This window comes from Veillonella sp., from assembly GCF_018364065.1.
In the GTDB taxonomy this organism is placed as follows: domain Bacteria; phylum Bacillota; class Negativicutes; order Veillonellales; family Veillonellaceae; genus Veillonella_A.
In genome coordinates this window covers 1-115343 of record NZ_JAGZMO010000003.1, presented here as the reverse complement: position 1 = coordinate 115343, position 115343 = coordinate 1, and the positions used below count along the sequence as shown (strand labels likewise).

The window sequence follows — 115343 nt, the reverse complement described above, 5'->3', positions numbered from 1 at the left end:
AGAAACAATTATCTGCGATTTCCTTCTGCGTGCAATTCGGCATGCAGTGTATCATGCCCATTACAGATAGGCTCGTATACGAAAATCCTATGGATTTCGCATAGTCCGCATACGCTACATTCCATTCATGCAGTAAGTTACAATATTCTGTACTCAGCAATTCGTTGTCTTGTATCATTCATATCTCCTATATTTCAATTTATATGCTTACGCTTTCAATCCTTTAACTGATTTATCTAGTAATCGATTAGTCTATATATTTATCTATATACTTGTCTTTATATTTATCTTCTATTTATCGATTGATTAATTATCTGATAAGTCTGATTTCTTAACCGTCCATCTTCGGACTATTATAATTATATCTACTTTTTTAAATATGTCAACGAAATTTGACAATCTTAATCACATCTTCATAAAAAGAGCCCCACATTTACCCTTACCGTAAATATGAGGCTCTTAATTATATAAACTATACTATTACATTACCCGATTACTTGGCCAAGCTCTTCATCCCCGCCCACATAAATTGGAAGAGCGCTTGCTGTGCATGCAACCACTCATCTGTGCGCTGCCAGTTATGGCGCTGGTTAATGGCATACAGACCATGAACACAGAACAAAAAGATTGATTCCGCCAACGACTCGCTAATATGAAGTTCCTGCATTAAAGATTTCACCTGATGAGGGCGTTCTTTTAAATATAGATTGTTAATAATATATTCCGCTAAGACCGGATCCTTAAACATAGGGATGTATTTGGGTTCTCCTGAAATTCGTTGGCACAACGGCAATTGCTCATACACCGATTCATAGGCTTTTTGTAATTCTTCCACAGTTCGTGCCCGTTTTAATACACCTGAAATGACGCCTAAGTTCATAGGGGCCGCATCATTATCCCCTGCGTCTAAAATGGCGTCTTCCAGCAGCTCATCCACTACGTCCATCAAATTAGAATAGTGTAAATAGAAAGTAGCCCTCGTCACGCCGCTCGCTTTACTCAATTTAGATACATTAATAACGTCGAAATGCGCTGTAGTCAGTAACTCTAATAAACCGTGCTTAATCCGATAACGGGTGTACTCTTTACGAGACATAAGAGGTTCTTTCATAATCACACATCCTTTAAATTGACACTTTTATACATTGTGTAAAGTTAATTGACACATTGTCTATATTTGTTATTTTAAATATAGCAAAATTCGATATACTAAGTCCATAGACAGAAACAAAAATTCCAAACTCACTAACATTTTTAAAAATTAACGTATGTATATGAATCAGTAACACATGTATTTAGAAAAGGAGACCTATTATGAAAAAGAAACAAATCGCATCTTTAATGGCCGGCGCAGTTTTGGCAACTTCCGTAGCTTCCGTATCCGCTGACAGCTCTTACGAACACATCCGCAATGCTACCGGCAAATTGACTTACAATAACACAACAATTTTGATTGACCCGTTCTTCGCAGCGAAAAACACATATCCAGGTTTTGAAGGTACATTCAACAGCCAACAAACATTACCTTTAATTGACCTTCCTGAATCCATCGATGAAATTTTAAAAGACGTGGATGCAGTTGTAGTAACTCACACTCACTTGGATCACTGGGATGAAATGGCTGCTAAAACAATCGACAAAAACTTGCCAATCTATGTACAGAACGAATCTGACCAGGCGTTAATTCAGAAACAAGGCTTTAAAGATGTACGTGTATTGAGCGACAGTGCTACATTCAACGGCATTACTATGACACATGCAAACGGTTCCCACGGTACTGATGAAATGTACCAGAACAAAGCCGCTGCTGACCTTCTTGGCGATGCCATGGGCGTTGTATTCACTGCTCCAAACGAAAAAACCGTTTATGTAGTAGGCGACACAATTTGGACTCCTGAAGTAAGCAAAAACATCTCCAAATTCTCTCCTGACGTATTAGTTATGAACACCGGCTATGCTAAGCTTCTCGGCTTCGGCGGCAGCATCATCATGGGCACTGAAGACGTAGGTAAAGCGGCAAAAGTAGCACCTAACGCGAAAATCATCACTGTTCACATGGAAACTGTAAACCACACTGAAGTTGACCGCAAAGCTATGAGAAAATACGTAAACGGCATGCAGTTGAATGACCGTGTAGTTATTCCTGAAGACGGCGAAACTATAAAATTATAATCGGATAACGAGTTATAACTGTATAACCTAATATAACTAAAAAAGCACTTTTAGTACGCATATCGTATTAAAAGTGCTTTTATTTTTTGTTAATTATTGTTAGGTACTTTTGGCGCTTCTTCTTTTTCCAACATTTCCTGCAATACTTTAGTAAATTCATCGACAGGTAATGCACCCGGCAAAGCTACCTGATCGTTTACTACGAAGAACGGAACCGCCTGAATGCCATATTGCGCCGCCAATGCTTCTTCGCCGCGCACCGCATCCTCATATAAATTGGATTCCAATACTTCTTGTACGTCTTCAGCGGAAATGCCCACTTCTACAGCCAATTTCGTTAATACGTCCGCATCACCGATGTTTTGACGTTCTGTAAAGTAAGCCTTGTAAATTAACTCGCTCAACGCATTTGCCATAGCAGGGTATCTATCCTGCGCCAACTTCGTAATACGATGTGCATCAAAGGTATTTGTCGGCTTTGCTTCATCAAAATGGAAATCTAAACCGATGGCACGTCCCATCAAGTTGATGCCGTTAATTTTGTCCTCTGCAGCTTCTTTTGAAATGTTAAACTTATTTACAAACATCTCTTCCATAGTCTGGGAAGATTCTTTCGCCGCTACCGGATCCAATTCAAAAGCCTTCATAGTAATTGTAATCGGCGTAACGCTGTCCACCTTTTTAATGGCCGCTTTTAAATGATTTACCCCGATATAACAAAAAGGACATGCATAATCCGACCAGTATATAATTTCCATAGTAATTCTCCTTTAACTCTATTCGATAAACAGCACATGTAGCCCAACTGCTACACGCTCATGCCTTGCGCATAGTTAGTATACAACTCAGTATAATAGCCTCCTGCATTGAGTAGCTCTTCGTGAGTGCCCTGTTCTACAATGCGCCCCTGGTTTACTACAAGTAACAGGTCCGCATCGCGAATCGTAGACAATCGATGAGCAATAACAATGCCCGTACGCCCCTCCAGGAGTTGCGCCATGGCTTTTTGCACTTCCACTTCCGTACGCGTGTCCACGTTTGCCGTAGCTTCATCTAAAATGAGTACGCTCGGATTCATCAAGAAAGCGCGGGCAATGGTAATCAGCTGGCGCTGTCCTTGTGACAAGTCGTCAGCTCCGTTTTTCAGCACCGTGTCATAGCCTTGCGGCAAGGTGCGAATAAAATGGTCCGCCATCGCCAATTTAGCCACATGAATAATTTTATCACGACTGGCATTCGGCTTGCCATAGGCAATATTATCCGCTATCGTGCCTGTCATAATCCATGTATCTTGCAGTACCATTCCGATAGTACTGTGCAAGCTTTGTCGGCTCAGTTCACGTATATCGGTGCCATCCAGACGAATTGCGCCGCCTTGAATTTCGAAGAAACGCATAATCAGGTTTACGATGGTTGTTTTACCGGCTCCTGTAGGTCCCACAATCGCCACCAGGCTCCCCCCGGGAATCGTGAAACTTACATTTTCCATCAACGGCGCGTCCGCCGTATAACCGAAGCTTACATTTTCAAAATCAATGCGCCCTTCCATAGGCACTGACGGTGCCGCCGTTCCTTCATCCACTTCGCGAGGTCGATCTAAAATCTCATACACACGGCCCAAGGCAGCCTGTGTTTCCTGAAACTTTGTCAAAATATAGGAACTTCGCGAAATCGGATCTGAAACCTGCGTTACATAGAGGAAGAAGGCTTGAATTTCACCGATGGAAATCTGCCCTCGAAGCACGAGCAAGCCCCCTTGAATGGCTACCAGCACATAACCCAGCTGATTCATAAAGTTTACCATCGGCATAATAATTTGACCGAGGAAGCCGGACTGACGTTCCCGACGGAACAAGGTTTCATTGAGGCCCTTCAATTTTTCCGTCATAATTCCTTCTAAGCCAAACGCTTCCACAACAGCCTTACCGGAAATGACTTCCTCCACGCCGCCGTTAAACGCGCCTAGAGCTTCCTGATTGCGCAGGTAAATACGCCGTGCCCATCTGGATGTGAGCGTCAGGCAGAGAATCCCCACCGCAATAACGCCGATAATAATCATCGCCAACAGCGGGCTGATAATAATCATCATCGTAAGGGCCCCTACAATGCCGATAAACGACGATATGAGCCCCGGAATACCTTCGCGCAATGTTTCCCTTACCGTATCTAAGTCACTGATCAAACGGCTCAGCAAATCGCCGCGATTACGGGCGCCCACATAGGCCATCGGCAAATGGTACAGATGGTCGCTCAAGCGATCCCGCAGTGCCAGCACGAGGCGTTCCGCCACGCCCGACATAATATATTCGCCGATGTACGTACATATTGCATGCGCTCCGTACAGGGCAATCAACGTTAAAATCAACGTATCCGAAGCATCAATGATGGCCGCAATGTGTTCACCCGTAGACAGGCCGTGAACGATGGCGTCCACAAAATGGCCCAACAGTCTCGGTGCAATAACTTCAAAGAGGGCCGCCCCCATGAGCACCACAACCAGTACGCCCAGGCAAGTCCATTCCCGCTTTGATTCTCGTAAAAATCGTAAAAATACACTCATAGGGCCACCTCTTGTGATGCCACAATCTGCTTGTAAATCGGACACTGTGCCACCAGTTCATCATGCGTGCCGAAGCCCACGGCCCGGCCCTGATTGATAACAAGAATGGCATCCGCTTTACGTGCGGCACTCACCTTCTGCTCTACCGAAATAAACGTGCGATCCGGATTTTTTTGAAGTTCTTCATCAATAGCACGGCGCACTAACTGTTCCGTCGTACCATCCAGCGCAGAAAAGCTGTCATCGAAAATGAGCACTTCCGGCTCCCGCACCAACGCACGGGCCATGGCCAAGCGTTGACGCTGGCCACCCGACACATTCGTGCCGCCCTGCGTAAGCTCGTAATCGTACGTATTCGGCAACTGCGCGATAAACTCATCAGCCCCCGCTAAGCGGCAAGCTCGTTCAATTTGTTCCCGACTCACATTCAGATCTAATGAGGATATGTCGGTCGCCGCACCATATGCCACGTTCATGGCAATGGAGCCTGTAAATAAATAGGCTTTTTGCGGCACGTAGCCGATCTGTGAACGTAACGTCTCAACCGGCATATCATAAATACTTTGGCCCTTAAACAGGATTTGCCCTTTTTCGATAGGGAACAGAGCCAGCATAAGCTTCGCAATCGTGCTCTTGCCGGACCCGATATCTCCCATGATTGCCAAATGTTCTCCCTTATGGAGCGCAAAGGACACGTCCTCTAAGGCAGGCTCTTCCGCATTATCATAGCGAAACGTTACCTGCTTGAACTCCATAACAGGCATATTCTTAATATCAGTATTCGACTTTTTAGTATTCGGATTTTCAATATTCGGTTTTTCAGTATTATCACTATTCTCAGAACCTTCTACCGGTTCAATACGTTTCTGTTCCGGCGATTCGTACTTCAAGATTTCCTGAATACGCTGGAAGCAAATCATGGCTTCCGGCACATCGAGGAGCACGAAAACTGCCATAAGAAGGTTCAGCAAAATGAGCGTCGCATATTCGATAACAGCCATAATGTCACCGATTTGCAACACGCCATCACTGACGTTGTAACCGCCCACCCACAAAATTACCACGGTACTGAGGTTGAAAATAATAAGAATACTCGGCAGGCCGATAGCATACGTACGGGACAGGCGAATCGATTTGTCCGCCATATCTGAAAATGCGGCCACTTCATTAGTATGTTCATCATCGCTGCGGTTAAACGCGCGAATAACAGCCATACCCAAAATATGATCGCGCACCAGATCCGTAATCGCATCCAGCTGAAGCTGCACCGCTTTTACAATCGGCAACGCCCGTTTTTGAATAGCCCCCATCAAAGAGACCATGATTATAATAAGTGCTAAAATTACAAAGCCCAGCTCTGTACTCTTATAAAAAGTGAGGCTTAAGCCGCCGATAAGCATAATCGGCATGGGCAAAATTAAATTAATCCCTTCAGACAGTACGGACTGTATTTTTTCCACGTCTCGTGTAGTTCGCATGAGCATCGTACCGGTGCCGAACTTGGCAAAGTCCGTCAAGGAAAATGCCTGCAACGCTTCAACCAAATCTTGTCGCATGGCGAAGCTGATACGCGCTGCAATGTGCGAGCTCATGTACACCGCCGCCAAAGAGGCCACAACGGTAAAAAATGATGCCAGGAGCATGGAGATGCTCAACGATCCGATGACATCAATATCGCCGCGGAGTACGCCGAGGTTAATAATATCCGCCGTCATTGTCGGTACAAATAGCGCCGATGCCACATGAACCAGCGACAAGAGCCCGACCAGACAAATACTGCCTATGAGAGGCTTTAAATATTGATACAACTTTGTACTTACATCCTTTCTAACGAATTTTCAAAATGGTTACTGTTAATACCATTCCCGGTTTCATAAATAATTCGGTGTTCAAAATTCGGAGTTTCACAAAAAAATCCCGGACACTTGGAGCATAAAGAATTTGACTTTACAGACCTCTCGTGACCGGGAGTTTTATTATAAGATTTAACGTATTGTTAAATTACAGCAATTGTTTGGCAACGTCCGCTTTTACTGCTAAAACGCGGGACAAGAACGGAAATGCCGCTTTCATTTCATCGAAAACAGGGCCTTCTGTAATGAAAGATGCCTTGCCTTCTACGCGGAAACCGGTACCTTGGTAACCGTTAAAGCCTTCCACTTCGCGAGCACCCAAAGTAACGATAACGCGATCGTTTACAGCAATGTCCGCTTCGGAGCTTTTCATGCCTGCTGCAGGAATTAAAATTGTATCTTCTTTAATCTTTAAGTAAGAATTCCATGTATTTGTTACATGCGCTTCATTGTTGCTCCAAGTCGTAATGGATACAACACCTTCATACTTTAATACTTCAAAAAATTTATCAGGGAACATAGTCCACCTCCATAAAATTCAATTCAAAAAGCCAAAATATAGTCTTTAAAACTCAACCATTCTGTACTTAACAGATATATCCTATCTCTGAAATTTTCCGAAATATTCTCGCCAAAAATTTCGATAATCCATGGGGTCGACTTCAAACTTTTATATTCAAATTTTTCAATTTAGTACAAGCTAATTATACCACATATATCGAAAAATATATATGAATTTTATGGTTTAATTTTAGTTGAATACATATAAATTTTATTTCAGAATTGAATTTCCCACCGTCACAGTGTGTCCATTCGTATGAATATTGCGGTTTGTCTTATCCTCATTATTCAGCTTAGACAATCGGGAGTCATCCGTTACATTCCAAACGGAATCTTTTGAAAGAGTGAGTTCCATTTGTTTAGCCTGTCCGTCACTATTAATAGCGCCTGTATAATTCGTTCCGCTCATTTTTACCTGCACTTTGCTCTGACTGTCGGCCTTAATATCCCCAGTGAGTGTCTGATTGGTCGTCTTTAAGGAAAGCTCCGCACCCTTGCGTCCACTCTCTCCCCAAGGACCGGCCCCTACGTATGCTAATGTAGCGCTGTTGGGCATGGAAATCTTCGTATTCTCCAATGTCACCTGACTCTTCGTGTTATGAACTGTCAAGAGAGGACCTTCACCTTGCAAGGAAATGTCGCTGTCTTTTACAGTTAACTTGGCCACGCCGTCTTTGGCAATGCCCATATCGCTCTGATAAAGCATGAAGCCCGTGTTCCCTGCGCCGGTCAAACGGTCCCTAGTTAATACAACTTCACTGCGACCTTCAATCATGGCGATTTCACTACGCGCAGCCTGACCGGTACTGTTCGTCAATGTCACCGCATCAGTGGTGTAAATCAATGGCGATACGGTTCCTTCTGTACGCAAATTTACACCGGTTACGTTCATAATGCCGCCTTCGCGATCAATGGCCAATGCCGGGCTGTAGTTACCGCCGGTGCGCACGGTTCCGCCATTAATATCCATACGACCTTCATACGCCACATCGAGGCCGCGTGCGTAGGCTCCTTCAGTGGCAACTGTAACGGATTGACCTTTAAGGCGTGACTCTTTACCGCTTACCACAATGCCGGAAGCACCGGTGCCATTCGTAGAGATCTGAACACTTTTAATCTCGCCCTGACTGTATGGGGCAATCAACAAGGCCGCATTACGGCCTCGACTGAGGCTCTTTTCAATGGCCGTAGAATCTCCGGTTTTAACAAGGGTCGCCCCTTTAAACGTACCCTTGCCTTTCTTCTGTACCAGCACAACGTTTTGGTCCGCTTTATCATTGGTCAGTTCCTTTTTAAAAGTTTGACCGCCGTTAACCACCTTTGTGGCTTTAAACTTATATGACGGATCCACCTTTTTGCCGTTCTTTACATCCTTGTCGGAAGTACCTACCAAACCCAATACCTGGCCCACCAACTTGAATGGGTTTACCGCAGGTAAAGACGGCACCGGAATCAATGTGCCGGCCATAGCTGCGGCCGTTACAGGCATAGCCTGCGCCTCTGTGACCACTAGCGGCGTAGTTGCCAATAAAGCCGCAACCACCAGACGCGTATATGTATGTTTTATTCGTTTCATTATGTTTCCTTCTTTCAATTTTTCCTCAGCACAGACTGCTTGTCACGGCTATTATAGTTATTACAGTTATTACAATTATTGCATTTTATTCCATACTGCCGGTTATTTTCCTTAGCCCTTCAAGCAGACATGACTCTGCTCAAATACATTTAAACTCACTCTATTCTATCAATAAAACAGTGACTTTAATAGGCAAATTGCCTATTTTCATCAGACTCTTATGTGCGGGACAAAATAACATGCTTCATAAGGAGCTAATACTATGAAAAACTAACCGATGAGAAACTAATGCAATAAAAATCTACCACGCAAAAAATCAGTAGGCGCCAATACTCTCCGGAAAAAGAAAACAGCCATTCGTTAGTCGTCGCAAACTCTATCAGTTTAGAGCTTGCACGTCTTTCAGAATGACTGTTTAAAGTTAATTTTAGCTTCCCCTATAGCAGATACGTATAGCCTGCAGACCTTGCGTGAATAGAATCGCAAATTCCTTGTGATAAGTAAAGTCACAAAACCCTTGTAGCAAGTAAAATCGCAAATACTATGGCCGGTCAATATTCCCTTCAGAAGCTTATGGCAGGTAAATGTAACCGCCAGGACCTAATGGCAAGTTGAATATCATCCATACAGCAATGAGGATAATCCAAACGATGGTGAAAGAGAAGGAATATGGAATCATATTCGCAATAACCGTCCCCATGCCGGCGTCTTTTTCATATCTTCGAACGAATCCCAAAATAAGTGGGAAGTAATAGAATAATGGAGATAATGGATTAGTAATGGAGTCCCCGATGCGGTACGCAACCTGTGTAAGGGCAGGGTCGTAGCCTAAAAGCATCATCATTGGAACCATAATTGGTGCCAAGATAGCCCATTTTGCCGAAGCGGACCCGATGAAAATATTTACAATACAGGATACGATAATTAAACCAATAACCAGCGGAATACCTGTAAAATTCCAAGCCTGCAATGTTTCCGCCCCTTTAATAGCCAATACGGCACCTAAGTTAGACCAGTTGAAATAGCTGGTAAATTGAGCACAGAAGAAGCAGAGCAAAATATACGCGGAAATATCTTTGAAGGCCAGGGAAATATCGCCGAACATGTCCTTGTCGTTTTTATATTTGCCCGATGCAAAGCCGTATACGGCACCCGGTACAAATAAAACGATAGTAACCAGTAAAATGATCCCCTGCATGAATGGCGATTTACCATCCATAATGGAACCGGTTTTCGGATCACCTAACACAGGGTTGTCTCCGATGCAAAGCAAGGCAATAATAACCAATGTAGCCAATAGCGACCAAAGTGCAATCGTAACCGCTTTACTCTTCTGAGGTGTTAATTCCACCGCTTCATGGTCCAGTTCATATTTGTCCAAATTATCATTTGAAAAACGCGGTGCCATAATGCGTTCGGTTACGAATGTACCGGTAATACTTAAAAATACACAAGATGCAAATAAGAAGTAATAGTTAATGGCCGGCGAGCCTACATAGTTCGGATCAACGATGTGAGCGGCCGCTTCTGTAAAGCCGTACGCCAAGGAGTCGGACATGCCCAACATAACATTGGCACAGAACCCGGCTGCCACGCTGGCATAAGCGGTAAATACGCCGAGCAGCGGATTGCGCCCCATACCGAGGAAAATCGCACCTGCTACCGGTGGCAATACGACGAACGCCGCATCACCGGCTACGTTGCCGTTAATGCCGATGAAAATGATTACAAAGGTAACCATAGCTTTTGAAGCATCGCCCAGCATTTTCTGCATGAAGGCGGACAAAAAGCCGCTCTTTTCCGCAATACCGGCACCGATAACAGCTACCAGTACCATGCCTAAGGGAGCGAAACTGGAGAAATTCGTTACCGCTTTAGACCACATCATACGGAATCCGTCTACGGATAATAAATTAACAACCTTGATAACTTTGTGAGTCCCCGGATGTACCGCTTGTACCCCCATACTTCCAAATAGAGCTGAACAGAGAATGGTTACTACCGCCAAAATAATAAACAATGATGCCGGATCCGGTAGTTTATTCCCCACAGACTCCACGCCGCTCAGGAATAGTTCCATAAACGACTTTTTCTTTTTTTCTTCAACCTGCGCCATATAATCTCCCTCCTTAGTAAGCAAAAAGAACCTAATCAACAGGGCGTACGATTCGAGGAGATACAATCTGTATGATGAATCTTGTACTTCTATTGACTAGGTTCTCCGCTGAACCTCTATTTTGTTTTGTCTATTTATAGAGAGTTATCCCTTACGACGCGATGTCGCACCTCGCCTCATCATAATGCGTTAAGGCGCTCATGCATCATGATGTTATAAATAGCTCTTTCTATAGAATTCATTATAACACCGAAGATAGTCCTTGTAAATAGGACAATTGTCCATATTAAATCATTTTTATATGGACATGGGACCAAATTCATAAGGGGCAAATCAATTACTGAGCATAAAATGCCTGCCCCGTCATTGCCCCAAAACTCACTCCTATTACGAGAACAAATCGCTGAAAAAGTCCACTACCGCGTCAACGGCTTCCCCGGCAGCTTCTCCGTCAACGCTGTCCGTAAGGTTTTCAGCTAATTCCGTACCGTCAAAGGCATCCGTTAAATCGGACACCATGTCACCGGCTCCATCCACCGCATCGCCGATAAAGCCCCCTACGTTATCCGCCGCATCACTCATAAATTCCCCTACATTATCCGTTGCGTCGCCTACAAAATTAGATACATTATCTGCCGCATTATCAATGAATTCTCCGGCCGATTCAAAAACATTCTGACCGTCAGAATCGCGATAGTTTCTGGCAATGCCGGCCATAGTTGCCCCTAGTGCACTATCAGATATAATAGGCGCCTGATCGACCATGCCCGCCGCATTCGCCGTTGCACCAGTAGCACCGGTCGCTGCCGCAGTGGCATCAACCTGTCCATTATGGAACATTTCATTAACCGCAGCACCTGCTACGCCACCTAGTACACCGGCTGCCACCACAGGAGCCCAGTTGGTGCCTTGCGCGCCATTAGTGCCCTGAGGCGCACTGCTCATCGCATTGCTTTGAAGGCCAGATGCATCTACATTCGCTGTAGTACCGGAGCCGTTATTGGGTCTCATATGACCGGTACCGCCGAAGGAATTAATAGGCTTTGCCGTTTGTTCCGATGTACCCGTTGTCTCCTGTTGATTAGGCTTTGCATTAGCCTCTGGTTGGCCGAATCCATTCTGATCGGCTTCTTTTGCTGTCCCCGCCGCTTCCGGCTGATCAGTTTCCTTTACTGCACCTGCCTGCTCCGGCTGATTCGACACACTCGCCGCGCCGGCCTGTTCTTCACCGTTTGGGCCCGATTTTTCAGAGTCTCCCGGTGTACCGGATTGTTCAGAATTATCATTTTCTTTTATAGTCAAGACACCATTTACAATGGTACTGCGCAATTGGTCCAATGATTCATACAAATGGGCCATGGCACGAAGCACGTCCGCTTCCGCTACGCCTGCGTCAACAGCATTAAGACGTTCCAAGGCTTTACCATAATCAGGCATAGTCACTTGCGATACTAAAATAGCTTTTGCCGCTTCAACAGCTTCTGCCTCTGTTACTGTTAAATGTTTACTTAAGCCGCTCTGAGGCGCTCCGTAATTAGCGGCCTGCTGCCCCTGTTGATAGCCGGATTGTGCCGGTTGCTGTACGCCCTGATATGGCATACCGCCGCCCTGTTGCTGATAATTCGGCTGTACAGGCTGACCTTGTGGTGCCCCGTATGGTTGTCCCTGTTGTGGGTTGTATTGCGGATGACCTTGTTGCTGATTATATGGAGGCTGCCCCTGCGGTCTGCCATAGTTTGGTTGGCCTTGCCAGTTTTGCCCGCCTTGATATGGCTGCGCGCCATATCCTTGTTGCTGATAATTTGGTCCCATAGGACGTCCCGGTTGCGCCTGGTATCCGTAACCGCCCGGTCTGTTCCCACCTTGATAATTAGGTTGTGGCTGAACCTGGTAACCCGGTTGGCCGGAATTCGGTCTCTGTTGTGCCTGATAGTTCGGTGCCGGTTGCCCCTGTTGATATGCCGGTGGTGCCTGATGTTGCTGCGTATTGCCCACATTTGCATTTTCATCCACACGTTTACCGCAATTCGTGCAAAAAACGGCGCCCGGGTTTAATGTGTTGCCACAATTTGTACAAAATTTTCCTGCCATACTCATACGTCCTTCCTCTCTCCTAATACCTATACAGTCCTTTTCTGTAAACAATTTACAATCCACAATAGAACTATTAATTTACTTCTTCATAAACAGTATCTTGATTATTTTATTGCCAAAAACTCTTATTATTATCATACCTTAAACGTCCGATTTTTACTATACAAAGGCGCATAAATCATAATATTATATGCGCATATTATATCATCCATTCTCTAGACGTTCTCATTTATTTTATATATACTTATAGTATGAACTTTTTCATCATTTTTTTATTTTCTGTGTAAAAAATTAGGGATACACAGATAGGAGAGGTAAGGTATTATTATGGGATCATTAACTCAATTCAGACAGCGGCGCTATTTGAAACTGTTTGTATTCGCTGCATTGCTAATCTTAGTAACCGCTTTAGTGGCGGGCTGCGGTCATGACAAATATGTAAAAACCGTACGGGAAGGAAGTTTTAACTCGTATCCGGGCATTAAAATTGGTGATGCATTCGATCAATTCTTTGCGGATGAAGAATGGAAATCCTTTGAAAGCGATAAGGGACAACGTATTGTAGACTTTAAAGGACGACTTCAATATAAGGGCAAAGATGCTGATTTCCACATGCAATTTACCTTATACAAAGACGACAGCTTCGAAGTAGAATATGCAGCGATTAATGACAAACCTTTAAACGGACTGTTCTACGGTGCGTTAATTGAAAAAGTAATGGAAAGTTATGATCCTAAGAAATAAATGATACGGTAATCAACAAGGTAAGAGAGGTTAATAGACATATGAATATGAGAGCACTTACTCAACAACGACGATTTTTAAAAATGATCGTATTCGCCGCATTGCTGGTTTTTGCTACCGCCTTTATCGCGGGCTGCGGTTATGACGAATATGTAACGACAGTGCGTGAAGGCTCATTTAATGCCTACCCTAAGACACCGATTGGTGATGCGTTCGACGATTATTTCAAAGATGGCGAATGGAAGTCCTTTAAGAGCAAGGACGGCGATCGCGTTGTTGAATTCAACGGTGTCGCTGAAGGTCGCAAACAAGACCTTAAAGTAAAAATGCAGTTCATCGTTTACAACGACGACTCCTTCGAATTACACTACGTATCTTGGAACGGCAAATCCGTTGGGCCTCTTCTCTACATGGGCATGATTGATGACATCATGGAAGAGTATAATAAATAAGAAAATACCACTAAAAAACACCGCCGATGTAAGGTTAACCCCTGCACCGACGGTGTTTTTTATTATTTAATTAGTTGATTGACCAGTCAATTAACAGCATCTGCTGATAACAAATAACTAACTGTAAACGTCATACGAGTATACTTACGATTCAGCCTGAGCTTTCAAGCTTAGTATATATTCGTATGCCGTCCTCGCGGATCATAGTAGTCCATAGAGTCAAGGTAGATGTAATCATCTGTTTCATAGGTCTGAATTTCTATACGGGAATCCTTGTATTTAACAACAACGACTTTACCGATTTTATTCTTTTTACCCATTTCCCACTCTAAGTCTTTTGCACGAATATTTCGATTGAAACCATAGTCGGCATTAATCATGAATACGGCATAATCTTCCACATCCATGCCAACAGATTCGATTCGAATGCCTTTTACCGTGCTAATATATTCTTTATCCGATGTGCCACCGAAGAGACCAATGGCTAAGACCAGGAGGATAATGCCTGCCACAACGGCGCCAATGATTTTTTGTGTCTTAGTGAGATTTCGTAAAAAGCCTTCGGCTTTCTGCTGGAATCCGCCTGCAGCAGCGCCGGCTGCCTGATAGCCCTGAGGGGCTTGCTGATACCCTTGAGGAGCCGGTGCACCATATGGAGCTCCATTCACCGGGCCTTGTTGGTAAGCGCCGGCATTAGGTGCCACATTCATCGCCGCACCGCCAACAGGAGCACCACAACTTTCACAGAACGCAGCTCCCTCTACGAGAGGTTGGCCACATCGTTCACAGAACTTATTGCCTGATACCGGACCTTCTGCTACAACCTCCTGGGCCACCGCATCTTCTTGTGCAGTCGCTGAACTCTGCGCACTCTGTGCTTCTGTCGATGCATTTACATCGCCCTGACTGCCTTCGCCGGCAACCGCTTGAACGGGCTCTGACTCAACAGATTCGCTGGCGGTACCGTCAGCACCTTCAACAACAGTCTCTTCCGTTGTAGCGGCCACAGCGGCACTTTGAGACGTAACAACGGCTTCAGCATCGTTACTTTCACTCACTTCACCGGAATCTACTACGTCAGCTGTTGCTTCTGCGGTATCAGTGCCGGCAGTAGTTGCAGTTATTGCTTCCGCTTCTTCATCCACGCCTGCCACGTCAGTTGTGTTTGCTTCCGCTGTATCAGTTGTTTCCACACCGGTTTCAGGTGAAGCTATTGTATCAACAACATCTTTCTCTACTTTTGCTCCACAGTGCTCACAGAACACGGAATCGTCGGCAATCTCTTTGCCACAGGTTTTACAAATCATTTAAAACACCTCTCCTCTATATGATATATATTTATCAAATATTATATCTTATTTTTGACCGGCACGCCAAATATCATCGGCCTCCCATGTAACGGCTCCCGGCGCCTGAATAATCGACGCGGTCAACATGGCCTGAGCCACAACACTTGTAGGCATCGGTCTCCGCTCTTTCATGAGACCCATTTTATTAAAAATCCCCAGCGCCTTTAGCATAACCTTCTCGCCTAAGCGATCCGTATATTCTCGAATCAGCGCCGGCGGTTTTAAGATTGTAGTCTTCGTAAAATGCAGCTGTTTAATGGCTTCGTCCAGTTGGCCTTTCATACGTAAGTAGAATAAAGGGGATTTTTCGTCTGCACCGACAGAGGAAATAATGATGCAATGCGACACGCCGTTCGCTTTTGCCGCCTCAGCCACCTTCAATTGGTAGCTGTAATCAATCTTCCATTGCCCCGCCTTGTCACCGGCCTCCTTCAACGTTGTACCCAAGCAAGAGAACAGTACATCACCGGCTACCAAGTGCTGCCATGTATCTTCATAATCAAAATTTACAATGTAAGTTTTCAGTTTACTGTGACTCACACCGGGATTATGACGCACCAGTATGGTCACTTCGTCAAAACGCGTATCCTGTAAAAGTAATTTTAAAAGGTCGCTTCCTGTTGCGCCTGTAGCACCTATAACAACAGCCTTCATACCGTACTCCTCTCTGCTAATATTCAACTTTGTTATGTAAAATCTCATATACATAGTAACGGCTCACTTCGAGCCATAAAACTCCATATTAATAAATTTCGCTACAGGTGCTGAAAACTCCTACTGCACGGCCATACCTAAATCTCATTATTCCATACTTGTTTGTAATTTGTAGTGCGCCACCTTCAAACAGACCTTATTACGCAATATAGGGCCATAATACTTCGTTGACCGAATATTTGAAGAAATATCCTGAAATTAAGCCCTTGCGCCTTACAAGAAATTTACCCTAAGCCTTGATTTGTTCTAAAAAAAAGGGTATTATATTATAGTACAATTTAACATGGAGAGGTGTCCGAGTGGTTTAAGGAGCTGGTCTTGAAAACCAGTGACTCCGCAAGGGGCCGTGGGTTCGAATCCCACCCTCTCCGCCATAATAACAATCATTTTCCGTATTAGTTCGCATGAGTTCGCAAGTAGCATTATAATTACATTAACAGCTATCTTGAATTTCCGCATTGGTTCGCATGAGTTCGAAGTAATAGGCAAAAAAGCGGAATAATTACACTTTTCAAGATTAGAATTTTATTCCGCCAAAATCACATAACAAATAGCCCTTAACCTTTGCGGTTAGGGGCTTTTATCGTTTACATATATTTAATTTTTTAACACCACTATAGCAAATAAGCGACTTTTCACATTTCGAAAAGCCATTTTTTATTTCATAGTTTTAAATTTGGTGTGCATTTTTGGTGTGTGTTTTGAGTCATAACTAATTTTTCCATATTATAGACTCATTCTAAAAATCCTCTTTATACTTATTATTACCCTCTCACTTTAGGTTTCATTTTTCGTTAAAAAATATTCAATTCGCTGATATTTGCGCTTTTTTGCCTTAATTTACTTCAATTTTGCCGTTTAGTGTGATACCATATAAGTGAGAAGAGGAGAGTACAAAGGTCTCCTCCATATGATACAAAACTGTATTCATATGGTTAATAAGTTACTGCAATACACCCTCAACTTTCCCAAAATAAAACATTCCCTTTTCAGTGATTGTAGCTAAAACCAATCTTGCTTTTTCTATATCATCCATCATGGTTTCACCTCCTTTCTTTGAATCGATCATAGTAGAGATTAAGTATTGCGGTGACTTTTCATAATAAAAGGCCCACAGAGTCAATTGGCTCTGTGGGCAATTTTTTATTCTTTTCTTATCATTCAATCGCGACCCATTCGAGACCTTATAGTCTTATCGACTATGGTCCGTTTTCTTATAGTTCAACTTCGCGATGATCTGCATCGAGTATGTATTTAGCAGTTTTTGCATTGAGGACTTGTTCCGCTTTTTCTACAACAAAGTCCAATGCGTCTACAAGAGCCTGTTCCCGTTTAGGATCTACCAATTCAATAACGAGGAATGCATTGCGCGTTTCAGGGGTAATCATGGTACGCGCACCGTCGCGCCAGTTGAAGCATCGGCAAACGGCACCTTTATCATCTTTGTAGCACAGTTCGCCCGGCAAAGTAGGATTATTTTCCTCTTCGCCGATCAGGTAAAACTCATCGCCTCCGTCAGTAATGGTGAGCTGCAAGTCGCCTTCAAAGGTATCCATATCTTCAGCGCCGCAAGGCAATGCATAACACAAGCTGGCCGCATTGTAAATATCTACCAGCGGATTAATACTGCCTACAGCTTTTTCACCTTGGGAACGTTTCAATAGGTTTTCAATACTGGAGCGCACGCCTTTTTTCGTTTTAAACTTTTTATACGCCTCACGATACACTTTTACTACATCGTTATCGCTGAATACCGGTTCTGTCAGATAGGCTGCCGCCATTTCATTGCTCTCTTTCAGAAGCGTTTCAAACTCCGGCAATTGTTCTTGTAAATTGTCAAAATCCTTCAACGTAATAACTCCGATTTTAGCTTGTGGAAACAAATTCCAAAATGATTGATCAACAATAAATTTACCCATTTATGGCACCTCCTAAAAAAAGAAGCATGCTATGCATATCTTCAAAGACCTAATGATATGCACAACATGCTTACGCACACTACCCGGTGGCAGTATAACAATGTGAAATTATAAGAAATCGTTTTTCCATAGAATGAAGCTGGCAATGAGCGTCACTACTACAGAAATACCGATAACGGCTTCAAAGCCGCCTCCGTCGCCCCATTCCTGGAACGGTACCGGTACGTTAACCCCCCACAAACTGAATATAACAGTCGGCACGGCTAAAATAATTGTCACCGATGCGAGAAGTTTCATGACCATGTTCAAGTTATTGGAAATAATGGATGTGAATGCGTTCATCATATTCATGAGAATGTTCGAATACATCTCAACCATTTCAATAGCCTGTTTATTTTCGATAATTACGTCTTCCAGTAAATCTTCGTCCTCTTCATACATTTTCAACAAATGGCGCACGTCTTCATGACGGCGAATACGCAAAATACGCTCCATTACAGTACCATTTGTTTTGAGCGCTGAAGAGAAGTACGTCATGGATTTCTGTAATTCCAACAATTGGAAGAAATCCTTATTTTTAGTGGTATGACGCAGTTGAACTTCAATGTCGTCCGAACGGCGGTTAATTTGTTGCAAATAACGCAGGAACAATGTAGCCGTGCGATACATGATTTGGAATAAGAAACGAGTCTTTTTAAATGTATAAAATGTGGCGACCTGTTTATTTAAAAACGGATACAGCACTTCCGACTCTTCCAAACATACAGTTATAAAGAAGTCCGGCGTCAGGAAAATCCCAAGCGGGACCGTATCATATATATCGCTACCGCGTAGGGCAGGAATGTTAATTACGACGAAAATGTAGTCATCTTCGATTTCCACGTGCGAACGTTCTTCCATATCCAAAGCAGTCTTTAGAACATCCGTAGGGATTTCAGTCATCATATTGACTAGTGCCAGCTCATCGGGGTCCGGATTCACCAAATTAATCCACGAGCCTTTTGTTGCATCCGCTACTGTAGTGTCGGATAACAATGCACCGTCTTCATGTTTGTATACCGTGAGCATACGCCACCTCCCATTCATGTCTTAACTATACTTCATCATATCTAAGAATTGCAGGGTTAGTCAAGTCAATGTTACGCTCCATTTTGTAAAATTTTTGTAGGAATTATAAATGATTTTTCTTATTAAATGGACTTTCATTTTTTCTTTAAATAAGCAAAAAAGTGTAGGAAGTACAGAATCAAATGTCCTTCCTACACAAACTTTATTTTAAATTTTTTAAAGAAGTTTTAGTTTTTATATAAAATGCGAATTGAATTGAGAATACACAGAATCGAAACGCCTGTATCGGCAAATACGGCGAGCCACATATTGGCATATCCGAAGATACCGATGATCATGATTAAAATCTTGATACCTAAGGCTAAAATAACGTTCTGCCAAGCAATGCTCAACGTGCTCTTGGCAATGCCTAAGGACTGTACTACCGATTCCATACTTGGGCTCATATATACCACATCGGCCGCTTCAATAGCCGCATCAGCACCGCTGCCCATAGCACCGCCCACATCAGCGCCGGCCAATACAGGCGCATCGTTAATGCCGTCGCCGACAAACATGGTCGGACCATATGTATCGCGAATTGTCTGTACTACAGCTAATTTATCAGCGGGCAACAATTCTGCATGTACTTCGTCAATTTGTGCCGCATTGGCCATATAGTGCGCACCGAACTTCGCATCACCGGTTAACATGATAGTCTTCAGACCTCGTGCTTTCAAATCGCGAATGGCGTCTTTTGTATCTTCTTTCAAGCTGTCCGCAATCAGAATCATACCTATATATTGACCGTCAACGGCTACCAACACTTCACTGCCGTAATCAGCCGGTTCCGGAATATCACCGGTAATAGCCAATTCATTAAATAAACGACGATTACCTACAGCCACCTGTTTGCCGTTTACTACGCCGGTCATGCCGCGACCGGATAATTCTTTAATATCGTCTGCTTTTGTATACGATAATCCCAATGCATCAGCTTCCGCTACTACACTGACTGCCACCGGATGAGTCGACGCCATTTCCAAGGCTGCCGCCGTACGTACGATTTCATCAGAAGTCGCCTGACCGGCAGTTTTCACTTCACGCACTGCAAATACGCCGGTTGTAATAGTACCGGTTTTATCCATAGCTATCGCCTTTACATTGGTCATAGCTTCAATAGATAAACCACCTTTAAATAAAATCCCGTTACGAGATCCTTTACCGATACCGGCAAAGAAGGCTAGTGGTACGCTCAGTACTAACGCGCAAGGGCAGCTGATAACTAAGAATGTTAAGGCTGTATAAATCCAATAGTCCCAGTTTCCTGTAATCAACGATGGAACAATCGCTACCAACACTGCAATAGCAACTACAATTGGCGTATACACACGAGCAAAGCGCGTAATAAAACGGTCTAATTTAGGTTTCGTAGCCGCCGCATTTTCTACGGCTTCTAAAATGCGGGTAACCATGGAGTCTTTCAAGGCTTTATCTATGCGCATTACGATACGGCCGCTTTCGTTGATACAGCCTGACAACACGGAATCCCCCGGTTTTGCCTGAACCGGAACAGGTTCACCCGTAACCGGTGCCGTATCAATCTGTGTGGTTCCTTCCACAATCGTGCCATCCAACGGAATACGTTCACCTACGAGAACTTCCATCATCTGACCAATGGCCACATCTTTCGGATCCACTAGTTGCACTTCGCCTTGTTCATTAATGATACGCACTTGTTCCGGACGCATATCGATAGCTTCCATAATCGCGGAACGACTGCGAGCGGTCGCTTTTTCTTCGAAAAACTCGCCGATGCGGAAGAACAACATAACGCCTACCGCTTCCGGTGCTTCCCCAATAATCAGAGCGCCCAAGGTGGCCACACTCATAAGGAAATTTTCATCGAAAATCTGACCGGAGCTGATATTTTTCAATGCACTCCAAAGGACGTGCCAGCCTAAATATAAGTACGTAATGATCAACATGCCCAATTCAATATTATGAGGAATGCCATCAACCAACACATCGATGAGCATAACGATAGCACCGATTATAATGGCAATAATATCAGCCTTGTCACTGCCGCTGCCATGATGGTGATGATGCTCGTGCGCCTGCCCTTTATCAGGACGTTCAAACACTTCTACAGACACTCCGTCTTCAATGGAATCACATACAGACTGTACATGCTGCACCAATTCATTCGTATCCGATACGCTTGAATTAATACGTAACTGCTGTGTACCAATAGAAAACGATACCTTTTCTACCGTCTCCATACTGCGCAACTTGTCCTCAATCTTCGACGCGCAATGAGCACATGTTAAGTTTCTCAATAACAATACCCGTTCCATAGCCATTCTCCTTATATTCTACCCACCTTTATAACCATATTGTAACTGTAATACTTATTATGTTTCGTACCATTCAATATACGTATTATTCTAACTACGTATCCTGTCGTTCTGTCCAACATATGAACAACTGTTCATATGTTTTTATAATCATATTATAGAATGTCCATGGATAAATGTCAACGAAAAAGCGTGTTTGGAGCAATATAAAAAAGTCATGCTTACGAGTGGCTCTTCCTAAACATTCAGGTGATTTTGCCAATAAAAAACCCGAGCAACTTATTCAAGTTACTCGGGAATATTTTTTCTATTTCACTGGTACTAATCATAGTCTCCTAAAGAATTGCAAGTATTAAGCACGCGATTTTTTGATTGTATTAATATATCTGTAAATGGTCGGCTCAGAAACTCCCAACTTTGATGCTGTCGCACTGATACCACCTTTTAATAAAAATAGCCCATTATCATATAACTGCGTCACTACTTCCATGCGCTCAGTTTGCGAAAGTCTCTGTGCTTCAACATTATATGCTAATAATTGTTTTTCAATTACGTTTTCAATCAAATCGTCAGCTGTATGGTAAAAGCTTTCCGATATATCATCTAATGAAATTTTTTCGTCCGCATCTTCACTTTTATTAGCAACACCATTCTTTATGACTTCCGCAATATCCAAGATATTATCGGGAGATTTCACCGGCGCTTCCAAATCCTTCATTGCTGCATTAATAAAAAACATTTTATCCAGCATATCTCGTGCTTCTATATAAGCATTAAGATCATAATTTATACAAAGCACTCCAATTGGTTCCTTTTTATCGTCATGAATAAAAAACGAAGAGCAACGCAATTTATGACCATTATAGCTTTTAGCCATATAATTGGTAATATAATTAACCTTATTTTCACGGCGTAACTGCATCAGTTTGAGTACAAAATCAGTGGCCGGCCCGCCTACCTTGCGTCCACTAATCTGATTATTAGCAATCGCAACAATTGAACTTTCTAAGTTGGTTATATCATGTAAAACAATTTCACAGTTTTCACCTAAAACCTCACCAAGAAACGGAACTAATAATCCATACTTCTTTAGAATATCCATACCTCTACTCTTTCTATAAAAACTACTATAAATAGCGGTTTTTAATTTTAATCAGCAAACACTTGTCCCCTTTACAAGTTACATATATCTTTCATTTTCTTTGATTTTAGCTAACATAACTGATGCTATAAACAACACAATCCCTGAGGTTAACACTATAGGTGATAAATTTTCATCAAAGATAATAAATCCCCAAAATGCATGGAAAAAAACAGCAATGTATTGCATAAATTGGGCGACTACCGCGTTCGTAACAATAAAAGCTCCAGTCATAAAGAATTGTGCGATAACTGAAATCAATCCAATAATTAAAATATATCCCCACTGCTCGCTATTAGGAATTACAAAATCATTAACCATAAAAACAGCGCCTACAATAGTACTTGTAATCAAAAAGTACGCCATTATTTCATAGGTACTATGTGCATGATTTAAACTAATCTTTCTAATTGTTGTATACGCTGCCGCAGAAAAAGCTGCACCCCCAATTGCAAAAAGAGCATATATAGAAAATGAAGAATATGTCCAAGGATTTACCATAAAAATAACTGCCAATAATATAATAATCAGCCATTTTGCAGATCCTTTTGGAAGTTTTTCTTTCAAAACAAATGTGCTGAATATAAACACAAAAATCCCTGACAGTTGAAATAATATAGATGCATCCGCTAACTTCATATGCGCCAATGCTATAAAATTAAACAGTGTACCCATACCACCAAAAAAACCGCGTACCACCAAAAGGCCACGGTCTTCAGTGGAGAATTTAATATGCCGAAACGCCATAAATATCAGAATAGAAATAGTCCCTATTAGACCTCTAAAAAAGTTTATTTCCGCTGATGGCATTCCCTGTCCAAGAAGTTTTACGAATACGTTCATAATACTGAAACATAACGCAGAACTCATAGAAAATATAAACGCTTGCTTCATTTACCTCACCTTTTTAATTTCAATGTTCATTAAAATTAAAAAGTAAATCAAAACATCTGCCAAATGCTTTAACTTACTTATCATAATAATTATTATCATATAATTAGATTATAAAAGTTTCGCACTGATTTGGCAATGCTTCTACGCTTGTCAATCTATTCCCAGGTTTTATTTTAAAGTTAAATTTATATGTGTTACAACTACATTATATAACATATTTTTAGTCATTAAAATTATGATTACTCCATATTATCTAAATCTACTCTTTGTTTTTCGAGTTATTCCATACAGCAACCATAATCACTACCACAGTACACACTAGTTTTATAATTATTTCATATCCCACAATATACTCTTTAATAAGATTGTCTTCTACAATCATCCCACCGGATACCCAACCTAATAGGGCTCCACCTAATAGAAGTATAATCGGATATTTACCAATAACTTTTGCAAAAAATGCAGAACAATAGATGATGATAGGTACCGTAATTAAAATTCCCACTACAACTAAAGCATAGTGTCCATTAGCTGTAGCTACTACTGCGATTACATTATCGATACTCATCATTGCATCAGCCATAATTATTGTGATTATCGCTGCTCTCAAAGAATTTTTAGACTCAATTTCTGTATTCTCTTCTTCAGCTAAAACTAATTTAATTGCAATCCATAATAATACAATGCCGGCTATCAAATGCAACGCCGGAACAACATGTAAAGCTTCAACAAGAAGAAATGCCATAACCAGTCTAAGGATAATGGCTCCTGCAGTCCCCAACATGATAACTTTTTTTTGCACTGATGGATCTAACCGACTGGCAGCCATTCCTATAACAACAGCATTATCACCGGCCAGAACAATATCTACCATGATAATTTGCAAAATGCTGATCCATGTTTCAATTTGTAAAAAGTTTATCTCCATACGCAATCCCTCTACGATTAACTCTTAAGATAATTATAGGCGTACATAGTATGTATCAATGCTCCGGTCACCAATGCAGATTCATCAATATTGAATCGTCCGGTATGATGATTAAAATGTGTTTCAGGCTTCTTACTGCGTGCTCCTAAAAATGCAAATACTCCCGGAACCCCTGTTTCATGCATATAATAAGCAAAATCTTCGCTACCGGTCTTTTTTCCCTCTTTATTAATTCGTACAGGCTCATCTAAAGCGTCTAACGTGCTATACAATAACTCTGCACATTGAGAATTATTAATTAACGGTGGCGTCGAAGTTTCATAATTAAACGTGTATTTTCCTCTATACATAGACGCAATATTCTTTACATAGCGTCTTAATGCTTGTTCAATAAATTCTCTGCATCCAATATTAAAAGTTCGTACAGTCCCATTTATAATTGCTTTATCTGCAATTATATTACGTGCTTCACCTGCATGAAACGTACCAAACGTAACTACTGCTGATTCGAGAGGACTAAGCTCCCTTGAAATAATAGATTGCGCGTTTGTTACGAAAGCACTTCCCATAACAATTGCATCAATTCCCTCATTAGGTCGAGCACCATGACCTTTTTGTCCTTCAAATTCAACATAGATTGAATCACTGGCCGCCATCATTTCCCCTGGTGGACAATATACTACGCCCTTAGGCACAGCACTATTAATATGCAGGCCCATAACTGCATTTACTCCATCCAGTACACCGGCTTCAATCATCTTCAAAGCACCTTGCCCGGTTTCTTCTCCCGGCTGAAAGACAAACCGAATTGCACCATCTAACCGCTCTTTTATATGCCACAGAGCTTTACACGCCCCTAGAAGCATTGCTATATGTGCATCATGGCCACATGCATGCATTACACCATCAGTCCTTGACTTATAGGAAATATCATTTAACTCTTGAATTGGTAAGGCATCAATATCAGCACGTAATAAAATACGTCTGCCTTCTTTATCTGCATTAATATCAGCTATAATACCTATTTGATCGATAATTTTATACGGAATCCCAATACTCTCCAGTTCATTCGCAATACGACGAACCGTCTCAACCTCATTCATAGACAGTTCCGGGTTCTCATGCATAATGCGGCGTGTAGCAATAATATTATATTCTTCCTTTTTTAAAAATGATTTTACCTCTAATAACACATCTTCCATCATAAGCTCATCCTTATATAAAAAATCCACAACTATAATTCGAGTTCTTGGTATTGGACCCAAAATACCTCATTGAGATTATAGTCGTGGATTTTATTAATAATAATTAGAATGGTCCAATTTGTACAATCGCAGCAATAGCTACTAATATTGCAGCCCAAATACTATTAGTAATAAAAATTCGACCAGCAAACTTTAAATATACTCGATAATCAATATCTGCAATCGCAATTGCGCCTGATGTAAGTGGAGACGTTGGCATAATCATATTACCAAGGGCACCGCCCAGTACTACAGCCGCACATACAGTCTGTTGTGTAATACCGGCCAAGTCACCAATAGGTGATAAGATTGGTACCAACACAGTTGCTGCGCCCGCATCAGAAATAATGAAGAAGTTTGTAATGTGACCAATTAAATACATTAATTCTGCAGTTAAAATACCAGGGGCCCCATCAACAATTTGTACTGACCAATGAACGATAGTATCAACAATACCTGCACTATCTAAAATCAAGGCAATCGCCTTCGCAAAACCTACTACCAGTACGCCACCTACTACCCCTTGAGTACCTTTAACAAATTGTCTGAAGAGCTCATTTGGCGAATAGCGCATAATAGCACCTACTACGAATAACATAATCAAGAACACAGCCGGGATACCATTTTTGAAATCCCCACCGGATAATGCTGTATAAATTACAAAGCCCATACCAATTAATACTGTTAAAAGGATTAATTTTCTCTTGCCATCAAATTCAGGCATTTCAATGTGAGCATCTGCTGCTTTCTTTTCAGCTTTTAACTCTACATCTCGAATCCAGCTATTTTCAGGGTTCTTTCTTAAATTTAGAGCATATTTTATTGTCCAGAATGAAACAGACGCGTTAAATCCGATAAATGCCAAAACACGCAACCACATACCGGAGAAAATCGGCAATCCAACCAACCCTTGTGCTACACCTACGTTAAACGGATTTGTAATACCACTGGATAAACCTGCACCACCGGCACAAACTGTAATAGCAATACCAACTATGGCATCCAGTTTCATTGACCTGGCAATCATAACACCTAACGGTACGAACGCTAAGTACGCTTCTAATGTACCCATTAGCGTTGGAACGATAGAGAAAAGGAAGATAATAATGACTAAGAAATAAATATCTTTCCCTTTACTTTTTCGAATTAAAGCATTCAAACCGGCTTGAATAGCCCCGGTATTACTAATTACGCTATATGCACCGCCAACAATTAAAATCAAGAAGCAAATCCATGCGGTGGAAATAAAACCTTTCGGAACAGCTCTGAAAATATCCATAAACGAAGCAGGTTTAGCTGCAACATAACGGAATGAATCAGGATCTACAACGGATCTGCCGCCCATTTTCACCATCGTATATTCGCCACCAGGAATAATATAGGTGAGTAATGCTGCCACAAGAATAAGTGCACTGATAATTACCAAACCACTCGGAAACTCTCGAGCTTCGGCCTTAGCTTCTACTGCTTGCCCTTTTTTTAAGTCCATAATTGTCACCTGCCTGTTTTAACTAACGATTAACTGCTGTTCTAACTGCATGTAAGTTTTCTTTCGATGTTTTTGGATCACATACACACCCTGGTCCTATGATTAAGCCTTTTCCATCTACACTGTCAATTGCTTCATGAACATGTTTTATAACTTCGTCCGGTGTTTTAGTACCTAAGAAACTTTCGTACACTAAACCATGCTCTGTAATATGTGGAACTTCCATAATACCACCTAATAAAGCCTTATCGGTAACTTCTCGAGCTTCTTTAAGGCTAGGCTTAGTATCACGATCGTGCCAGTTCAGGCAATTACATGGATAATTTTTAACTACATCAAACATAATATTCGATCCATGCACATGCATTACATTAAACCATGTCTTATCGCAATATTCCTGAATAACACGATGGTCATATGTCTTGCAAAATTCCGCATACATAACATCATCAAGGAAATCATACGTAGCGGTTTGAGTTGCGAAGAAGAAACCACTTACACCTTTTTCCACGTTAGCTTTTACGAAATTAATTGTAGTTTCAGTAATAGCTTCCAACGCTTTGTGCACTTTTTCAGGATGCTCTTTCATATCTTTAAAGACACGAGCTCCAGCCAATTTTCGCAATGTAGTTGCAGGACTAAATATGGTTTGTAAGTATGGCGTATGACTATCAACTAATCTTGCTACATGATCGACAATAGACAATGTTTTTCCCCATGTACCATAAGTGGCGCCTAGGCAATTAATTCGATCGTAATCATCCAAGCATTGGATTGCATGTCTTACTACAATCGGTTCTTTGTAAGGAGTACAATAGAACTCAATCTTACAACCCCAATCCTGTGTAGAGTATGCACCGAAAGGCATTAATTTAATAAAATCAAAATCATATTCTTTATTAAATTCAACCAATGCCTCAGCTAAGCTTACAGGGTCTTGGTCTACCTTGGACATATGCATCCAAACACTACAAGGAATTCGATCTGGCTCTTTACCGTCTAACACAGCCTTAATTCGTTCGTCTTTGTACATAGTAATACCTCCCTTAAATACCTTGAAAACTACCATTAGTCCCTAATCATTTCTTTTAGAATGACAATATCTGTTTCTTTCATACCTTCTTTAGCTACAATACCGATTCTGCGAATGGTATCGTCAACTGTAGCTGCGACTAACCCATCTCCTCCCTTATAACTATTTTTATTTCGCGCCTGTTGATACCCTAAAAATGCACCTTCTAAGCCAACAGATATTTTCCCCGCACATGAAGGTTTAGCTCCGTCACATACAATCCCTGATAATACAGCTAAACCATTGACTATAGTTTCAGCAATAACTTCTTTGCTTTCGTTTTTTAAGAATGCGACTCCTGCAACTCCGGCTACAGAAGCGCTAGTGGCTCCGCAGTAAGCTGATAGTTTTCCTATGCCTGACTTCTGATAAAGGCCAATTAAATTTGCAAAAATTAAGGCGCGATATAATTCATCCTCACTTGAATTCATGTGTTGTGCAAATGTAATTACAGGTATTGAAACTGTTATACCTTGATTCCCACTGCCTGAATTTATGTATACAGGCAATGCACAACCACTCATTCGAGCGTCCGAACCTGCAGCCGCTCTAGCTCTACAATAGTTCTCCAAATCATCTTTACCATATCTATCGAGGAGCAACTTACCAATATTCGATCCATAATCATTTCTAAGCCCTTCATCTGATATTTTCTGATTATATTCAATTTCTTTTATAAGAATATCTTTGATTTCAGAATAGTCTGCTGTTTTAGCAAATTCATAAATACTATCAAAGGACATCTCAGATCCCACTAAATCTCTTTTAGTTTCTAATGGCTTGTCTAATAATACTTCCCCATCTTTTTCTTTATAAGTAATATTGGTATGTGCACCTTCAAGCTTTACTACAACTCGATGTGAAGCACTTTCTGCTTTTATTTCTACATACAAATTAGCAACGCCCTCTGCCAGTGATATAGTGCAGAAATCAGACGCTGCCAATTCATTCATTCGTTCTCTATCTGCATCTGTAGCACTTTCTAATATTTCCAATTTCTTTTCCGGATTTCCAATAATAGCACCTAGCACAACAGCATATACAAGGCCTTTCTTGCCACCGGAATTTGGAATAACTACACTTTTAACATTTTTTATAATATTACCACTACATTTTGCTTCGATTTTGTTAGGAAATTCACCCAAAGCCGCCACTGCCTCAGCGGAAACATAAGACAAAGCAATTGGCTCTGTACAGCCGAAAGCAGGAATAATTTCCTGTTTGAAAAGTTTAATATAATCCATAACAAAATCCCTCCATAAACAAAACTTTCAAATAATTTATAAAAACGTTCATGTTAATGCCTATAGGATTTAATAATCTATTCTGAGAAAAATATTTAATTATATTGATGATTTTTTATCATTCTTGTAATTAAAATTTATCATGCATGAATTCCTTCGTCAAACTTTTTACATATTTATAAAAAATACCCCATAAATTTACATCTTTGTAAATTTATGGGGTATTTTATCTGATGTTAATCAAGTTTTTTTACCTAAACTTTTCTATTTAGCTTTGTTGTGATTCTACTACTATTTCAATTCAGCAATTACTTCGATTTCGCACAAGAAGTTAGCAGGTAATTCTTTTACTGCAACGCAGCTACGAGCTGGTTTGCTAATGAAAGCTTCGCCATAAATTGCATTGAATGCAGCGAAGTCGCTCATTTCATGTAAGAAGCAAGTTGTTTTAACAACATTTTCAAAGCCAACGCCGGCTTCAGTCAAGATTGCTTTAATGTTAGCAATTGCCTGTTTAGTTTGTGCTTCAATGCCTTCAACTAATTTACCGGTTTCAGGATTGATGCCACCTTGACCGGAAATAAATAATAAATTGCCCGCTACCATAGCTTGAGAGTAAGGGCCAAGAGCTTTAGGTGCATGTTCTGAGAAAATTGCTTTCATTGTTTGTCTCCTTTTATAAATACTAATTGACACAAATGTATTCGATAACTTTATTATACATTGTTATTATATTTGCTTCAATAAAATTTTATCACTTTGCTACTTATTTATTAATCCTCTTTTTCCCTTACTTACTTTTTACTGAGCTAAATTGCGATTCAGTATTTGTATTATCCTCTACAAAGCTTCGTACCATATTTTTCTTGACACATAAAAAAGACGTCCTCCGGTAAAAGAACCTGCTATTGCTCACAGGTTCTCCGTTATGTTACCGTTCAGGGCGTCTTTTTTATTTGCAAATGTATATAGTTATCAGCGCTAAATAGCAATTCTCATCATTCAACGACCGGCCTTACCTCTAAGCACGGAATTGAATAAGGGGTTTCGCCATTTAATTCATGTAACTAAACGATTTACTGAGTCTACTAAGCTGCTATTGAATCAGTTTGAGTTTTTATTAACTCTTCAGTTAGACTCTTTTTAATATGCTATTAAATTTCACGATATGGTTCTTGGCCGATTTCGTAGAAGTTATTACCTTCGCTATCGATAACTACGATGCAAGGGAAGTCAACTACAGTAAGTTCAGCCAATGCTTCAGGGCCTAATTCTTCGTAAGCCAATACTTTGTAGTCTTTAATGGATTTAGAGATCAAGGAAGCGGCACCGCCTACAGCTGCAAAGTAAGTTACACCGTTCTTTTTCATGGATTCCACAACTTCTTTTGAGCGGGATCCTTTACCAACCATACCTTTAATGCCTTGATCAAGCATTGTTGGTGTATACGCATCCATACGACCGGATGTAGTAGGGCCGGCTGCACCGATTGGGTTACCAGGTTTTGCAGGGGATGGTCCTAAATAGTAAACGATTTGATTATGCCAATCAATTGGAAGTTTTTCACCGCGAGCCAATGCTTCAGTCATTACTTTATGCGCTGCGTCACGGGCACTATAGATTTTACCGGTAATTAATACGCTGTCGCCTGCTCTTAATGTTCTGGACACTTCTTCAGTTAAAGGTGTGGTAATATGGATAGTTTTTGATTCAGCCATTGTAATCTTCCTCCCCTTGAATTAAATAATTTCTTCGGCATGACGGCTTGCATGACAGCAAATTGTCACAGCCACAGGAAGACCGGCAATATGAGTAGCGGCCCATTCAATGTTAACTGCTAAGGCTGTAGTAGTACCGCCAAGCTGAGGTCCGATACCTGTTTTGTTGATCATTTCCAACAATTCTTCTTCTAATTTAGCATATTCAGGCATGTCGTTACGTTTCTTAGTAGAGCGAAGTAATGCTTTTTTAGAAAGGAATGCGGCATAGTCCATAGTACCGCCGATACCGATACCAACTACCATTGGAGGGCAAGGGTTAGGGCCTGCTTTTTTAATGATTTCCATAACAGCGTTTTTTACACCTTCTACGCCGTCTGCAGGTACAAGCATTTTAAGGCCGGATTTATTTTCACTACCAAAGCCTTTTAGTTCCATGTCGATTTTAACTTTATCACCCGGAACAATACTTGTATAAATAATAGCAGGTGTATTGTTACCTGTATTCTTACGGTTAAATAACGGTTCTGCTACTACAGATTTACGTAAATATCCTTCTGTATAGCCTTTAGCTACACCTGCTTGAATGGCCTCTTGTAAAGAGCCGCCTTCAAAATGAACGTCTTGGCCTACTTCCAAGAATACAATAGTGTAACCTGTGTCCTGGCAAATCGGACGATCTTCTTCACGAGCGATTTCAGCGTTTTTAATGATTTGATCTAATACAACACAGCCTACCGGTGATTGTTCAGTTTCACGACCGGCTTTCAATGCATCATATACATCTTCCGGCAAATAGTATGCTGCGTTTTTGCACATTTGTGCAACTACATTTGTTATTGTTTCCACGTTAATGGTCCGCATAACAAAACCTCCTCACGACTGAATGAGCTTACCTAATGCCCTAATGATACCATACATTATTTTCCCTTTCAAATTATTTTCATGCATAGAATGCAAGCATTTTTAATTATTGATAATTTTTCTCATAGTTCTAAAAAGCTAATAACTTAGCCATTTTTCTATGCATAAATGGAAAGTCACGCTTTTATTTCATTAGCTCAGATTTGCATTATTATGCAAGTTATCTTATCTATATTCCTTCAACATAATGACAATCAATCCATAAGTGCATAGAGAACGTTTGTCTATTACCATTTTATATGTATGTACTTTTATCCGCACCGTATAGATACAAGATTTTCATCATTTTCCCACACTTCAAAAACGAAAAAAGGGAATTCTCCGATTCATCGAAGAATTCCCTCATAGCTGTACTAATCGTACTATTCCGTGTACGACCTACTTATTAAATTCACACAATTTAACAGTTAATTGAAAGCTATTTCTATTATTTAATTATCTGCACTGACACATAAATAATATTTATATTTGGTGTTGAAAACCAACTTTGGCTTTAATACCTAATACTATTTGAACTCTTGTTCAAGTTCTTTTTAAGGATTTAGTTTCTTATGCAAGAGTTGCGCGTAAGAACCAAAGTTGTTTTGCATAGTAATCTAAATGATCTTCCATTAAGTTAGCTAATGGGAAGTTGTCTTCTTCATCAGCGCTGCTGCGGATTTCTTTAGCAAGTTCGCTCATCAATTTGAAGTCGCCTTGTACAATTTCGTAAGCTTCTTTTACACTGAATGCACGGCCATCAACTTCTTCAAGAGAAGCGATTTTTAAGTATTCGTTCAAACGAACTACCGGTTCTTCACCTTGCATTTTCAACAATTCTGCTACTGCATCATAGTATTCCATTGCTTCGTCATATACGCTTTCAAGGTATTCATGAGTTGGTACGAACTGAGTACCTACTACGTTGAAGTGTAAGTTATGTAATTTAACGTTCCAAACCACTAAATTTGCTAAATATTTGTTTACTAAGTCCAAGTTTTTCATAAGAAAATCCTCCTAATTTTTATCTTTTATACATTTAAGGCCACCAGGCCAAGAAAACGATTTTAATATGCGTAATCAATAATCTCTTGTAATTTGTAATGATTGTTAATTACTACACTCACAATATAACATAGAACATTTTCGATGTCAACGAATTTTTTCAATGTTATACAATCTTTTTACAAGTGATACATTTTCTTTACTCAAAACCCTATATTTATATCACTCATATCTCGCTTGTATATATGTTCTGTAAAGTCCCATTTTGTCATATATTATCAGCATTCTTTCCGCTTTAGGATACATAATAATATAAGTCTTCACCAATTGCTCTGCTCATTTTGCAAATAAAAAAGCCGGTATGCACAAACCCCCTCTTCAGGCTGTTTACACATACCGGCTCTATAACTTTTTTTGAACTACTTAAAATAAACGCTATGTTAATTATGATAAGATTCTCATAATTGAGACTCATTTAATAGCTTTTAATATCTTTTAACCTCTACTTTATATAACTTTTAGAGTCCGTTTTAAGCTACATCTTAAAACAATTTACCCGAAGACCAAATAAGCTGTAAAGCCAGCAAACCGATACCGGACGAAAACAAGAGCAATATGCTTCGCGCTCTCAATCGCTTTGCAATAGCAGCTCCCAGTTGAGCCCCAATGACTACGCCGATAATACAGAATATAGCTACAGCCCATTCAATATGTCCCAAGTACTGATGAGTGATTACGCCGCTGACCGTGGACAAGGCTAAAATAAAATGACTGGTTGCGGTAGCTACATGCGTCGGGAAGCCTAATAGGTAAACTAACGCGGCCACGTGAATCAGGCCGCCGCCGATGCCAAATACACTGGAAATAAAGCCTACACCTACACTGATGAGGCAGCCAATCCATTTCGTATATTGAATTTCACCTAAGGCCAACTTCTCCTGCTTGCGTTCTCCTTTTTTATAATTCTTATAGCCAATGAATGTAGACATGGTCAACAAGAATAGACCGAACCAGAACTTAAAGCCCAGCACGTCGAAGTAATCTGATGCTACGGCGCCCAAATAAGAGCCCGGAATCGATGATAGCGTAAACCATATGGCCGCGCTGTAGAGCACTTTCTTTTGCCGCACATAGGCAATGGATCCGGAAATGGCATTAAACATAACGATTGCCAACGAAGTACCTACAATCATTCCCGGCGTCCAATCCGTAAACATATATAAGAATACGGGCACAAAGATAAAGCCCCCGCCGGCGCCGATAATTGTCCCGAAGGCGCCTACAAATATGCCGAGCAGAATAAATTCCACGGCTCCATATAATGATAAAACCGAATGCTCCATACGATCACTCCTCAACCGGCCTGATGAAATTACATACTTTCATCTATTATCGTCGACAATTATGATGCGAATGACTCACTGTTCACCCTTCAGTAAATGTCCGTTTCAAATGGCTTATTATTAATAATTTCCTGGCTAACGATTCATCACCACTTGAGTCAACGTCCGGCACAAAAACACAAAAATACATTATATATGTAGTATACTTTATTTCACGCATAAAAAACACCCTTTTTCAACTGAAAAAGGGTGTAATATGTAATAATTTTTTAGTTCTAATACTAAGGCTAATAGAGCCTTGCGTTAAATGACTAGAACAACACTGATACGTAGGATACAATAGGCGCCATAATCGTCGTGAATATCCCCATGATAATCATTGTTAAGGATGCGATAGCACCGGTTTTAGGACCGTCTTCATAGGCCTTCGCTGTACCTGTACCATGTGCGGAGATACCGTACAACATACCTTTTAACAAACGATTGTGAATGTGTGCCTGTTTTACCAACATAGTGGTCATGATCATACCAATTAAGCCGGTAGCAATTACTAAGATTGCTGTAATCGTAGGGTTACCACCGATAGTATTAGATGCTGCAATGGCGAGCGGTGTTGTTACGGAACGTGGTGCAATGCTGTGCACCAATTCAGGGCTTAAACCGAATAATTCTGCAATGCCCATAGATCCAAGGAAAGCTACGGCACAACCAAGGCCGATAACTACAACCAAAGGAATAGCATATTCTTTTACAACGTGACGGAATTTATAAAGTGGTACCGCAAAGGCTACCGTAGCCGGCTGCAACATAATGGAAATATATTGGCTGCCTTCCTGATATGTTTCGTAAGGAATTTGCATAGTCACTAGAAACAAGCCGATCACAACAGGAACGATAAGCAATGGGTTTAAATATAACTTTTTGCCGGAACGTTCATATAGTTTTTTGAAAAGGAAATATACAACTACAGTACCAACCAAAGATTCAATAATGTGAATACTAATTAATTGAAATATGGAATAGTCTACCATAATCGATACCCCTTTCTACGTAATTTCATAATGTTTAATGTAATAATTAAAACGGACAGCAACAATGTTACGATACTTGTTACGATAACGCCGAGAAGCATGGCGCCTGTGCTGCCGAAGAGCTGTGTATACTGAATAACTCCGATTGCGGATGGAATAAAAAACAGGAGCAGTTCGCTAATTAAAATAGCGGCCCCTTGTTCTACATAGTCAAGTTTAACAACACCTGTCATCAGTAAGGCAAACAATAATAACATGCCTACCAATGTGCCGGGCAATGGCAAATGCAACCATTGTTGTAAGAAGTTTCCTACAACTCCAATAAAGGATAGGAATAAAACCTGTCCTACAATAATTGCAAATCGTTTCATACCTAATCACTCCTTTATCTTCTGTCGTTGAAACAATCTTTTCAAGCCCCACACTTGTGGGATTCCTCTTTGGTAAGTCATATTGTAGACCATAATAAGTAAAAATAAAAATATTTTTTTCCTATACTCTATTATTCTTTTTGGTTATAATAATAGTAAGATTGGATTCGATATGACCGGAGGTGTTCCATGGATATTACACATTTAAAATATTTCGTCGAAGTGGCCCGTCAAAAAAGCTTCACTAAAGCGGCTCAAACCCTGCATGTAAGCCAACCGTCCCTCAGTAAGGCCGTGCGCCTGTTGGAAGGGGAATGGAACAAGCAGCTCTTTAAACGCCGCGGCCATCGCATCGAGCTGACAGAAGAGGCCTGTGCGGTATTGCCTCAAATCGAAGCTCTTGTGCGCCAATTCGAAGTCCTGGAATACCAGATGAGCCATACAAACGACTTGGAATCAGGTGAAATCAGCCTAGGGATTCCTCCTATGATCGGTTCGTCCTTCTTATCGCCGATCATTCGCGACTTCATGCAGAAATATCCGCGCATCTCCTTAAAAGTTAGCGAGTATGGATCTCCTCAAATTGCCCAATTAGTGCAAGACGGTCAATTACAGGTAGGCTTCGTCACTTTACCTGTTCCCGCATTTACCAACAAAGACACGCGGACCTATATTTTTAACCAACAGCCTTTGAAATATGTGGTTACACCGGATTCTCCATTTGCCCAGCGCGAAGTCATTACCTTACAGGACATTAAGAAGGAACCATTGATTTTCTTCCATCCGTCCTTTTCCTTATATGACATTATTTTAGGACGTTTCCAGGAGATTGGGGTTGTACCGACTATTGCAGCACAAAGTAATAATTGGGACTTCATTGCGGAACTCGTAAAAAGCGGTCTCGGATCCGCCATTTTACCACAGACCATCTGTGATCGACTCCACTCGGATGATTTAGTCTCCATTCCAATTACACCACGCATCGATTGGGTGCTTGGCATGATTTGGAATGAACGCTCCCTAATCATCCCGGCCATTCGCCTGTGGGTCAACTACTTCCATAGCCGTGTACCGGAAACACTGTCTATTCGCTAAAACATAAAGCGGTGTAAGCATCAAAGCTTACACCGCTATTTTATATGCGAATATTCGATTCTTTTATGTTGATTGCAAACACTACAAATTAAATTTTATGTTCAAACTACAGCCATAATATATAACTCTATATTATTCAGCAATGTTTAAGTCAGCCAACAACTGTCCTACATGTTCTTTCGCTTTTACACCGCGATAGATATGAGTAAGTATACCTTTTTCATCGATGACGAACGTAGAGCGTTCAATACCGATAGATACTTTGCCATAAAGCTTCTTTTCTTTCATAACACCGTAAGCATTGCATACAGCTTCGTCTGTATCGGCCAATAAATCAAATTGCAAATCATATTTTGCCTTAAAGTTCACATGGCGTTTCACCGTGTCACGGCTCACACCAAGCACTACATATCCGGCTTCTTTAAGCTTTGCATAGGCTGCATTAAATTGCTGTGCTTCTACAGAACAGCCCGGCGTATTATCTTTCGGATAGAAATATAAAATCACCTTTTGACCGGCCAAGTCTTTTAAACTCACCATCTCATTGGCGTCATTTACTACGGAAAATTCCGGTGCCTTGTCACCTATCTTTAACTCTGCCATTGGATTCACTCCTTTTCGTTGAGGTATTTAATGACCTGAAATTTTAACAGCTATTACCGCCTACGACGGTCTCCATTTCGCCAACGCTTTCTGGCGTCGTTTGCAGTTTGGCTTCACCGGACGGCATCGATTGCCACAGCCCATACAGCGCCCTTTTTCATCGGTAAGAGGCAGTTGGTTACTTGATTCACCTGCTGCAGATGCCCCCGTTCTAACTGATGTAGCGCTTCTGGTCATAGATTCGTTCGCACGACGACCTGGCTGAGGCGACACGAATTCTTCCACCATTTCATCTAACACTCCGGTCACTACCTTGGACAATATACCGGTCAATAGGCCCCCTTGTGTCAACACTTTTCCTACTGAGTAAATACTGCCAAGGTCTATTACTTTTTTGATTTCGTATGCTTCTTATGAGCTTTTAGAGATTCCTTTTTTTCTTTTTTAGGTTTCTCTACAGATACGTCTGTATGTGCTTCATGAGTTTCAGGTGCTTCAAAAGTTTCATGCTCTTCATGAGTCTCACGAGTTTCTACAGTTTCTTCTTTTTGAGGCTCCTGAGCAGGCATCTTTTCTTTACCTAGATTATTCACTGCACCCGGTTCTTCCGGATCTCGCATATCGGCGTCAAAATTACCGTAGTGTTCAACAAAATCAGTCACAGCCATTTCTTTAGCCGCTTTACGCGCCCGTTTCAACGCTTTCTTTGCACGTTTCGTCAACTGTTTGAATTCTTTCCACTCTGTATTGCGGATTATATCTTCTAACGAACCCGCTTCGGATCCGTCTTTATCTAATAACGTTAAAATATCTTTAAGATACAATTCCCCGTCTTTAGACTCAACCTCCTGTGCTATCTGTTGTTTTGTCTTGCGTTTTTTTGCTTTTTCTTTGGAACTAACCTTAGCTTTATTTTTCACTTTACCTTTTTCATGCGCCCCGTCTTTACCGGTTTCATTTGCCACTTCTGCACTTGCCGCACCTACTGCTAAGGTATCATCAGCTGCATCTGCCGCATCTTGCGTATGAGTATATTCAAATTCTACTTCATTATTGTTGTAATCGGATTGAACGGCTCCTGCCACTTCTTCCAAAGCATCAAAGTCGAGAGGCTCTACTTTTTCATATCGTTTATGCTTGTCCTTCTTCGATTTGCGCCCCTCACCTTTGCGACCTTCGGCTTTATGACCACCTTTTTTACCGTCCCCTTTACACTTCGACTTGCGCTTACCTTTTTTACTTGCTTTCGGTTCGGCATTCAATTCGGCGTTTACCACATCTTCTCCTTCGAAAACGTCAGTCATTTCCTCATCGACCGCATGATCTTTCTTATTATGCACAGATAAATCTGTTCCATAAAGAGGCATATTGCGCACTACGTCTAAGTTTTGGAGCGGACGAATTGCAACAGAACCTTGATGACGAGTAACGATAGCACCGTCATGGCGTTCTGCCAGTGTTTGATTGCCGCGAGTAATAATGGCTCCGATTTCACGAGTAACCAGGCTCTTGTCATAAGACGGAACTTCGGTTTCCGATTTCTCAAAGCCTTCTACATCGCCTTCTTCACCCATATCCACTTCTTCTAAATCAATACTGTTAATCGGAAGATCTTCATGATCTAAACGAGTTTTTGCAGAACTATATTCTTTTTCCAAGGAGTCGTACACATGAAGTTTATCATATAAAGTCTGAGTTTCTTCAATTTCTTGCCATAAGCCGTCCAATACGGCACTGTATGCCAAGCGGTCCTTAACTTCTTTGTAAGCATGACCGGTAATTTCCAGTTCCTGAGGCGTCAAATCCTCAGCCAGGAATTCTTCCAGCATACATTTAATCTGTGAATCTTCTACATATTTATTATGTAGAGCGCGGCGTACTGATTCTATAACTGCCTTACTTATGATCCCCTGACGACTATGCATCTTATTCACTCCTTAAATTAACCATCCCATAATGTATTTTATTAGGCCATTCTAATGGGCCTAACAATTATATAGTTTAATGTTGCTGTTGCTATTTTTATATGATATGCCTATTTCTCTAAAATAGGCATCGTATTGCTGCCCTGCGTCATAACGGTAACTGTAAAATCATTCCGCTTTAAATACCCTTCCGCCAAAGCCAAGGCTTCTTCAATGGTTGTTACCGTAGGAACACCAAGACGTTCGCCAGCTTCTTTGTTCTTTTCAGCGCTTACCAAGATGTGATGATACTTCGTCAATGCTTCGCCGAATAATAAAGATACGAAGCCGGGTACAGTAAATCCTGCACGCAAAGCTTTTTCTCGTTCATATAAATCTTCTATATCAAACCAGTGCATAAAATCAGCCGGTTCATTAATATCATCCAATTCCATAACCATGATGACTACACCACCCGGTTTGCACGCCTTAATAGCATTTTCCTGTGCTTTTAGCGCCTGATACAGATTAATATCTTTAGGATATCCGCCGGATGTTACCAGCACACAATCGGCCAACTCATCAATAGCCACGCCATAAATCTGTTCAACCAGTTCCGTACCTTCATGCCATGCATCATCCCAATGTCCGCACATAAGCTTAGCGATATTATCATCTGCATTAAGCACCACGTTTACAAGGAAATTGGCATCCAAGGCAGACGCATGTTCCATTTGGTCCTTGTGCATTAAGTTTGTTTCGGAAATATTGCCGCTCACAGCCGCTTCGCTGATGCCATCCCCCTGATTCGGCCCTAAGCAGAAGCAATGGTTGCCTTGAATGGCACGATAGGAAGAAATCCCCGGCAATACCGCTTTACGGCCACCGCCAAATCCGGCCATGGAGTGGTAACCGATGGCACCGGTTAAAATAACAAAATCCGCATTTACCGCCAATTCGTTCACTTCAATTGGTACGCCCTGTGTGGTAGTCCCCAAACGAACGAATTTGCTGTCCGGATTAGTGCCGCTGCTGTGTTCAATGCGTACGCGGTCAACTACAGCATCACCGAATTCTGCCCGTGATTCCGCTTCTGTCTGCAAGCGATGTGCACCGTATGCAATAAGTAAGAAAATCTGGGAATCCGGAATGCCTGCTTCGTTTAAATAGTCCAACAGTTCCGGTAAAAACAGATCATAACGCAACCAAGCCCGCGTAATATCCGACACGACAATACAAACATTTTCCGCATTCTGTGCCAACTCATGAAGTGGTGCCGTACCGATCGGATTGTCCAATCCTTTGCGAAGTTCCGCTCTTACGTCTTCGACGGCCGGATAAGGCGCCCCTTCAATTACGCGAAGCACTCGTTCGTCAGGCAGCGTAACCCCCATGCTGCCTTTGCCGAATTTCAAATCAAAATGTGCCATCTTCATCATCTCTCTTTCCGACCTTACTATGAACACGCTCCCATAGGGCGCCCTTCATAATAACGCCTTCGCCAAATTTTGCCTCCAGCGAGTCCACTGCTTTTGTCAATTCATCACTGACTTCAGGCTCATCAAACAGACTCACTTGCTCATCTGCCTTCACAAAACCGCTCACTGACAGGCCTAACAGGCGAATAGGTTTTGTAATTTTTATTTTATTATACAACATCGTCCCTACACGGTATAGAGTTTCCTCGCTGTCCGTGGGAATCTGCAGGCTTACCTGCCGGCTCGTCGTTTTAAAATCATTAAAACGCACTTTTACAGATATAGTCTGACCTTTTACACCGGCGTCGCGCAATCGCTTCGCCACCTTATGGGCGTAAAAGTACCATTCCCTATCAATTACATCCGGATCCGTCAAATCTTCCGTATAGGTGAGCTCATTACCAATGGACTGCACTTCCCGGTCATATTCTACCGGGCGATTGTCGATGCCGCGCGACATATCATAGATGCGCTGTGCCTGACTGCCCAAGAGAGGTATCAGAGATGATGCATTCGGTAATTGTGCAAGTTGTCCAATTTTATAAAATCCCGCGTCCTGTAAAATTTGTGCCGTTCTTTTACCTACGCCCCAAAGTCGTTTTACCGGTAGGGGGGCAATAATTTTAGCTTCCGAGCCATAAGGAATTACCATCAATCCATCAGGCTTTCGTAAATCAGAGGCCAATTTTGCTAAATACTTGTTTGGTGCCACACCAACCGAAGCAACTAGCGCTGTGGCCTCCCAAATATCCTTTTTAATTGCCTTCCCCATATCATAAGGACCTTTAAACTGCTTATGCATCCCCGTAACTTCCAGAAATGCTTCATCCAACGACAACGGCTCAATGTATGGCGTGTAACGGCGCATAATCTCATGGATCTGCTCCGATATTTGGTGGTACACATCAAAACGGGGCCGCAAATAAATACCGTCCGGGCAAAGCTGCCGTGCCTTTACCATGCTCATGGCGGAATGCACTCCCAGCGCACGAGCTTCATAAGACGCGGTAGCTACAACTCCACGCGAAGAAAGGCCACCCACAATGACAGGGTGACCTTGGTAGTCAGGGTTATCTCGTTGTTCTACAGACGCATAAAATGCATCCATATCTACATGCATGACCCAGCGTCTCATCGCTTTACTCCATTATTCCGGTTTATCCTCTAAACGGCAATATTTAATCTGAGCGCAAAGACATTCGTCTTTCGTTTTGTACAACTCAGGAATAACTCTAACAAGTTCTTCAAATGTTTCTTCATTAATCGAATAACGAGTCCACAAACCATTACGTTGTGAGTTAACAACACCGGCATCAATTAAGATTTTCATGTGATAACTCAATGTGGACTGAGATAAATTAAAGCTAGCTAATATATCGCACGCACAAAGCTCGTTGCATGATAACATATCAATGATATGTAGTCTTGTTTCGTCGCTTAATGCCTTAAATACTGTGGCTAAACGTTCGTATGATACTTCCATACCTTTACTCCTTTTCAACATCATATCCATCTTTTAAACATAATTATATACTATTATATACTAAAACAATCGATAAATCCAATTATGTCAATATAAAATTATTATATGACATCACAGTTAGAAAAAATAACTCCTTTTTACATTGATATTTTCTATAATCATACAAATTATTCTTCTATACAATTTCTATCCTTTTAGTTTTGTCCTATCCCTGAAAACTTCATCAGCTCACTGCACTTTAAAGGTTAATACTTATATATTATCTATTATACATAGAGAACAATCGAACTATTAATAGATTATTTTGAATAAGTTTAAAAGAAAATTTATACAAAATGAATTGTAAAAATACTTCAATATAAAATTTTACAAGCCGTGAAATTTTCTTGATTTTCTCCATCAAAAAGTGATATATCTTGTTTCATTATCTTAAATTCAAAATAAAACGTCAAATCCTTCAAAAGAAAAATTTTTCCACAAAAAAGAGGCCAGCCCAATAAGCCGGCCTCTTAACATTAAATGTAAGATTTTAATGTGTTAGAGTGACTGTACTGTGCTGACCTCTCTTATATGAGGAGGGATCGATTATTATAATTTACCAACCAAGTCCAAAGATGGAGTAATTGTGTCGGCACCCGGTTTCCATTTTGCAGGGCAAACCTTACCGCCATGTTTTTCTACGAATTGAGCAGCCTGTACTTTGCGAAGTAATTCAGCTGCGGAACGACCGATACCCATATTGTGGATTTCAGCAGTTTCTACAACGCCTTGTGGATTTACTACAAAGCTGCCGCGGAATGCGCGACCTTCTTCTTCGCTGAATGTTTCGAAGAAATCTGCCAATTCATGTTTAATATCAGCCAACATAGTGTATTGAATGCGGCCAATTCCCGGAGATGCGTCGGCCCAAGCTTTGTGAACGAATTCGGAATCAACGGATACCGAGAATACTTCAACGCCAAGCTTCTGGAATTCTTCGTAATGATCTTGTAAATCTTCTAATTCTGTAGGACACACAAATGTGAAATCTGCAGGATAGAATACAAATACGCTCCATTTCCCGATAACATCAGCTTTAGTTACTGTTACAACTTCTGGATTTCTGAACGCTTCCAACTTAAAATCAGGTAACTCTTTGCCAATAATTGCCATGTCGTTTCTCCTTTTTTGAATAAAAATAAGTAATCTGTTTACGAATAATTGATATTGATTAACAATAAATATAATCTACTGTGTATCTACAATATACTAAAAACAACGAGAAAAATCAATATAGAAAATTCTCATTATGTGAATTGACATTTCAAGATGAACAATTATAGTATACCTAACACATCCTCTATATAGCCTTAATACAGGTTTTTTTTAAAAATCTTATGATGAACATCGGAGGTTTCTCCATCCTTTTGATTTTACCAAATTTATACCGATTCTTCAGTACGTTAAATATTCTAACGCTTTACAAACATCAGCTGCATTCTTATATACATTAGATATGGCCCAACATTTTGATACAAATTATCGACATTGTTTTTCTAAAATGATTAACAAAGTAATAAATATTCTATAGTCTATGTGAAATGCCTTAATTTTAACGTAATTTTACTAATTCTTTATGTACAAATTGCATAGCATATTTTATAAAAAAATCTTATAGAATTTTATTTTTTAACTACAAACTCTAGAGCCTCTTTTTCATCCTTTCTGCGAAGTAAATATTTTAAAATCTCCTTTTTTTAAAGGAATTCGTTCACTAACACTAAAAAACTATCCTTTTGGAAGGAACTTTTAACTTATAAGAAAAAAATTTATTAAAATGTATGCCATTTTCTCATACTATTCAATTTGGTATTTTTATACATTATTCATAACATCGTTTTTCATCATTTTCACGTTTCATAAAATCTTAACGATATTTTTCCGCATATTAATACGTTTTGTAGGTTATTAATACATAAAGTTATTCTTAAAATTACAAAAAGTTATCGTTATATGCAAAAAATGAATTAGAGTTATATTGGATATAAATATACAATAGAGTAGAGCTATTCCCGGTTCGCTAACACTAAACCGAGAATAAACCTGTCGACAAGGTATACTCATTATTGCAAAAGTGTATAGGAAAAAATAGGAGGCTTTATAATGAAGCACTTAAAACTCGCTTTCTCCGAAAAAGCGTTACCTCTCTTTGAAGGTTTGAACGAAAGAGCTTATGTAGATGTTACAAAAACTGATTTCTCCGATGTAGCAACAATTGTTATTACAGACGCAGATCAGGACGCTCTTGCAAACCCAATGATTGAAGCACTTAAAATTCCGGTATTTTTAGTTAAAGTTGAATCCAGCGAAGTTAAACCTGAATTCATCGGAAAAGTAACTCGTGTAATCGACCTTGATTCGATCAATCATGAATTATATACAAAACAGATCCTCGCAGCTGCTAACCGCTATGAAGATGATATGTTACCTCCATTCTTCCGCGCATTAGCTGACTACGTAGGCGACGGCAATTCCCAATTCGACTGCCCTGGTCACCAAGGCGGCCAATTCTTTACACGTCACCCAGCCGGTCGTGCATTCTTCGACTTCTACGGTGAAAATGTATTCCGTTCCGACTTATGTAATGCTGACGTTAAATTAGGGGACTTGTTAATTCACGAAGGTCCTGCTTGTGACGCTCAACAACATGCAGCACAAGTATTCAACGCTGATAAAACTTACTTCGTATTGAATGGTACTTCTTCCTCCAACAAAATGGTTACTAATGCTTTATTAGCACCTGGAGATATCATTCTTTATGACCGCAACAACCATAAATCCATCAGCCATGGTGCATTGGTTCAAGCGGGTGCAACTCCAATCTACCTTGAAACTGCACGTAACCCATTCGGTTCCATCGGTGGTATTTTGGAACATTGCTTCGACGAAAAATACATCCGTGACTTGATCAGAGAACACGCTCCTGAAAAAGCTGACCAAAAACGCCCTGTACGTTTAGCAGTTATTCAGTTGGGTACTTATGACGGTACTATTTACAATGCTCGCCAGGTTGTTGACAAAATCGGCCACCTTTGCGACTACATCCTATTCGACTCCGCTTGGGTAGGCTACGAACAATTCATCCCTATGATGAAAGACTGCAGCCCATTGCTTCTTGAATTAGGACCTGAAGATCCTGGTATCTTGGTAACTCAATCTGTTCATAAACAACAGGCTGGTTTCTCCCAGACTTCTCAAGTACATAAAAAAGACTCCCACATTAAGGGTCAAGACCGCTATGTAAACCATAAACGTTTGAACAACGCATTTATGATGCATGCGTCCACTTCCCCATTCTACCCATTATTCGCAGCTCTTGACATCAACGCTAAAATGCATGAAGGCAAAGCTGGTCTTGAATTATGGAAAGACTGCGTAGAAGTAGTAATCGACGCTCGTAAAGCAGTATTAAACAACTGTAAATACCTTCGTCCATTAGTACCTCCAGTAGTTCATGGTAAGAAATGGCAAGAAGGCGAAACTAGCAAAATGGCTAACGACCTTGCTTACTTCGCATTCGAACCAGGCGCTAAATGGCACTCCTTCGACGGCTACGGCAAAGGTCAGTACTTCATCGACCCTTGCAAATTCCAGCTTATCACTCCTGGTATCAACATTGAAACCGGTGAATACGAAGACTTCGGTATCCATGCTAATATCTTAGCTAACTACCTTCGTGAACATGGCATCATTCCAGAAAAATGTGACTTGAACACTATTCTGTTCTTGATGACTCCTGCTGAAAGCAGAACTAAGATGGATGACTTAGTAGCTCAATTAATCCGTTTCGAACAATTAATTGAAGAAGATGCTCCAATGCAAGAAGTATTGCCTACTATTTACTACAACAACATTGATAAATACAAAGGCTACCATATCCGCAGACTCTGCCAGGAAATGCATGACTTCTACAAAGATCGCAACGTAAGCACATTGCAAAAACGCTTATTCTTACATGAGTTCTTACCTGAATACGTAACAACTCCTCAAGAAGCTAACTTTGCATTCGTACGTGGCGAAGGCGAATTAGTTGCATTGTCCGAAGCAGAAGGCCGCATTGCACTTGAAGGTGCTCTTCCTTACCCTCCAGGAGTACTTTGCGTACAACCTGGCGAACGTTGGTCCGCAACTGCTCGTGACTACTTCTTAGCTCTTGAAGAAGGTATTAACAAACTTCCTGGTTTCGCTCCTGAAATCCAAGGCGTTTACTTAACTACCCAAGAAGACGGAACTAAGAAAGCTTACGGTTATGTTTTGAAAAAAGAATTTGAAAGCAAATTAGCAAAATAAAACCTAAGCAACTAAACTTATAACTAGTGAACAAGTTAAATGAGAAGGCTTCTGAGTTGCTAGCCAAGGAGGAATCCTTCTCATTTATTCGCTAGATATATCAACAAATTTGATAAGTGATTGCAATTTTTCTAATTTATTAATTAAAATAACACTTTCAAACTAACTTCGAAGTCACTTCAAACTAACTTCGAGGTAAAATCAAACTAAAACTATTTTAATAAGACAAACTATTCAAACTAGCTATTATTTTTTAAGAGGTTATATCCTTTCGATATTTTAACGAGGTCATATCATGAGTGATAGTACAAATAAAATGAGTGTAATGCAGTTGACAATCTTGACTGCAGTTAACATGATGGGCTCCGGTATCATCATGCTGCCAACTAAGTTGGCACAGGTTGGTGCTCTTTCCATCGTTTCTTGGGTAATTACAGCGCTTGGCTCCATGGCTCTTGCCTACGCCTTCGCTAAATGTGGTATGTACAGCCGTCGTGACGGCGGTATGGGCGGTTTCTCCGAGTACTCTTTCGGTAAAGCCGGTAACTTCCTTGCCAACTATACATACTCTATTTCTTTATTGATTGCAAACATCGCTATTGCTATTTCTGCCGTAGGTTACGGTGCTACTTTCATGGGTGCTGATCTTTCTCCATTCATGACAGGTATGTGGACTATCTTCACACTTTGGTTAGCAACTGTTCTTAACTTCGGTGGTGCCAGCATCACCGGCCGTGTATCCAGTGTTACTGTATGGGGCGTTATCGGTCCTGTATTCGTAATCTCCACTGTAGGCTGGTTCTTCTTCTCCGGCGACATGTACATGGCTAACTGGAATGTTAACAACATGCCTTTCGGTGAAGCTGCTACAGCTTCCATCGCTATGACATTGTGGGCATTCCTTGGTTTGGAATCCGCATGTGCTAACGCCGATGCTGTTGAAAACCCTGAAAAGAACGTTCCAAAGGCCGTACTTGGCGGTACTTTAGGCGCAGCTATTATTTATATCTTATCTACTAACATCATGTTCGGTATCGTTCCTGCAGCTGACCTTGCTAACAGCTCCGCTCCATTCGGTTTAGCATTTGCTCAAATGTTCAACCCAACAGTTGGTAAAATCGTAATGGGCTTAATGGTTATGTCATGCTTCGGTTCCTTACTTGGTTGGCAGTTCACCATCGCTAACGTATTTAAACAATCTTCCGACGTTGGTTACTTCCCTCAATTATTCAGTAAAGTAACTTCCAAAAACGCTCCAATCGTTGGCATGGTTACAATCACTATCGTTCAGTCCTTAATGAGCTTGATGACAATCAGCCCATCCTTGAACGAACAATTCGAACAATTGGTTAACTTAGCCGTTGTAACTAACATCATTCCTTACTTGTTATCCATGGGCGCAGCTATGGTTATCTTGAAAGCAGCCGGCAAATCCGGTAGCGAAGTAAGCACTACTACTTTCATCGCTTTCATCGGTTCCTTATATAGCTTGTACGCTTTATACGCTTCCGGTTTCGAAGCTATGACTTACGGTTCCATCGTAACATTCATCGGCTGGACTTTATACGGTTTCGTTTCCGATCGCTTCGACTTGGAAGAAGGCAAAAAGTTCAACGCTCAAATCGGCAAGTAATTGAGCCCTATCCAAATTTGATTATATAACTGCTTCGCAGGTATAATAAATTGAATAGAAACAAAACCCCTGTGGTCATTGACCGCAGGGGTTTCTTTTTGACCTATAACCCTATAACCCTATAACCCAATTTACTCTATTTTCCGCATAACAAAAGCGGCTTGAAGATTGCTCTTCAAGCCGCTTATTTAACGTTATACGCTTATCTACTTATTAGCTAAGGTATTTACTCATCTACACTCGATACATTGCTTATACGTTCTTTAATCAAGTTCTATGTGTATCTCAGGTATTACTCTTTATCTTCTTTAAGTTTTAAAGCTGTATTTACGAAGCCTTTGAATAAAGGATGTGGATTGGTAGGGCGGGATTTTAATTCCGGATGGAATTGAACGCCTACGAAGAATGGATGATTCGGTAATTCTACGCATTCTACCAAGCGGTTGTCAGGGGATGTACCACTGATAACGAGACCTTTTTCAGTCAATACTTGGCGGAATTCGTTGTTGAATTCGTAACGATGACGATGACGTTCGTAAACGAGGTCTTCACCGTAAGCTTCGTGCACTTTAGTACCTTCTACAGTCTTACATGGGTACACGCCTAAACGCATTGTGCCGCCTTTTTTATCTACATCTACCTGATCAGGCATTAAGTCGATAACAGGGTTGCAACCGCATTCGTCGAATTCAGTGGAGTTAGCACCTTGAAGACCGGCTACGTTACGGGCAAATTCCATAACGGCGGATTGCATACCGAGGCATAAGCCGAGGTAAGGCACTTTGTTTTCACGAGCGTACTGAATAGTACGGATTTTACCTTCAACGCCGCGAGCACCGAAACCGCCCGGTACAACGATACCGTCAACATCTTTGTAGATTTCAGCTACATCGCAATCGGATTCTTCCACTTCTTCGGAGTCAATCCATTTGATGTTAACTTTTGTATCAGCTGCGATACCGGCATGTGTTAAGGCTTCTGCCACACTGAGGTACGCATCATGCAAGGCTACATATTTACCTACTAACGCAACAGTAATTTCTTTAGTAGGATGTAAAATCTTGTGAACCATTTCTTTCCAAGCTGTCATATCAGCAGGAGTATCAGGAAGGTTTAATTTCTTAACAACAATGTTGTCCAAGCCTTCTTGCTGCATCATCAAAGGTACTTCATAAATGGTGCTGCAAGTCTGGTTTTCAATAACAGCATCCGGATCGATGTCGCAGAATAAAGCCAATTTTTCTTTCATTTCATCGGAAATGTGTTTTTCGGAACGGCATACGATGATATCAGGTTGGATACCGATACTGCGCAATTCTTTTACGCTGTGCTGGGTTGGTTTTGTTTTAAGTTCGCCCGCTGCATTGATGTATGGTACCAAGGTTACGTGGATATAAAGCACGTCATTACGGCCTACATCCTTTTTAACCTGACGGATTGCTTCCAAGAACGGTAAGCTTTCGATATCACCTACAGTACCGCCGATTTCAGTAATAACAACATCTGCGTTGTCTTCTTTACCTACGCGATACACGTTCTGTTTGATTTCATTTGTAATATGAGGAATTACCTGCACAGTGCTACCCAAGTAGTCCCCTTTACGTTCTTTATTGATTACAGACCAGTACACTTTACCGGCAGTAATGTTGGAGCGCTTACCAAGATTGATATCGATAAAGCGTTCATAGTGACCAAGGTCAAGGTCGGTTTCCGCACCGTCTTCAGTTACGAATACTTCACCGTGCTGATAAGGGCTCATTGTGCCCGGATCAATATTGATATAAGGGTCAAATTTCTGGATTGTTACTTTAAGGCCGCGATTTTTTAAAAGACGACCTAAAGACGCTGCCGTAATGCCCTTACCTAACGACGATACAACACCACCGGTTACGAAAATATACTTTGTTGCCATGATTCCTCCCAAAGCCATAAAACCATATAAGCATTAACCTATATATGAACACTAATTAAAATTACATTTTTTCAGGTGCTGAAATACCTAAAATATCAAGACCATTGAAAAGTACATGAGAAATAGCCGTAATCAAGCCAAGACGTGCTTGTTGTAACGCAGGATCTACGCCCATGATACGGCCTTGTTTATAGAATGAATGGAATAAACTTGCCAAATCATATAAATAACGAGCAATGCGGTGCGGTGCACGATGTTCCGCTGCAGAGCGAATTTCTTCCGGATAAGCGGCTAATTTCTTAATAATATCCAATTCGATTTCTTCAGTTAATGTATCGAAGGATACATTCGCCCAGTCACCGAAGGAAATGCCCGCTTCTTTAGCCTGTGCAAAAATACTGTGAATACGCGCATACGCATATTGAATGTAGTACACAGGGTTTTCATGGCTCTTGGATTTAGCCAAGTTAATATCGAAGTCCAACTGGCTGTCCAAGGAACGCATGAGGAAGAAGTAACGAGCTGCATCAACACCTACTTCTTCGATGAGTTCATCCAAGGTTACGGATTGGCCCGTACGTTTAGACATCTTCACAAGTTCGCCGTCACGATAGAGGGAAACCATTTGAAGTAACAAGATTTCCAAGCGGTCAGGATTGTAACCCAACGCCTGCATGGACGCTTTTACACGAGTAATATAACCATGATGGTCGGCGCCCCAGATGTTGATCATCTTTTTGAAACCGCGTTCAAATTTATTGCGGTGGTATGCAATATCGGATGCCAAGTATGTAGGTTCACCGTTTTCACGAATTACTACGCGGTCTTTGTCATCGCCATAGCGAGTGGACGCAAACCATAACGCACCGTCTTTTTCATATACGTCGCCGGTGTCGCGCAAGAATTGAATGGCTTTATTTACTTCACCGCTGCGATGTACGGAACGTTCACTGAACCAATTATCGAATGTAACATGGAAGTTACGAAGTGTTACGCGAAGGGCATTAAGTTTTTCAGTTAAACCGTATTCTTTGAAGAATGGTAAACGTTCTTCGTCATTCAATACGGCAAAGAAGTCACCGCGCCAGTTAATCAAGCTCTGCGCTGTTTCTATAATATCCTGGCCATGGTAGCCATTTTCAGGGAATTCATTTTTAAGATCTAATAATTCCAAATAACGGGCGTTAATGGATTTTGCCAAATTGTCGATTTGGTTGCCCGCATCATTGATGTAGAATTCGGACTGCACATTGTAGCCGGCTGCTTTGAGCAAGTTAACAAGCGCGCTGCCGTAAGCCGCGCCGCGGCCATGACCTACATGAAGAGGACCTGTCGGATTGGCACTTACATATTCTACCTGTACAGTGTCATCTTCACGAATCTCTTGCATCCCAAAGGAATGACCTTGAATAAGCACATTTTTTAAAGTGTCATACACAAGGTCCGATTTAACAAAGAAGTTGATAAAGCCGGCACCTGCTTTTTCCGCTTTTTCCAACCAATCAAAATTCATATATTCAATAATAATATCCGCAATGGCTGCCGGACTCATGCGTGCCACACGGGCGGACTGCATAGCAATATTGGAGGAAAAGTCGCCGAATTCCTTTTGTGGTGGAACTTCCAATACGACCTCCGGATATTCTCCCGCCGGCAACTTACCTTCTTCTAAAGCCGTTGCCAACGCACTTTCAATTCCCTGTTTGAGCTTGTCCTTCATCTCCATAGTCTGTGTCCTCCTGTAACTTAATGTCCAATTGGTTGTAAAATTGCCATTCACCACCAACAGAAATATCATATCCTAAATGAACATTGCCTACGCCATCTTCAATGTGCGTATTCAATTCATGTGTTCGTATCCCCATGTGAAGTTCGCCGAACGGTGTATCAACCACCGTCTGCTTCATGTCACCCAGAACATACTCATGTCGCATGGACACATTGCCGTTGCGGATGAGAATGACTGAATCCGGCTTAATCTTGATGGTTGTTCGCACGCCGTCAAGGCCGGTTACTTCACTTTCATTATATATAATGTATTTTACATTATTCTTTTCATGATATTCACCGGGAGAAAGTAATTCAACGACTGTATCTTTGCCGGACGCATCTCGCTGTATGCTTTTCAACCCTACTAAAACGCGCTTCATACACGTCCTCCACTTCAATTGTATCAATCAGTTAATTATAGCATATTTGCCGCTGAATTTTAAGGAGTTTTATGCTTGGCAAAGGCCGCCTTGAGGGCTCGTTTTTGCTCCCGCGGCATGCGTTTTACCTGGTACTCCATGGACTGGGCATCCTGCTTTTTATCAAAGGTTGTATACCACACCAATGTGACCGGCCGACGACCGCGCGTGTATTTTGCTCCGCCCGGCACTTCGCCGTTATGGGCCTTCAAGCGATGCGTCACATCCGTTGTCCATCCCGTATAAAACGAGCCGTCAGCGCATTCTACCATATATGTATAATACTGTTCTTTACTGTTCGTATCCATACGGGCCTCCTTAATTAAACGGTAGCCGTGCTTTCATTGTTTCCTTTAAAAGCACGGCGACAGTTAATTACAATACCATATATATTAATTGCTGCCGTCATCGTTTAGCGGTTCTAAACGAACGGACTTAATCACTACCGGTGTCAACGGAGCGTCCTTTTTATCAGTAGGTACTTTACCAATCTTGGCTACTACATCCATGCCTTGTGTAACGGCACCGAAAATGGTATGCTTGTTATCCAACCATGGCGTAGGTCCCAAAGTGATGAAGAATTGTGCATTCCCTGTATTAGGACCGCGGTTAGCCATAGCTAACAAGCCCATTTTATTGAAATGCAAATCATTGGAAAATTCATCAGGAATAGTATATCCCGGACCGCCTTTACCATCATCGCCGCCTTGAATCATAAAGTCGTCGATAACACGATGAAATGTAAGTCCGTTATAATAACCGCCTTTTACAAGGTAGTCGAAGTTTTTAACAGTGATCGGTGCTTTAGAACCATAGAGGCGCACTTTAAATGTACCTTCCGAAGTTTCAAACACGGCATAGTGATCCCTTACCGGTGTGGAATCGAAGTTCGGCATCGTAGTTTGCCCCTGTGCAGCCGCACTGTTGCTCTTGCCGTCATCAGTAGCTTGTCCACTGAACGCAAATGCGCCGATAACCACCACCAATACAACTAAAAGACCGGCTATAATGCCGCCGCGAAGAAATGAATTTTTCTTCTTTGCCTTGCCTGTAACCTGATTCTTATTGTCAGACATTGTTTCGTTTGTCTTTTCTACTGTTTGTTCAGATATACTATCTTTTGACTGTTTACGTAATTTCATAAATAGCCCCTATCTAGGAGTCTTGATTTTGCAATCGTACTCTATAACAATCATATGGTATTATATATTAAATACCGCCCACAAAATATGAGCGGTATTCTTGACATTTCATTATAACACAGATTCTAATTAAATCCAACCCAAATCTTTACATGCTTTGTAAATGCCGTCGTTATGGCAATCATCAGCAATGTAATCGGCAGCAGCCTTCAACTCTTCACGGCCGTTGCCCATGGCGATTTTATACCAGTCCGGTTCAAACATAGATAAGTCATTATATCCGTCACCGAATACAACAACCTGGCTTGGATCCATTCCGTAATATGGCAGCATACGGCGAATGCCTTCTCCTTTTACCATCGGTTCAAAGAGAATACAGTTATTGCCATAGCGAATCATATCACGGCTCATGTGAACTACATTTTTAGTGCGTTCCTCTTCCGGTGTCATAAAGGCGAAAATTTTATAAAAATGTTTCACCTTGCGGTAGTCAAAATGAGGGTCGTAGATTGTGTCCACTACGTCCCAGTCGGGATGCCATTTTGTCACCTCTTCATACGGTGAAACGCGCACCAGCTTGTTCACATCCGTTACCGCCCAATGGAGATTGTTTTCCTCCAAATGGTCGATATAGTCAAGGCAGGCCTCCCGGTCCATACCTTCCATAAATTTTACTTCATTATCTATAGTAACACTCCGCCCGCCATCGGCAACGAAATCTTTCACGTCCGCCTGTTTGGCAAAGCGGCTTGCATCAATCTGCAAACGCCCTGTGGCCAATGCCACCTGATGACCTTTCTTTTCCAGGAGGTGCAATGTTTCAAGCGCACTATCAGGAATTACCCCGTCAGGCCATACTGCCAAGGTGTTATCAATATCAAAAAAGAAAAACTTTTTCTCCATGTACCCTCCTTTCAAACAAATAGGTATTATATTATTTGTCACGACCGGACATGAGTTTGAAGCGCTCTTTCTGCTTCACGTCCGGATATTTCTCGTGATCTACCGGACTGGCAAACATGGTGAGCGGACGTATATAGGTTTTCCGTTCCCCGTACAATTGTTGATATACTACGAAAGGTTCACCGTTTTCCGAGTGAATGGCAATGTCTTTTACATAATAATACATGCCTTTGAAATGGCGATATAACCCGCCCACTACTATTTCCTGCATACTGCCTCCAGCACTTATAACTAAGATTATTCTTAGTTTATTGTACCATAGGATATAGACTTATATCAAAACAGGAAATAAGAATATATTAAAATTGATTATAGAAGATAAATCATTTTAAAAAAGCGAATCTTTAGATGTATATATATAATTACAAAAAAGAACCTCGACTCTGCCGCCGAGGTTCTTTTTTATAAATCGTTCGTTTAAGTTATTTTATCGTATTATTTCTTCAACCAGGACATAAGACTGCGTAATTCCGCACCTACTGTTTCGGTTTCATGATGTTCTGCTTTTTCACGTTCCGCTTTCAAGTAAGGGAAGCCCTTCTTGTAGTCATCCAAGAATTCTTCAGCAAAGGCACCGGACTGAATGTCTTTCAAAAGTGCCTTCATAGCGTTTTTAGTATCAGCTGTAACAAGTTTTGGACCGGTTACATAGTCGCCATATTCTGCTGTATTGGAAATGGATTTACGCATTGTCTGGAAGCCGCCTTCATAGATCAAGTCTACGATAAGTTTCATTTCGTGAACGCATTCAAAGTACGCATTTACAGGATTGTAACCTGCTTCTACCAAAGTTTCAAAGCCTGTCTGCATGAGGGCGCAAACGCCGCCGCAAAGTACAGCTTGTTCACCGAATAAGTCAGTTTCAGTTTCCTGACGGAAGGTTGTTTCCAAGATACCTGCACGGCCCGCACCGATACCGGCAGCCCACGCTTTAGCCACTTCCATTGTATTGCCGGCCGGATCTTGTTCAACCGCTACCAAGCTTGGAACCCCGCTACCTTCTTCAAAGGTACGGCGTACTAAATGGCCAGGTCCCTTAGGGGCTACCATGAATACATTTACATTGGCAGGTGGTACGATTTTCTTGTAATGGATGTTAAAACCGTGAGCAAACGCTAAATACGCGCCGTCTTTAAGGTTTGGTGCCACATCTTTTGCATACGTTTCCGCCTGTAATTCATCAGGAATTAACACCATAACTACATCAGCGCCTTTAACAGCTTCTGCAGTAGTCTTAACCGGTAAACCGGCCGCTTCGGCAGCCGCCTTGGACTTGGAGCCTTCACGAAGACCTACCGTTACATCCATGCCGTTTTCCTTCAAGTTAAGGGCGTGGGCATGACCTTGTGAACCATAACCAAGTACGGTGATCTTCTTACCTTTTAATACATCCATGTTACAATCTGCATCATAATACACTGCTGTTCCGAAAATGTTCCCTGCCATAATAAATTCCTCCTGCTCTCTCTTAAAGCTTTCTCAATTTTCTTTATATTATCTTGCTTACACAAGTTAATACCTAATACTTACATTCTGTCGCCACGACTCATGGCGGTAATGCCGGTTTTAGCGATTTCCAAAACGCCATACGGTTTCATAATTTCTATAAATCCTCGTAGTTTTTCGGTGTCCCCGGTCAGTTCAATAATGAGTGATGTGGCGAACACATCTAGAATATTGCCCCGATAAATGTGTGCAATCTGTACAATTTGCGATCGCGTTGTATCGTCCGCTTTTACCTTGATAAGCATAAGCTCACGACACACTACATTTTCTTCCGGAAATACTTTCACTTTAACTACGTCAATTAACTTGTAAATCTGTTTCTGAATCTGATCCAATGTATTGCTGTCCGCTTCCACCGTCAACGTAAGCCTTGCGTAACCGGGCTGTACAGTGACGCCGGATGTCATTTTTTTCACCGAATAGCCGCGCCGATAAAACAGTGATAAGATTCTGGCTCCGATACCCGGCGTGTTTTTCGCGATGATTAAAATCTGATGATCATTCATTGTCAGGTACCCCCTTCTTACCAACCATTTCGGCTACGGTTTGACCGGCCGGAATCATAGGATATACATTTTCCTCACGTTCCACAACACATTCAATCAAGATGCCTTCATCGGAGAACAATGCCTCGTCCAGCTTACTCAAATCAGCTTCCGTCTCCAACTTCACTGCTGCTACGTGATAGGCTTTCGCCAAGGTTTGAAAATCCGGATTACATTCCAGATCAACGAAGGAGTAACGCTTATCATTGAAAAGCTCCTGCCACTGTCGCACCATGCCGAGGAACGAATTGTTCAACAACACGATTTTAACAGGAAGCTTATATTGATGAATGAGCATTAGTTCCTGTGCGGTCATTTGGAAACCGCCGTCCCCTACGATTAACACTACTTTTTTATCAGGTCTGCTTACCTGTGCGCCGATAGCGGCCGGTAAACCGTAACCCATCGTGCCGGCGCCGCCTGAAGTTAACATTGTATTCGCATCCTTCAAATGCATGTACTGTGCAGCCCACATTTGATGTTGCCCTACGTCCGTAACCACGATGGCTTCCCCTTGCAGCAGATTGTCCACATAGGCCAATACTTGCTGCGGTTTCAATCCTCCGTTCGTCGACGGTTCATAGCGAAGTGCATATTCTTCTTTCCACTCTTTTACGGTGTTAAGCCAGTCTGTATGTTTTGCGTCACCCATGCCTTCATTGATTGCGGTTAAAACGTTTTTTGCATCCCCTACAATCGGCACATCTACGCGGCGATTTTTCTCAATTTCCGCCGGGTCGATATCGATATGAATAATCGTAGCCTGTTTACAAAACGCCTCCGGATTGCCTGCGATGCGGTCGTCAAAGCGAATCCCCACCGCCAGAACCACGTCCGCTTCATCGGTAGCAAAGTTGGCCGGTGCCGTGCCGTGCATGCCCAACATACCTAAAAACAGTTCATGCTGTGCCGGAAACGATCCCAGCCCCAACAATGTGTTTGTAACCGGAATGTGTGCCTTCGTAGCCAGTTCATACAACTGTGAAGAAGCACCGCTTTTAATAACGCCGGCCCCTGCAATGATGAGAGGCTTTTTCGCTTGCTTCAACAATTTAACGGCCTTTTTAATTTGCCGTGGATGACCGTCGTAATTAGGATCATAGCCCTCCAAATCGAACGGCTGACTCAACAATTTCTTGAACTCGTCACGGCTGATTTGGCTAACCTGCACATCTTTCGGAATGTCGATAAGCACCGGCCCCGGTCGCCCTGTTGTTGCAATGTAATGGGCTTCTCGAATGGCTCTTGGCAGCTCTTTAATCGACTTAATCAGGTAGTTATGCTTCGTAATCGGGCTCGTAATCCCCACGATATCCGATTCCTGGAATGCATCTTTCCCCAACAAGGAACAACCAACCTGACCCGTAATAGCCAATACAGGAACTGAATCCATGTGCGCTGTCATGAGTCCGGTCACCAGATTCGTGGCCCCCGGTCCGGAAGTGGCTAAGCAGACACCGCATCGTCCCGAAGCTCTGGCATAACCATCGGCTTCGTGCGCTGCGCCCTGTTCGTGGCGAGCGAAATAATGTGTTAAGCCGTCGTATTTATAAATTTCATCATAAATGGGAATAACCGCTCCGCCGGGATAGCCGAAAATATGACGAACGCCGATATGGTGCAGCGTTTCCAGCACAATGCGAGCCCCACTAATCATGTCCTTACCCATGCATACACATCCTTTCAATCTCTCTTCTCTCAAAAACTTCTTACAATCTTTTCTCTCGTTCTGTGTTGACGTTTTTTCAAACGCCGTTCACTTACTCCCCTAACAAATTCTCTCTATCCGGAAAAACCTCGGGAAGAACTCTCTTGTTGCAAGTACATGCTGCTTTAGAGCGTTTTCACTTGCAATTATTCTCCTACAATTATTCTCCTACAATTATTCTCCTGCAATTATTCTGCTGATTCGTATTCGTGAACTTCATTGGAATTGTCTCTCAAGATGCTGTAACCTTCCTTATTCAACGCTTCCGTAATCCGCTGAATGTGTTCTTCTCCGTTAGTTTCTACGGTCACTCGTAATTCCACTTCATGGAAGCGATCCAGGTTTTTAAACTGGTTATGTTCCAACTTGATAACATTCGCATTTTGTTCCGCTAAGATGCGGGATACATTCACCAGCTGCCCCGGTTTATCCGGTAAGTTTACGGAGAATGTAAAGATACGGCCGCGAACGATAAGTCCTTTCGTTATCATGGAGGCGATGGTCAATACGTCGATATTGCCGCCGCTTAGAATGGAAACTACTTTCTTGCCTTTTTCCTTGAGCTTTTTAAGCCCTGCTACGGAAAGGAGACCCGCATTTTCTCCGACGATTTTATGTTTCTCAGCCACCATCAGGAATGCTTCCATTAATTCGTAATCGGAAACGGTTACGATTTCATCCACATACTCTTCAATGTACTTAAGTGCCACATCGCCGATTTGTTTTACCGCCGCCCCGTCTGCTATGGTGCTTACGCTGTCAAGCATAACCGGATGATGTGCCTTAAGCGCCGCCAGCGCACTGGCCGCTCCGCTCGGTTCCACCCCTACAATCTTAATGGATGGATTTTTCAACTTTGCCGCCGCTGCAACGCCTGCAATAAGGCCGCCACCGCCAACCGGCACTAGCAAAATATCCGCATCAGGCAACTCTTCCAGGATTTCTAAAGCTATGGTTCCCTGTCCTTCAATAACATCTTCGTCATTGAAAGGATGAACGAATACGTAATTATTGGCTTCTTGAAGCTCAACCGCTTTTTGATACGCCTCATCATAAACCTCACCGGCCAGTACTACCTCTGCGCCATACTGTTTGGTCGCTTCTACCTTGATTAATGGGCTTGGTTTCGGCATTACGATAACTGCTTTTGTCCCTAATCGCTGCGCCGCCAGTGCTACACCTTGTGCGTGATTGCCGGCCGATGAAGCGATAACTCCATGACTTTTTTCCTCTTTGGAAAGCTTGGCGATCTTGTTGTATGCGCCACGCAATTTGAAGGAACCTGTACGCTGTAAGTTTTCCGGCTTAATGTATACGTCATTGCCGCTTTCTTTGGAAAATACAGAGCTGTGAATCAACTTCGTCTTCACTGCCACCGTGCCTAAGCGCTCTCTCGCTTCGATAAAATCATATAAACTTAACATGTACTTGTCCTTTCTCTCTTTTTAGTAACTCGGCACTCTACTTCCGAGTCACTGTTCTCAATTTATACAGCAGTGCTCACCACTGCTTTAAGTTCTCTCTCATTAGTAGCCTTGCTCTCTCACCTTCAAGACTACTTTTATATAATTGTTCTTCTCTCTCTTTTTATCTCATTCGGTTCTCATATATTTCAACAGTGCATTTCCCGTTTTGCACTGATAGTTCGATTGACGTTTTACATTCAATCTTCGTAAATTTCAATAGCCCCCTGTGCAGCGGAGGATACGTGTGCGGCGTATTTTTTAAGGTAGCCTGTAACTTGTGGTTTATATGGTTTCAAGGCTGCTTTGCGTCGTTCAATTTCTTCATCGCTCAGTCGCACTGACAAGTGGCGATTTGGAATGTCGATGTCGATTATATCGCCTTCTTCAACGACTGCGATGGTACCGCCGGATGCCGCTTCCGGTGAAACGTGTCCGATGGAGGCGCCCCGGGTGGCTCCGGAGAATCGGCCGTCTGTAATAAGTGCCACATCTTTGCCCAGGCCCATACCGGTAATCGTTGATGTTGGTGTCAACATTTCACGCATGCCCGGTCCGCCTTTTGGACCTTCGTAGCGAATCACCACTACGTCGCCGGCTACAATCTTACCGCCCAGGATAGCTTCGACTGCATCCTCTTCGTTATTAAACACTCGAGCCGGTCCGCTGTGAACCAGCATTTCCGGATCAACCGCTCCCGCTTTAACAACCGATCCGTCAGGTGCTAAATTTCCTTTCAAGACTGCGATGCCGCCGGTCGCATATACCGGGTCTTCCCACGGATGAACCACTGTGTCATCCAAGACTTTGGCGGCTCGTGCGATTTCGCCTTGTGTAACCAGTGCCACTGTCGGTACATCTTCATGGAGTCGTCCATGTGTTACCAACCGATTCAGCACCGCTGAGATACCGCCTGCACCGTACAGGTCTTCAATAAAATGTGTACCTGACGGTGAAAGTTTGGCCAGCTGCGGCGTTGTTTCCGCCAAGGCGTTGAAGTCGTCCAAAGTAAGTTCTACGCCCGCTTCGTGAGCAACCGCCGGTAGATGAAGCGCCGTATTGGAGGAACCGCCAAGCGCCATATCTACAGCCACTGCATTTTCAAAGGCCTCTCGCGTCATTACCTGACGCGGTCTCAAGTCTGCTTTTAACACCTCCATAACCTGCATGCCTGCTCGTTTTGCCAGCCGCATGCGTTCCGAGTACACCGCCGGAATTGTGCCGTTCCCCGGAAGGGCCATCCCCAGCGCTTCGGTGAGACAGTTCATTGTGTTCGCCGTGTACATGCCTGAGCAGGAACCGCAGGTCGGGCACGCTACATTTTCCACTTCCGCCAATTCTTCTTCGGTCATGAGCCCCGCTTCCACTTTGCCGACCGCTTCGAACACATCGCTGAGTCCGATTTTTTTGCCCTTGTAAGTACCGGCCAACATGGCGCCGCCACTAACGAAAACGGATGGTAGATTTAATCTTGCCGCCGCCATCAACATGCCCGGTACGATTTTATCGCAATTCGGAATGAAGACCATCGCATCAAACGGTGTGGCCATGGCTGTCGCTTCAATGGAATCCGCTACGATCTGCCGTGTCACCAGCGAGTACTTCATGCCGATGTGATTCATCGCTGTACCATCGCAAATGCCAATCGTATTGAACTCCATCGGAATACCGCCCGCTTCTCGCACACCGTCTTTTACGGCTTGCACCAGGTTTCGCAAGTGCATGTGTCCGGGAATGATTTCATTGAATGAATTGGCAATCCCGATTAACGGTTTGTGCATTTCCTCATTTACAAAGCCTAAGGCTTTTAGCAACGATCTGTGCGGTGCTCTTGTAACACCTTCCGATACTTGATCACTACGTTTCATTTCTTCTCTCTCCTTTTCCGTGCGGTGCATTCCGTTTCCTTCTCATGTCTCTCATCATGAGTTTTTATTGCGTTTAACGTATGTACCGTTCATCTATACCTTGTTCTCTCTACTCTTTTTTTCAGGTTTTAATGTCTTTACCCTCTTTACTCTTCGCTCTCTTTTTTCTCAAAATCTTAATAAAAAAAGACGATTCCGTGGAATCGTCTTAAAAGTCTGTATAACAATATGAGGATGTGTTTAAAAAATCGTATGTAGTTACTCCTTATACTCCCTGTTTTTTAATTAACTTGCCAGCCAACGCGTTGCGTCGGGAGTATGAGGAAATGATTTTTTAAAACCTTCAAGACGAAGCCTGTTAAGTTTTGTTCATTTCTAATGACGATAATAATGTCAATAATCACTAGCAAGCTAATAATGAGTAAACCAAACGCTAACATGACTTCTTCTCCTTTCCTCTACTGATACAACGACTAAATGCTCATTTGCAACAAACTATTTTCACTTATCAGTGGACTTCCACTGCAAGTGTATTCATGTCCATTATATTAGCACCATCCAAATAAAAGTGCAATACTTTTTTTATAAATTTTTAAAAAATATCAAAATTGAATAAAAAACCGGGAGAAAATACTCCCGGTTTTTCTTAATGTTGCGATTCAATTCTAACGGAACTACGCCACTTACGTCACACTATATGCCTAGCCAAAAATCTGACTAAGCACGTTAACTGACGTTTATTTCATACTTTCTTCGATTTCAACATTGCCGAGCTGCAACTCTTCACGATGTGCTTTAGCCAACACGCTGTGTTTACGGCTGTAGAACACATAGATTAAAGCGCCCAAAATACTCCAGCTTATGAAGAGCTCGATAGTATGAGCGGACAACTGCGAGAATACAAAGCCACAGAACAAGATGGCTAATGGGGCCACGATGTATACGGCCGGACAACGGAAATCGCGTTTCACATCCGGATATACACGGCGCAATACCATAACGCCCAAGGAAGCGCACATGAATGCGAAGAGTGTTCCGGCGGAACACATTTCAGCCACAATATGAATTGGCGTGAAACCCGCAATCAAGGACACTACGACGCCCACAATCATGGTGATGATGTGCGGCGTATGATATTTTTTGTGAATTTTACAGAGTCCTTTCGGAATCAGCCCGTCACGACTCATAGCGTAAAACGCACGGGTCTGCGCATAAATCATGACCAGCAATACAGTGGACAAACCGCATAGTGCACCGGTGCCCACAATAGCGGATCCTGCACGGGAGCCGATATATTCCAACACATACGTGGCCGGAGCCGCCGTGTCAAGTTGCGGATACGGTACAACCCCGGTCATAACCGCGCTCACCGCAATGTATAAAATGGTGCAAATAATCAAGGACGCCATAATGCCCACCGGCATATCCACCTTCGGATTCTTCGTCTCTTCCGCCGCCGTTGCCAGCGCATCTACACCTAAGTATGCGAAAAATAAAATGCCTGTCCCTGCAGCCACGCCTTGCCAGCCGAACGGCAGGAATGGCTCCCAATTAATTGGGTCTACATGAGGGCCTGCTAAAAATATGAACAGGAAAATGGTGGCGATTTTAATAAGTACCAACACGCGATTCACTTTCGCACTTTCCCGAATGCCCAGAACCAACAAAAAAGTGGCAAACAATACGATCAACATGGCCGGTAAGTTTACGATGCCCCCGTCATGAGGTACAGCGGTCAACGACTTCGGTAAATCAATACCGCCGGCATGTAATATGCCCACCAAGTAAGCGGACCATCCACCGGCTACCGCACTGGCCCCTACAGAATACTCCAGTACCAATCCCCAGCCGACCCACCAGCCGAAGAACTCGCCCAGTGAAGCGTATGTATAGGTGTACGCACTGCCCGATACAGGCAAGATAGATACGAGCTCCGCATAAGCGAGGCACACAAAGGCGCAAGTTATGGCGGCCAATACAAACGACAACATAAGTCCCGGGCCTGCATACGTGGCGGCCCCGATACCTGTTAAAACAAAAATACCCGTACCGATAATTACGCCCAGGCCCAACAGGGTTACATCAAAGGCGCTCAGTGCACGGGTCAACTTTTTCTCCTCAGCCACAGCCGTCAAATCGGCCAATGGCTTTCTACGAAACCAAGTCACAATATTCCTCCTATGCTACATTAACTACCTTCCCTATTATACACAGAACCGGGCGTTAGGACTAGAAAAAAAAGACAGTAACTTCAATTTCATGTAAGGCGGCTCTCTCTTTCCACCTCATCATTCGTGAAGTTACTGTCTTATGATTTTTAATTTTACATCTGTGACTTATTCCCTGATATGCGGTTAATCCTAATTTCGGGGAAAACTCGCATATCTGTAAAGTCTGACTTACGGCGAACTCTTACGCTTCTTTAGGCACAGCCGCTTTTTTAACAACAGCTTTGTGAACTAAACCGATTACAAAGCCTACAACGGCAAATGGCGCCCAGCCCATGCCCACTACGTGGAATGGTACATATGTCGCAAAAGCCTGACCGAAAGAGCCTAAGCTGATACCGGCTGTTTCAGCACCACTTACAAAAGCGGCGATTAAAGTCAAACCGATGCTCCATGCGTAAACGCATTGACGGCCGTCAAAGAAACGATCCAAGAATGCTAACGCGATGATTACGATAGTCAATGGGTATAAGAACATCAATACCGGAATGGTGGAAACAATGATTGTTTTCAAACCGAACATGCCGATAAAGAAGGATACGACTGAGAAAAGTACGGCATATGCTTTGTAGCTTAAGCCGGAGTACACTCTGTGGAAGTATGTTGCACAGGATGTTACGAGGCCGATACTTGTAGTTAAGCAGGCCAATAAAACGATGATGGCCAAGATGATGGCACCTACGTTACCGATAAGGATTTGCGCACTACCTGCCAATACAGGAGCCCCTGTATCAAGCATGCCTAAACGGCTAACGCTGGTAGCGCCCAAGTTGGCGATGAAGACATACACAAAGCCTAAGCAGGCAACGGCGATGATGCCGGCTTTAAATGTAGCTGCAGTTACTTGTTCTTTGGAGCTGGCCCCGGATAAAGTAACGAATTGAACTACCAAGATAGCGAATACAAGAGAAGCCAACGCATCCAATGTGTTGTAACCGTCAAGGAAACCTTGAAGTACAGCAACACCCGGTGTAGCGTACGCTTCAGTTGGAGGCATGTAATCGCCCATTGGCGTTACAAGGGATTTGACAATCAAGATACAGATTGTCAACAACAGTAACGGTGTTAACACTTTACCGATGCGGTCAACCAGTTTGGCCGGTGTAATTGCCAACCATAAAGTAACTGCAAAGAAAACAACGAGGAAAATGCCCTGCGCCATTTCGCTACCGCCGCCGGATAAGAATGGGCGAACAGCAATTTCATAAGATACAGTGCCTGTACGAGGAATTGCGAAGGCAGGTCCGATTGATAAATAAAGAAGTACCGTATAAATAAATCCGTAAACAGGATGTACACGACTTGCAAGAGCCTGCACATCTTTCGAGCCGGAGTAGCCCATTGCCATAACCCCCAGTAATGGCAAACCTACACCGGTAATGATGAAGCCGAAGATAGCCCACCATACATTTTCGCCGGCCTGTTGCCCTAAGGCTGCCGGGAAGATCAGGTTACCCGCTCCGAAGAACAGTGCGAATAACATGAGGCCTATAGCTATATAGGCGCGGTTGTTCAAATTTGCTTGATTGTCCATAGAAATCTCTCCTTTTTCATAATTTGGACTTTATTATACAACAGTTTTAGAGGATGGACAAATGTATTTTTTCAGTGTCCTTGCAAAAAGTTAACAAAAATGAAAAAAGTCGCTCCTGTTTTTGAGCGGCTTTTTTCTTGATGTAACCTGTGTTGGTGCTGTTTCTCAGACTGCTTGAAACAGTGTCATTTTTATCAAAAAAATTTTTTAAAAATATTTTTTTAGCACTATTTTTGCCATCTTTTATAAAGTCATTTTGACGTGGATATTTTCTATCCGTTTGTAAGTCATTCATGGGCATTTTTGTCCGCAGTCACTTAGGACGGCCCCATGCCATCACATGACTTCAATATTAACTTTCACGTCATAAAATGTGCTGCCATCGGCTTTGTCGGTGGAGCGACTTGCCGTAAGCACATTGATACCCACTTTTTTGTCTGACGAATAGCGCTGGCTCCACACACCATACGTTACTACAGTGCCTTTCGCCGCCCGCTTGTCGAAGAAAAGCGGAATTTCTACACGCCCTCGTTTGTTAGACAAGTATACGGTCTGACCATCTTTTACTTTGGACGCCACAGGATCCTCCGGATGTACATAGGCCGCCATCAAAGGTTTTTGGGAACCTTTTACAGTAAAGTCGCGTTCATTGAACGACGAATCTAAGATTCGAGGATCCGGTGCATTGATGAGCCAGTACGCCGCATCATCACCGTGCGGTTCCGTATATGTAGACAATGGCTCTTCTTCCGTGTCATTCAATATTTCAATTTTTCCGGATGGCGTTTTAAAGTCCATTTTATAATTGTCCGGCAAGCGCATTTCCACCGGTTCGCCAGCCAAAATGCGCGCCTTTTCATCGTCCGTCAGCGTGGCAGACGCATCCAATGTATCTAGAATCAGGTCATACGAACTCTTGTCAAAGAACTCGTCCTCTATGCCCATAGCTTTGGCAATGGTGCGAATGGTGTCCCAATTCGAACGACTTTCGCCGACCGGTTCAATGGCTTTGAGGCCTACACCGATAGAGTAATGGCCATACGAATTGTAAATGTCATCATGTTCCAGCGACGTGGTCGCAGGCAGCACAATATCAGCATATTTCGCCGTATCGGTCATAAACCGTTCATGGACAACAGTAAATAAATCGTCCCGCATCAAACCGCTGCGCACAACATTCTGGTCCGGCAGCGTAATGGCCGGATTGGACGAGTAAATATAGAGACACTTAATCGGTTTTTCCGTGTCATGCAGGGCCGGGCCCAATTTTATCATAGGGATAAGACGTGCCGGATTGTCTGTATGAGCGGACCACGCCATAATCTGTTTGCCCACAAAGGCGCTGCCCGATGTACTGCTCAAAAATCCGCCGCCCCGTTTTGCATAAGCACCAACAACGGCAGGCAAGCAAAGAACGGTTCGCACCGTCATCGCCCCATTTCCATAGCGGGACAGACCACTGCCCAAGCGGATAAATGGCGCTTTCGCATGACCGTATGCGGCCGCCAGTTCTTCCAGACGCGCTTCACTAACGCCCGTAAGTTCACTCACATAAGCCGGCGTATATCGAGGCAAAATCTGCTCTTTCAATTCATCATAGCCCTGCACATATTGATTGATAAAGTCGCGGTCAACCAGTCCGTCCCGTTCCAATATATGCAGCATACCAAGCGCTAAAGCGCCGTCACTGCCGGGTTTTGTAATCACCACTTCATCACCGATGTCGCAAGTGGTGCTCTCGTAAATGTCGATTACCCACACTTTGGCGCCACGCGCACGAGCCTTTTTCACATCGTGCATAATATGAATATTCGTGTTAATGGCGTTAAGGCTCCACAAAATAACCAGGTCACTGTCCGCCATTTCCTGCGAACGGGTACCGAATGTTTTCCCCATCACCACTTGCCAGCCGTGGCGTTTCGCCGGGGAGCAAATCCCCCGGTCCTGACGCGTTGCACCGAGCCGTGCAAAGAGCGGATCGCCGGCGGCACTCTGAATAAGCCCCATTGTTCCTGCATAGGAATAGGGCATAATGCTTTCACCGCCATAAGTTTCGATGGCTTCTTTGAAACGAGCCGCAATTTCACGAGCCGCCTCGTCCCACGAAATGGGCGCAAATTGGCCGCTTCCTTTCGGACCTATCCGCTTTAACGGCGTAGTGAGACGGTCCGGCGAATGCACCGTATGCTCATAATGAACCATTTTCGGGCACAATGTTCCTCGTGTATAGGTGTGATTCGGATTACCGCTCACACCGAGAACTTCATTGCCTTTTACCTTCACAATGAGACCGCACGCATCGGGACAGTCATAAGGACAGACGGAATTTTGCAGACGAATCCCATCCATAGCTAATCGACCGTTATTCGTAGCCCTTTGATTACTGTAGTCAGAATTTGTCATCGCTTTCTTCACATCCGTTTCCTGATTCATAATCACTTTATTAATAAAAAATGCGCACAGATTAATAGCTTCCTTTGTAATCCCCTGCTGCCGGTGGCATGTAGTCGCCGAAGTAGTCGCTGAATTTCAAGCCTACCGATTCACAGAGATTGTACATTTCAAGCATCGTCATGTCGATAACAGGAATGCCGTGTTCCTGACGATGTTTATAGGCTTCCACTTCTTTTTCACCATGGGTGTAAATACGTGTCTGACCTTCCGCTTTAGGGCTGTTGCGAAGTTCTTCAAGCAATGTGGACATATGAGCTTTCATAGCTGCTGCATCGCCAAAGAAAGCCGGATTAATCGCCATAAAACCATGACAGGTATTGGCTTTGCCGCCTTCGCCTAAATGATTAGATGTAGCGCCACAAGACAGGATGGACGCGAACAATTCCGCTACCATGCCATTACCGTAGCCTTTATGAGAGCCCAATTCTTCCGTACTGCCGCCTAAAGGCATAATGCCGCCACCCAAGCCATGAGTAATGTTATGCAATACTAATTGCGCATCATCAGTTGGATGACCATTGGCATCAACGGCCCAGCCATTCGGAATTTTCTTGCCTAATTTATTGTAGATTTCTAATTTGCCGCGCGTAACTACTGTAGTGGACACGTCAAAGAGGAAATTGTATGGTTCTGCCGGTGCGGCCCAAGCTTGCGGATTCGATCCTAACATAGCTTTACGACCGAATGTCGGTACCATCAATGATTCTGAGTTTGTAGAGGAGAACCCGATAAGGCCTTCTTCAACAGCCATATTGGCATAGTAGCCGGCAATGCCGTAGTGATTGGAGTTGCGAGCCGTTACGAGACCGACGCCCATTTTCTTAGCCTTTTCAATAGCCAGTTTCATGGCAAAATGACCGGTCAATTGGCCCATGCCGTGATGACCGTCCACAACGGCGGTTACCGGAGTATCAAATACCACTTCCGGTTTAACACCCACTTCAATTTTTCCGCACTGAATATGTTTTTGGTAACGCACTAAACGTTGCACCCCGTGACTGTCAATGCCGTACATATCGGCCATAAGCAATACGTCACGAATAATCGCCGCCTCTTCTTCAGAAAATCCAAACTTCTTAAATGCATCCATGCATAAGCGATTTAATTGGTCATACGTACAAATAACTGTGTGTTCCATAACAAGGCCTCCTTAGTGGCTCTTTACCAAATACTACTGCTCTACTGTCTTCGTGTTCTCATTTAATCTCCAATGTTCCCCCATTTCTTGAAAGATGCCGATGCGGGCTTATTATCCGATGAGTTATCGGATTTTTTATTCGAAACAGTAACCGTTGATCCTGCATTGCCGGAATCCGTACCGGTAGAAGTGGATGTTACAGAAGTTCCATTCTGTGTATCCTTGGCTGATACGTTCTTATCGTTAGATGTTGTCTTAGTATCTGCCTTTTTATCTTTGGACGTAGTTTTGCTGTCCGCCTTCTTATCCTTTGCGGATTCAGTCTGTTTCTGTCCGCTCATAGCATTATTTATAGCGCTGCTTACCTCTTGCGCTACCGCACTGCTGCCGGCCGTAACAACCGGCGTATTTCCCATATATACCACACTGCCGTCAACAGTGGTAGGCACTTCTTTTTTATCATGGAAAATACGTGCTAATTTACCGGCCATAAAGAACGCCCGTTCTTCACCGGTAAATTGCTGCCAAGGTTCGCCTTTATACACCGGCTTGTTGTTGATGTAAACGTAATCTTCTTTTACGGATACTTTTTTACCGGAGTAATCATAGATGCGCTGTAAGTTTTCATTGATGCGATTGGAGCTTTTCGGATGGTCGTTCGGATTAATAATCTGCGCCAATCCTTCTTGATAGAGTTCGCCATATTTTTCACGAATCGTGTACATAGACATAGGGGCGCCGCCCAAATTGTAAGGGCTGTCCGCTAAAATAGCGAAGCCCAATTCATCGGCGTTCTTTTCCTGTGACACGGAGAACACTTGCTTCGTCAAATACTGGCCTGCAATATTGCCCAGTAAAATGCTGGCCGTTCCGGCATCAGCCGTAGCGGCACCGACGGCCACCTGCACGCCCAGTTGTTTCTTCAACCCGCGCACGCCGTCCTTGTTTTCACCGTGAGCAATTTCATGGCCCATAATGTAGGCGAGCTCATCATCAGTCATTAAATCCATGGTACCCTTATTGACCGACATAACGCGGCCGATTGCCATAAAGGCATTGATATCATTATCAGGATTTACATAGACTACATAGGAGCGCTTTACTTTTGGCGATTGAGTGAGCGTATCTAAAATATGCTGCACCCGTTCCTGGTAAGCCGGATTGTCATAAACGCCGGTCAGCTCTTTATACTTCTTCAAGCTTTCCATCTGTCCTTCCGGGGTATCATCCATCTTGGATACCATCTGGTGAACTTCCGCCATGCCGATTGCACCGCCCAGCAAAATCTCTAATGCCGATGCGGCCTGCACCTGGGAAACTTGCGCGCCGGCGCCGAATGTCAACATCGCTCCGGCCAGCATAATACTCAGTCGCTTACGCCATACGTTCATAGTTTTACACTCCCTTACCCTTAATTATTTCACACACACTCGTAAATTACTTTAGGTTCTATAATAAATTATCTTTAGGAATAGAAAGATTTTTTATGCTGTCTCAATAGACAGATATTCTTTTTATAAATAAGCCGAATTATACACTTTATGTGATATGTAAACGACTATAGGCTAACTGCTTTTACATTCCTTCATCAGGTCGCGATGTAGTATTGCGGAATCGTGTAAGCGCTCCATCAAAGAGAAGTTTAATATTATCCAGTGCACCGTTACGGTGTTTACTGATAATAACTTCCGTAATATCCTGAGCGTTTTCGTCTTTGGTGTAATACTTATCGCGATACAGGAACGCTACAATATCCGCATCCTGCTCCAACGAACCGGATTCACGAAGGTCACTGAGGAGCGGGCGCTTATCTTGACGCATTTCCACCGCACGGCTGAGCTGTGACAAAGCGATTAACGGCACATTGAATTCACGGGCCATTATTTTAAGATTTCGAGAAATCTCTGAAATTTCCTGCTGACGATTTTCAGCATTCGAGTTTTTACCGCTCCGGCCCTTCATCAACTGAATATAGTCAATGATGATTAAATCAAGACCGTGATCCACTTTCAGGCGGCGCAAGCGGGATCGCATATCCTGTGGGGTCATATCCGCCGTATCGTCAATGTACAGGCGGGCACTCCCCATGAGTTCCGCCGCTTTGGCCACACGGTTCCAGTCGTCCGCATCCAACTGTGCACGACGTAATTTTTCAGAACTAACCTGCGCAACGGAGGACAGAATACGACTTACCAGCTGCGCCTTGGACATTTCCAAAGAGAAAAAGGCTACCGACAACTTGGATTCTAACGCCACATTCGTTGCAATATTCAAAGTGAACGCCGTTTTACCCATGGCCGGACGGGCCGCCACCAAGATAAGGTCTGACGGTTGCAGGCCATTCGTAAGTTTATCCAAGTCAATAAAGCCTGTCGGCACACCGCTCAAGCTGTCGCTGTACTGCGCCAATTCGCCGACGCGGTTAACTACTTCTTCCACGATGTTACCGATGGAGGAAAAGCCTGTGTTTGCTTTAATCTGTCCACTTACCCCCAACACGAGTTGTTCCGCCTTATTTACAATTTCTTCCGCTGAATCGTTCGCTTCATAGCTCATGCCTACGATTTGATCACCTGCCGAAATGAGACGGCGCAGCTGTGCTTTCTCCGCTACAATGCGGGCATGTTCCTCCACATTGTAAACGCTGAGTGAGTCGGTTAAGGACGTAATGTACGCAACACCGCCCACTTCATCCAGTTTGTTCATGCGCGTCAATTCATCAGTCAGCAAAATCAAGTCAGCACGTTTATTGGCGTAAATGATATTTTGCAGGGCGCCGAAAATTATACGGTTCGCATCGCGGTAGAAATCCTGTTCCGCCACAATGCTGCTAATGCTGTCATACACATTTTCCCCCGTTAACAGGGCCCCTAAAACAGCTCGTTCCGCATCCAGACTATGGGGCGGAATACGTGCTTCTGCCATATATGTCACTCCTTTTTAAAGAAGGCACCCAATCAGATTGGGTGCCTTAAGCGTATCCTTATTCTTAACCTTCTACTACTTCAACTTTGATTGTTGTCGTAATTTCAGGATGTACACGAATCACCACATCATGTACGCCTAAAGTTTTAATAGGATCTTTCAATTCAATTTTCTTCTTATCCACATCTACGTTGAACTGTTTTGCCAACGCATCGGAGATGTCTTTACCAGTAACGGAACCGAATACACGGCCGCCTTCACCCATTTTTACAGGAATGCGTACTTGCACTTTTGCCAACTGACTGGCCAAAATTTTAGCTTCGTCATTGTCCACCTGTTTCTTGTGAGCTTGAGAAGCCTGTTTTTGTTTCGCATTGTTAAGGTTGGCAGGAGTACCTTCCAAAGCCTGACCTTTTTTAATCAACACGTTACGGCCGTAGCCTTCGCTGACTTCTATAATTTCGCCGCGTTTACCTACTTTTTTCACGTCTTCCAATAAAATTACTTTCATTCTGACTTCTCCTCCTCTTTCATGGCAGCGACTTGTTGGCGGGCCACTCGTTTCACGGCCTCAACTGCCTCTTCCATGGTCATATCATATAATTGGGCGCCTGCCACTGTACGATGTCCGCCGCCGCCAAGCGCTTCCATAATAAGCTGTACGTTAATTGCTCCCTGAGAACGGGCACTTACACCGATGCCGCCGTCAGCCAGGCTGTAAAGCACAAAGCCTGCCCCAATGCCTTCAATGGTCGTAAGTTTATCTGCCGTCTGCGCCGATATGATGGACGCATTCTGAATTCCTTCCGGACAGAAGGAAATGGCCAAGCCGTCAAAACGTTCCGCATCAGCCAGCATTTTAGCCCGCAACTGTACGCTGTCAAAGCTTTCCATAAACAGATGCCGCACAATCGACAAATCCGCACCGGAACGGCGCAAGAACGATGCGGCATCAAATGTTCTCGACCCCGTCTGAACGACGAAGTTCTTCGTATCTACCACGATACCGGCGTAAAGCGCACTGGCTTCCACCACGTTCAATGCGATAGGATCCGCAAAGTATTGAATCAACTCCGTTACCAACTCACTGGTTGACGAAGAAGCCGGTTCCAAATATGTAAGCAACGGCTTTTCAATAAAGTCGGACGCTCTGCGGTGATGGTCGATAACGACGCGTCGTTTCGACAACTGCAACGCTCTCGGCGCCGCCACCATATCCGGTCTGTGCACGTCCACCACGAATACCAACGTGGAATCGGTCACAAAATCTTCCGCCGCCTGCGGTGTAATCAAGAGACTTTCAAAGCCCGGTTCCGTTGGGAACAAATCGGACAATTTCTTAATCGCCACGGTCTGATCGCTTACAGCCACGTGTACCGGTTTACCGGCCGCGCGGGCCATAGCTGCCACGCCGATAGCACCACCGATGCTGTCATAATCTTCTCGTTCATGACCCATAACAATAACGGAATCCGCATCATCCATCAATTCCTTGATGGCCTGCGCCACTACGCGGGCACGAACACGAGTATTCTTTTCGGCCCCTTGTGTTTTGCCGCCGAAGAATTTCAAATCTTTACCAATGTACACACTGGCCTGGTCCCCGCCACGCCCTAAAGATAATTCCAGAGCGGAGCGCGCCCGTTCGGACTGCTCTTTAATGGACGGTTCGCCTACGGCAATACCGATACTGATCGTAGCCGGTATGCGTCGGCTCGTAGGCAGGTTATGTACCTTCGATAACAATGGGAAATTATGATTAATCATATCCATGAGGGACTCTTTGGATACACAGAAAATATACGAATCTTCCGTATAGTTTCGCACAAAGCCGTCGTACTGGTCGATTTCCTCTACGATGGCATTGTTAATGTCCGCCCACAGGTTGGTGTATTCCACATCACTGAGACCTTTAGTCACTTCTTCAATGTTATCCATCATGAGGAAGCCGAAGGCCGGTGCCATCGCTTCCGCCTCATGGCGAAGCTGTTCCGACTCGGTAATATCGTCAAAATAGAAGGCCATATACGATTCAGGGGCGCCGTCCCGTTTTTCCCAAGGACTCGGCGCATCGCCTTCAATAAATTTGTAAATTATGCGGTATGTACGGTTTTCAATCTGCTCAATAAAGAAGCCCGATTTACCCCATAATTTATCTAGTCGCAAACTCGGAATAAATGAGTTAAGACGTTGTGTCTTATCTAAATCCTGCGGCATCCAATCGCGAAATACGCTATTGTACCAGCAAAGTCTCGCCTTGCTGTCAATAATCACGATGGCGGTCGGCAAGTTTTGAATCGCAAAATTCGTAGCCTGCGTAATCCCTTTTGCAATCGTATCAAATTGCTCCGTCAGCTTTCGCTGCTCTTTGCACAGTGAACGGGCCGCAATTAAGTAAGCCACCACTGCAAACAGGAGGCTGAACAGAGCCATAATCCAATTTAACCAACAAATGACTAATAATAAAACTCCGACGATAATTAAGGCTGTCGTCTGCAGAGTTCCATAATAGCCTTTATTCGCATTCATACATTCGCTCCTTATCCCCGTTTAGTCCTCACTTTGGCGCTTCGAGAATCGGCGGCGGAGATTCATAAGTAAATCAAGAAGCCCCACACCGATTACAGCATAGCCCATCATCAGACTAACACAAATAATCAGCATTCGAAGAGTTTTTCCATAATTGTAACTCTTTAAAATATACCACAAACAGCTAATGCCCTGTGCCAATAACATGTAAATCCCCAGGGTAAAGAAGTTTGTCGCCACAAAGTTAAGCCATGGCCAAGGGTATATATTCACCCAATATTGTAAAATCAGGCCCAATAAGAACAAGTACACGGACCATTTCGGCATTGTCCATTCCGATACGCCCGGTAACCGGCGCGGCATACCGCCGCCACGGCTGATAATAATATTGGACAGCCAACAGATTACATAGTTAAGTGCAACGATACCGGCAAATGTGGCCGCCACAATCATATATGTAAACTGTTCCATTGCCTGTCTGGCAATGGTGAGCTGACTTTGTACCTGCTCTTCCAGAAGACCCTGATTACGATAACTTTCTTCAATCGTATTCATAGCATTGTTCAGTTCCTGATTCCACAGTGTCATGAGATCCACATTGAGAACCTTGAAGCTGAGCCACGTTTCAATAGGAAACATCACCATAAATACTAACGTTGGAATCGTCAGTAATTTGCTTACAGACCAACCTTTTTCATATCCATAGGCCAACACCAACGCAGGCAGCCCTACGGACAACACCTGAATCAATGATTGTAGCGGCGAAATAAAAAAGGCCATTACAATGGCCGAAGTAACTACAGCCAACACACTCCAACGAATTCCATGCCGCGTGGCCAAAACGACCAACACTACCGGCACCATCAAGGTAACCAACATATATAAGAACGGCACAGATTGCCCGATTAAGGTAAACACCATAATAAGAGCCGTTAAAAAGCCGGTTTCCACCACAGCTCTCGTATTAGTTTGATTCATAATCACACTCCTACAAAACAGGGGCCTTAGTCCCCCTTGTTTATGCAAATAGACGTATGACAATAGAGTCATACGTCTATATTATACACCAAACGAATATATATAATCTACATGTGAGAAAAATCATCTTATATCATCGGTTTATTCAAACTCCGTGACTAATCAGATCTATCAAATACATGCAGCCATGTATTCACTTGTGAAATTAACAATTTTCTTATACATCCTGAATGATTGGAAGAATCATTGGACGACGGCGTGTTTTTTCGTAAAGGAATTTACCCAATGTGTCACGCACCTGCGATTTAATGGTTGCCCAATCTTTCATCTGAGACGCTTCACATTTTTCAATTACGTTTTCCACACGATGTTGCGCTTCGTTCATCAAATCTTCCGCATCACGTACATACACGAAACCGCGGGATACGATGTCAGGGCCGGATACAATTTGGCCGCTCGCACGGTCCATGGCCATAACCACGATAACCATACCTTCCTGCGCCAACTGCTGGCGGTCGCGAATAACGATATTGCCTACATCGCCAACGCCAAGGCCGTCAACAAAGACTTTGCCTGCCGTTACATGACCGGCTTTGCGACCTGTACGGCTGGTAAATTCGAAGATCTGTCCGTTGTCGCCAACGAGTACATGGTTAGGTTTTACCAAGCCCATGGACACAGCCAATTCACCGTGTTTTTTAAGCATACGGTATTCGCCGTGAACAGGAATGAAGAACTTAGGGCGAACCAGGTTAAGCATAGTTTTCAAATCTTCCTGACTGCCGTGACCGGATACGTGAATACCGCGATCGCGACCGTAAATTACATTCGCACCTAAGCGCAATAAGTTGTCGATTGTACGACCAACAGCGCCTTCATTGCCCGGAATTGGGGTAGCGGAAATAATAACTGTATCATTAGGGGTGATTTCGATGGTGCGATGATTGTTCGTCGCCATACGGGATAAGCCCGCCATCGGTTCGCCCTGACTGCCTGTTGTTAAAATCATGATTTCATCATCGCGGTAACGACCCATTTCGTCCACATCGATGAAAGTACCTTCCGGCACTGTTAAATAGCCGCGTTCCTGAGCGATTTCAGAAACGTTGACCATGCTGCGGCCCAATACGATAACTTTACGTTTGAACGCAACAGCCGCATCACAAGCCTGTTGTAAACGGGATACGTTAGACGCGAAAGTAGCCAATACAACACGGCCGCGTGCTTCACCTACGGCACGAAGTAAAGCAGGTCCTACCGTGCTTTCAGATGGTGTGAAACCAGGTTTTTCTACGTTTGTAGAGTCGGACATGAGCGCCAATACGCCGCGGTTGCCCAATTCAGCGAATTTATGAACATCCATCAACTTGCCGTCAACCGGAGTTTGGTCCACTTTGAAGTCACCGGTGTGAACTACGATGCCCACAGGTGTTTCAAAGTAAACGGCACATGCATCAGGAATAGAGTGGTTCGTCTGAATGAAACCAACTTTGAAAGCACCGATGCGAATTTCATCGCCGGCCTGCACTACATTAAGTTTTTTCGCACTTACGCGGTTTTCGCGCAATTTGCCTTCAATGAGACCGCATACCAAGTTAGTTGCGTATACAGGCACATCGATTTCTTTTAAAAGATACGCCAAAGAACCGATATGGTCTTCGTGACCGTGAGTAATAACTACGGCGCGCACTTTATCTTTGTTTTCAATTAAATAGCTCATGTCAGGAATGACAATGTCTACGCCGAGCATGTCATTTTCAGGGAAGGCCAAGCCTGCATCCAATACGATAATATCATCGCCATATTGGAATACAGTCATGTTTTTACCGATTTCACCAAGACCGCCCAATGGAATAATCATAAGCTTGTCTTTTTTGTGACCGCCGTTTTTACTCAATTCGGCTTCGTCGGTTATTACTTCAAACTTAGGCTGGTTCATGCGTTCTGAAGAACGGCCTTTACCACCATTGCGATTGCCCTTATGCTCGCCTTTTTTAGGAGATGCACTGTGATGAGCTCCTTCTGTTTTAGCGGCAGCGGCATTTTTACCTTTACCGGAACGGCCGGCTTTAGCACCTTCACCGTCTTTAGGGGCATTGCCTTTTGCATTATTGCGTGTATTGCGGCGCGTTGTCTTATGTCCTTCGCCATTTCCTTCCGCCCGTTTCATCGTACGACGTGGACGGCTTTTGCCTTCAGCGGAAGCACCGGCTTCTTTTACAGCCCCTTCATTGCCATTCATTGTTGCTCCGTCTGCTTTAGCGGTAGCAGCGACTTCGCTGCCAATTAACTTTTCCAATTGATCTATCATGTTAAATCTAAATCCTCCTATGTAATACTAATGCTGAATACATCTTCTTTTAAATAAATCTTCATCTAAATTAATTTCACAAAAAATCATCTAAATAAATCTTCATAAAAAAAAAAAAACTTTCTATTTCATTAAAAGCATAACAAAAAGAAGGACCGCTCCCTTTGGACGCGCCTCTCTCGCTTGCTTTCAGATCCTTGTTAAATTATCATATGGTATCCCGATTTACTGATTATAGTCATACAAATCACATAAGTCTGTACAAGTATTGCGGAAATTGAGGATGGTTCAATTCCATCGGTGATGTATCCAATCACCTCTATAAATACTCATCACATCATTAAAACGAAATTTACCAAAAGCCGAACGATTTACTTAAAAAGTAAGTATAACATATTCCGATTATTTCGAAAAGACTTATCAATGAGGCCCTGTGGACAGCGATATTGCAATATATCCTCGACTATAAACGTATGGCCGCTTTAAACTGTTCTCGATACAAATTAGCGCCTCCATTAGCCGGGTGGCGCAATGCGGTGGCGGTTACGCCATAGTGCGACAAGGTATCCGCCGCTTTCTGCCCTACCGCCAGCACGCGAGCGTTTCCATTCAGTCGCAGCAAGGCTTCCGTAAATGCCCAGCCTGCATCGAGCTCCGCCGGCACAGGCGTGCGATTCGATAACGGCACATCCTTCTTATGAGGATGGAAAGGGAAAATATTCCAAAGAAGCACTTCATAGGGAGAGAGGCCATTTTCTAATATGGCATTCCACACCACTGTATCAGTCGGTTCGTTAAAGCCCATAGAGCGCTGAGTGGCCTTTTCAATATACTCACTGTCCTTGCGGCTCGTACGCTGTCCCATCAAATCAGCGTTTCCCGCGCCCGGTGCATCATAAGCAAATAAAGAATCGCTTTTCATAGGCAGTATCATATGAGGCGCAATCGTTTTATGATGTCCCAACAACATGCGTTCACAGGTAATGGCGATGCCTGTAAAACGACCGCCCTGATATCCGATGGCTTCCGCCACCACCACATAGGGACAATGGCCCAGACGAGGCGTCAAATAAGCCTCCAACTGGCTGCGGCGAATAGGGGCCGCACCGGCCACATCATAGCGCTCATCTTCATCGCGCCACGGATTAAATACTGTTTCGCTACCTTCGTATGCCCCTAAGGCCGCCACAAACTCGGAGGCTGTCTTAATAGACTCCATGAGAGGCTCCCGTCCCAACATATCCTGTTTCGTCATTATCTATGTACACCCTTTCCATACTCTGTAGGCTTCATCTACCCGGATACACCAATCAATCCGAGTCTGTTTCAAAACTATTACATGTATCTTACTTCATACATAATTATTCTAACACGCATCTCCGGCTACACACAAAAATCCCCTCAGCATCGGCGCAGTTTCTATTGAACCTGCACACAATGTTATGAGGGGATTTAATCGTTTATATACTGCATTTTACATGTAGGATTTCTCCACTTGCAGTTTTTTCAACTTATTATGTTCTTCTATATGTGGTTTTAGTCATATAGTTGGAATCACTATGCGCCATACGCTACGGTGTCACGTAGATAAATTCTCGACCTGTCTGTGATTCTAAACGTACCATTTTATATAATGGAGAGTCTACAAAATAAGGCTGATTACCTTTAGACACAATGATCATCGATTTTTTATTAGCTTTTTGATCTGCCATAATCGCTTCCAACACTTGTGGCTCCTTCAAGCTCGGCATTTGATATTTTTCATTCCATGCTTCACTACGTTTTTCAGAAGGAATATTATTCATTGTACTGATTCGCGTAACATCTTTATCTGTATAGTACACCAAAGAGGCACTGTAATCATCATAATAGTAAATGGCTCCATCAAAGTTCGCCGCCACATCACGATAAGCTACAGAGGAGCGTTGCGACACGAGAGGCTGCACGCCTTCATGGATAACAACGCCACTAATTGCTAAGGTAGTCACTGCAATAACAACCGGTAACATGTAGCGTTTGCCATGACTATAATTAAGCACGGTCAAAATAATGCCGGCAATGATAAATACGTAGAGCAAGTACCAGAGGCCCCATGGAACGAAGAAGCTGGCCACGCCGAGCAATATCCAAAGGAAGAACGCCGGGCCTATGATAATCCACATTTTCTTTTTATTGGAGCCGGGACGCAGAATTTTAACGGTCCCAATGGCGCCCAATAAGCTAAATGGGATTAAGCTGATGAACGAATAGGTCGGATACTTCGTAGCCATAATGGAATAGAACAAAATGGTGCCCCAACCCATAATCATGGCGAACAGGTAAAACGGCTGCTTTTGTTTCCAGCCGTAGTACATGCCGTAGAAAATAGCGCCGGTCCAAGGTAACGACGCCAACGGCATAACTGCCAGGTAGTACCACCAGTGATTATCCTTCGGATGTTCCGACTGAGTAGCGCGCACCACATTATGGAGGCCCAAGAATCCATTTATGAACGCATCGCCATGCGTCATGTACATGTAAATGTACCAAGGCAAGGCTACGATACAGAATGCCAACAGCCCTTGCCAAGCAAATAGGCGTTTGACCATGCGCCATGAGCGATTGCACAGGGCAAAAATCAGGAATAACATGCCCGGCAATACCAAAGCTACAGGACCTTTTGTCAATACGCCGAGGCCCGCGAAAATGTAGGCCCATACGATGTACTTCGTCTTATCTTCCACAAGACCGCGGTACGCGTAGGCAAATACACCGATCGTAGTAAAGAGCAGCACCATATCGGTTATAATGCCGCGACTCAAAATCCAGAATTCCAAGGATGAGCCTAAAATTAAGGCACACCAAATGGATAAAAGGCGACGCCCTGAAATAGATCGTACCACCTGATAGAAGAAGGCTACGGATAAAGCACCAAATAGAGCGCTCGGGAAGCGAGCCGCAAAATCCGTAATGCCGAAAATTTTATACGATAAGGCTATGAGCCAATAAATCATAATTGGTTTGTCATACCAGAAGATGTGATAAATCTGAGGTGACAACCAGTTACCCGACTGAACCATTTCCTTGGCGGTCAAGGCGTAGTTGGATTCCACCGGATCCGTAACCGGCAAGGAACCGTTACCAATCGCATAGATGGCTAGTGCGAGTAAGAAAAATACGATACTTATGCGATGAAGCCGCATGGTATCACCTCCTTATTTTTGTGATCCATGCACGGCCCCTTGTGCATCGTCCGCCGCACCTGTGTGCGCCACATTGGCCCGTTCTTCTAATTTTTCCGCCAACACTTCATTAGCTTCTGCCAAAGCTTCTTTTGCTTCTGTTACCGCTTCATTAGCTTCAGCTACGGCAACGCGTGCTTCAACAACAGCCGCGTCAGCATCGGCAATGGCTTTATTTTTACGTTTTTTGTAGTAGCGATAGCCGAAAATAAGGGCTGCCACTACGAATACAGCGATCATAACCAACAACAATTCATGGTTATAAGCAATTAAGTCCTGCCAGTGTTCACCTAATTTTACGCCCAACCAAACCAATAAAATGGTCCATGGAATCGTGCCGAGCACAGTCCAGAGGATGAAGCGCCCCATCGGATAACGGGCAATCCCTGCCGGGAAGGAGATGAACGTACGAATCCCCGGCAACAAACGACCGAAGAATACGGCAGCGCCGCCGTATTTATTGAACAACTTTTCCGCTAATTCGAATTTATGTTCATTGAAGAAAATATAACGTCCGTACTTTAACAATAATGGACGGCCGCCCCATTCGCCGAGCCAGTAGGACAAAATCGAACCTACTACACCGGCCAAAGTCGCTACCACCATGGTAGTATACATTTCGAATACACCTTGGGCAATCAAATACCCGGAAAAACCGAGAACTACCTCACTGGGAATCGGCACATTGGCATTTTCCAGCACCATGGTAATAAACATGGCCCAATACCCGTACTGCTCTAAAAACGTAATTATATGTTCCACTCTTTCGCTCCTTTTTAGTCACTCGCTATATCATATCAAGTTGCATACTTGCTTCATATCCGGTAAAGCGGCCGCATCAACATCCTATTGGCAATCGTCACGTCAACGCCCTCTTTAACATCATATATGATAACAAGTAATTATTAAAGAAATTTGGCAAATTTATAAACTATTTTTAAAAAATCGTTCAAATTAGGTAATTTATATAGAAATTTAATCCTCGAAAACTATTTCAAAATGAATTCCCGGAACTACTTTAAAACAGCTTCCGGACGCACTTCAAATAGATTCTACAAAACCACTTAATTTCAGCAATTTATATAAACTTCAGATTTATTTTAACACAGTCCTTCAAAAAATAAGACAACAAAATGTAGAACTACACAGACAAATCCAAAGAAAACATTGCATTTGAGAGGTAGGCGGACCTACACTTTGTTGTCATTAAATCAAATTTTATAAGGAATGTGACGCCCTATTATAGCATCCTGCCGATTATTCAGCAAATACATCGTGTAATACGATAGTCTGGCTGCGGTTAGGACCTACGGAAACGATACCTAAACGAACGCCGGTCACTTCGGAAATGCGTTCTACATAACGGCGGGCCGCTTCAGGTAAATCTTCGTAGTTGCGAATAGCGCTGGTGTCAGTTTCCCAACCAGGTAATGTTTCATATACCGGTTCGCATTGTTCAAGTTCGTGAAGATCTGCAGGGAAGCCTTTCACTGTTTCACCATTCTTAGTGTAACCTACGCAAATTTTAACTTCCGGTAATTTATCGAGGATGTCGAGGCGAGTAATAGCCAAGTAATCCAAGCTGTTAAGGTCAGCTGCATAGCTTACAACGGCCAAGTCGAGCCAGCCGCAACGGCGAGGACGACCGGTAACGGTACCGAACTCATGACCTGTATTGCGCAGGTAATCGCCGGTTTCGTCAGTTAACTCGGATGGGAAAGGACCTTCCCCTACGCGAGTGGCGTATGCTTTTACAACACCGATAATATTTTTTAAATAGTTAGGGCCCACACCGGCACCAACGGATGCGCCGCCGGCAATCGGATGAGAGCTTGTTACGAACGGATAAGTACCATGATCAAGGTCGAGCATAGTCGCTTGAGCGCCTTCAAAAAGAACTTTTTGACCGTCTTTAATCGCTGTTACAACATTGTAGTTTGTATCAGTTACGTATGGACGAAGACGTTCCGCATATTCAGTATAGTCTTTTAAGATTTGGAAATAGTCAACCGCTTCCGTGCTGCCATATACTTCGCGAAGAATTTTGTTTTTAATGCGCACATTGTAATCAAGTTTCGCTTTGAACACTTCTTCGTCCATTAAGTCGCAGATACGGATACCTACACGATTTACTTTATCAGCGTAGCAAGGACCAATCCCGTTTTTAGTAGTGCCAATTTTTAAATCGCCTTTGGAATTTTCCTCTGCTTCGTCAAGTAAATTATGGTAAGGCATAATCACATGAGCACGATTGGAAATCTGCAAGGATTGAGCGCTTTTGCCTTCTCGTTCCAAGTTTTCAATTTCGTCCAACAGCACTTTAGGATCAATAACAACACCAGTACCAATAATGTTAGTTTTGTTATCGTATAAAATGCCGCTTGGCAATAAGCGAAGTGCGAATGCACGGTCGTCAACCACTACAGTGTGACCTGCATTGTTGCCGCCCTGACTGCGTACAACCACATCAGCCTGTTCAGCTAAATAGTCAACAATCTTCCCTTTGCCTTCGTCGCCCCATTGAGTACCAATTACCATACTGGTTGCCATAATATCAAATCCTCCATCTATATAAGTGATAGTTAGTATTAGGTATGGCCTGCTTCTTGCTTGATGTAATGAGAATTTCCCATTATTTCTCATCACAAAACGCCGTACTGCAAGCAACTTGCCATACGGGTATTCTTTGTAAAATGAGAATGGACTCATTACGAAGCATTTCATACACCTCATTATAACATAGAAACATCAACATAGAAACAAAAAGCGTGCACACACAAGAAAAAGCGGACATAAAGTCCGCTAATTTTCTTTTAACACCTTCTTATAGTCCGAAACGGGCCATAATTGTGTCTACATGGCGAAGCATACGATGTGGATCGAATAATTCATCGATTTCTTCGTCAGTTAAATATTTCTTAATGTCTTCGTCACCTTTGAGGCCGGCTTTGAAGTCTTTGCCTTCCAACCAGCGAGCCATGGCATGACGTTGTACCCAACGATACGCTTCGTCGCGTACGGCACCTTTGTCTACAAGGGCAGTTAAAATCTGTTGGCTGAAAATAAGACCGCCTGTAAGTTCCAGGTTCTTTTTCATATTTTCAGGGTATACCAATAATTTGTCGATAACACGAGTAATGAGGGATAACATGTAATCTACAGTAATCGTGCTGTCCGGTAAAATAACGCGTTCTACGGAGCTGTGAGAAATGTCGCGTTCATGCCATAACGCTACGTCTTCCAACGCTGCCTGTGCATTGCCGCGTACCACACGGGCTAAGCCGCAAATACGTTCGCAAGTGATAGGGTTGCGTTTGTGAGGCATAGCGGAGGAGCCTTTTTGTTTAGGGCTGAAGTATTCTTCCGCTTCGCGCACTTCTGTACGTTGTAAATGACGCACTTCAAGAGCGATTTTATCCAATGTGCTGGCAACGATAGCCAAAGTGCTGCAAAGTTCAGCATGGCGGTCACGTTGAATAACCTGAGTGGCAATTTTAACAGGTTCCAAGCCTAATTTTTCACATACATATTGTTCAATGAACGGATCGTTTACAGAATATGTACCAACGGCGCCGGACATTTTGCCTACTGCCACGCTCTTCTTCGCATGTTCCATGCGTTCGATATCGCGTTCAATTTCCGCCATCCAGAGGCAAAGTTTTAAACCGAAAGTAGTAGGTTCGCCATGGATACCGTGCGTACGGCCTACCATTGGAGTGTATTTGAATTCAGCGGCGCGTCGGCGAAGTACATCATGGAATGCATGTAAGTCTTCCAAGATAATATCGCAAGCCTGCTTCATCATGGAGCCCAAGGCAGTATCTTTTACGTCAGTAGACGTTAAGCCTAAATGAATGTATTTAGCTTCTTCCCCTACGTATTCGCCAACAGCTGTTACGAAGGAAATAATGTCGTGATTTGTTTCTTTTTCAATTTCATGGATGCGTTCCACATCGAAATTAGCTTTTTCGCGAATAGCCTTAGCTGCTTCTTTTGGAATAATTCCCAATTCAGCCTGCGCTTCACAAGCTAAAATTTCAACTTCCAACATTTGGTCAAATTCATTGCGTTCGCTCCAAATATGACCCATTTTTTCTCTAGTATAACGTGCAATCATCGTGCATGACCTCCATAGCAACCAAGAGTATATAAAGCTACATAACTACTTTAATGATATCATAGTGACTATACAGGGTCAACAAAAATAGCCGAACGATAAAATTAATATCAACCCTATCGTTCGGCTATTTATTTTGTTAAGTTTCGGACTCTATTGGGCGTACGCTCCAAGCGCTATACGCCTGCAAACACACTGCGCCGCTATGTCCCTATACACCCTTACGCTTCGTCTCCGAAAGTGACGGTTTCAACGCGCGCCATATCTTTAAACGGGTATGCGCAAAGACTTGCCACGGCACGGCCCAAGTCTTCAAAATCCATAGGATCCACTTCCGGGTTTACCGGACTTACACTGATTGTTTTTGCTTTCTTCTCATCCAAAGTAAGGCGGATTTGCGCCTTTACAGCTTCTCTTAACATAATTCGTTCATTTACCTTTGCCATATTAGATTCCTTTCCGAGAGCGCCTACGGCAGCTCCACATTACACATTCTTAACGCCACAGCTCTGCGCCGTACGCCTATTGCCTGCGCAAAGCTGTACATATTAACGTATTAGCCTATTAACTAACCTATACACCTGCACAATTCGAACTAGCGATCCTCCAATTCTTCACGAATTAATGATTCGGTAATCAGCAATTAATTATTCCATAATGGGCGACACCGTACTCACTACATATTGAGCACCCAAGAAGGATACGAGCGGCATCCCTTTAGAAGACATAAGGAAGTTTTTCTCCACAAAGGCTTCGCCTACGCTGCTCGCTTCCGCCAAGGTTACATTATCCTTCGGCACGGTAATTTTAAATACGGTCTCTTTGTTGTCGCTGTCTGCGAATAATAAATGTAATTCTTTTTTAACTACTACTTCGTTACCCATAATTTCCTCCTGATATAAACATTTACCAACTTTTGTTTTTCCCTTTTTTCGTCATGACGTAATTTACGCGATTAAGCTTTTAATACACCTTGCAAGAGTGGTAAGCCTCAAATTTTCGTTTGCTGCTTACACCTTTATACATTCCGTGAAATTCAAAATGTAAACCAATTTTTTTAAAAAATTTTTTATTCTTCTCATTCGGTGATAATCCTTGTAGAATGGGTATTTCTAATTTTTTCTATATAGTCAAGTCATAAGAGCTTGCAAATTACTCATCGTATTGTGCCAAAATTACTCTTTTATTTTTTCTCTGTTTAATAGTATAATGAAGTGTATCTTGTAGATGAGCCACGGTTTCATATACAAGATATTGATTTTATTAAATCGTAGCTGACACTTCACCACGTGGAAAGTAGCAGCTCTTTTTTTTGACATATAGTATTTAATTAGGGAAGGAATAGTAGTATCCATGGCTATTATGATTAAGAAACGAGACGGCCATTATGAACCGCTCTCCGTTGAAAAAACGAAAAAAATGATCGCCTTTGCATGTTTGGGGCTAGACGCATGCGACCCGATTGAATTGGAAATGGACTCCAAACTTCAATTCGTTGACGGCATGAGCACTAAAGAAATTCAGAAAATCTTAGTGCAAACCGCCATTGAAAAAGTAATCCAGAAAACTGATGACGGCTTCGGCAACCAGGTAAACCGCATGAACCAGGATTGGCAATATGTGGCTGCACGCCTGTACTTATTCGATTTATATAAAGAAGCGGCCATCAACCGCAAATACAAAGCCTTCGGATACGGCAATTTCCCTGCTTTGGTAAAAACATTGGTAGACCTTGGCCGTTACGCCGACTTCTTCGTGAATGAATACACCGAAGACGAGCTTCAGGAATTGGGCGATTACATCAAACCGAAGCGCGACTACCTCTTCAACTACGAAGGTATTAAATTATTGGCAGACCGCTACCTTGTAAAAGGCTTCGACAAAGAAGTTTACGAATTGCCACAGGAACGCTTCATGGCCATCGCGATGCACTTGGCTCTTATTGAAGGTAAACGCAAAGTTGAATTCGCCAAAAAATTCTACGATTTAATGAGCGAATTAAAAATGACGACTGCTACTCCAACATTGGCAAATGCAGGTACTCCGTTCCATCAGTTGAGCAGCTGCTTTATCTCCGGTGTAGATGACAACTTATGGTCCATCTACGATGTAAACAGCAAGTTCTCCCGCGTGTCCAAACATGGCGGTGCCCTTGGTATTTACATGGGTAAAGTTCGTGCCCTCAACAGTGACATCCGCGGTTACAAAAACTCTTCCGGCGGCGTTATTCCTTGGGTTCGTTTGTACAACGATACAGCGGTTGCCGTTGACCAGTTGGGCAAACGTAAAGGCGGCGCTACTGTAACTCTTGATATTTGGCACAAAGATTTCTACGAATTCGTTGAATTGCGCACCAACAACGGCGATGACCGTCGTAAAGCGCACGATATCTTCCCTGCCATCTCCATTCCGGACATTTTCATGGAACGCTTGTTGGCAAGACAGAATTTCTCCTTGTTCGACCCTCATGAAATTGAACGCGTAATGGGCTTCTCTTTGGAAGACTTCTACGACGAAGACGACAACAAAGCATTCACTGAGCACTACCTCATGTGCGAACAGAATCCGGACCTTCATCCAATCGAAGTTAGTGCCTTGGACATGATGAAACGCATCATGCGCAGCGCCGTTGAAACCGGTACACCATTCATCTTCTTCCGCGACACTGTAAACCGCACAAATCCTAACAAACATGCAGGCATGATTTACGCGTCCAACCTTTGCCACGAAATTGCGCAGAATGTTGGTTTCACCAACTTGGGCGAAGAAGTGATCAATCCGGACGGCTCCATCACAACTAAAACAATTACAGGCGACATGGTTACATGTAACTTGAACTCCATTAACTTGGGTAAAATTACGGACGAAGAATTGGAAGCGAACATTACATTACAAATCCGCATGTTGGACAATGTAATTTCCATCAACCAGTTCCCTGTTCCTGAAGCCAAAATGACCAGCGAAAAATATCGCGCCATCGGTCTCGGCACCAGCGGTTACCACCACTATTTAGTGCGCCATCAGATTCAATGGGAAAGCGACGAACATATTAAAGCGGCTGACGAATTATTCGAAAACATCGCTTACTATGCAATCAAAGCGTCCATGGAATTGGCCAAAGAAAAAGGTGCATACCCTGCATTTAAAGGTTCCGAATGGGAAACCGGCGCTTACTTCGAACGCCGCGGTTACACCTCTGAACGTTGGCAAAAATTGCGCGCCGATGTAGCTAAATACGGTATGCGCAACGGCTACTTGATGGCTATTGCTCCAACAGGCAGCACATCCAACATTGCCAACACAACAGCCGGCATTGACCCTATTTTCAAAAAATTCTTCATCGAAGAAAAGAAAGGCAGCTTCACTCCTAAAACAGCGCCTGATTTGGATAACTCCACATTCTGGCTCTACAAGGAAGCTCACACCATCGATCAACAGTGGAGCATTAAAGCGTGCGGCGTACGCCAGCGTCACATTGACCAGGCACAGTCTTTCAACCTTTACATTACACCTCAGATGAAGGCGAAAGAAATTCTCGACCTTTACATTGAAGCGTACAAACAAGGTATTAAGACAATCTACTACGTACGTAACCAGTCCATCGAAATGGACGAATGCACCAGCTGTTCCTCCTGATGCAAACTACTGACCTTTTGACGAGGAAATGATATACTAGAATTATGACGGCCCTCACTGCGAGGGCCCACTCCTATATACAGAAAGGGTGAAGGCAATCATGGATAAAAAACTGATTTTCAACGAACACGGCGACCGTGGCACAGAAAGTATGATTGGCGGCAACACCACGAATCTTCGCGAGTGGAACCGTATTAAATATGATTGGGCCACCGTGCTGTATCGCACCATGCTCAACAACTTCTGGATTCCGGAAGAAATTTCTTTGAACGAAGACGTTAAACAGTTCCCATACTTAACTGACAGCGAACGCCGCGCCTTCGATAAAATTATTTCCTTCCTTAACTTCCTGGACTCCATTCAAAGTGAAAACTTGCCGAACTTGAGCCGTTACGTAACCGCAGCGGAAGTTGCATCCCTGTTAAATATTCAGGCCTTCCAGGAAGAAATTCATGCGCAAAGTTACTCTTACATTTTAGATACAGTAACAAATCCGATTACTCGCGATCGCATTTATGACGAATGGCGTACTGATGAAGTATTGCTGAGCCGCAACCGCTTCATCGCCGACATTTACCAGCGCTTCAGTGATGATCCTTCGGAGCACAATTTCATCCGCACCATTATGGCTAACTACATTTTGGAAGGGATTTATTTCTACTCCGGTTTCAGTTTCTTCTACACCTTGGCACGTCAAGGCAAGATGACTGCAACCAGTACGATTTTTAAATACATCAACCGCGACGAAGTAACACACTTGATTTTATTCCAAAACATTATCCGTGAATTGCGCGTTGAACGTCCTGAACTGTTCACACCGGAATTGGAAGAAGAATTGACTGAAATGCTTCGCCAAGGCACTGAAAACGAGATTGCCTGGGGCCAATACATTACAGACGACAAAATCCTCGGTATTAACAATGTGTTGATTGAACGCTACATTAAATACTTGGCTAACTTGCGTCTTGATGCAATCGGTTTAAAACCGCTCTACCCTGAAATTAAGGAAAATCCAATGGCCTGGATCGAAAGCTTCTCTAACTTGAACAGCACGAAGACAGACTTCTTCGAAGCGAAAGTAACTAACTACACCAAAGCGGCTGCCTTCGACTTCGACGACTTGGAATAATAAAAAATACGCCCTTTGACTTTACAGTAAGAGCGTACTATAATAAATAACATCAAAAATTTAATACAACATAACAACATAAAAAGACGGGTTTTTAACCCGTCTTTTTTGTATGTCTTTATAAATTATCTTTTTCATCCAACAGGCGCACCGCTTTTTCTAAAACGCGCACCCCATTGGCAATGTGGATACTGTCCGCCCATTCCATCGGGCTGTGGCTGACGCCATCCTTGCAAGGAATGAACAACATGCCCGTCGGGGTGATTTCCGCCATGTTCATGGCGTCATGGCCGGCGCCGCTCGGCAACAACATGGACGCAACGCCGCATTCCTTGGCCGCGTCGGACAATACCTGAATCATAGAGTCCTTAAGAACTACAGGAGTTCCGTCCATTACCAAACGGTAATCGACAGTCAAATCGCGTCGTTCACACATGGATTCAATAAAGCCCAGTAAGGCATCCCAAACCAGACGTTTCGCTACTTTTGAAATGGAGCGAATATCCAGGCCCAATTCAACAGCACCGGGAATTACATTGAGAGCGCCCGGTGTTACCTGCAGCGTCCCTGCAGTGGCTACCACAGGTGCCAAGTCGCTATGCTTAATGATGCGACCTGCTACCATGTATTCATCTTCAGGATCAAGAGCCGCACGATTCGCTGTTTCTGTCATTTCCGAGGCTAATGCTTCGGCCTGCAAAATGACTTCTGCCGCCCCGCACAATGCGTCGCGGCGCATATTCATCGGCGTGGCACCGGAGTGATCCGCCCGGCCGGAGAATGTTAATCTGTGACGTGTAGCTCCTGCAATTCCTGTAACTACGCCCAAAGGATATTTCATTTCTTCCAACACGCGGCCCTGTTCAATATGCGCTTCAATATAAGCGTGAATAGGTCCGTCATATAAAGGCTTGCCGATAGCTTTATCATTCAAATTGCGTAATTGAAGCGCCTGGCGCAATGTAGTGCCTTCACGGTCTGTGAGGCGATCCAAATCAGCCTGTGTCAATTTACCCACTAACGCTTCACTGCCAATCATAGCGGCGCCGAAACGACTGCCTTCTTCACCCATGAAAATAATAACTTCGTAAGGGTGGCGAATGGTGCTTTTACCCTTTTCATCCTGCAATAAACGAGCTACTTCCAAGGCGCTCAGTACGCCGACGATACCGTCAAAATTGCCACCTTCAGGCACACTGTCTCCGTGCGAACCGCTCATAATAGGCGGCAAACTATCGTCAAGACCCGGCAGGCGCCCGATTACATTGCCGAATGCATCTTCACGCACTACGAGCCCCATACCTTCCATGCGTTTGATTAAATAGGAACGACCGGCCCAGTCTTCATCAGTGAAAGCCAAACGAGTAATGCCGCGCTCCGAAGCGGTTATATTCTTTAACACGCTCAATGACTCTTCTACGGAATGAATAATGGAATGCAATCCGTCACTCATGTGACCTATATCATGCATATAATGAAGATTCTGCTCATCACTAACATTCACTGATGCCCCTACAACCGCATCAGCAGTCTGTCCATTACGCTTATTACTCTCTGTATCCCGGCTCATAATAATTCCGCCCCTTTAACCTTACATATAACTGTGTTTTGCTCACTTTTTATTTATATTTACACTAATACCTTTGCTTATTGGTACTACGCATCTAACTCATTGGTAACTTATTCATACATATTCAGTTAGTTGTAGTTTATTTTTGCTTATTTTCCCAAATATTTATCTGCCAACGCGCCTAACCATGCCACACCTTTAATCATGTCCGCTTCGTCAATGTCAAAACGTGGATTGTGATGAGGTGCTTTAATGTCGGAACCTAAGATCATATACGTAGCCTGACCGCCCCGTTCGATAACACGACGCATAAAGTACGCACAGTCTTCGCTGCCGCCACCGGAATAGGAATAGTCCACTCGTTCAAAGAGTTTTGTTCCTTCTGCCAAAGTCTGCACATCTTTCGCCAACTCTTCGCTGTTCAATACAGCCGGAGTGCCACCGGCCTTCACAATATCCACCGTGCAATCGTGCATCATGGCTGCGCCGTTTAAAATGGTACGGCAACGTTCTTCCATATATTCGTTCACGTCCGTAGTTTCACCGCGCACTTCCAATTTTAAAGTGGCACGATCCGGAGTTACATTGCGGCCTGTACCGGCTTCTAAAGTACCTACATTAATACGGCTGATGCCGCCGGAATGACGGGCAATAGCCTGCATATTCAATACAGCTGTACAAGCGGCCAACATGGCATTCTTCGCCTTTTCAGGGCTTGCACCTGCATGGGCTGCATAGCCGGAAAAATGAGCATCCAGCTTCGTAGTAGCCAAGAAGCCCGGATCACTGCAAGCCAACGCGCCGGTCAACGCACGGTCAATGCCGATGTGCATGCCGAATAAAGTGTCCACGTCATCTACGACGCCCGCTTTCATCATGGCATATGCACCGCGTACCCCTTCTTCTGCCGGCTGTACAATTAATTTTACTGTCCCTTTAAATCGATCTTTATTGGTAGCAATGTATTCGGCCAAGCCTAAGAGCATCGTCAAATGAGCATCATGGCCGCAGGCGTGCATAGCATTTTCGTGAATCGATGCAAAGCCATTGTCACAAGGAAGATGACCGCTTTCCTGACTTTCGCTTACATCATTAGAGTCAATATCGGCACGGAACGCCACTGTAGGGCCTTCTGTTTCAAAATGCATAGTCGCAACTAAGGCTGTTTTGCCATAGCCGAACACTTCCACCCACGCAGGATCCGCCCCTTCTGCAACGGCTCGCTCCATAGCGGCTTTCATGGTTGCCTCTGAAGGAAGACCCATACGGGAATCTAAATCGAGAACCTCCGCACCGGCGGCCACTTCATAGCCTAACTTAGTTAATACGGTAGCTGCAAACGCGGCCGTACGATATTCCAGCCAGCCCGGTTCCGGATGGCGATGCAAATCGCGACGACGTGCAATATATTCCTCTTTTTTAGACTGTGCAAATTCAATACTATTCATTAAAACCTCTCCTTTTTCTCTACGTGTTTCAGATACACCGGTTAGCCGTTCAGAATTTCAGTCAACTCCGTTTCAACTCATTAATAAAATTTATCACTTTATTTTATAAGTTGAATTGGGGATACTACCGATTTTATACACTTCCTATACACTCATTATACATGTATTATACACCTCTTATGCTCGTTGACTATATGCAAATATAGGACAAGCTGCCAACAAGATCGGTGTTAAATCATCTCCATGTGCGGCCCAACGACTAAAATGTACTCTTATCATACGATAAGACAAGGTGCCTGCACAACAAGTCCATTATATGTATACATGTATACATCGTCCCTATTTATTGCGATGCCACCTATTATTCGCTATAATCCGTGTTATAGATTTTTATAGGTATTCGAGGTTTTATACGTATTTATGAAAAATTATGGTTTTTACTTATTAGAAATTATTTCCATGCACCATTAATTTATTTTATAAATACATATACGGTCTCACAAAAGAGAGAAAAGGGAGATGTATTATGATTATTGCCGGTTCTATTATTGTTATTGCCACCATCGTATTGTTAATCCTGAAATACGATGCCAAGGTGGTATTATTGGGCGCAGGTTTCTTAATGGGCATCATCGGCGGCGTACCGATGGACATTTTCAAAGCCTTTGAAAAAAGCATGACCAGCGCCGGTTTGATTACATCCATCTGCTCCTGCATGGGCTTTGCCTTGGTTATGAAATATACGGAATGTGACAAACATTTAGTAAATCTCTTAGCCAGTGTAATTAAACGCGTTCCATTCTTCTTGATTCCCGGCGTAGTAATTGCCACATATCTTATCAACGTGGCCTTACCAAGTGCAGCCGGTACAGCCGCTGCGGCCGGCGCCGTGTTCATACCGCTCATGATGTCCGCCGACATTCATCCGGCCATGGCTGCCGCTGCTCTAAAAGCCGGTACATACGGCTCCATGTTAAATCCGGGCCTGGCTCACAACGCCTTCGTTGCTAAATTGGCGCAGGCAACACCAATGGATGTAATTCACTTCCACTACCTTGCCAACATTGCTTCTTTGATAACAGCTTGCGTAACCCTCAGCTTAGTGGCCTACTTCACCAAAGAATACAAAGGTCACAAAGCGGAAGGATTGGAAATCGATTCCAACTTCAAAGTTAACTTCGTTTACGCACTTATGCCGATTGTTCCAATTGCCATTTTATTATTAGGTGCCACCAAAGTGATTCCGGCCTTCAAAGTATCCGTAGCGGCCGCTATGATCATCGGTGCATTCCTGGCTATTATAGTCACACGCAAAAGCCCTCGTGAAATTTCCAATAATTTCTTCAACGGCATGGGCGACGGCTATGCAAAAATCATGTCCATCATCATCGCGTCCGGCGTATTCGTTGCCGGTATGGATTCCATGGGTCTCGTAAAAGCCTTCACAGTAGAAATGATGCAAAACCCAGCCATCATGAAAGTGGCTGCCGCAGTTGGTCCATTCCTGCTCGGCCTTATTACCGGTTCCGGCGATGCGGCTACCATGGCATTCAATGAAGCCATTTCATCCCACGCTATGGACTTCGGCATGACAACGATTCAAATGGGTTCCATGGCAACCTTGGGCGGTACCTTGGGCCGTACCATTTCCCCAATCGCCGGTGCCACCATCATCGTTGCCGGTATTGCAGGCGTAAACCCATTAGAAGTTACCAAACGTAACGGGATTCCAATTATCTGTGCCTTAGCTGTAGGATCCTTAATCTTAGCTTTAGGCTATTAATTTGTTTACAATAATTACACACTTGTTCACAGGAAAAACTCATTTTTTCATCGTTTTTTGAAAAAAAAGCTTGCCAACAATTTAATTTGTGGTTTATAATGTGAAAAACTACTTAACGAAAGGAGCCTTACAGATGATGAATCAAATCAGCACAATTAACAGCCAATACTTCTACTTTTGGTTCTTTATCCACTCTACGGGTAAAGGACTATTTGGGCTACGCTGATTTAGGTTATCATAGCACGGCTTAGTATAGTGAAGGAGCTACCCGTATTGTCACGGGTGGCTCCTTTTTTATTATGTTCTTCGGAAAAACTCCTATTTAAAAATGAGTAGCATAGTAGTACGGTTGACAGTTTTTCGAAGCATTGCGCGGTAAGTAGCAATTGGTAGGCGGCTCACATTTCAGAGCCTTGTATTAACGATATGGAGGAAATATCATGATTATCACACTAAAAGACAATGTATCACCTGAAGAGTTACAAAAGTTACGCAACATGTTAGAGTCACAAGGTTTTCAAGTTCATCCGTCTTCCGGACAGCATTACTCCGTTCTCGGCATCATTGGTGATACTGCTTCTTTGGACAAACGTCAAATCGAATCTCTTCCTATCGTAGAAAAAGTAACGCGCATTCAGGAGCCTTTTAAAAAGGCCAACCGCAAATTCCATCCGGATGACACTATCGTGGATGTAGGCGGCGTTAAAATCGGTGGCGGTCACTTCGCCATCATCGCCGGTCCTTGCTCCGTAGAAACTCCGGAACAGGTACTCGCTACAGCGAAGGCCGTAAAAGAGGCCGGCGCTACGATTTTACGCGGCGGCGCTTTCAAACCGCGCACCTCGCCATACTCCTTCCAGGGCATGGGACCAAGCGGTCTTGAATTACTCCTGTTAGCCAAAGAAGAAACAGGCTTGCCAATCGTTTCCGAAGTAATGGATCCATCCCAACTCCAGTACTTCGATGACGTAGACATGCTTCAAATCGGCGCCCGCAATATGCAGAACTTCACTTTGTTGAAAGAAGTGGGCAAGCTGAATAAACCGGTTCTTTTAAAACGCGGTCTCAGTGCTACTTACGAAGAATGGTTGATGGCCGCTGAATACATCATGAGCGAAGGGAACACACAAATCGTCCTTTGCGAACGCGGTATCCGCACCTTCGAAACAAAGACACGAAACACCTTGGATGTTACGGCCATTCCAATGATTCACGAATTGAGTCATTTACCGATTATTATGGATCCGAGCCATGCAGCCGGCATGAGCCGCATGGTACGACCACTTTCCTTGGCTTCCACCGGCGGCGGTGCAGACGGCCTCATGATTGAAGTTCACAACAATCCGACAACGGCGCTGTGCGACGGTCCACAAGCGCTTTGCCCTGAACAATTCAGCGCTTTAAGCCGTGAAGTATTCACCTTGCGCGACCTTATAAGTCCTATCTTATAAGCCCAACGTACTATTCAACAGAAAGGATTTATAATGGAACGGATTACCATTGAAGCATCCACACCCTATGAAGTAATTATAAAACAGGGCGCACTCCTCAATGTGGCACCCTATGTAGAAGAAGTCAAGAAACCGTGCTCCGTAGTCATCGTGAGCGACGATAAGGTGGCACCGCTTTATCTGCAACCGGTAAAAGAGGCTCTCACAAATGTAGGTTATACTGTACATGAATATATTTTCCCGAACGGTGAAGCGCAGAAAAACTCACATCAACTGATTGATTTAGTTGAATTTCTGGCCGGCAAATCACTCACACGTCGAGATTTACTCATCGCTCTTGGCGGCGGTGTCGTAGGGGACATGGCCGGCTTTGCAGCCGCCACATATTTGCGCGGTATCGACTACATTCAAATGCCTACAAGCCTGTTGGCTGCTGTCGATTCCTCCGTAGGCGGCAAAACAGCCGTCAATCTCAGCGCCGGCAAGAATCTGTGGGGCGCCTTCAAGCAACCAATCCTAGTGTTGTGCGATCCGCAAGCGCTCACCACTCTGCCGGACGAAGAATTTAACAATGGTTGCGGCGAAGTTATAAAATACGGCATGCTGGGCTATCCGGAGCTGCTGGACATGTTGGAAAAAGCACCGCTTACAGCCTCCAGCCAAGCCTATGTGAGCCGCATCATTTCCTTCTGTGTAAAAGCGAAAGCTGCTGTAGTCAGTCAGGACGAGTTGGAAAAAGGCTTGCGCCAGCTGTTAAACTTTGGGCACACGTTCGGGCATGGCATTGAAATGGCCAGTCATTTTACCATTCATCACGGTCACGCCGTCGCTATCGGTATGGCCATTATGATGCGTAGTGCAGTCAAAGAAGGTTTTATTCAACCAACTGAATGTGAACGCTTCCTCAACATCTTAAAGACACATCACTTGCCGACTACAACCGACATTACAGCGGATATTTTATGTGAAGCCGCCTTACACGATAAAAAGAGTCACGGACAAACCATTACTATCGTTCGTCCCGACCGCTGGGGACACTGCGAGCTCGTTACCGTGCCTCACAGCGAACTGCCTCAATACCTTGAAGTATAAAATATGAGGTATAAAATATGAGATATAAAATAATATATATAGCCATATAGTCTGATTCCATCCGTTCGCATAGAACTGTCCATATATTCCGCAAGGAGGTCTTCATGCATCGTATTACTAATTCTGTACCGACCGGTACAATCGGGGCCATTCCCGCTAAAGCACATGCTCACCGTGCGCTCATTGCGGCGGCCCTGAGCACTACACCATCCACATTGCGCATTGCCCACTACTCCAAAGATATTGATGCGACCATCAATTCCTTGCGGGGTCTAGGCGCTCAAATAGAAAAAACAGCCACCGGCGTAACTGTGCAGCCAATTGGTCATCAAGTTTCGGTTGCACCTGCAACTGAAACTGAAACTGCAACTGAAACAGCATCGGCTTCAACTTCCGTGCCCGCATCAGGTTCCACAACTACATCGGCATCCGGCACCTCTGCTCAAACGGCACCGTATATTGATGCGCACGAGTCAGGTACTACCTTGCGTCTCCTTCTTCCTGTAGGCGCCGCCATCGCATCCGATGTGCACGTAACCGCAGCAGGCCGTTTACCGGACCGTCCATTAGAACCGTTAAAAAGCCAAATGGAGGCCCATGGAGTTTCCTTTTCCGCACCAAAACCACCATTTACCATGAGCGGTCATTTACAAGGAGGCCACTTCGAATTGGCCGGCCATATAAGCAGTCAATTTTTCTCCGGCCTTTTATTAGCCGCTCCCTATATGAAGAGCGAAGATATAGATTACTCGAAGTCCGCAGGCCTTGTAAATACAGTAGCATCTTCCGATCAAGCAACTGCTGTTACAATAGAGAGCACCACTCCGCTTCAATCGCGAGATTATGTAAATCTTACCATCAAAGTAATGAAAGATTTCGGCGTAACGGTGAACACGAAAGGCGACGGCTTTTCCGTTCCTCTTCTGGCACAGTATGTAGGCCAAACGGATTATGCCATTGAAGGAGATTGGTCGAACAGTGCCATCTGGCTTGTGGGCGCCGCTTTAACCGGCCAACCACTTACTGTTACCTGCCTGGCTGCCGATTCTGTACAGGCGGACCGCCGCATCATTGATGTAGTTCGTCAGTCCGGTGCCACTGTTGAGTGGGTAAACGCCGTACCTGAAAAAGACGCGAATCACAAGCCTAAGAATAATCTAAACGCGACATCGCAACATACCATCGCTGACTTACTATGCACCGGCAAAGCAACAAAGCCACTTCATGTAGACTTGGAGCAAATGCCCGACCTACTCCCTGTATTGGCCGCTCTCGCCTGTGGCATTGAAGGTAAAAGCGAATTTATAAACGGCGAACGCCTCCGTCTTAAAGAATCGGACCGCCTTGTAGCCGTAACCAATCTGGTCAACGACCTGGGCGGTCACGCATATTGCGTAGGCGATAATCTATATATTGAAGGAACCGGTAGCCTCGAAGGTGGCACCGGTGACTGTTGCAACGACCATCGCCTCGTCATGGCCGGCACGTTAATGGCTCTAATCAGCCGTAACGATGTACAACTTAAAGACAGCGAGGCAATTACCAAATCCTATCCTTTATTTTTCGAACACTGGAACCAATTAGGAGGCAATGCTCATGAGCTCTAATTTCGGTAAAGATCTAAATGTATCCGTATTCGGTGCATCACACGGTCACGCCATCGGCGCCGTAGTAGACGGCTTACCATGCGGCGCGTCCGTTAATATAGAAGAATTAACACGTTTTATGAAACGCCGTGCACCGGGACAAAGTCTCATTGCCACACAGCGTAAAGAACCGGACACACCGGTTTTCATGGCCGGCCTCGTAAACGACCGACTCAGCGGTTCGCCACTGGCTTTTTATATTGAAAATACCAATCAGCGCTCCGCTGACTACAATAACTTGCGCGATGTACCTCGTCCGTCTCACGCCGATTACACGGCCCGCGTCCGCTACGGCGACTACGTTGACCTTCGCGGCGGCGGTCACTTCTCCGCTCGTTTGACGGCACCACTTTGCTGCGCCGGCGGCATCGCCATTCAATTACTGGCGGCCAAAGGTATTCGCGTAGGTGCCCATCTGCGCCAAATCGGTCATATAAAAGACGCCCCTATGGACTATGTAAATCCACCAATGGATGCTATTCATGAGGTAGGTTTTGAAACCTTGGCCATGGTAGACAATCAGTCTCGCCTTAACGCCATTACCTACATCGACGAGTTGCGCCAAAACGGCAACTCCACCGGCGGCATCGTAGAAGTATTCGCCACCGGCATGCCTGTAGGCATCGGCAATCCAAACTTTGACGGTGTGGAAAACCGCATAGCCCGTGCCATTTTCGGTATTCCCGGCGTAAAAGGCATTTCCTTCGGCAGTGGCTTTGACGGCGTTACCGAAACCGGGGCTCAGCAAAATGATCCATTCCGCATCGACGAAGCGGGCATTCACACAACCAGTAATAACAGCGGTGGTATCCAGGGCGGCATCACTAACGGCATGCCATTAGTAGTACAAGTTGCCTTAAAGCCAACCGCTTCCATTTCACTGCATCAAAAAAGTATTAGTTTTTCTGAAAAAAGCAATGTAGATTTACAAATTAAGGGCCGCCACGATCCATGCATCGCCGTACGTGCCGTGCCGATTGTCGAAGCAGTCACAGCCTTAGTTTTACTAGATTTACTATTACCTCACTATGAAACCTTACCGGATAAAAAGGAGCGATAATGATGAGCACGGAACCACACAATCAGGAACCACCCAAGAATGGACAACATACCGCTTCTTTCGGTCTGTTAGGAAAAACATTAGGCCACAGCTACTCGCCCTTAATTCATAAATCCCTGGGCAATGAGGTATACAGCTTATTCGAACGAGAACCAAACGAGTTGGACAACTTCTTCGCTGATCCGGTGCTTCAAGGATTGAATGTAACAATTCCATATAAACAGACAGCCTACCAAGCCTGTGCCGAAGTGTCTGACATCGCCCGACGAATGGGCGGCGTGAACACCATGGTTCGCCGCAAAGACGGTTGGTACGGCCATAATACAGATTACGAAGGATTCATTTACATGGTAAAACGCGCCGGCATCTCCGTATCCGATAAAAAAGTGGTAATCCTTGGCGATGGCGCTACAGCGCACATGGCCCATATGGCCTTAGAGGATCTAGGCGCTCGAGAAATCGTCCATTTATCTCGAAAAACAGAGCCTTTATATAAAGACGCGCCAGTTGTAGGCAAAGGCTCTCAGATTCTAGTGAATACAACACCTGTAGGCATGTATCCGAACTGTCCGGAACAGTTAGTTAACTTAGACGATTTTCCAAATCTGGAAGCCGTAGTCGATGTGATTTATAATCCTTATCGTACGGCACTGCTCATCGACGCAGAAGAGCGAGGCCTCATCACCACTGACGGTCTGCCAATGTTGGTAGGGCAAGCTGTAGGTTCTGCCCGGCTATTTCAAAATAAAGATTTTTCTGATGAAGAAATTGAACAATTAATTCAGCAAATTCGCTATAAACAGGAAAACATCATCCTCATCGGCATGCCCGGTGTAGGTAAGACGACGGTAGGTCGCAAATTAGCCGCCTTATTAAACCGACCTCTCGTCGATTGCGACGCTATCTTTGAAGAGCGCCACGGTCACCCATCCAAATATATCTCCACTCACGGTGAGCCTGACTTCCGCGACAAAGAAACTGCTATATTGCGGGACATGAGCAAAGAAACGGGCCTCATCATCGCCACAGGCGGCGGTGTCATCACAAGACCTGAAAACTATGCACTACTCCGTCAGAATGGCCGACTCTACTGGTTAAAGCGACCTTTAGAAATTCTCGATACAGAAAACCGTGTCTTATCCAACGGTGGTTTAGAGCGTTTGCAAAACCTATACAAAGTGCGTAAACCATTATACGAACACTTCGCACAATGCGAAGTGGACTATGTAACACCGGAAGACGGGGCGCAGCAGATTGCTGATGAATACAACGATCATTATAAGATTTAATTAGAACCTCAATTATGAAATTAAAGTTTAACTATATAATTGACATTTTAGCTGCATATAATTAAAGCCTTAATCCTATAAGCTTGCTCTGATTATGCATTTTGCATAAATCATATATTTTTCAAATTAATCTGTCAGATGTATATATTAAAATCACTAATCAGTTTATATATACATATCTCACAAATAAGTTTTGTAAAGTTTTTGTAAAATTAATGCAAACTTCTATAAGAAAAATGAAATATAAGTTAAAAAATCTACCGAATTACTCCTGATTACACTGTTATCAGATTTTAGTAATTTGGTAGATTTTTTTATAAACAAAATTATAGTCATCAGGTCATCTTACTATGACTATTAAAACCAGTCCTTAACCAACTCATTTTGTATGTACTAAAGTAAGTATTAAACTTAAATAAGTGCCATAAAAAATATTGCAAAATATACTTTATAAGTCTATTATATATTCAATGAATAAACAATGAAGCTAGTAATGTCTCTATGGCAAGAAACATTACTTTGTAAAGAAGCATTACGCCATTTGTATCAAAAGAGAAGTATAGGAGTGTAGTATAGTATGAGCAGCAAAACTATAATTACAAAAAAAAGTTTAAAAAAATCGTCAGTAGCCGTCACAGCTACCGTATTAGCACTTATGAGCGGAGTATCCGTGGTTTCGGCAGAACACCTTGATTTAACTGCTGAGGGAACAACTCATCCGAATAAAGTTTATACAACAGATAAGACATTGACTACTACTATTGGATTTGATAACTATGCTACTAACCAGGCAACGGCAATAGGCATAGGTAACAATGCAACCAGTTGGGGAGACTACGGTGGTATCGCTGTAGGCAGACTCAATAAAGCTTTAGTTGGTGCTGTTTCAGTGGGCTACAACAACTATAGCTCCTCTAAGTCTACTGTAATAGGTATTGATTCACGTGCAGTAGGTGGTATCGCTATCGGTAATAATGCAAGCTCTTCTAAATGGAATGTAAGTGATAAATTTACTGATGTTACTCAGGCGGATTCTGCCATGGCTATTGGTAATAACGCCTCTGCTATTAATGGTATGGCTATTGGCTCCAGCGCAAAGTCTTTCCGTATTGGTACAGCTGTCGGTAATTCTTCTAATGCATTATATGGTGGGGTAGCACTTGGTAGTGGAGCCACTACAGGCAGTGCGGCTTATGACCCTTATCGTGGCGGCGGAGTCGCTTTAGGTCAATATTCCTATGCTAATCGTGCTTCCGGTTTTTATGGATATGTACCGTTAAATGATGAGTGGAACACAACTTTATCTACAAATCCTGACACTATGGCATCTGATATAGCCTTGGCAAATGCAACCGGTAATCAAACTGTCATTAATGGTGTAAATAAATTTTATAGTAATATTTCAGAAGATACCTATAAAGGATGGCAAGATTTACGCAAAGATTATGTTACAAAATTGAAAGCTTATGATGATCAAGTAGCTACAATGACAGCTAAAACTTATGCGACTGAAGCTGATCGTCAAGAGGATTATACAAAATTAAAAGAATTAGATGCAGCAAAAACTACAGCTATCAATACTTTGAGAGCTTATGAAAAAGATAAGGGCATTAGTGAATCTGCTGTAATAGCCAAGGATTCTTTCTTATCCACCTACAAATCCACCTATGGTGCTGTTAGCGTAGGTGCTAATGACAAAACTCGTCAGATTATCAACGTGGCAGCCGGTACGGAAGACACGGATGCGGTTAACGTTGCTCAGTTAAAAACTGTTGCCAACAAAGTAAGCACGATTGATACAACAACTACAACTAACGGTGACAATATCACTAAATTACAAGCCGGTTTTAATGTGGCTGTTGGCGGTACTACAACGAATATCGCTCTTGGTGGTGATACAGCACCTACTATTACCTTTGCCGGAGATGACAATATTAGTGCGGCTATTGATGGTAATAAGATCACATACTCCCTCAACAAAGATGGCATTACTAATACATTAGATGACACTTTTGTTAAGGTTGATGCCAGCAACTTGACCGGTGACACTAACATTAACAACTGGAAAACTGTTTTAGGTATTACTGATGAAGATTTAAGCAAAGCCGGTGCTTGGGAATTACAGGTAAATGGTATTAAAGCAAATGTTATCGGTAAAAACGGCATTGTAAACTTTGCCGATGGTACTAAAACTGCTGTTACTTATAATGCAGATAAAAATGCTGTAGTTGTAGATTTGAATAAAGATACAATCGATCAAATCGACAATAACACTAAAAATATTGCAGACAATACAACTAAGATTACCAATCTTACAGACCGTGTAGACAATATCGACAATTCCATTAAAAACATTGTTAACGGCAAGGGCACTTTAAATGTTGTGGGTGATGAAACTACCGGTGTTAAAGTTGACCAGGTTGATTCCAATGATCCAACTAAAGGTCTTAAAGTAAGTCTTGGTGATACCATTAAAGTTGGTGATATTTCGATTGGCACTAAAGACGGTTCCAGCACTATAACCGGTCTTACTAACACAACTTGGAATCCAGATAATTTCCAAGCTGACCGTGCCGCTACGGAAGGCCAATTAAAAGACGCTTTGGGTCAGGTTAACAGCATGGTAACACCAACTAAAATTACCGGTGACGGCAACATCCAAGTTAAAGAAAACGGCAAAAATGATTTCAGCCTATCCTTGAATAAAGACCTTAAAGTTGAAAATAGCATTTCCGTTGGTGGTAATACTTACATTACCAACGAAGGTATTAACGCCAATAACCAGGTTATTAAAAATGTGGGCGAATCTGAATTAGTATCCGGCTCTCATGATGCCGCTACTGTTAACCAGGTAGTAACTGTTCGCGATGATTTACAAAAATCTATCGATAGCGTGGCTTCTGAAACTATGAACAACAATGAACAAATTTCCCGCTTGGGCACTGATTTGAACAAAGTGGCTGCCGGTGCTGCTGCATTAGCCGCTTTACATCCATTAGATTTTGATTCTAATGAAAAATTGACCTTTGCCGTTGGCATGGGCGCTTATAAGAGCGAAACAGCCGCTGCTGTCGGTGCATTCTATCGTCCTAACAACGACATTATGTTCAACTTTGCTACTGCTGTAGGTAATAACGATAACATGTATAATGCAGGCATTTCCTTCAAATTCGGCGAATCTTCCCCATATAACAATATGAGTAAGACCGAAATGGCTAATAAATTAGAAGCACAAGATAAGAACATTGCTTCCTTACAAGCTGACAATGACGAATTAAAAGCTCGCTTAGCTAAACTAGAAGCAGCCATTGCTAAATAGCAGATTAATAAAAGGAGCCTTATAAATAGGCTCCTTTTATTTTATTAACTATTATATTGCTTACTAATTGTTACCCTCCATTTATATAATGAATTAACCTAGTCCTATAGCTTCAAAAGGAATAGTATTAAAATAATATTTACAATTTACAGATTTAATATAATTTAGCATATCCCTGTACTCTTCATTAGCTTTATTTTTAAACCAGTCGTTGAAAATAAAAATATATTCAACATAAAAATTTATAGGATTGCATAACTTTTCATACTCTTTCTTCATAAAATCACAGTTAGCAGGTTTTACGTCTGTAGAACCTGCTTTATCTTGATATTTTTTTTCGATTATATAAACAGTACGATTTATAAAATTCACAAAGCATTCATCAGGAAGCCATCTTTTTGAATTATATTCTTTGTAATCTATCCCATGCATTTCCAAAAAAACAGTATAAAAGTTATATTTATTAACAGATAATCCAATTTGATAGCCATTATATAATACTTGATGCTCTGATGTAACTATATATCCTTTTTCTTCTAATGCATCATTTAGAGATGTATCTCGTTCGAAACGAAGACCATTAAAATTAGTATTAGCTCCACCACCAAATCTATTAGGCTTTCTTGCCATTTTTTTATTCCCCTCCCCAATAAATCACTTTAACTAGCTTTAGAGTTTAAACTCTAATTTTCCTCCAAGCTTTAACTATTCTATCGATTAATTATACAGTATTTTTTCATTCATTAACACCTCGCTCGAAATAATATCAGTGAATTTCAAGGTAGACTTTTAAATTATTCAATAGTATGATTTAGATAAATACACATATAAAGGAGGTGTAACAAATAGAATTAAGACCTACCGTTTTTTATCCGGAGCAAACAACACTCTGGTCATTTCCCAATAGAGGTAGATGGGCTACACATTCAGGACAATATCGAGGAAATTGGTCTCCTTATATTCCAAGAAATTTAATCCTTCGATACTCTAAGCAAGGCGAGTGGGTATTAGATCAGTTTCTAGGAAGCGGCACTACATTGATTGAGGCTAAGTTACTTAATCGTAATGCTATTGGCATAGATATTAATCATCAAGCACTTAACCGTTCTAAAAAAAACCTTACCTTTAAATTCCAATCTAAGTCAAAAATCTTTTTACGCCATGGTGATGCTACAAATTTATCCTTTATTCAAGATAACAAAATTGACTTTATATGTACCCATCCACCTTATGCTAATATTATTAAATATAGTCACAATATTGAAAATGATATTTCATTATTAAATCTAAATGATTTTTTAACTGCATTAAACAGTGTTGCCTTAGAGTCCTATAGAGTTTTGAAGAAAAACAAATTTTGTGCGGTTATGATTGGCGATATACGAAAAAATGGAAATGTAATTCCATTAGGGTTTAAAACATTAAATATATTCATGAATTCAGGCTTTAGTTTAAAAGAAATTATTATTAAAGAACAACATCATTGTAGAGGTAGTAAAAAATGGGAGTTATTAAATAAAAATTTTTTAATGTTAGCCCATGAGTATATTTTTGTTTTTTATAAATAATAATTAATTACACCTCGACTAAGAATTATTGTATTAAGCGACTCAATCTCGTATAATTAAAAAGATAGCCAGTATAGAAAGAGGAGCAAAAATGACGAATAAAAAGATAGTGCCATTTGTTAAATGGGCTGGTGGGAAAAGACAATTGCTCGATAAAATATTAGAAAGACTGCCTCACTCATATAATAGCTATTATGAACCTTTTATAGGTGGTGGCGCGGTTTTATTTGAGTTACAACCCCAAAAAGCAATCATCAATGATATAAACAAAGCATTAATCAATACATATAGAATTATAGAGAGTTCTCCTAACGAGTTCATTCAATCAGTTCAAAAATTAGATTCGAATATCCTAGAAGATGGAAAAGAGTATTACTACGCCTTAAGAGATCACTATAATGACAAGTTAATGAAAAGTGAATTTGATATTGAACTCGCAGCATTGTTTGTTTTTATAAATAAACACTGCTTTAATGGCCTTTATCGTGTCAATGGTAAAGGGCTATTTAACGTACCATATAATAATAGTAAAAGAAGCTCTATTGATATAGAGTCAATTCTTCTCGTCTCAAACTTTTTAAAAAATGTCACTATTTTGCAAGGTGACTTTGAAGATGCTTGTAGCAATGCCAAAAAAGATGATTTTATTTTCTTCGATAGTCCTTATGCCCCTTTAAATCCCACTTCTTTTGAGTCGTATACAAAGGAAGGCTTTGATATAGAAAGTCATACGCGATTAGCTAAACTCTTCGATAAACTCACTGCTAAAGGATGTTATTGTATGCTTACCAATCATAATACTCAGTTTATCAATGAATTATATGGTAATAAAGGATATAAAATTGATGTTATTAGCGTTAAAAGATCTATTAATTCAGATTCCTCAAAACGAACAGGAGAAGAAGTAATCATCTGTAATTACTAGGAGGTAATGTTTTGAATCGACTATTGAGTAAAAAGCAACCATACTTTTATGAGAGCAACAATGCTCAACTTATTCATGGGGATTCACTTAAACTACTCTCAAAATTCAAACCAGAAAGTATAGATATGATTTTTGCAGATCCACCATACTTCTTAAGTAATGATGGTATTACATGCCAAGGTGGCAAAATGGTGTCTGTTAATAAAGGGCTTTGGGATAAAATTGATGGTAATATAACATCTATCGCTGATAAACACAAATTTAATCGTCGATGGATACGACAATGTAAACGCATATTAAAACCTAATGGGAGCATATGGATTTCTGGAACACTCCATAATATTTATTCTATAGGTATGGCACTTGAACAAGAAGGATATAAAATAATTAATAATATTACTTGGCAAAAAACAAATCCTCCTCCTAATCTTGCTTGTAGATGTTTCACACACTCTACGGAAACAATATTATGGGCACAAAAAGCTGATAAAAAATCACGTCATTATTTCAATTACGAATTAATGAAAGAAAAAAATGGTGGAAAGCAAATGAAAGATGTTTGGACAGGTAGCCTTACTAAACAATCTGAAAAAAAGGCAGGAAAACACCCAACTCAAAAACCGGAATATCTGTTAGAGCAAATTATTTTATCTTCAACGGAACTTAACAATACTGTATTAGATCCATTTTGTGGATCTGGTACAACAGGAGTAGTAGCTAATCGCTATAACCGAAACTTTATTGGAATCGATTTGAATCTTGACTATTTAACAATTACTAAACAAAGATTGGAGTGGGAAAATAATGGGGTATAGAGATTTTGACGAGTGGTTGGGAAATTTTAGGCCAAGTATTGCTAACTATAATTATTATATTGACTTTAATAAGGTCATAAAAAATGTTGAAAAAGTAAAAGTCGAATTAAATATCTTAAATTCCCTCATTAATTCCCCAAATATTGAAGATGAATTTGAGCTCATTATCAGCAGATATCCCGAGACATTACGATGTATTCCATTGCTTTTAGCTGTAAGAAGCAATGAAATATATGCACGAGATGAAGATGGTGATTTTTGCTATAATTTTAAAACCAAGAATTACAATGTTTCTCAGTATAAAGAATTTATGCGAAAAACTGGATTATTTGATATGCTAGAAAACCATATTGTAAATAACTTAGTTGACTACGCATTAGGTATTGAAACCGGTCTCGACTCAAATGGCCGAAAAAATAGAGGTGGCCATCTAATGGAAGATTTAGTAGAAACTTTTATTATAGATGCCGGATTCATAAAAAATAAATCGTACTTTAAGGAAATGTATTTAAGAGCAATTGAAAGAAAATGGAATATAGATTTATCTGCCCTCTCTAATAAAGGAAAAGCTGCAAAGCGATTTGACTACGTAATTAAAACAGATTCAATGATTTATGCGATAGAGACCAACTTCTATGGCTCAAATGGTTCAAAATTAAATGAAACAGCTAGAAGCTATAAGATGATTTCTCAAGAAGCTGATACAATAGATGGATTTACATTTGTTTGGTTTACAGATGGTATCGGTTGGAAAAGTGCAAAAGAAAATCTTAGAGAAACCTTTGATGTTATGGATAACATATATAGCATTGATGATATGGAAAAGGGCATTATGAATAAACTTTTTATTTAGCTTAAAATGATATTATTATAAGAAAAACCGCAAGAACATAGTTCTTGCGGTCTTTTCTATTATACTATTTCTTAATGCTTTATGCTCCAGCCTTAGCCGCTTTAAATTTCTTAATCATTTCATCGGCTACTTCCATGCAGTCTCCAACGATGCCATAGTCACATACTTTGAAGATGGACGCTTCTGGATCATTGTTAACGGCGATGATTAAATCAGAACCTGTAATACCTGCTGTATGCTGAATAGCACCGGAAATACCGAAGGCAATGTACAGTTTAGGGGCGATTGTTTTACCGGTCTGACCGATTTGTCGACCCAATTCATACCAACCTTTTTCTACGATTGGACGAGTAACGCCTACAACACCGCCAAGCACTTCCGCCAATTCTTCAAGCTTTTTAAAGTTTGCCGGATTACCTACACCGCGGCCGCCGGCCACAATGATTTCTGCTTCTTCAATATTGATGTCGTTTTTATCAATATTAATCATTTCTACGAAACGATTGCGAATATCTTTTATATCCAGCGCCACATCTTCCTTCGTAATCGTGCCTTTTCGAGATGTATCGCGTTCCGGCATTTTAAATACATTAGGTCGAACGGAGCCCATCTGTGGACGATGTTCCGGACAAATAATTTCCGCCAAAATGTTACCGCCCAAAGCCGGTCTTGTCCAGTCAACCAAGCGATCCGCTTCGTTAACAGATAAAATCGTACAGTCCGCAACAACGCCGTTTTTCATGCGACCCGAAATACGCGGAGCCAAGTCACGGCCGTCATTAGTGGCACCAATGAGGATAACGTTTGGTTTATTATGGGCAAAGAAATCGGTAATAACCTTTGTATATCCGTCAGTTGTATAGCGAGCGAGAAGCGGATGTTCAAAAACATGCACAAAATCAGAACCGTATTCCACCAGACTCTGTGCTTCCTGCGCAACACTTTCACCTAAAATCAATGTATGTACGTCTTCATTAAGCTGATCCGCAATCAGGCGCGCCTGACCGATAAGTTCATAGGTTACTTTACGCACTTGGCCATTGAAGCAGTCAGCAATTACATATACACCTTTGTAATCTTCAAACACGTGAATCCCTCCTTACGCTCTTACAACAGCTCTCGCTTAGTCAACACATCTACAATGGTAGTCACTGATTCAGCCGCACCATTCGTCAACATAGTGCCTGCAGAACGCATAGGAGGACTGTATACTTTACGAACTCGCGTTGGCGACCCTTTAAGACCTAAACGAGTCGGATCCGTTTCCATATCCTTAGCTGTAATTTGTTTAATTTCATAGTTAAATGCGCGGATAGAGTTTAATAAGGTTGGATAGCGCGGTTCATTGAGCGCTTTCACGGCCGTAATAAGAAGCGGCATATCTGTGTCGAGTACTTCAAAGCCTTCTTCGTGCTCACGATGCGTGCGCACATAGCCGTCTTCCACTTTAATATCACATACGTAAGTTACTTGTGGAATTCCCAATTCTTCCGCAATTTGCGGACCAACCTGAGCCGTATCACCATCGATAGCCTGTTTGCCGCAGAAAATCATGTCGAACGGTTTCCCTTGATCTTGCTGCACCTTTTCAATGGCCTTCGCAATTGTATAACTGGTGGCCAATGTATCGGCCCCGGCAAAGGCACGGTCTGTAATCAGATATGCTTCATCAGCACCTAAGGATACACATTCACGCAATGCTACCTGCGCCTGTGGCGGCCCCATGGTAATAACGGATACACGAGTACCGGGATGTAAGTCTTTCACCTTTAACGCCGCTTCCAACGCATTCATGTCAAAGGGATTTACGATACTTGGTAAACCTGTACGAATCAATGTATTTGTTTCAGGATCTAACTTAATTTCTGATGTATCCGGCACCTGCTTAATACATACCAGTAATTCCATAATTTGCCTCCCTATTAACCTTGACGAAATTCAATGCCCTTTGTGTCATCAGGGTATTCCCATTTAGTCACAATTGTATGTCCGCAGAGCACGCGGCATGTACCGCATTCTACACAACCTGCGTAATCAAATGCCAATGTGCCGTCATCATTAAGAGTATACAGACCAACAGGACAGGCATTTACAAGCTTCATCTTTTCCTTCATGTCCGGATAGTCATGAATGATTTCAATATGAGGATGACCTTCATTTACATAGTATTTATTAACGCCTAATTTTTCTTCTAAATTACTCATAGAGCACGACCTCCTTTAAGCATATCCACGGCCAAGTTAATAAGCCCTACGCCGTTTACGCGCTTAATAAGCTTAGGCACGAGCGACTTGGCACCTTCACCGTTAACTGTAAATACATCATGCATAATACCGTTAACCATGCCAGGATATTTTTTGAAGATACGTGGATTATTAAGGAATTCAGGGAAATAACGATAATGTTTCATATCTTTTCCAACGAAACTGTTATTAATTAAAATGTCATAATAACGCATAGCTCCGGCGGAGAAGTCATTCAATTGTTTTGCCTTGATTACTGCATCAGCGGCGTACATACCGGATGCAATGGCAAAGTCCATACCGCGCACAGTATAACCCATATTGATACAGAAACCGGCCGCATCGCCTACAATGGCAAAACCGTCACCACTCAATGTGCTGACAGATTTATAACCGGATTCAGGAACCATATGACCACTGCGTTCTACTAATTTACCGCCTTTAATCAGACGTGCCACCGTCGGATAAGCCATAAATTCATTCATCATGTCTTCAATGGTTGCATCGGATTCGCCAATGTGTTCTAAGCCAACTACAATGCCAAGGGACAGGCTGTCTTTATTAGTATATATGAAACCGCCGCCCATGAGGCCGTGAGTAATATCACCCATAAACAACCAGGATAAACCTTCGTTACCTGTAAGGCCCAAACGATCTTCTAAAACGCCTTTATTAAAGGTATATACTTCTTTTGCACTGACTGCTACGTCATGAACTGTGATTGGTTTACGAAGACCTGCGCGTTCAGCCAACAGGGAGTTAACGCCATCCGCCAAGATAACTACATCCGCTTCCATAGTATCTTTGCCACAACGTACGCCGGTTACTTTACCGCCGGACATTAGCAAATCAGTTACCTGAACGCGGTTAACCACTACAGCACCCGCTTTAGCTGCTTCGTCTACCATCCATTTATCAAATTTGGAGCGAAGCACAACATACGATTCATCCTTCGCTTCACTCGGTTTAGCTTCATACTCTACCGTTGTCGCCTTACCGCCCTCTAAAATAGAAATTCGTTCTTTTGTTACAAATCGTTCCAATGGGGCTTTCGTCCGAAAATCGGGCATTAATTCTTCCAGTGAGTGCGTATAAATACGACCGCCGGTCATATTCTTAGCTCCACCATAACTACCGCGCTCTATTAAGAGCACTTTGACGCCAGCTTTGGCCATTCGATAAGCAGCAGCTGCGCCTGCCATACCGCCACCTACGACAATTGCTTCAAATCGTTCCATGCTTACTCTCCTTAGAATGTAGAAAGAAACCATTACCTTTATAAAAACAATCACATTATTAACAATCCAACGAATAAACAAGTTAATGCAACCATTTTCATATAATTTTGAACCTGTAAGCTTACTTTTTACGGTAAACTGCACAGATATGTTCATTTTTACAGAAAGATTCTGCTTACATTATAATATATTCGAAGTGGATAATAGAAATACCTTCTTATCATGTATTGATATATTCTATAGTTACGCCATTTGAGCATAAAATAAGGGACAGGTCAGAACCTGTCCCTAGTTTATGTTTTTTAATAATAGTAAATTTATAATATGTTTTAGACCAATTTGTCCTTCTTAGACTCTCACAGTCTAAAAAAAGCATTCCTACTGAATTCATGCATCCATTTCATTTTTATATGGACAACTTTTGTCCATGCCGGGACTTTATTTGAATTCACTCTTTCATTAATAAAGGAACTGTATACGATCCATGTGGCATGAGGATAATTGGTGCATCAGCGCCTAGTTTTTCATCAGCAATTTTTAATGCTTCTTCTACGGAATGTACCGGTGTAAAGAAAGCTTCCTTCGCGTAATCATCCGGTAACGCAGACAATAACATAAAATCAGCACGCTTCATCAAACGTGTTACTGCATAGGCTTTATGTCGACCAATTTGGAAATCCTGACGTACATATTCTTCAATGGATTGAATGGAATGATGCGTATGTACAGTTTCATCGAAAATAGCAGAGCCCGAACCTTCGCGGCATTCGGCCAATAGAATAATCACACCGCCCGGTGCCACCGCTTTTACTGCATTATCCATTGTCTTTTGCATCTGGTAAATATTAATATCCTTCGGATAACCGCCGGTTGAGGCAATAACAATCGGCGCCAATACTGTAATTGGCACGCCATTCTGTTTATTTACAAAGTCACAGGCCGCTTTATGTGCAGTAATATAATTACCTGCAAAAACACCGGTAAATTCTTTTTCACCATTCAATACTACATTTAACAGGAATGTCGGTGGGCAAAGAGCTACACCTTCCATCTGATCATCGTAAATCGGATTGCCTTCCAATTCACCAATAGCAGCGCGGTCATCCAGCATTAAACTATGATTCTTGCGAATCGTTTCGTACGACGCTACGCCAGGTAAAATTGCCTTGCGACCGCCGCCAAAACCTGCAAAGAAATGATGTACTACAGAGCCGGTACAAATGATATGATCCGCCTCTACCACGTGGCGATTTAATTCCACCGGCGTGCCGAAAGAAGTGGTTCCTATGTACACGAAATCCTCAGATTTTTTTGCATTGGAGTTAATGAGCGTAATCCGCTTAGCAACTTCAGGACTTACTTCCTTAGCCATTTCGTCCGGTGTCATGTCTCGATGAGTACCTAAAGCGAACACAATTTTAATATGGTCATCAGCGACGCCTATTTCGTTCAAATAATTGATGAGAAGGGGCATAAATACGTGTGTATTGGCAAGGCGCGTCGTATCATTAGCAATAATTGCCACCGTTTCACCGGCTTTAATCAACTCACGCAACGGTTTAGAGTCAATCGGATTGTCCAACGCCTCTAAAATGGCACTCTCCGGATCAGGAAGCACCGGTGTCTCCGCCATGTGCAAATCCCCGATAACACGTTTTTCATCCAAGAAAAAATCAATGAAACCATCGCCATAATGAAATGAGTATGTCTTCATACCATAACCTCCTTACATTATTCCTTACATTAATAAAAATCGTCTTTTTTTAATCAATTTTTATTAATCAATGACCTTTAATATATCATTAAGTTTAGTCACTTCTATCTGTCCGGGCGCAGACGCCTGTTTTGCAGCACCAAATGTCATGGCATTACCGAAAACACTTCCGCAAATTCGACTAACAATCCCTAATTTACCCATGGACATAGTAATAATAGGTTCATCCGGATACTGCCTCTTAACCATTTCTGTAGCTCCTAATAATGTAAGTACATCTTCAGGTGTATTAGGCATACAGGCCAATTTAGCAATATCAGCGCCGGCCTTTTTCATACCTACAAGACGTTCTATAATCTCCTCAGCGGCCGGCGTCTTATCAAAGTCATGATTACTCATCACCACAGTTACACCATGCTCTTTGGCTAATTTAACCGTATTTTTCATAGCCTCTTGATCAAAGAAATACTCTATATCAATAGCGTCTGCATAGCGGGAAAGAATCACTGCCTCTAATAGTGAAAAATAATCTTTAGATATTATTTCCGCTTCGCCACCTTCATTCTTCGTGCGCCATGTAAAAAGCAAACCTTTATTATTATTAAGCTTAGGTCGAAGTTGGGCCAATAATCCAAGTATCTTTTCAATCGAGTCATTACCATCAAAGTAGTCTATACGTAACTCTGCCACATCAAAGGGCTTATCAAGCAAATACTTACATTCCTCAAGCAAAGCCTCTACAGTCTTGCCAACAAGAGGCACACATATCTTCGTTCGCCCATCCCCTAAAACAACCGGACCAATACTTACCATTTATACCCTCTCATTCCCTAATCTATAAGAATAAATAAATCTCGTAATAGTATCTTTAATTTACTATACCTTATTTATGGAATTAATACTAATATTATTTAGTATACGGGCAGTTTGTAGCGTTGGATGAAGCAGCCTGACGAGATACGGGGTAACTCATCAATAAAAGAAAAAGGCCTCTCGGCTCACCGCCTTGCTTCGCTCGCTACATTAATTCATCATAGTATACACTAAGATCCAAATTGCTTTGCAACTTCCTGCTCAGTGGCTGTGGATTTCGCTTCGCGAAATCTTACGCCATGAGCTAAGAGATTCGCACCTATTTGTGCGTCGCACTGCTCCTTCAAATAGGGCTCACTACTTATCCCTGGCCGCTATTGTACTTTTTCCATTGTTGGCACATCGTGGTAAGTTGGCTGGAATCAGCCTGACGAGATACGGAGTAGCTCGTCAATAAAAGAAAAAGGCCATACCCATTCGGGTATGACCTTTTCTTTTAATCAATCAGCAACTTCCTATCCTTCCGGGCCGCTTCCAGCCAAGTACTTTCGGCGTTTACGAGCTTAACTACTGTGTTCGAGATGGGAACAGGTGGAGC

93 protein-coding genes, 1 tRNA gene, 1 rRNA gene and 1 pseudogene (1 of these 96 running past the window's edge) are annotated in these 115343 nt (G+C 42.7%); 20 read left to right on the top strand and 76 right to left on the bottom strand.

The genetic code is table 11. The features are described from left to right. Nucleotides 1-178: the 5' end (the start) of a MarR family transcriptional regulator gene (locus KHZ77_RS04005; RefSeq protein WP_295195959.1), read on the bottom strand. 281 nt of this gene lie to the left of the window's left edge; only the first 178 of its 459 coding nucleotides appear in the window; its start codon is at nucleotides 176-178; the stop codon falls past the left edge of the window. Between the two features lie 315 nt (nucleotides 179-493). Continuing rightward, the gene (locus KHZ77_RS04000) at nucleotides 494-1111 is read right to left on the bottom strand and encodes a TetR/AcrR family transcriptional regulator (protein ID WP_295195957.1); all 618 of its coding nucleotides are present in this window, start codon (nucleotides 1109-1111) and stop codon (nucleotides 494-496) included. A gap of 203 nt (nucleotides 1112-1314) precedes the next feature. On the opposite strand from KHZ77_RS04000, the gene KHZ77_RS03995 reads away from it, so the two are divergent. Continuing rightward, on the top strand, nucleotides 1315-2172 hold the full coding sequence (locus tag KHZ77_RS03995) for an MBL fold metallo-hydrolase (protein ID WP_295195955.1): 858 nt from the start codon (nucleotides 1315-1317) through the stop codon (nucleotides 2170-2172). A gap of 89 nt (nucleotides 2173-2261) precedes the next feature. On the opposite strand, the gene KHZ77_RS03990 is transcribed toward KHZ77_RS03995, so the two are convergent. The 7 genes from KHZ77_RS03990 to KHZ77_RS03960 form a co-directional block, all read right to left on the bottom strand. Then, on the bottom strand, nucleotides 2262-2930 hold the full coding sequence (locus tag KHZ77_RS03990) for a DsbA family oxidoreductase (RefSeq protein WP_295195953.1): 669 nt from the start codon (nucleotides 2928-2930) through the stop codon (nucleotides 2262-2264). A 50-nt stretch (nucleotides 2931-2980) separates the two neighbouring features. Then, nucleotides 2981-4732 (bottom strand): ABC transporter ATP-binding protein, encoded by a 1752-nt coding sequence (locus tag KHZ77_RS03985; protein ID WP_295195952.1) that lies wholly within the window; start codon nucleotides 4730-4732, stop codon nucleotides 2981-2983. Next, on the bottom strand, nucleotides 4729-6540 hold the full coding sequence (locus tag KHZ77_RS03980; protein ID WP_295195950.1) for an ABC transporter ATP-binding protein: 1812 nt from the start codon (nucleotides 6538-6540) through the stop codon (nucleotides 4729-4731). Before KHZ77_RS03980 ends, KHZ77_RS03985 begins: the two co-directional genes overlap by 4 nt. A 193-nt stretch (nucleotides 6541-6733) precedes the next feature. Further along, nucleotides 6734-7105, bottom strand: coding sequence for a pyridoxamine 5'-phosphate oxidase family protein (locus KHZ77_RS03975; RefSeq protein ID WP_295195948.1), 372 nt, complete (start codon nucleotides 7103-7105; stop codon nucleotides 6734-6736). 252 nt (nucleotides 7106-7357) lie between these two features. Then, a complete protein-coding gene (locus tag KHZ77_RS03970) occupies nucleotides 7358-8722 on the bottom strand; it encodes a hypothetical protein (protein ID WP_295195946.1) in 1365 nt (454 codons plus the stop codon). A 571-nt stretch (nucleotides 8723-9293) separates the two neighbouring features. After that, nucleotides 9294-10838 carry an AbgT family transporter gene (locus tag KHZ77_RS03965; RefSeq protein ID WP_295195945.1) on the bottom strand — a complete coding sequence of 515 codons (1545 nt, stop codon included), beginning with the start codon at nucleotides 10836-10838 and terminating at the stop codon, nucleotides 9294-9296. Nucleotides 10839-11225: 387 nt separating this feature from the next. After that, nucleotides 11226-12929: a zinc-ribbon domain-containing protein gene (locus KHZ77_RS03960; protein WP_295195943.1), complete on the bottom strand. Its 1704-nt coding sequence runs from the start codon at nucleotides 12927-12929 to the stop codon at nucleotides 11226-11228. A 330-nt stretch (nucleotides 12930-13259) separates the two neighbouring features. Here KHZ77_RS03960 and KHZ77_RS03955 point away from each other — a divergent pair, with 330 nt between their 5' ends. Together KHZ77_RS03955 and KHZ77_RS03950 are read left to right on the top strand one after the other, a co-directional pair. After that, nucleotides 13260-13676: a hypothetical protein gene (locus KHZ77_RS03955; RefSeq protein ID WP_295195941.1), complete on the top strand. Its 417-nt coding sequence runs from the start codon at nucleotides 13260-13262 to the stop codon at nucleotides 13674-13676. A gap of 41 nt (nucleotides 13677-13717) precedes the next feature. Beyond that, complete coding sequence (locus tag KHZ77_RS03950; protein ID WP_295195939.1) at nucleotides 13718-14128, top strand: hypothetical protein; 411 nt, start codon at nucleotides 13718-13720, stop codon at nucleotides 14126-14128. 170 nt (nucleotides 14129-14298) lie between these two features. On the opposite strand, the gene KHZ77_RS03945 is transcribed toward KHZ77_RS03950, so the two are convergent. Continuing rightward, nucleotides 14299-15435: a zinc-ribbon domain-containing protein gene (locus KHZ77_RS03945; protein ID WP_295195937.1), complete on the bottom strand. Its 1137-nt coding sequence runs from the start codon at nucleotides 15433-15435 to the stop codon at nucleotides 14299-14301. A gap of 48 nt (nucleotides 15436-15483) precedes the next feature. After that, a complete protein-coding gene (locus KHZ77_RS03940) occupies nucleotides 15484-16131 on the bottom strand; it encodes an NAD(P)H-binding protein (protein ID WP_295195935.1) in 648 nt (215 codons plus the stop codon). A gap of 345 nt (nucleotides 16132-16476) precedes the next feature. Between KHZ77_RS03940 and KHZ77_RS03935 the strand changes: the two genes are divergently transcribed. After that, a tRNA-Ser gene (locus tag KHZ77_RS03935) sits at nucleotides 16477-16565 on the top strand. Nucleotides 16566-17405: 840 nt separating this feature from the next. On the opposite strand, the gene KHZ77_RS03930 is transcribed toward KHZ77_RS03935, so the two are convergent. The 17 genes from KHZ77_RS03930 to KHZ77_RS03850 form a co-directional block, all read right to left on the bottom strand. Further along, nucleotides 17406-18110, bottom strand: coding sequence for a B3/4 domain-containing protein (locus KHZ77_RS03930; RefSeq protein ID WP_295195933.1), 705 nt, complete (start codon nucleotides 18108-18110; stop codon nucleotides 17406-17408). Nucleotides 18111-18218: 108 nt separating this feature from the next. Then, nucleotides 18219-19178, bottom strand: coding sequence for a magnesium transporter CorA family protein (locus KHZ77_RS03925; protein ID WP_295195931.1), 960 nt, complete (start codon nucleotides 19176-19178; stop codon nucleotides 18219-18221). 227 nt (nucleotides 19179-19405) lie between these two features. Further along, a complete protein-coding gene (locus KHZ77_RS03920; protein ID WP_295195930.1) occupies nucleotides 19406-21514 on the bottom strand; it encodes a heavy metal translocating P-type ATPase in 2109 nt (702 codons plus the stop codon). 352 nt (nucleotides 21515-21866) lie between these two features. Further along, complete coding sequence (locus tag KHZ77_RS03915; RefSeq protein WP_295195928.1) at nucleotides 21867-22616, bottom strand: transcriptional regulator; 750 nt, start codon at nucleotides 22614-22616, stop codon at nucleotides 21867-21869. 78 nt (nucleotides 22617-22694) lie between these two features. Next, nucleotides 22695-23549: a DMT family transporter gene (locus tag KHZ77_RS03910; protein WP_295195926.1), complete on the bottom strand. Its 855-nt coding sequence runs from the start codon at nucleotides 23547-23549 to the stop codon at nucleotides 22695-22697. Between the two features lie 259 nt (nucleotides 23550-23808). Further along, on the bottom strand, nucleotides 23809-24471 hold the full coding sequence (locus KHZ77_RS03905; protein WP_295196304.1) for a YjbE family putative metal transport protein: 663 nt from the start codon (nucleotides 24469-24471) through the stop codon (nucleotides 23809-23811). Nucleotides 24472-24494: 23 nt separating this feature from the next. Then, nucleotides 24495-25682: a M20 family metallopeptidase gene (locus KHZ77_RS03900; RefSeq protein ID WP_295195924.1), complete on the bottom strand. Its 1188-nt coding sequence runs from the start codon at nucleotides 25680-25682 to the stop codon at nucleotides 24495-24497. Nucleotides 25683-25785: 103 nt separating this feature from the next. Further along, nucleotides 25786-27210, bottom strand: a complete 1425-nt coding sequence (locus KHZ77_RS03895; protein WP_295195922.1) for a Na+/H+ antiporter NhaC family protein — start codon at nucleotides 27208-27210, stop codon at nucleotides 25786-25788. A 22-nt stretch (nucleotides 27211-27232) separates the two neighbouring features. Continuing rightward, on the bottom strand, nucleotides 27233-28279 hold the full coding sequence (locus tag KHZ77_RS03890; protein WP_295195920.1) for a uroporphyrinogen decarboxylase family protein: 1047 nt from the start codon (nucleotides 28277-28279) through the stop codon (nucleotides 27233-27235). Further along, on the bottom strand, nucleotides 28279-29526 hold the full coding sequence (locus KHZ77_RS03885; protein ID WP_295195919.1) for an L-serine ammonia-lyase, iron-sulfur-dependent, subunit alpha: 1248 nt from the start codon (nucleotides 29524-29526) through the stop codon (nucleotides 28279-28281). Before KHZ77_RS03885 ends, KHZ77_RS03890 begins: the two co-directional genes overlap by 1 nt. A 291-nt stretch (nucleotides 29527-29817) precedes the next feature. After that, on the bottom strand, nucleotides 29818-30189 hold the full coding sequence (locus KHZ77_RS03880; protein WP_295195917.1) for a Rid family detoxifying hydrolase: 372 nt from the start codon (nucleotides 30187-30189) through the stop codon (nucleotides 29818-29820). 491 nt (nucleotides 30190-30680) lie between these two features. Beyond that, a complete protein-coding gene (locus KHZ77_RS03875) occupies nucleotides 30681-31244 on the bottom strand; it encodes a Fe-S-containing hydro-lyase (protein ID WP_295195916.1) in 564 nt (187 codons plus the stop codon). A gap of 21 nt (nucleotides 31245-31265) precedes the next feature. Continuing rightward, nucleotides 31266-32108, bottom strand: a complete 843-nt coding sequence (locus KHZ77_RS03870) for a fumarate hydratase (RefSeq protein ID WP_295195914.1) — start codon at nucleotides 32106-32108, stop codon at nucleotides 31266-31268. A 609-nt stretch (nucleotides 32109-32717) separates the two neighbouring features. After that, a complete protein-coding gene (locus KHZ77_RS03865) occupies nucleotides 32718-33152 on the bottom strand; it encodes a DNA starvation/stationary phase protection protein (protein WP_295195912.1) in 435 nt (144 codons plus the stop codon). 542 nt (nucleotides 33153-33694) lie between these two features. After that, nucleotides 33695-34495 carry a sulfite exporter TauE/SafE family protein gene (locus tag KHZ77_RS03860; protein WP_295195910.1) on the bottom strand — a complete coding sequence of 267 codons (801 nt, stop codon included), beginning with the start codon at nucleotides 34493-34495 and terminating at the stop codon, nucleotides 33695-33697. Nucleotides 34496-34806: 311 nt separating this feature from the next. After that, nucleotides 34807-35526, bottom strand: a complete 720-nt coding sequence (locus tag KHZ77_RS03855; protein ID WP_295195908.1) for an LrgB family protein — start codon at nucleotides 35524-35526, stop codon at nucleotides 34807-34809. After that, entirely contained in the window at nucleotides 35520-35897 is a 378-nt protein-coding gene (locus KHZ77_RS03850; protein WP_295195906.1) for a CidA/LrgA family protein, read from the bottom strand. Before KHZ77_RS03850 ends, KHZ77_RS03855 begins: the two co-directional genes overlap by 7 nt. A 189-nt stretch (nucleotides 35898-36086) precedes the next feature. On the opposite strand from KHZ77_RS03850, the gene KHZ77_RS03845 reads away from it, so the two are divergent. Then, complete coding sequence (locus KHZ77_RS03845; protein ID WP_295195904.1) at nucleotides 36087-36992, top strand: LysR family transcriptional regulator; 906 nt, start codon at nucleotides 36087-36089, stop codon at nucleotides 36990-36992. Nucleotides 36993-37124: 132 nt separating this feature from the next. On the opposite strand, the gene bcp is transcribed toward KHZ77_RS03845, so the two are convergent. From bcp to ahpC, 7 genes are all read right to left on the bottom strand, one after another. Continuing rightward, complete coding sequence (bcp, locus tag KHZ77_RS03840) at nucleotides 37125-37595, bottom strand: thioredoxin-dependent thiol peroxidase (RefSeq protein WP_295195902.1); 471 nt, start codon at nucleotides 37593-37595, stop codon at nucleotides 37125-37127. A gap of 60 nt (nucleotides 37596-37655) precedes the next feature. Continuing rightward, entirely contained in the window at nucleotides 37656-37928 is a 273-nt protein-coding gene (locus KHZ77_RS03835; protein ID WP_295195900.1) for a hypothetical protein, read from the bottom strand. Nucleotides 37929-37981: 53 nt separating this feature from the next. Continuing rightward, a complete protein-coding gene (locus KHZ77_RS03830) occupies nucleotides 37982-39520 on the bottom strand; it encodes a hypothetical protein (RefSeq protein WP_295195898.1) in 1539 nt (512 codons plus the stop codon). Between the two features lie 110 nt (nucleotides 39521-39630). After that, nucleotides 39631-40929, bottom strand: a complete 1299-nt coding sequence (gene larA / locus KHZ77_RS03825; RefSeq protein ID WP_295195896.1) for a nickel-dependent lactate racemase — start codon at nucleotides 40927-40929, stop codon at nucleotides 39631-39633. Then, entirely contained in the window at nucleotides 40916-42112 is a 1197-nt protein-coding gene (locus KHZ77_RS03820) for a DNA polymerase IV (RefSeq protein WP_295195894.1), read from the bottom strand. The genes larA (KHZ77_RS03825) and KHZ77_RS03820 overlap by 14 nt, the downstream gene beginning before the upstream one ends. Before the next feature lie 12 nt (nucleotides 42113-42124). Then, complete coding sequence (locus KHZ77_RS03815) at nucleotides 42125-42460, bottom strand: metalloregulator ArsR/SmtB family transcription factor (RefSeq protein ID WP_295195892.1); 336 nt, start codon at nucleotides 42458-42460, stop codon at nucleotides 42125-42127. Nucleotides 42461-43048: 588 nt separating this feature from the next. Next, nucleotides 43049-43612 (bottom strand): alkyl hydroperoxide reductase subunit C, encoded by a 564-nt coding sequence (gene ahpC, locus KHZ77_RS03810; RefSeq protein ID WP_295195890.1) that lies wholly within the window; start codon nucleotides 43610-43612, stop codon nucleotides 43049-43051. A gap of 990 nt (nucleotides 43613-44602) precedes the next feature. Here ahpC and KHZ77_RS03805 point away from each other — a divergent pair. Both KHZ77_RS03805 and potE read left to right on the top strand, forming a co-directional pair. After that, entirely contained in the window at nucleotides 44603-46789 is a 2187-nt protein-coding gene (locus KHZ77_RS03805; protein WP_295195888.1) for an ornithine decarboxylase, read from the top strand. A gap of 295 nt (nucleotides 46790-47084) precedes the next feature. Then, entirely contained in the window at nucleotides 47085-48422 is a 1338-nt protein-coding gene (gene potE / locus KHZ77_RS03800; RefSeq protein ID WP_295195886.1) for a putrescine-ornithine antiporter, read from the top strand. Nucleotides 48423-48714: 292 nt separating this feature from the next. Here potE and KHZ77_RS03795 read toward each other — a convergent pair whose 3' ends face one another. From KHZ77_RS03795 to KHZ77_RS03645, 31 genes and pseudogenes are all read right to left on the bottom strand, one after another. Next, nucleotides 48715-50334 carry a CTP synthase gene (locus tag KHZ77_RS03795; RefSeq protein ID WP_295195884.1) on the bottom strand — a complete coding sequence of 540 codons (1620 nt, stop codon included), beginning with the start codon at nucleotides 50332-50334 and terminating at the stop codon, nucleotides 48715-48717. Nucleotides 50335-50395: 61 nt separating this feature from the next. Then, nucleotides 50396-52060 carry an arginine--tRNA ligase gene (gene argS / locus KHZ77_RS03790; protein WP_295195882.1) on the bottom strand — a complete coding sequence of 555 codons (1665 nt, stop codon included), beginning with the start codon at nucleotides 52058-52060 and terminating at the stop codon, nucleotides 50396-50398. Then, a complete protein-coding gene (locus KHZ77_RS03785) occupies nucleotides 52026-52484 on the bottom strand; it encodes a DUF1934 domain-containing protein (RefSeq protein ID WP_295195880.1) in 459 nt (152 codons plus the stop codon). The genes argS and KHZ77_RS03785 overlap by 35 nt, the downstream gene beginning before the upstream one ends. A gap of 59 nt (nucleotides 52485-52543) precedes the next feature. Continuing rightward, nucleotides 52544-52831 (bottom strand): GIY-YIG nuclease family protein, encoded by a 288-nt coding sequence (locus tag KHZ77_RS03780; protein ID WP_295195878.1) that lies wholly within the window; start codon nucleotides 52829-52831, stop codon nucleotides 52544-52546. Between the two features lie 84 nt (nucleotides 52832-52915). Continuing rightward, nucleotides 52916-53509 (bottom strand): peptidylprolyl isomerase, encoded by a 594-nt coding sequence (locus tag KHZ77_RS03775; RefSeq protein ID WP_366664917.1) that lies wholly within the window; start codon nucleotides 53507-53509, stop codon nucleotides 52916-52918. A gap of 285 nt (nucleotides 53510-53794) precedes the next feature. Next, entirely contained in the window at nucleotides 53795-54568 is a 774-nt protein-coding gene (locus tag KHZ77_RS03770; RefSeq protein WP_295195875.1) for an HAD family hydrolase, read from the bottom strand. Between the two features lie 31 nt (nucleotides 54569-54599). Then, nucleotides 54600-54839 carry a DUF1653 domain-containing protein gene (locus KHZ77_RS03765; protein ID WP_295195873.1) on the bottom strand — a complete coding sequence of 80 codons (240 nt, stop codon included), beginning with the start codon at nucleotides 54837-54839 and terminating at the stop codon, nucleotides 54600-54602. 224 nt (nucleotides 54840-55063) lie between these two features. Next, nucleotides 55064-56074: a ketol-acid reductoisomerase gene (gene ilvC, locus KHZ77_RS03760; RefSeq protein WP_295195871.1), complete on the bottom strand. Its 1011-nt coding sequence runs from the start codon at nucleotides 56072-56074 to the stop codon at nucleotides 55064-55066. A gap of 80 nt (nucleotides 56075-56154) precedes the next feature. Continuing rightward, complete coding sequence (ilvN, locus tag KHZ77_RS03755; protein WP_295195869.1) at nucleotides 56155-56640, bottom strand: acetolactate synthase small subunit; 486 nt, start codon at nucleotides 56638-56640, stop codon at nucleotides 56155-56157. Next, on the bottom strand, nucleotides 56633-58348 hold the full coding sequence (gene ilvB / locus KHZ77_RS03750) for a biosynthetic-type acetolactate synthase large subunit (RefSeq protein ID WP_295195867.1): 1716 nt from the start codon (nucleotides 58346-58348) through the stop codon (nucleotides 56633-56635). Before ilvB ends, ilvN begins: the two co-directional genes overlap by 8 nt. Before the next feature lie 227 nt (nucleotides 58349-58575). Next, nucleotides 58576-59811, bottom strand: coding sequence for a threonine ammonia-lyase (gene ilvA / locus KHZ77_RS03745; RefSeq protein ID WP_295195865.1), 1236 nt, complete (start codon nucleotides 59809-59811; stop codon nucleotides 58576-58578). Between the two features lie 239 nt (nucleotides 59812-60050). Continuing rightward, nucleotides 60051-61718, bottom strand: coding sequence for a dihydroxy-acid dehydratase (ilvD, locus tag KHZ77_RS03740; protein ID WP_295195864.1), 1668 nt, complete (start codon nucleotides 61716-61718; stop codon nucleotides 60051-60053). 281 nt (nucleotides 61719-61999) lie between these two features. Continuing rightward, a complete protein-coding gene (locus KHZ77_RS03735; protein WP_295195862.1) occupies nucleotides 62000-62158 on the bottom strand; it encodes a hypothetical protein in 159 nt (52 codons plus the stop codon). Between the two features lie 297 nt (nucleotides 62159-62455). After that, complete coding sequence (locus KHZ77_RS03730) at nucleotides 62456-63886, bottom strand: amino acid permease (protein ID WP_295195860.1); 1431 nt, start codon at nucleotides 63884-63886, stop codon at nucleotides 62456-62458. Nucleotides 63887-64130: 244 nt separating this feature from the next. Beyond that, nucleotides 64131-65480: a branched-chain amino acid transport system II carrier protein gene (gene brnQ, locus KHZ77_RS03725; protein ID WP_295195858.1), complete on the bottom strand. Its 1350-nt coding sequence runs from the start codon at nucleotides 65478-65480 to the stop codon at nucleotides 64131-64133. Nucleotides 65481-65526: 46 nt separating this feature from the next. Continuing rightward, entirely contained in the window at nucleotides 65527-65781 is a 255-nt protein-coding gene (locus KHZ77_RS03720; protein ID WP_295195856.1) for a hypothetical protein, read from the bottom strand. A 35-nt stretch (nucleotides 65782-65816) separates the two neighbouring features. Beyond that, nucleotides 65817-67820, bottom strand: a complete 2004-nt coding sequence (locus tag KHZ77_RS03715; protein ID WP_295196302.1) for a molybdopterin-dependent oxidoreductase — start codon at nucleotides 67818-67820, stop codon at nucleotides 65817-65819. 124 nt (nucleotides 67821-67944) lie between these two features. Beyond that, nucleotides 67945-69072: an Ldh family oxidoreductase gene (locus tag KHZ77_RS03710; protein ID WP_295195854.1), complete on the bottom strand. Its 1128-nt coding sequence runs from the start codon at nucleotides 69070-69072 to the stop codon at nucleotides 67945-67947. A 62-nt stretch (nucleotides 69073-69134) separates the two neighbouring features. After that, entirely contained in the window at nucleotides 69135-70463 is a 1329-nt protein-coding gene (locus tag KHZ77_RS03705) for a M48 family metallopeptidase (protein WP_295195852.1), read from the bottom strand. Between the two features lie 184 nt (nucleotides 70464-70647). Beyond that, a complete protein-coding gene (dnaB, locus tag KHZ77_RS03700; RefSeq protein WP_295195850.1) occupies nucleotides 70648-71997 on the bottom strand; it encodes a replicative DNA helicase in 1350 nt (449 codons plus the stop codon). Between the two features lie 64 nt (nucleotides 71998-72061). After that, entirely contained in the window at nucleotides 72062-72508 is a 447-nt protein-coding gene (rplI, locus tag KHZ77_RS03695; protein ID WP_295195848.1) for a 50S ribosomal protein L9, read from the bottom strand. Then, complete coding sequence (locus KHZ77_RS03690; protein ID WP_295195846.1) at nucleotides 72505-74526, bottom strand: DHH family phosphoesterase; 2022 nt, start codon at nucleotides 74524-74526, stop codon at nucleotides 72505-72507. Before KHZ77_RS03690 ends, rplI begins: the two co-directional genes overlap by 4 nt. A 21-nt stretch (nucleotides 74527-74547) precedes the next feature. Continuing rightward, entirely contained in the window at nucleotides 74548-75504 is a 957-nt protein-coding gene (locus tag KHZ77_RS03685; RefSeq protein WP_295195844.1) for a DUF2232 domain-containing protein, read from the bottom strand. Nucleotides 75505-75721: 217 nt separating this feature from the next. After that, a complete protein-coding gene (locus KHZ77_RS03680; protein ID WP_295195842.1) occupies nucleotides 75722-77815 on the bottom strand; it encodes a ribonuclease J in 2094 nt (697 codons plus the stop codon). A gap of 463 nt (nucleotides 77816-78278) precedes the next feature. Further along, entirely contained in the window at nucleotides 78279-79070 is a 792-nt protein-coding gene (locus KHZ77_RS03675) for a uracil-DNA glycosylase (RefSeq protein WP_295195840.1), read from the bottom strand. Nucleotides 79071-79386: 316 nt separating this feature from the next. Beyond that, nucleotides 79387-80997 (bottom strand): glycosyltransferase family 39 protein, encoded by a 1611-nt coding sequence (locus KHZ77_RS03670; RefSeq protein WP_295195838.1) that lies wholly within the window; start codon nucleotides 80995-80997, stop codon nucleotides 79387-79389. A 216-nt stretch (nucleotides 80998-81213) separates the two neighbouring features. Further along, nucleotides 81214-81798: pseudogene (locus KHZ77_RS03665) on the bottom strand (DedA family protein); the annotation flags it as partial. 495 nt (nucleotides 81799-82293) lie between these two features. Further along, complete coding sequence (locus tag KHZ77_RS03660) at nucleotides 82294-83586, bottom strand: adenylosuccinate synthase (RefSeq protein WP_295195834.1); 1293 nt, start codon at nucleotides 83584-83586, stop codon at nucleotides 82294-82296. 274 nt (nucleotides 83587-83860) lie between these two features. After that, nucleotides 83861-85153 (bottom strand): adenylosuccinate lyase, encoded by a 1293-nt coding sequence (purB, locus tag KHZ77_RS03655; protein WP_295195832.1) that lies wholly within the window; start codon nucleotides 85151-85153, stop codon nucleotides 83861-83863. 221 nt (nucleotides 85154-85374) lie between these two features. Further along, on the bottom strand, nucleotides 85375-85599 hold the full coding sequence (locus KHZ77_RS03650) for a hypothetical protein (protein ID WP_295195830.1): 225 nt from the start codon (nucleotides 85597-85599) through the stop codon (nucleotides 85375-85377). 201 nt (nucleotides 85600-85800) lie between these two features. Next, a complete protein-coding gene (locus KHZ77_RS03645; protein ID WP_295195829.1) occupies nucleotides 85801-86037 on the bottom strand; it encodes a DUF2922 family protein in 237 nt (78 codons plus the stop codon). 469 nt (nucleotides 86038-86506) lie between these two features. Here KHZ77_RS03645 and KHZ77_RS03640 point away from each other — a divergent pair, with 469 nt between their 5' ends. Beyond that, on the top strand, nucleotides 86507-88789 hold the full coding sequence (locus KHZ77_RS03640; protein WP_295195827.1) for a ribonucleoside-diphosphate reductase subunit alpha: 2283 nt from the start codon (nucleotides 86507-86509) through the stop codon (nucleotides 88787-88789). A 100-nt stretch (nucleotides 88790-88889) separates the two neighbouring features. Then, nucleotides 88890-89918: a ribonucleotide-diphosphate reductase subunit beta gene (locus KHZ77_RS03635; RefSeq protein ID WP_295195825.1), complete on the top strand. Its 1029-nt coding sequence runs from the start codon at nucleotides 88890-88892 to the stop codon at nucleotides 89916-89918. A 118-nt stretch (nucleotides 89919-90036) separates the two neighbouring features. Here KHZ77_RS03635 and KHZ77_RS03630 read toward each other — a convergent pair whose 3' ends face one another. Both KHZ77_RS03630 and KHZ77_RS03625 read right to left on the bottom strand, forming a co-directional pair. Further along, nucleotides 90037-91488 (bottom strand): Zn-dependent hydrolase, encoded by a 1452-nt coding sequence (locus tag KHZ77_RS03630; RefSeq protein ID WP_295195823.1) that lies wholly within the window; start codon nucleotides 91486-91488, stop codon nucleotides 90037-90039. Nucleotides 91489-91637: 149 nt separating this feature from the next. After that, the gene (locus KHZ77_RS03625) at nucleotides 91638-92936 is read right to left on the bottom strand and encodes an amidohydrolase (RefSeq protein ID WP_295195821.1); all 1299 of its coding nucleotides are present in this window, start codon (nucleotides 92934-92936) and stop codon (nucleotides 91638-91640) included. Between the two features lie 526 nt (nucleotides 92937-93462). Here KHZ77_RS03625 and dcuC point away from each other — a divergent pair. The 7 genes from dcuC (at nucleotide 93463) to KHZ77_RS03590 (ending at nucleotide 104576) form a co-directional block, all read left to right on the top strand. Beyond that, the gene (gene dcuC, locus KHZ77_RS03620; protein ID WP_295195819.1) at nucleotides 93463-94719 is read left to right on the top strand and encodes a C4-dicarboxylate transporter DcuC; all 1257 of its coding nucleotides are present in this window, start codon (nucleotides 93463-93465) and stop codon (nucleotides 94717-94719) included. A 440-nt stretch (nucleotides 94720-95159) separates the two neighbouring features. After that, the gene (gene aroF, locus KHZ77_RS03615; RefSeq protein ID WP_295195817.1) at nucleotides 95160-96170 is read left to right on the top strand and encodes a 3-deoxy-7-phosphoheptulonate synthase; all 1011 of its coding nucleotides are present in this window, start codon (nucleotides 95160-95162) and stop codon (nucleotides 96168-96170) included. 33 nt (nucleotides 96171-96203) lie between these two features. Further along, nucleotides 96204-97262, top strand: coding sequence for a 3-dehydroquinate synthase (aroB, locus tag KHZ77_RS03610; RefSeq protein ID WP_295195815.1), 1059 nt, complete (start codon nucleotides 96204-96206; stop codon nucleotides 97260-97262). 104 nt (nucleotides 97263-97366) lie between these two features. Continuing rightward, entirely contained in the window at nucleotides 97367-98869 is a 1503-nt protein-coding gene (locus KHZ77_RS03605) for a 3-phosphoshikimate 1-carboxyvinyltransferase (protein WP_295195813.1), read from the top strand. Further along, nucleotides 98859-99968, top strand: coding sequence for a chorismate synthase (gene aroC, locus KHZ77_RS03600; protein WP_295195811.1), 1110 nt, complete (start codon nucleotides 98859-98861; stop codon nucleotides 99966-99968). Before KHZ77_RS03605 ends, aroC begins: the two co-directional genes overlap by 11 nt. A 2-nt stretch (nucleotides 99969-99970) precedes the next feature. Next, on the top strand, nucleotides 99971-101257 hold the full coding sequence (locus tag KHZ77_RS03595; RefSeq protein WP_295195809.1) for a shikimate kinase: 1287 nt from the start codon (nucleotides 99971-99973) through the stop codon (nucleotides 101255-101257). Between the two features lie 655 nt (nucleotides 101258-101912). Further along, nucleotides 101913-104576 (top strand): YadA-like family protein, encoded by a 2664-nt coding sequence (locus tag KHZ77_RS03590; protein WP_295195808.1) that lies wholly within the window; start codon nucleotides 101913-101915, stop codon nucleotides 104574-104576. A 93-nt stretch (nucleotides 104577-104669) separates the two neighbouring features. On the opposite strand, the gene KHZ77_RS03585 is transcribed toward KHZ77_RS03590, so the two are convergent. Continuing rightward, nucleotides 104670-105206: a hypothetical protein gene (locus KHZ77_RS03585; RefSeq protein ID WP_295195806.1), complete on the bottom strand. Its 537-nt coding sequence runs from the start codon at nucleotides 105204-105206 to the stop codon at nucleotides 104670-104672. A 215-nt stretch (nucleotides 105207-105421) separates the two neighbouring features. Between KHZ77_RS03585 and KHZ77_RS03580 the strand changes: the two genes are divergently transcribed. The 4 genes from KHZ77_RS03580 to KHZ77_RS03565 all read left to right on the top strand — a co-directional run bounded on the left by KHZ77_RS03580 (nucleotide 105422) and on the right by KHZ77_RS03565 (nucleotide 108737). Then, nucleotides 105422-106144, top strand: a complete 723-nt coding sequence (locus KHZ77_RS03580) for a DNA methyltransferase (RefSeq protein ID WP_295196300.1) — start codon at nucleotides 105422-105424, stop codon at nucleotides 106142-106144. Nucleotides 106145-106235: 91 nt separating this feature from the next. After that, nucleotides 106236-107069, top strand: coding sequence for a Dam family site-specific DNA-(adenine-N6)-methyltransferase (locus KHZ77_RS03575; protein WP_295195804.1), 834 nt, complete (start codon nucleotides 106236-106238; stop codon nucleotides 107067-107069). Between the two features lie 11 nt (nucleotides 107070-107080). Then, complete coding sequence (locus KHZ77_RS03570; protein ID WP_295195802.1) at nucleotides 107081-107884, top strand: DNA methyltransferase; 804 nt, start codon at nucleotides 107081-107083, stop codon at nucleotides 107882-107884. Then, on the top strand, nucleotides 107874-108737 hold the full coding sequence (locus tag KHZ77_RS03565; RefSeq protein ID WP_295195800.1) for a type II restriction endonuclease: 864 nt from the start codon (nucleotides 107874-107876) through the stop codon (nucleotides 108735-108737). Before KHZ77_RS03570 ends, KHZ77_RS03565 begins: the two co-directional genes overlap by 11 nt. A gap of 79 nt (nucleotides 108738-108816) precedes the next feature. On the opposite strand, the gene KHZ77_RS03560 is transcribed toward KHZ77_RS03565, so the two are convergent. The 7 genes from KHZ77_RS03560 to rrf form a co-directional block, all read right to left on the bottom strand. Then, on the bottom strand, nucleotides 108817-109830 hold the full coding sequence (locus KHZ77_RS03560) for an electron transfer flavoprotein subunit alpha/FixB family protein (protein WP_295196298.1): 1014 nt from the start codon (nucleotides 109828-109830) through the stop codon (nucleotides 108817-108819). A gap of 14 nt (nucleotides 109831-109844) precedes the next feature. Then, nucleotides 109845-110645, bottom strand: a complete 801-nt coding sequence (locus KHZ77_RS03555) for an electron transfer flavoprotein subunit beta/FixA family protein (protein WP_295195798.1) — start codon at nucleotides 110643-110645, stop codon at nucleotides 109845-109847. A gap of 14 nt (nucleotides 110646-110659) precedes the next feature. After that, a complete protein-coding gene (locus tag KHZ77_RS03550) occupies nucleotides 110660-110941 on the bottom strand; it encodes a ferredoxin family protein (protein ID WP_295195796.1) in 282 nt (93 codons plus the stop codon). Next, nucleotides 110938-112218, bottom strand: coding sequence for an FAD-dependent oxidoreductase (locus KHZ77_RS03545; RefSeq protein ID WP_295195794.1), 1281 nt, complete (start codon nucleotides 112216-112218; stop codon nucleotides 110938-110940). Before KHZ77_RS03545 ends, KHZ77_RS03550 begins: the two co-directional genes overlap by 4 nt. A 448-nt stretch (nucleotides 112219-112666) precedes the next feature. Then, on the bottom strand, nucleotides 112667-113932 hold the full coding sequence (gene larA, locus KHZ77_RS03540; RefSeq protein WP_295195792.1) for a nickel-dependent lactate racemase: 1266 nt from the start codon (nucleotides 113930-113932) through the stop codon (nucleotides 112667-112669). 63 nt (nucleotides 113933-113995) lie between these two features. Continuing rightward, entirely contained in the window at nucleotides 113996-114745 is a 750-nt protein-coding gene (gene aroD, locus KHZ77_RS03535; RefSeq protein ID WP_295195790.1) for a type I 3-dehydroquinate dehydratase, read from the bottom strand. 502 nt (nucleotides 114746-115247) lie between these two features. Beyond that, nucleotides 115248-115343: ribosomal RNA gene (rrf, locus tag KHZ77_RS03530) — 5S ribosomal RNA — on the bottom strand; the annotation flags it as partial.

Excerpts from the sequence above, each read along its gene's own strand:
- KHZ77_RS04000 (WP_295195957.1), bottom strand. The coding sequence starts at position 1,111 with ATGAAAGAACCTCTTATGTCTCGTAAAGAGTACACCCGTTATCGGATT.
- KHZ77_RS03995 (WP_295195955.1), top strand. The coding sequence starts at position 1,315 with ATGAAAAAGAAACAAATCGCATCTTTAATGGCCGGCGCAGTTTTGGCA.
- KHZ77_RS03990 (WP_295195953.1), bottom strand. The coding sequence starts at position 2,930 with ATGGAAATTATATACTGGTCGGATTATGCATGTCCTTTTTGTTATATC.
- KHZ77_RS03985 (WP_295195952.1), bottom strand. The coding sequence starts at position 4,732 with ATGAGTGTATTTTTACGATTTTTACGAGAATCAAAGCGGGAATGGACT.
- KHZ77_RS03975 (WP_295195948.1), bottom strand. The coding sequence starts at position 7,105 with ATGTTCCCTGATAAATTTTTTGAAGTATTAAAGTATGAAGGTGTTGTA.
- KHZ77_RS03970 (WP_295195946.1), bottom strand. The coding sequence starts at position 8,722 with ATGAAACGAATAAAACATACATATACGCGTCTGGTGGTTGCGGCTTTA.
- KHZ77_RS03965 (WP_295195945.1), bottom strand. The coding sequence starts at position 10,838 with ATGGCGCAGGTTGAAGAAAAAAAGAAAAAGTCGTTTATGGAACTATTC.
- KHZ77_RS03960 (WP_295195943.1), bottom strand. The coding sequence starts at position 12,929 with ATGGCAGGAAAATTTTGTACAAATTGTGGCAACACATTAAACCCGGGC.
- KHZ77_RS03955 (WP_295195941.1), top strand. The coding sequence starts at position 13,260 with ATGGGATCATTAACTCAATTCAGACAGCGGCGCTATTTGAAACTGTTT.
- KHZ77_RS03950 (WP_295195939.1), top strand. The coding sequence starts at position 13,718 with ATGAATATGAGAGCACTTACTCAACAACGACGATTTTTAAAAATGATC.
- KHZ77_RS03945 (WP_295195937.1), bottom strand. The coding sequence starts at position 15,435 with ATGATTTGTAAAACCTGTGGCAAAGAGATTGCCGACGATTCCGTGTTC.
- KHZ77_RS03940 (WP_295195935.1), bottom strand. The coding sequence starts at position 16,131 with ATGAAGGCTGTTGTTATAGGTGCTACAGGCGCAACAGGAAGCGACCTT.
- KHZ77_RS03930 (WP_295195933.1), bottom strand. The coding sequence starts at position 18,110 with ATGGGTAAATTTATTGTTGATCAATCATTTTGGAATTTGTTTCCACAA.
- KHZ77_RS03925 (WP_295195931.1), bottom strand. The coding sequence starts at position 19,178 with ATGCTCACGGTATACAAACATGAAGACGGTGCATTGTTATCCGACACT.
- KHZ77_RS03920 (WP_295195930.1), bottom strand. The coding sequence starts at position 21,514 with ATGGAACGGGTATTGTTATTGAGAAACTTAACATGTGCTCATTGCGCG.
- KHZ77_RS03915 (WP_295195928.1), bottom strand. The coding sequence starts at position 22,616 with ATGGATATTCTAAAGAAGTATGGATTATTAGTTCCGTTTCTTGGTGAG.
- KHZ77_RS03910 (WP_295195926.1), bottom strand. The coding sequence starts at position 23,549 with ATGAAGCAAGCGTTTATATTTTCTATGAGTTCTGCGTTATGTTTCAGT.
- KHZ77_RS03900 (WP_295195924.1), bottom strand. The coding sequence starts at position 25,682 with ATGATGGAAGATGTGTTATTAGAGGTAAAATCATTTTTAAAAAAGGAA.
- KHZ77_RS03895 (WP_295195922.1), bottom strand. The coding sequence starts at position 27,210 with ATGGACTTAAAAAAAGGGCAAGCAGTAGAAGCTAAGGCCGAAGCTCGA.
- KHZ77_RS03890 (WP_295195920.1), bottom strand. The coding sequence starts at position 28,279 with ATGGTAGTTTTCAAGGTATTTAAGGGAGGTATTACTATGTACAAAGAC.
- KHZ77_RS03885 (WP_295195919.1), bottom strand. The coding sequence starts at position 29,526 with ATGGATTATATTAAACTTTTCAAACAGGAAATTATTCCTGCTTTCGGC.
- KHZ77_RS03880 (WP_295195917.1), bottom strand. The coding sequence starts at position 30,189 with ATGAAAGCAATTTTCTCAGAACATGCACCTAAAGCTCTTGGCCCTTAC.
- KHZ77_RS03875 (WP_295195916.1), bottom strand. The coding sequence starts at position 31,244 with ATGGCTGAATCAAAAACTATCCATATTACCACACCTTTAACTGAAGAA.
- KHZ77_RS03870 (WP_295195914.1), bottom strand. The coding sequence starts at position 32,108 with ATGCGGACCATTAACGTGGAAACAATAACAAATGTAGTTGCACAAATG.
- KHZ77_RS03865 (WP_295195912.1), bottom strand. The coding sequence starts at position 33,152 with ATGAAAAACTTGGACTTAGTAAACAAATATTTAGCAAATTTAGTGGTT.
- KHZ77_RS03860 (WP_295195910.1), bottom strand. The coding sequence starts at position 34,495 with ATGGAGCATTCGGTTTTATCATTATATGGAGCCGTGGAATTTATTCTG.
- KHZ77_RS03855 (WP_295195908.1), bottom strand. The coding sequence starts at position 35,526 with ATGGTAGACTATTCCATATTTCAATTAATTAGTATTCACATTATTGAA.
- KHZ77_RS03850 (WP_295195906.1), bottom strand. The coding sequence starts at position 35,897 with ATGAAACGATTTGCAATTATTGTAGGACAGGTTTTATTCCTATCCTTT.
- KHZ77_RS03845 (WP_295195904.1), top strand. The coding sequence starts at position 36,087 with ATGGATATTACACATTTAAAATATTTCGTCGAAGTGGCCCGTCAAAAA.
- bcp (WP_295195902.1), bottom strand. The coding sequence starts at position 37,595 with ATGGCAGAGTTAAAGATAGGTGACAAGGCACCGGAATTTTCCGTAGTA.
- KHZ77_RS03830 (WP_295195898.1), bottom strand. The coding sequence starts at position 39,520 with ATGCATAGTCGTCAGGGGATCATAAGTAAGGCAGTTATAGAATCAGTA.
- larA (WP_295195896.1), bottom strand. The coding sequence starts at position 40,929 with ATGGCACATTTTGATTTGAAATTCGGCAAAGGCAGCATGGGGGTTACG.
- KHZ77_RS03820 (WP_295195894.1), bottom strand. The coding sequence starts at position 42,112 with ATGAGACGCTGGGTCATGCATGTAGATATGGATGCATTTTATGCGTCT.
- KHZ77_RS03815 (WP_295195892.1), bottom strand. The coding sequence starts at position 42,460 with ATGGAAGTATCATACGAACGTTTAGCCACAGTATTTAAGGCATTAAGC.
- ahpC (WP_295195890.1), bottom strand. The coding sequence starts at position 43,612 with ATGGCAATTATTGGCAAAGAGTTACCTGATTTTAAGTTGGAAGCGTTC.
- KHZ77_RS03805 (WP_295195888.1), top strand. The coding sequence starts at position 44,603 with ATGAAGCACTTAAAACTCGCTTTCTCCGAAAAAGCGTTACCTCTCTTT.
- potE (WP_295195886.1), top strand. The coding sequence starts at position 47,085 with ATGAGTGATAGTACAAATAAAATGAGTGTAATGCAGTTGACAATCTTG.
- KHZ77_RS03795 (WP_295195884.1), bottom strand. The coding sequence starts at position 50,334 with ATGGCAACAAAGTATATTTTCGTAACCGGTGGTGTTGTATCGTCGTTA.
- argS (WP_295195882.1), bottom strand. The coding sequence starts at position 52,060 with ATGGAGATGAAGGACAAGCTCAAACAGGGAATTGAAAGTGCGTTGGCA.
- KHZ77_RS03785 (WP_295195880.1), bottom strand. The coding sequence starts at position 52,484 with ATGAAGCGCGTTTTAGTAGGGTTGAAAAGCATACAGCGAGATGCGTCC.
- KHZ77_RS03780 (WP_295195878.1), bottom strand. The coding sequence starts at position 52,831 with ATGGATACGAACAGTAAAGAACAGTATTATACATATATGGTAGAATGC.
- KHZ77_RS03770 (WP_295195875.1), bottom strand. The coding sequence starts at position 54,568 with ATGGAGAAAAAGTTTTTCTTTTTTGATATTGATAACACCTTGGCAGTA.
- KHZ77_RS03765 (WP_295195873.1), bottom strand. The coding sequence starts at position 54,839 with ATGCAGGAAATAGTAGTGGGCGGGTTATATCGCCATTTCAAAGGCATG.
- ilvC (WP_295195871.1), bottom strand. The coding sequence starts at position 56,074 with ATGGCAGGGAACATTTTCGGAACAGCAGTGTATTATGATGCAGATTGT.
- ilvN (WP_295195869.1), bottom strand. The coding sequence starts at position 56,640 with ATGAATGATCATCAGATTTTAATCATCGCGAAAAACACGCCGGGTATC.
- ilvB (WP_295195867.1), bottom strand. The coding sequence starts at position 58,348 with ATGGGTAAGGACATGATTAGTGGGGCTCGCATTGTGCTGGAAACGCTG.
- ilvA (WP_295195865.1), bottom strand. The coding sequence starts at position 59,811 with ATGTTAAGTTTATATGATTTTATCGAAGCGAGAGAGCGCTTAGGCACG.
- ilvD (WP_295195864.1), bottom strand. The coding sequence starts at position 61,718 with ATGAAACGTAGTGATCAAGTATCGGAAGGTGTTACAAGAGCACCGCAC.
- KHZ77_RS03735 (WP_295195862.1), bottom strand. The coding sequence starts at position 62,158 with ATGTTAGCGTTTGGTTTACTCATTATTAGCTTGCTAGTGATTATTGAC.
- brnQ (WP_295195858.1), bottom strand. The coding sequence starts at position 65,480 with ATGGACAATCAAGCAAATTTGAACAACCGCGCCTATATAGCTATAGGC.
- KHZ77_RS03720 (WP_295195856.1), bottom strand. The coding sequence starts at position 65,781 with ATGCCCATGAATGACTTACAAACGGATAGAAAATATCCACGTCAAAAT.
- KHZ77_RS03710 (WP_295195854.1), bottom strand. The coding sequence starts at position 69,072 with ATGGAACACACAGTTATTTGTACGTATGACCAATTAAATCGCTTATGC.
- KHZ77_RS03705 (WP_295195852.1), bottom strand. The coding sequence starts at position 70,463 with ATGAACGTATGGCGTAAGCGACTGAGTATTATGCTGGCCGGAGCGATG.
- dnaB (WP_295195850.1), bottom strand. The coding sequence starts at position 71,997 with ATGGCAGAAGCACGTATTCCGCCCCATAGTCTGGATGCGGAACGAGCT.
- rplI (WP_295195848.1), bottom strand. The coding sequence starts at position 72,508 with ATGAAAGTAATTTTATTGGAAGACGTGAAAAAAGTAGGTAAACGCGGC.
- KHZ77_RS03690 (WP_295195846.1), bottom strand. The coding sequence starts at position 74,526 with ATGAATGCGAATAAAGGCTATTATGGAACTCTGCAGACGACAGCCTTA.
- KHZ77_RS03685 (WP_295195844.1), bottom strand. The coding sequence starts at position 75,504 with ATGAATCAAACTAATACGAGAGCTGTGGTGGAAACCGGCTTTTTAACG.
- KHZ77_RS03680 (WP_295195842.1), bottom strand. The coding sequence starts at position 77,815 with ATGATAGATCAATTGGAAAAGTTAATTGGCAGCGAAGTCGCTGCTACC.
- KHZ77_RS03675 (WP_295195840.1), bottom strand. The coding sequence starts at position 79,070 with ATGACGAAACAGGATATGTTGGGACGGGAGCCTCTCATGGAGTCTATT.
- KHZ77_RS03670 (WP_295195838.1), bottom strand. The coding sequence starts at position 80,997 with ATGCGGCTTCATCGCATAAGTATCGTATTTTTCTTACTCGCACTAGCC.
- KHZ77_RS03660 (WP_295195834.1), bottom strand. The coding sequence starts at position 83,586 with ATGGCAACCAGTATGGTAATTGGTACTCAATGGGGCGACGAAGGCAAA.
- purB (WP_295195832.1), bottom strand. The coding sequence starts at position 85,153 with ATGATTGCACGTTATACTAGAGAAAAAATGGGTCATATTTGGAGCGAA.
- KHZ77_RS03650 (WP_295195830.1), bottom strand. The coding sequence starts at position 85,599 with ATGGCAAAGGTAAATGAACGAATTATGTTAAGAGAAGCTGTAAAGGCG.
- KHZ77_RS03645 (WP_295195829.1), bottom strand. The coding sequence starts at position 86,037 with ATGGGTAACGAAGTAGTAGTTAAAAAAGAATTACATTTATTATTCGCA.
- KHZ77_RS03640 (WP_295195827.1), top strand. The coding sequence starts at position 86,507 with ATGGCTATTATGATTAAGAAACGAGACGGCCATTATGAACCGCTCTCC.
- KHZ77_RS03635 (WP_295195825.1), top strand. The coding sequence starts at position 88,890 with ATGGATAAAAAACTGATTTTCAACGAACACGGCGACCGTGGCACAGAA.
- KHZ77_RS03630 (WP_295195823.1), bottom strand. The coding sequence starts at position 91,488 with ATGAGCCGGGATACAGAGAGTAATAAGCGTAATGGACAGACTGCTGAT.
- KHZ77_RS03625 (WP_295195821.1), bottom strand. The coding sequence starts at position 92,936 with ATGAATAGTATTGAATTTGCACAGTCTAAAAAAGAGGAATATATTGCA.
- dcuC (WP_295195819.1), top strand. The coding sequence starts at position 93,463 with ATGATTATTGCCGGTTCTATTATTGTTATTGCCACCATCGTATTGTTA.
- aroF (WP_295195817.1), top strand. The coding sequence starts at position 95,160 with ATGATTATCACACTAAAAGACAATGTATCACCTGAAGAGTTACAAAAG.
- aroB (WP_295195815.1), top strand. The coding sequence starts at position 96,204 with ATGGAACGGATTACCATTGAAGCATCCACACCCTATGAAGTAATTATA.
- KHZ77_RS03605 (WP_295195813.1), top strand. The coding sequence starts at position 97,367 with ATGCATCGTATTACTAATTCTGTACCGACCGGTACAATCGGGGCCATT.
- aroC (WP_295195811.1), top strand. The coding sequence starts at position 98,859 with ATGAGCTCTAATTTCGGTAAAGATCTAAATGTATCCGTATTCGGTGCA.
- KHZ77_RS03595 (WP_295195809.1), top strand. The coding sequence starts at position 99,971 with ATGAGCACGGAACCACACAATCAGGAACCACCCAAGAATGGACAACAT.
- KHZ77_RS03590 (WP_295195808.1), top strand. The coding sequence starts at position 101,913 with ATGAGCGGAGTATCCGTGGTTTCGGCAGAACACCTTGATTTAACTGCT.
- KHZ77_RS03585 (WP_295195806.1), bottom strand. The coding sequence starts at position 105,206 with ATGGCAAGAAAGCCTAATAGATTTGGTGGTGGAGCTAATACTAATTTT.
- KHZ77_RS03575 (WP_295195804.1), top strand. The coding sequence starts at position 106,236 with ATGACGAATAAAAAGATAGTGCCATTTGTTAAATGGGCTGGTGGGAAA.
- KHZ77_RS03565 (WP_295195800.1), top strand. The coding sequence starts at position 107,874 with ATGGGGTATAGAGATTTTGACGAGTGGTTGGGAAATTTTAGGCCAAGT.
- KHZ77_RS03555 (WP_295195798.1), bottom strand. The coding sequence starts at position 110,645 with ATGGAATTACTGGTATGTATTAAGCAGGTGCCGGATACATCAGAAATT.
- KHZ77_RS03550 (WP_295195796.1), bottom strand. The coding sequence starts at position 110,941 with ATGAGTAATTTAGAAGAAAAATTAGGCGTTAATAAATACTATGTAAAT.
- KHZ77_RS03545 (WP_295195794.1), bottom strand. The coding sequence starts at position 112,218 with ATGGAACGATTTGAAGCAATTGTCGTAGGTGGCGGTATGGCAGGCGCA.
- larA (WP_295195792.1), bottom strand. The coding sequence starts at position 113,932 with ATGAAGACATACTCATTTCATTATGGCGATGGTTTCATTGATTTTTTC.
- aroD (WP_295195790.1), bottom strand. The coding sequence starts at position 114,745 with ATGGTAAGTATTGGTCCGGTTGTTTTAGGGGATGGGCGAACGAAGATA.